Origin of the sequence: Phyllobacterium chamaecytisi (assembly GCF_020164455.1) — a bacterium.
GTDB classification, from domain to species: Bacteria; Pseudomonadota; Alphaproteobacteria; order Rhizobiales; family Rhizobiaceae; genus Phyllobacterium; species Phyllobacterium chamaecytisi.
This window is the reverse complement of sequence record NZ_JAIQWW010000017.1, coordinates 1-110,164: the sequence shown is the minus strand read 5'-3', so window position 1 is coordinate 110,164 and position 110,164 is coordinate 1. Positions and strand designations below refer to the sequence as shown.

Below are 110,164 nucleotides of genomic sequence, written 5' to 3'. Positions count from 1 at the left end.
GCGAGCTCTGCACCAGGGGTTATTCCGTCATGATCGGCTACTGGGATGATCCGGAAAAGACAGCTGAAGCAATCGACGAAGATGGCTGGATGCACACCGGTGACCTCGCGACCATCGATGACGAGGGCTATGGCAATATTGTCGGACGCCAAAAGGACATGGTGGTTCGCGGCGGCGAAAACATCTATCCGCGCGAAGTAGAGGAGTATCTGTTTCGCCACTCCAAGATCAAGGACGTTGCCATCGTCGGCGTTCCTGATCCGAAGTTCGGCGAAGAACTCTGTGCCTGGATCATTTTGAAGACCGGTGAAGATGCCGACGAAGAAGAGATCAAGGCGTTTTGCCATGGACAAATCGCCCATTACAAGGTGCCGAGATACGTCCGTTTCGTCGAAGCATTTCCTCTGACCGTAACAGGCAAGATCCAGAAATATCTTATCCGCAAACAGATGGCGGAGGAGCTTGGAATACAGGAACAGAAAACGGCCTGAAACCAGTCCGCTGCATTCTGCTAATGGCTAATTGACACTGTGAACCCGGTTAACCTAATCCGGGTGGTACTGCTTGGCTCAAAATTTCAAGACGGCTATATGGGGTCATTGCGGGAGGGCGCGAAACTGTGCTCCTTCGCAACTCAAGAATGGAGCACGCTATGATCAAATCCAAACGCGGCAACTTGTCTGGCTTATTCCTTGCAATTCCAATAAGCGTTTTATTGGCGTTCGGTGCCGATGCCAAATCGAAAGGCACACCGATGCCGACCGACACACCTCGTGCGTATCTTGCGGTGTCGAACGGCACGCCGGCGACCTTGGGCGAAACAATGAACCTCAGTCGGACAACTGCCCGCTTCACCAAACTCAAAGGCGAAATGAAATTGCGATATTCCGGAGTGTGGAATGTCGGAGAAAACACGCAATATGGCGGCCAAGTGTACCAGGTTCTCAATGCCGACGAATTCTTTTCAAAGAACAAAGGTAAAAATGGATTCTGTGATGAACCCGTCCGGTGGCTAACGGTACTTGATAAAAGCAAGCAACTCCTTGAAGGAACAATTCTTGTCGCGATGTTCAACATTCAGGACTGGCACAAATATACAGAGAACTCCACCGGCTTGTGCAGTACCGACTCATTTCAGTTGAAATAACGCCGAGAAGATGCGGTTTGCTGTCCCGATTTAACTGAGGTGGTCATTTCGCCCTCTCTTGCAAATGGGCCTTATATATGATCTCCCGACAAAAGTTGCACAAAGTGATGCCGCCGGTCGAGCGGCCGTTTTCGTCACACTCATAGCTGTCGCGCTCTTCGGATTGCAAACCCCTACTACTTAACCACGCCATAACAGGCCGCGACCTGCGGGATCAGTTATCGATGAAGTCACGCACGGCTTTGTTGTAACCTTCCGGGTCCTGCAGCATGGCGAAATGGCTGGCGTTGTCGAGGATGACCAACTTGGCCCCCGGGATCGTCTTTGCCATGTATTCCGTATGCTCGCGGGTGATGGCTTCGTCGTGATCGCCAAGAACGATTGCCACTGGCGTCTTGATCTTCTTCAGATCGTCATCGCTCCAGTTCGGCTGGCTCGCCCACATGCCACTGATCTGTTCGACAAAAGCATCATACTGGTCCGGCGTAGGCGAAATCTTCTTGTAGATTTCGCCTGACTTATCTATATAAGCCGCGAACGTCTTGTTTTTCATGACATCCGGATTGAGGCCATCGACCTTGGAGTTGGCCGCTTGCGCGAATAGCTTCGTCAGTCTCTCGGGGTGGTTCATGGCTATGTCGAGACCAATTATCCCGCCGTCACTCCATCCAACCAGTGCAGTCTTGTCGACCTTCAGGAAATCGAGAAGCGCGAGGTAATCCGACGACATCAAATCATAGCTGTAAGGATCAGCATTGCGCGTCGAACGCCCATGACCACGGCTGTCAGCAACAATGACCATATGGTCTTTCGCAAGGTCGGCCACCTGCGCACCCCAGATATCGGCATAGCCGAGACCGCCATGGATAAGGAGCACGGGCGGTCCCTTGCCATAGACGGCGTAGTACATTTCGATGCCGTTGACTGGAGCCATACCGCTTTTCTCAGCCGCGGGCATTGCTGCTGGCGGGGGAAGCTTTTCCCAGCGTTCGGCGGCATGAACGCCACCTGAAACCAGGGCGAACATGAGGACGAGCGAATAGGCTAAGGATTTTAGAAACATCGTCTTCCCTCCAACGAACATGAAATGCGATGTTTCCATGCTAGCGAAGATAGTCAAGTTTGGCGAATGCCGCACCGAATTTCTAGGAGCAGCAGACGTAACAAAAAAGGCGGCCCGCGAGCCGCCTTCGAAATATGCAGGAGGTGTCCTACTTGGCAACGTGCCAGACACCACCGACGCCATCGCCAGTCATATCGCCGGCTTTCTTGTCCTTGGCGAACGTATAAAGTGGTTTGCCTTCATAGGCCCACATTTCCTTGCCCGCCGTATCCTTGACCAGCGTCCATTCGCCTTCAGCCTTGGCCCCTTTGGCGGCATGGAATGCCGGCCAGTTTTTCAGGCATTTCTCATCGCAGTTCGATTTGCCGTCCTTGTCCTTGTCGAACGTATAGAGCGTCATGCCCTTCTCGGTGGTCCACATGTCGCCCATCTTTTTCGCAGGTTCTGCCGCGAAAGCAGACAGGCTGGTGGCGGCGAGAAAGCCCACTGCGATCAAAATTGTCTTCATTGTTTTCACTCCCTCTTTGGGATTGCCAGCGGGGGCGCTGACAGTGCCCGTTCTTAAGCGAACCAAGCCGTCCGCATCGAAGAATACTCTACCACATTTCGTTCCGAATTGAGGCGCTGCATGCGGATTTAACGCTTTGATTTGATACATTTGGTCTTGATTGCTAGAAATTCGATAACCCACGTTCAGGAGCGGATAATGGACCTCGACATCAGCGAAATTGACGGCGCCTGCCACTGTGGATCAGTGCGCTTCCATGTCAGACTATCAAATGGTCTGCACACGGCACGCCGTTGCACCTGCAGCATTTGCCGGATGCGTGGTGCTGTCGCCGTCTCGGCGAAAGTCGGTGATCTCGATATAATGGCGGGTGAAGACAAGCTCAGCGTCTATCAATTCAACACGATGACGGCCAAACACTATTTCTGTTCCGGATGCGGTATCTACACGCATCATCAGCGCCGGTCCAATCCGAGTGAGTACGGCGTGAATGTTGCTTGTCTCGAGGGGATCAGCCCTTTCGATTTTGACGAAGTGCCAGTGAGTGATGGGATTCACCATCCATCGGACGGCAAGAAAGCCAACAAGACTGGTCCTGTTGGCTTCCTTCGATTTATCAGAGCTGACTAACTACCACTTTACCGTCAGGCCGATATTGCCCTCGAATATCTTCTGTTCGGCGCCCTCGACATCGAACGTATAATCCGCCACGGCAAATGCGCTGACCTTCTCGGTAAAGTCGTGCACGATACCCGCGCCGAGTTCCAGCGAAGTCGACTCGCCTTCGGTGGTAATTGCATCCGGGCCGAAGAGCACTGAGTCCGTGGTGCTGAAACCGTGCCACAAATTGGCCTTGACGTAGGGCTGGAACAGCCCGGCCGAAGTTTGATATTTTCCCTGCATCCGGAAACCGAGCCGGCCTGTGAAGCCGTCATCGCTATCGAATCCGACATCGGAAAAGGCATCGGATTGATCGTCAAGCGAGATGTTCTGCCATATGATCTGTGCCTGCGGCTCGATGGTCCAGCTTTCCGACAGCGGGATCGGGTAACCGCCTTCCAGCGATGCGGTAAAGCCGGTGCCGTCGATATCGATGCCGACACCCCGTTCGGAGGTCGCATCCCCGCCGAACCACGATCCCATCAAAACGGCATCCAGGTACCACCCGCCAGGGCCGATATGCGTCCAGTAGCCGCCGAAGCTCGTCGTATCAAGATTGAGGCTGCCGACATTCACACCATTCCACCCGACCGCCTGGCCTTTGACATCCGCGTCGAGATTCGAATAGCCGAAGAACAGACCGGCTATATCGCGATGTCCGTTGTCGTGCTGCCAGCCGAGAATATCGAGACCTGCTTGTATGCCGTAGAGGTTCCCGTCAATGGATGGATCAACGGTTCCATCCCAGCTCTGCTCGGTCGATTGCCCGAAGGCGCGGCCCCAGGCCGCGGAGAAGTTCTCGCGCGAGTTGACAACACCCTGTTCGCCCCGTCTCTCGTGGAATGTCCCGAGTGTTGCCAGTGCGGTTTGGCGCGCAGCCGGCGGCAAAGCGGAATAGAGAGGAACCTCTTCACGATATAGCGGAATTGATTCACCCGGATCCGCATGCACAGGTGTTGCGCCAGCATTGGGTGGTTCCACACCCGGTCCGGGCGGTGCGATCTCGCCAGGTTCTGGGTCGGTTATTGCAGCAGCAATGCTGCCTGGCAACAGCGATGACCGAAGATACCAGTTCTCCGCCGATCCCGCAGACACACCACCCTTGAAGAGCGCGTATTCGAAGGCGCCTGCCGCAACGGAATTGCTCAGGCTGAACGCGGATGCACTGGTGGTTGCACCGTTGACAGCCTGAACAACAAGAATGCCATCTTGTGCAGTGCTGGCGCCGGCGCCGTCTAGATTGGTCACCGCAAGCCCGGTCGTTCCAGCGGCCGTGCCGCCGGAAATCACAAATTTGTCGGAAGCCGACGAATCATCGCCGAGCACCGTCTGCAAGCGAATCGCGCCGCCGCTGCCCGTATAATTGCCAAGGACGGTGAACGTATCGGTTGCGCCACTCGAACCATTGGTGAGATCAATAGTCCCTGCATTGGTCACGTTGGCGAGTTGCCCCGCCGCAAAAGGCGCGATTGCAGCATTGACCCCGTTGCCCGCGAGCAGCGTGCTTGTACCATCGATCGAAAAGCTGCCGGTTGCCGTTCCGCTATCACCAACCACGAAATTGCTGTCGAGCGTGAAGGCGGAACTGTTCGTGAGCGCGACGTTTTCCCAATTCACATAACGGCCGGACGTCGTCGCCGTCGTGTTGGAAAAGGTCAGCGTATCCGTACCTGCCCCACCATTGATCGATGGTGTCGACGCGATGGTTGCATCGGTGAGATTCTGCAGTGTTCCGGTGTCATTGCCCGCGCCGAGATTGATCGCCCCGCCGATCGTACCTGCCGTATCCCACGTAAACTGATCATTGCCGCCAGCCGTAGTGACCGTGCTGCCGATGGAGCCGCCGGAGATGAAGATGCGATTGTCCCCGCTGCCGAGATCAACGAATGTGCCGATTGAACCACCCGAAAGTATCAGCAAGTCGCGGCCCTGGGTTGCAATCACAAAGCGGTCGATGACACCGCCCGACATGCGCATTTCATTGTTGGCCTGCTCGAGATTGACTTCGCCGATCTGCCCGCCCGTCATCGTGAAGAAATCACCGGCAAAGAACTGACCGATAATCCGGCCGCCGCTGACGGTCGCCGTGTCGAGTTCGCTGCCCTGCTCCACTCTTTGAACCACACCGCCGGTCATGACGAAATTATCGACACCGCCATTCTGGAAAATTGTGCCGTTGACCGTACCGCCATTCAGCTGAAGACTATCGTTGCCGCCGCCCTCACTGAGATCGCCGTTGATCGTGCCGGAATTGATTACGACGGTATCGACCCCGGTACCGAATGTGACTGGTCCCGTAATCGAGCCCGTGCCTCCCGTAGGAAGTGTGAGCGAGTTGTTCCCGCCCGTATCCGTCAGGGGTCCGCCGGTCCCGCTGTCGCAAATATAAACGTCGTTTCCTGCTGTGGGGACGAGGTTACAAGCTGCAGATGCAGTTTGATTGGATATGGAGAGTGTTATGAGGGAAACAGAAGAAAGCCAGAAGATTCGTGTAAAAAGCTTAGACGACTTCATGTAATTCCCCCTATAGCGATCATATGATAAGGGATTGCCAACTACCCAAAGCAGTCCCCGCGACCAAACAACGATATCGGCAAGTGCAGGCTAGTTTCACATCGAAGGGTGTGCAACCCATGGTTTAATGTAAGCACACTGAACTTTACCAGTGTGGTAAATTGGTCTCACTTTTGTACGCCGGAAGACTTTAAACTTGGCGTTCGTTAACAAAATATTCTTTTGTATTACGAATTTTCGCTCCGATCAGATCAGCTCGAGTCCAAAGTGGGCGCTCTTATTTCCGGATTTGACTGCCTGTTGATATTCCGTTGTAATCGAAATAGAAGCGCATGGACTGACCGGAGAGCACACGATGGACCGCTACGAAACCTTCGCGACTTGGATCTTCATCGTCTTCGGTGCACTCATCATTGCCGGGCTGATGGCCTTCGCGATTACTACCGCTGACAAACCTGCTTTTCTTTTCGCGCTGGCTTCCGCATGCGCTGCATTTTTTCTTGGCTTCGCCGTGATTTTCGATCAGCCCCGGCTTTACGGATTGATTTTGTTTGTGTCGGTAGCGCTGATCGCGGCCTCAATCACTGCCATCGTGACCTGATTTTACCCCAGCGTGCTGATCTGGCGATAGGCGCCATGCCAATAGATCAACGGTTCGGCATTGTGGCGTAACGTCACTGCCCTGACCCTGCCTATCAGGATTCCATGCGAATGCCGCTCGATAGCATCGTCGAGTTCGCAATCGAGCACCGCTAGCGCATTGACCAGCGCCATCGTCCCTGTGCTGAGCTCCCGCCAATCTGCACCTTGATAGCGTTCCGCCCCCTTCTGACCGTTCCTCCCGGAAAAACTGTCGGCCACATGACGCTGATCGTGTGCCAGCATATTGACGCAGAAGCTGCCATGCCGCTGCAGGACCGGCCAGGATGAAGACGCGCGATTGATGCTGACGATCACCGAGGGCGGATCTATAGCCAATGACGAGACCGACGTCGCAGTGAACCCCGTGCGGTCGGCGCCACGTCCAACTGTAATGACGCTCACAGCCGCCGCTAGGTGCCGCATCGAATCCTTGAACAGGTCGGCGTCTACGGTTAGCTCGTGGTGGGCCAAACGCGCCACGCTTGGAAAAATGGACATTCATTTCCTCGTTCATTGGATTGTCGCGAACCGCCGGGATGCGAAGGAAGACTCTCATCCTGCATTGCAACACATCAGGCGTGCCTCGAACCAGACCGCTCTTTGCTCCGGTTGGCCGCATTTGGCGATTTTGTTTTGCGATTTTCGCAGATTTCCAGAAATCGATTTCAACGGATGCGAGTGCCGGATTTCATCCGCAACTAACGACAGAGCCATCCCGTTTCGTAATCGCACAGCTTGTGGAAAATAGTTCCACGAATTCCGGTGTGAGAGCAAAACTCTACCTGCTAGGCGCCGAGAATTATAATCTCTATAGTTTTAATCGTGTATGGAATATCGGAAGATGGTCGCTCGGCAACGAGGATAGTCCTGATGGCTTCAACAGATTACACCAGCACGCGCAATTCGCCCGAGGGTATTCGCCGTTCCATTAGGGGTCGCGCCCTTGGTGTGGTACTGTTTGTGACCGCCTTTGCGTTTCATGTGGCGGTCCTTTTCAACCTGCTGCCGTCATAGTTCCTGGCCTGGACTTCCGATAATTTTGTCCGAATAATTTTGCTGGCAACCGGAACCAACGTACACTTGAAACATTTCTGTATGACTGGTCCCAAACCAGTCTTGGCTTAACCCCACAAAGCCAACATGACCCAATCCTCATGCCCCTTGAGGATTGGGTTTTCTGCATGAGCTGAACAGCAATCGTGAGTGGAGAAAACAATGTCGATTGAAGATGCCAAACATGCGATCGAAGCAGCCATTCATAGCGGTGATTTCAAAAGTATGGGCGTGGCTGTCTTCAAGGCAATCAATGCCTTGGAGCAAAGAATCAAACGGCTTGAAGAAGACAACGAACGTAGCAAGGCAAATTTAAGATAGAGTTTTGCCATCTGAACCTTGAAATATTCGCGATATGTGCTAGCATTTTTGTAGGTTGAGTGTAGCGGTACCTTGAGCCTGCGCCGCACTGAAACGATGCGCGATATTATTATCCAGAGTCCAGTTTGTTAGAGCCAAATCAAGCCTCAACTTGCGAAACCCCTACCGGTCCCGGCAGGGGTTTTGCTTGTGTACTCTGAAGTGCCCATAACACCAGCTTAGCCGACTAATCGGCCACGTTTCACTTTGCTAAAGCCTCGGACGATGATATTGGCGCAGTTCTGTTTCCCGGATGGCGAGACAATCCAGGCTTCAGCTTCGTCCGATGGATAAACATCCGCCTCGCCAAACCCCTTGACCTTGTCCATAAATTCCTTCCGGCAGAACGCGTCAATATTGTCGCCCGAGGCTCTAGCTCTCTGTCAGGATTGACTGGATATCGGTGAGCGGGTGATTGGTCAGGGTTTTCGGAATTTCACTGACGATCCTGTCGGAGACTTCCTTGTGAAACTCCTGGCGCATTTCGCCGAGCACCAGCGGTGGAGCAATCACAACCAGTCGTTCGAAACCTCCCTTGTGGGCGTAGCTATAGAGTGCGTCGGCCACTTCCTTGGCAAATCGTTTCTTGGAAATCTCATGCCAGTCCGTGTCCTCGACAGCACTGCGGTGCGGGCTTGGTCCGTCATTGAAACGCCCTGGCCTGTCGCTTCCCTGTTGCCGCGTTGCGGGGTTCGAGTGATGCATTTCATGGATGGTGGTGAGTTGGACATGCTTCATATCGTTTTCATTGCGGAGAAACAGTGCCTTCTCCCCATCGGCGACGACGATCCAGGTCTTTTTGTTTAAAACGATGTTGGCCATCTCAAGCTCCCTTCGCCATACGTTTATCAAAGGCTTTCTTCATGGGGAGCTTCCTTTCAGTTTGTCGTTCAGCGACAATGAGTCCGCAATTGCTGCGGCCACGATAAAAAAACAACGCTGGCGAGTAAGAGAGGTTCCGACTTCATAGGGATCGTTGCCTCCTCGCATAATAAAGAAGCCCCGCGCCAATCGCGATAGTCAGCAGCCCTATGGTGATCCATCGAGTTTGACCCACCATGAAGCTACCGCCGAGAACACTGAGGCCCTGAAGCGCCCAGATTGCTCCCATGATGATAAGAAGCACGGCAACGATCGACAGGATGGTTCTCATTTGGTCCGCCTCTTTTCAGGTTGCGTTTTCATTCTCGCACCATCAAGGCGGGATGAAAACATTTTATGAAACACGCGCTATTTCCATTAGATTTATGAGGTCACGACCTAACGTCTGTCTGGATTTGTCGATTGGCGGCTGATAGACCTCATTGCAAAGCAGGGAGGCTGAAATTCTATGACTGCATTAACGATTATCGTTGAATTCGAAACGCACGAAGGCCGCGAAGAGGAATTCACTGCGCTCATCCGCGAGCATGCCCGCAAGACGCTCGAAGAAGAACCCGGTTGTCTGCGTTTCGAGGTCATCAAACCCATCGAGCGCAATGGAACACCCATCGCTAACAAGGTCATGGTCAACGAACTCTACGCGAATGAAGCGGCGGTGACGGCCCATGAGAATAATCCGCGCCTCCCCAGGGTGCGGGCGGCTAATGCGCCCTTGCTCAAGTCCAGCAGGTTGATCCTGGCACAATCATTGACCGGCAAGGCACCCGAGGAAGGTTTGACGCCGCAGCAGCTGAACGCCAGCAATGACGACTAGAGCCGGATAAATTTGAACGAAAGTTCAATGACATGATCATAAAAAATGTGCGATGACTGTGTTCCGCCATTCAACAGCAACCTGATCAAGCCGTACCGGAAGACTAAAACGATGAAGAGATTGGCTCTGGCTTTCCTGCTGCCTTGCACCCTTGCGATGTCTGGTTGTGGCGCAATGCGCTGGATGAGCGAAGCGCCGCAAAACGCGTCCAGCTGTGCCGGCTGGAACAAGATCAGGATCAAGCCGGAAACGGCAGTCTATCTTGTGAAGAACGATTTTTCCGCCAGCATAGATATCGATTCGCACAATCTCAACGGTCAGAGAAACGGTTGTTGGAAGTAGCCTTGAATCTCGCAAATCGGAACCAAACGCCGTAAACCACGTTCCTCCTTTCTCCACTCATGGAAAGGATTACTGAAATGGCAACGAATACAACCAAAGTTCAGGCTATGGCTGAAAAGGATCTGGAAAACCAGGTTGCGGCGTTGCGCAAGCAGCTGGCATCAATCAGCAAATCGCTTTCCGAGCACGGCTATGAACTTTATGAAAATGGCGGCAGCTCTGCCTACGAGGCGGTAAAGAAGAACAGCCGAAAAGCAGCACGCTTCGTTGGTGAGGAAGCGCACATGGTCAGTGAAAAAGCCAGGGAGAACCCGATGACCGCGGTCGCCATCGTGTCTGCCGTCGCCGGCTTAGGTCTCCTGGCAGGTCTAAGCGCTTATCGGCGTTAAAGACCAAGCCTTGAAATTCAGGGGCACGCTTCATATGTAGGGCTTAGAAATTCGTCTCCGCTTTTGACCACGGATGTACTGGCACTGGCGTTGAGGCGAATTCGGAAGGTCGGGAATTCCCGGCCTTTTTTGTTGCCTATAGCACACATGACCCTATCCGAGTGCGGTGCGGCAGTGTCTCAGGTTGCTTTCCGGGGCGCGAACAGTCTATGTAGGGCTCACTATCTGCCTGATCATTCATCAGGTTAAGGACATTCCGTTATACGTTCTGAGAGTGAGCTGCCCGAATGGACAATTTTGAGAAATACGCCCTGGCTCTAATGGTCGTATTCGGCGCCCTGATCATCGGCGGTCTCATGGCCGTCAACATTGCGTGGGCCCACAAGGCAGGCTTTCTCTATGCTCTCGGCGCGGCAGTGGTGGTTTGGTCTGCCGGTTTCGCGGTCCTTTTTGACAAGCCGCGGGTCTACGGTCTCCTGTTGCTGTGCGCGATTGCTCTCATTACGGCCTCTATCGTTGTTATCGTTCGATAAAATCGGATCGAAATTTAAGCGTGAGATCTGGATAATATGAAACTGGCTTTCATATTATCGTTTACTTTATCAAGAATAATTCTAAACTGCGGCCAGATTGAATGTGCAGACCTGGATTTCAGGTTGAAAGAGATATCCCATGCGACTGACCAGACAGACGAACTACGCCATCCGAATTCTTATGTACTGTGCCGCCAATGAAGGCAATCTCAGCAGAATCGGTGAAATCGCCCAAGCCTATACGGTTTCGGAACTTTTCCTGTTCAAGATTCTCCAACCATTGGTCGAGAACGGTTTCATCGAAACAGTGCGCGGCCGCAATGGTGGCGTGAAGCTCGGCAAACCAGCCAAGGACATTACCCTCTTCGACGTGGTGCGCGTGACCGAGGAAAACTTCGCCATGGCGGAGTGCTTCGAAAACGATGCTGCCGACTGCCCGCTGATCGACAGCTGCGGATTGAATGCGGCGTTGCGCAAAGCGCTCAATGCATTCTTCGAAGTGCTCGCTCAGTTCACGATCGAGGATATTGTCGACAAGCGCGATGTGCGTGCTCTGCTCGGGATCGACATACTCACCCCTCGCCTCGCGACGGCCAGCTGACGCAGATTTGCCGTACTGCACAGTACGGCAATTGCACTTGCTTCTGGCCCGGTGCGAAACCGGAACAGTTCCTTGAAACGAGCCGTCTTTTCCGGCGACGTTCTCTACGAAAATACGCGAATCTTGCACAAGAACCATCGATTCTGATGCAAGAAGTGTCGATTCCGGCATGCTTTTCTGCACCCTGCGTTGCAAATTGGTTGTACTCAGTTGCGAAAAACAGCGAACGTGCCGCCTCACCCATAGCCATCCCAAGCTTGTGAGACGTTTTGACACATGTTGAGCCGGCAATATTTTTTTGCTTTCAATCTGCCCGTAAAGCCAAACATGATTGAAATGGTTATGTTATTTGCCTAGTTTAGAATTATTCTAACTTATTGAAATCATGACATAATATCACCATATGCATTTGACAGGTTCTCAACAAAACGGCTTTATAGCCGGAGCGTTGGATGAACGCATGACCTTTAATGTTTGGGCCTTGAACCCTTGCGATTGGAGGAACCATTGTCTGGTTCGAAAGTATCACCCGTTTTCGGGTTAGTATTTTGTGAGTTTAGCGTACAAAACGCGGTCGAATCAGCAATTGATTCAAGCTTAGGCGCCTCCCCGGCATTAGATGTCGTGGATATGTATTCTTGTGAGTATGGCGTCCACACAAAATGCTAGTTTGTCATTGCAACATAATTACTCAAAAAGAGATCGAGAATTCCATTATTGAACTTCTCGATGCTGACCCGTGGCAGCTCGTTGTTCCCGCCAAGGTTTACCATGCCATGAAGAAACGCGGCCGCTGCTGCGGTTGCTTCCCAAATGTCGTTGAAACCATCATAAAGGTGACGGAAGAATATCATCTCCGGCATGGTTCAGACGATTCTGATGCAGTTTCGTTCATCGACCGTGTCCGGTCACTGCGTCACGAATACGGGAGTTCACGACATGAAGGGCGAACCAAGGGTCATCGAGCGGCTTAACGAGGCATTGTTTCTCGAATTAGGCGCCGTCAATCAATATTGGCTGCATTATCGCCTTCTGGATGATTGGGGCTTCACGAAGCTGGCCAAGAAGGAACGCGCGGAATCCATCGAAGAGATGCATCACGCCGACAAGATCATCCAGCGCATCATCTTCCTCGAAGGTCATCCAAATCTGCAGTCTGTCGGCGCGCTGCGCATTGGCCAGAACGTCAAGGAAGTGCTCGAGGCGGATCTTGCCGGCGAGTATGACGCTGTGAAATCCTACAAGCTTTCCCGCGAGATTTGCGATCAGCTTGGTGATTATGTCTCCAAGGAATTGTTCGACGAACTGCTCAAGGACGAGGAAGGTCATGTCGACTTCCTCGAGACCCAGATAGATCTGCTCAATTCCATCGGTGCAGAGCGCTATGGCTTGTTGAATGCAGGATCTGCCGACGAAGCGGAGTGATCCATTCAATCGTGACAAAAAAAGGGCGCCAGTGGCGCCCTTTCCTTTTCAACATGGGTTGCTTGTTGTTGTCATTTCGGCAGCTTGTCGTCCACACCGGCGACGTAGAAGTTCATGCTCAGAATGGTCTTGTCGTCAGCTGTCTCGCCAGCTTTCAGCCATTCAGAACCATCCTGCTTCTTGATCGGGCCAGTGAAAGGCTTGAGTTCGCCTGAAGTGATCTTGGCCTGCGTTTCTTCGGCCAGCTTCTTCACATCATCCGGCATGTTCGTGTAGGGCGCCATCACGACGAGCCCTTCCTTCATGCCTTCGAACACATTGTGCGATTTCCAGGTTCCATCCAGCACCGCCTTGGCGCGTTCGATATAGTACGGTCCCCAGTTGTCGACGATCGACGTCATCTGGGTTTCCGGGCCAAACTTGATCATGTCCGAAGCCTGGCCGAAAGCCTTGATCTTGCGTTCCGCCGCAACCTGCATCGCAGCGGTCGAATCCGTGTGCTGGGTGATGATATCAACGCCCTGATCGATCAGCGCCTTGGCGGCATCAGCTTCCTTGGCCGGGTCAAACCATGAGTTCGCCCAGATCACCTTGATCTTGAAGTTCGGATTGACGGTTTGAGCACCCAGGATGAACGAATTAATACCCTGGACAACCTCGGGTATGGGAAACGAACCGATGTAACCAGCGACGCCGGTCTTGGACATTTTTGCCGCAATCACACCCTGCACATAGCGGCCTTCGTAGAAGCGCGAATTATAGACCGAGACGTTTTCAGCGGTTTTGTAGCCCGTCGCGTGTTCGAATTTGACGTCCGGAAACTTCTGCGCGACCTTGACCGTCGCATCCATATAGCCGAACGATGTGGTGAAGATCAGCTTGTTGCCAGCACGAGCAAGCCGCTCGATGGAGCGCTCTGCATCGGCGCCTTCAGGCACGTTTTCAAGGAAGGTTGTTTCAACCTTGTCGCCCAGCTCTTTCTCAAGCTGCTTACGACCTTGATCATGCTGGTACGTCCAGCCGAAATCGCCAGGCGGTCCGATATAGATGAAGCCAATCTTCAATTTGTCGGCGGCCAAGGCCGGGCCTGCCACGGCAAAGCTGGCGGCCACCGTCAGCGCCATTATCAGTTTTTTCATCAGGTTCACCTCTTCTGTTAAAGCGTTCAAACTATCTTTGTTTCGTATTCTAGCGATCAGGCACGAAGGGTTTGCCGAGCGATGTCGGCGTGTTCATCAATGTCAGGCGTTTGTTGCGCGAAATCAGCACAAGCACGATGATCGTTGCAAGATAGGGAAGCGACGACATGAGTTGCGAAGGAACGCCAATGCCGAGCGCCTGAGCGTGCAGCTGGCCGATGGTTACAGCACCAAAAAGATAGGCCCCGGCAAGGATCCGCCACGGTCGCCAGGACGCGAAAACCACCAGCGCCAGCGCAATCCAGCCCCTGCCCGAAGTCATATTTTCCACCCATTGCGGCACGTAGACGAGTGAGAGCTGTGCGCCGGCCAAGCCTGCACAGGCACCACCGAAAATCACGGCAAGGTAGCGAATGCGAACGACAGGTACACCGAGAGCGTGCGCCGATGTGTGATTGTCGCCGACCGCGCGCAACGTCAAACCTGCGCGCGTCCTGAACAGAAACCATGCCACGCCAATCGTCAGCAGGATGGAAATGTAAAAAATGGGGTCCTGTCCAAACAGGACCCTGCCGACATAAGGGATATCCGTAAGCCCTCGTATATAAAGCGAATCCATCCTCACACCCGGAAGGCCGACAAAGCTTTCGCCAATCATTGCCGAAGCGCCAAGGCCAAGCAGCGTGAGTGCGAGGCCTGTCGCCACCTGGTTGGTGATCAGCGTCAGGGTCAGGAAACCAAACAGCAATGAAAACGCAGCTCCGGCGAGGATCGCCGCGAACATGCCCAGCCAGGCCGAACCGGTATATTGCGCGACCGCAAATCCGGTCACGGCACCCATGACCATCATGCCTTCTACACCGAGATTGAGCACACCTGAGCGCTCGACGACGAGTTCGCCCAACGCGGCAATGAGCAGCGGCGTCGCCGCCGTTGCCACTGTCAGAAGTATGGCCTCGAACATCGTCATTTCACGCGCCCTTCAACGCTGTATCGCTCAAGCGCGACACAATCCGGATGCGATAATAAATCAGACTGTCACTGGCGAGGACAAAAAACAGGATGATGCCCTGAAAGATACGCGCCGATTTTTCCGAAATACCCAATGAAATCTGTGCCGCCTCGCCCCCCAAATAAGATAGAGCGAGCACCAATCCCGCGGCAATTATCCCCAACGGATTGAGCCTTCCGAGGAACGCGACGATAATTGCAGTGAATCCATAGCCCGGTGAAATGCTCGTCCGCAGCTGACCCACGGCGCCCGAGACCTCGGCGATACCCGCCAGTCCGGCTAACGCTCCCGATACGAGAAAAGCAAAGAAAGTCAGCCGGCCGGCGCTGAAACCGGCAAACCGCCCTGCCCTGGAACTACGGCCAAGCACCTTGATCTCGAAGCCATTCAACGTGCGTGACAGCATGAACCACACAACCACCGCAGCGATTATGGCGAGGGCAAAACCCCAGTGCGCCCGGCCCGAATCTGGCCATATCGCGGGCAGGATGGCGCTATCGCTGAACTGCACGGTCTCGGGGAAATTGTAGCCTTGAGGATTACGCCACGGACCGCGCACCAGCCAGTCGAGAAAAAGCTGTGCGACGTAAACCAGCATCAGGCTGGTGAGAATCTCGTTCGTATTGAACCGGACTTTCAGAAATGCCGGAATCGTCGCGTAGGCCATGCCCCCCGCCATTCCGAGCAGGAGCATAATCGGCAACACGTACCAGCCCTGAAAATCCGGGAAAACGACCGGCAGGATTGATCCAGCGATACCGCCTGCGATGAACTGGCCCTCAGCGCCGATATTCCAGTTATTCGAAAGAAAACAAACGGAAAGCCCTACCGCAATGAGGATCAGCGGTGCCGCTTTGACCAGCAATTCGTGGATCGACCAGACCTCGGTCAGAGGCTCAACGAAATAGGAATAGAGCGCTGAAATCGGGTTCTTGCCGAGTATGGAAAACAGGATCGCGCCTGCAATCAAAGTCAGGAACAGCGCTATGAATGGCGACAAGGCGCTAAACAAAGCTGAGTGCTGCGGACGTTTGACGATTTCGATCCGCATCATGCGGCCCCCGCCGTAGCGTCGGCGCCGCCCATCATCAAACCGACGCGTTCCATCGTCATTGCCTCGATTGGCACAGATTCGGAAAGACGGCCATGCACCATCGCCGCGATGCGGTCGGAGATTTCGAAGAGTTCATCAAGGTCCTGGCTGATCACGATCACAGCGGAACCGCTGCGGGCAAGGTCGACCAATGCCTGACGAATAAGCGCAGCCGCGCCAGCGTCGACGCCCCATGTCGGCTGGTTGACGACGATCACGGATGGGTTGCGATCAAGTTCCCGCCCGATGAGAAACTTCTGCAGGTTGCCGCCCGAAAGGGCTGATGCATCGGGATTTTCGGCGCTTTTGCGCACATCCATTTGCACGACGATGCGCTTCGCCGCAGATGCAAGGCTGGATTCCGATACAAGTTTCAGCACACCGCCAGTCAGGAACATTTTACGATCCGTAGAATGGCGCGACAGGAGCAAATTGTTGGTTAGAGACATATCCGGCACCGCGCCGTGCCCAAGCCGCTCCTCGGGCACAAAAGCTGCGCCGAGCTTGCGCCGGGCCGATATGCCGATTCTGCCGGCATCTGTGCCGCGGATGCGCACGACTTGAGGACGTTCCTGCAGTACTTCGCCGGAAATCGCCTCAAAGAGTTCACCTTGGCCATTGCCGGCAACCCCGGCAATACCGAGAATTTCTCCGCCAGTGATCGACAGATAGATATCATGGAGCGCCACCGAAAACGGCCCCCGCGGCCTCTGCGACAGGCCGTTCACCTCAATAAGCGGTATCCGGTCCGTCCATTCTGCCGGAAGCCTTTCAATTACATGGATGTCATTGCCGACCATCATCCGCGCCAATGAAGCTGCAGTCTGCGTGCGTGGATCACATTGGCCGACAACCTTACCGTGCCTGAGTACCGTTGCGCGGTCGCAAAGCCTACGCACCTCCTCGAGCCGGTGACTGATGTAAAGGATGGATTTTCCTTCCGAGCGCAAACGCTCCAGTGTCACAAACAGAAGATCGGCTTCCTGCGGAGTGAGCACTGATGTCGGCTCGTCCAGGATGATCAGATCAGGATTTTGCAACAGGCAGCGAATGATCTCGATGCGTTGCCGTTCGCCAACCGAAAGATCACCGACAAGCGCGTCAGGATCTACCGGCAAGCCATAGGTCTGGCCGATCTCGCGGGCCCGTGTGGCGATCGTGTCGAGTGGCGACTTCTCGTCCAGCGACAGGGCGATATTCTCGGCAGCGGTCAGCGCATCGAACAAAGAAAAATGCTGGAAAACCATACCGATACCCAGCGATCTTCCCATGGCAGGACTGGTAACTGTAAAACGCTCACCCTTCCATGCGATGTCTCCGGAAGTTGGCTGCAATGCACCGAACAACATTTTGACGAGGGTGGATTTGCCCGCGCCATTCTCGCCCAGGAGCGCATGAATCTCGCCGGTTCCGATCTTCAGATCAATCCCGTCACAAGCCTTGAGTGTCCCGAAAATTTTGGTGAGCTTTTCGGCTTCCAGTAGCGGTATTTCAGAGCCGTCTTTTGTTATTGTGCCTGTCATAATTCCCCGCGGCCAAGACCGTTTTTCGATCCTATGTCAGGCCCACCAAATTTGGAAAGTACAAAACGTACGGTTGCGGCCATTTGCGCACAATATTCGGGCATTAGTAACAGTGGCTTAAGGAATGAGCACTGTCGTACCGGTGGTTCTCCGTCCTTCAAGGTCTCGATGAGCTGACGCAACGTCCTTCAGCGCATAGGTTTGCCCGATTTCAATGCGGATAATGCCCTTCGCCACGAGGTCGAAAAGCTCTTCGGCGCCAGCAACAAGCGCGTCGCGCGTTGCCGCGTAGACAAACAGCGTTGGGCGCGTCAGATAGAGTGATCCCTTCCGCGACAGGATACCGAGATCGAAAGGCGGAACCGGCCCGGACGACTGACCGAAACATACCAGCATCCCGCGCGGGCGCAGACAATCCAGGGAACCGTCAAACGTATCTTTGCCGACCGAATCGTAGACGACATCGACGCCTTTGCCGCCGGTAAGTTCTTTTACCCGTTCGACAAAATTCTCGGTCTTGTAGTTGATGACGTGATCGTAGCCATTGTCCAGCGCCAACTTGACCTTTTCGTCCGACCCGGCCGTGCCGATGACTGTCGCGCCGAGATATTTGGCCCATTGCCCGGCGATCTGGCCAACGCCGCCAGCGGCCGCATGGAAGAGAATCGTATCTCCCTTTTTGACCGGGAAGGTCTGGCGCAGCAGATATTGCGCAGTGAGCCCCTTCAGCATCATCGAAGCGGCCTGTTCCAGCGATATCGGCTCCGGCACCTTGACCAGGAATTTGGTCGCGATCAGCCGCTCTTCGGCATAGGCGCCGATGGAAGTGGTATAGGCGACGCGGTCGCCAACCTTGAAATCCTCGACCTCCGATCCTACCGCCAGCACCACGCCAGCACCTTCATGGCCCGGGATCAGCGGCAGTCCAGTTGGCGATGGATAGAGGCCAGTCCGGTAATAGACGTCGAGGAAATTGAGCCCGATGGCTTCATTGCGGATGCGCACTTCCCCGGGTCCGGGAGAGCCAAGGGAGATGTCTTCATAGGTCAACACTTCAGGCCCGCCAACCCGATGAATGCGAACAGCTTTGACCATCATATTTTCTCCGTACGTCCGAGATTGGGGAACGCCTGCATCACGGCTCCAATGAAAAAAAGATAAATGCCGGTCACCGAAATGCCGATCCGCACCCAGAGCGGCGAATCCAGTTCCTGAAACAATGAATACGCGCCAAAGGCGCACCACAGGAAGAATATTGCGAGATTGAGCGGCCGCAAGCGCTGCACCCGCACAGGATGGAGGAAATAGATCGGCAGGAAGGAGACGATCGCCGCCACGAGAACGATGGCGAAGGCCACCCATTCTCCGGGGCGCACGATGAACAAAGTGAAGACAATCATGTTCCAGACGACCGGGAAACCCTTGAAGAAGTTTTCCTTGGTCTTCATGCCAGTGTCCGCATAATAGATGGCACTGGAAACCACGATGATTGCCGCTGCTAGGAAGGACAGCCCCTCGCCCATGAAGCCGCGCTGATACAGCGCAAAGGCCGGAATGAGCACGTAGGTCATATAGTCGATGATGTTGTCCAGAAGTTCGCCGGACCAGTTCGGCAGGACATATTTGACGTCCAGCTTACGTGCAATCGGCCCGTCGATACCGTCGACAAAAAGCGCCAGTCCAAGCCACCAGAACATCGCAGTCCAGCTTTCCTCACTGGCAGCAACTACAGAAAGAAACGCCAGAAAGGAGCCGGATGCCGTGAGAAGATGGACGGAAAATGCTTTCGCTTGCGGTGCCGTTACCTTTTTGGGTGTTATGGCCTTGGGCAATATCGGTTTTTTCACGGTCCGTGCCAATCTGCTGCATGATAATAGTGCGCGCGCTGTTGTATCTTATCGATAGCGAACGATTTGTGAGCAGCTTTTCTTGAAAAATGCCCAAAGTGCAAGCAATTAGGGTAATATAAACTGTTGAAAGCGTGAAGCGGAGACAAACAATGACCTCTACCAAAACCGATCCGATTATTGTTGCGGGCGCAGGTCATGTGGGGCTGATCGCGGCTATTGCACTTGCGCAAAGTTTCGACAATGTCACCAGTCTTGGCGTTCTACCGGAGGGTTCCGACAAACGCACAACCGCGCTGATGGTGCCTGCGATCAAGTTTCTCGAGAAGATTGGCCTGTGGGATAGCATCGAGCCACACGCCGCGCCCATTGCCACAATGCGCATCCTCGATGGCACAAACCGGCTCATCAGGAGCCCGGCCGTAACCTTCGAGGCGAGCGAAATCGACGAGCTGGCCTTCGGCTACAATATTCCCAATATCACTTTGACATCAGTCCTGAGCGATGCGCTGAAAAATTCGAAAGTGAAGCACGTTGCTGCCTCGGCCACTCACTATCACCCGACCGAGAATGCGATTGCGGTCGAAGGCAGCGACGGTTCCGTGTACGCCGCCAATATCGTCGTCGCTGCCGATGGCCGTTCCTCGCTGGCGCGCGAAGCCGCCGGCATATCCGCGCGAACCTGGAGCTACAATCAGACCGCCATCGTCCTGAGCTTTAGCCATACGCGCGATCACCATGATATTTCAACGGAATTTCATACAGAACATGGTCCATTCACCCAGGTGCCCTTACCGGGTAATCGTTCAAGCCTTGTCTGGGTGACGACCCCGGCCCATGCAGCGGAACTGCTCGAACTTTCGCGTGACCAACTGGCAACGCGGGTTGAAGAGCGCATGCAATCCATGCTCGGTGCCATAACCATCGATGTCGATCCTCAGAGCTGGCCACTGTCCGGTCTTGTACCTAGTTCATTCGCCCGCAACCGCGTGTTCCTGGCTGGCGAGTCGGCCCATGTCTTCCCGCCGATCGGCGCACAGGGCCTTAATCTCGGTGTTCGTGATGTCGAGACCTTGCTGGAAACTCTGCCGCTCGATGGTATGGACCTCGGTGCAGCCAGCGTTGTAGCTGCCTATAATCGCAAGCGAAGCCCGGACATTCTTGCCCGGACGGGTGCTGTGGACGCGCTGAACCGTTCGCTTCTCTCGGATTTCCTGCCGGTTCAGATGGTTCGCAGCGGCGGCCTTGAGCTCTTGCGAGCCTTTTCACCGCTGCGTGGCTTTGTCATGCGCGAAGGCCTGCGGCCGGGTAGCGGTTGGCGCTTTTCGCACAAGGAGGCTGGCAGGCGCTAGAGCCCAAGGCTCTAATTCATGCCAGCACGAAGTCGCTCAGTAATTTCACGTTCAGCAGCGCGATGACCACGGCGATAAACATCGCGAATGCCGAGAGCCAGCGCGGTGAAACGAGGGCGCCCATCTTTGCCTTGCTTGCCGTGAACATGACCAGCGGGAATACGGCGAACGATAGCTGAAGGCTCAAGACCACCTGCGTCAGGACCAGCAGCTTGGCCGTGCCGCTTTCGCCATACCAGACCGTAACGATCGATGCCGGAATGATGGCGATGCCGCGTGTGATCAGCCGTCGCAGCCACGGCGCGAGCTTGATATGGAGGAACCCCTCCATGACGATTTGCCCTGCCAGCGTTGCCGTTACGGTCGAATTTATACCGCAGCAGAGCAAAGCAATGCCGAACAGCGTCGGTGCTATCGCCAAGCCCAGGAGTGGCGCGAGCAGCGAATGCGCCTCGCCGAGTTCTGCGACGTCCGTCTGACCCGTCTTGTGGAATGTTGCAGCAGCAAGAATGAGGATCGACGCGTTGATCAGGAGCGCGAACATCAGGGCCAAAGTGGAATCGATCGTTGCGTATTTCAGTGCAGAACGTTTTTCCGGCAGCGTACTTCCGTAATCGCGGGTCTGCACAATACCGGAATGCAGATACAGATTATGCGGCATCACCGTGGCGCCGAGAATACCCAGCGCAAGATACAGCATCTCCGGATTGGTCACGATTTCTGTGGTTGGTGCAAAACCCTTGATGACGGCGCCCCATTCCGGATCCGCCATGAAAATCTGGATCGCGAAACAAACGGCTATGACACCGAGTAGCGTAATAATGAGCGCCTCGACCCAGCGGAAGCCAAGCTTCTGCAGATAAAGGATAAGAAATACATCGAGCGCTGTGATGAGTACGCCAATTTCAAGCGGAATACCGAAAATCAGATTGAGACCGATGGCCGTGCCGATAACCTCGGCAATATCGGTAGCGATGATGGCAATCTCCGCCAGGAACCATAGCGTATAGGCAACTGGCTTTGGAAAGGCATCGCGGCATGCCTGCGCCAGATCCCTGCCCGAACCTATGGCGAGCCGCGCGCAAAGGGCCTGCAGGACAATCGCCATGATATTGGAAACGAGCGCAACAACGAGAAGCGTGTAACCGAATTTCGAACCACCGGCGAGCGATGTCGCCCAATTGCCAGGGTCCATGTAGCCCACGGCGACGAGATAACCCGGACCGACGAAGGCCGCTGCACGGCGCCAACCCGGCCCGCTCGTCCGCACGGCGATCGAGCGATGCACATCCGACAGTGACGCCTCGCCCCTTGCGTGTCGCCAGCCCTTAGGCGTGTCGACCGCCTGCCCTAGTTGATCCATGGAATACCCCTAATCGCAATTGCAAATCATTCGCAACTATATATACACAAAATCGACAGCCGCAAGGGCCCAGCTGCGTCGAAAGAGCCATGTGGAGCGATTATCTCGATAACAAAAACGTTGACGGCGTCATTTGATGTCAGGGAATGAGACCATGCGTCATGAAATAAAGCCACAAGGTCAGGGTGGCGATTGAAAACAAGGTGGTCGCCAGAATGCTGCTGGATGCCCGCTCGACCCACACGCCATACTGTTGGGCGATGACAAAGACATTGGTTGCGGTAGGCAATGCCGCCATGAGCATGGCCGTGTAAATCCACACCGGCGGAAAATTCCCGACAAGATTCAGCACCCCATAAATCAGTAACGGCTGAACCAGTAGCTTGATAGGGACGATGAGATAAAGCTCCTTCGGTACGCGCCGCAGTGGACGTAAAGCAAGCGTTGCTCCCATGGCGAAGAGCGCGCAAGGCGCTGCCGCCCTGGCAAGGAGATCGATCATGCGGTCGATTGCGACAGGCGGCTCTATACCGAGTATCGCCGCACCAACACCCATGATCGTTGCGATAATGAAAGGATGGCCGAATATCTTGCGAAGGACACCGATAGTCACGTCGCGCGGAGAGCGCTTGTCATTACCCGAAAGCGCCATCAACAACGGTGCCATGACGAAGTGCAGCGTGTTGTCGAAGCAAAATATCAGCGCGACGGGCACAGCCGCCGACGCACCGAAGGCAAGAATTGCCAGGGCCGGCCCCATGTAACCAATATTGCCGTAGGCTGCAGCAAGCCCTTGAATCGTGCTTTCATCGATCTTCCGCGTCCGTGCGAACGCGATCAGAAACATCGTCAGGAAAATGGCAAATGTTGACAAAGTGCATCCGACAATGAAGGTCCACTGGGTCAATTCCGCCACGGGCGTTTTCGAAAGTATCTGGAAAAATAGAGCCGGCAACGCCACATAGATGATGAACGTATTCATCCATCCCAGCGCTTCCAACGGCTGGTGATTGATACGCGCCACGAAAAAGCCAAGGAAAATCAGTCCAAAGAATGGAAGTACCAGATTGAAGACACTGAGCATGACGGACTTTTTGAATTTATGGCGGGATAGAGTGTTCGCAGGAACCATTTAGGCTCGCGAGCTTTGATAGAAACAGATACCTACTACGAATGACGATGATGACACAGATACGCCATGCAAAATTTCAGATCGGCCAGGTGGTGAGCCACAGGATCTTCGCGTTCCGGGGTGTGATCTTCGATGTGGATCCAGAATTCAACAATACGGAAGAATGGTATCGATCCATTCCCGAGGATATAAGACCGCGGCGCGACCAGCCCTTCTACCACCTTTTTGCAGAAAACTCCGAGAGCGAATATGTCGCCTATGTTTCGGAACAGAATCTGGTTCCCGATACGACCGGTGTGCCCTTGAGGCATCCGCAGATCAAGAACATGTTTGAAACGCCGGAAAACGGCGTCTATCGCGTGAAAAAACCGCATATGAATTAGCGCACCGACTCATGCGCAATAAAAAGGACGCTCGAAGCGTCCTTTTTTAGCTCTCAGTGCCGGTTGATTAATTGCCGGTTTTGGCTTTTTCCTGCTCGGCCTTCATCTTCTCCTCGAACTCCTTCTGACGCTTCTGGACTTCGTCCTGAAGTGTCTTCTGGCGCTGTTCGAGCTCGTTCTGCTGCAGGCCGGGACCCTCATAAGCCTGGGTGAAACCGGTGAGCGCAACGTTGATCGGATTGGGCTTGTTCTGGAAGTTGACCGAAGTCATCGTCAGCTGATTGCCTTTCTTGAAGGCGGCAAGCAGATCATCGGACAAGGCAACTTCGGAAATGCAACGATCCGGGAAACAAATGGCGTAATCAACCTTCTGAGTCTTGCCGCCGTTGACCTGGAGGCCAACACCCGGCGCGATCAGACGGCCGGTCGGGACGGAAACCTGGAAGATCTTGCGATTGATCTTACCCTTGATCTCGATGAGATTGACGGCAGTCAGGAGCTGGCCGCTATCGGCCGTCACGATATTCTGCGTATTGCAGATGTCGTTGTCTTCCTGTTTCGAGCAAACCTTGAACCAACCCTGAGGCGCTCTTTGCTGCTGCTGGGCTGAGGCTGGTACTGCCGCGGCGGCAAGTAATGCAACGGCACCGGCGAAGGATGCGGTTGCAGCGAAAGTCTTTCGGGTGGACATGGTCAACTGGTTCCTTTCAGCGCACTTATCCGAAGTGTGGCTTGATCACTTGTATTTGCTTGTCTGGCTTTGGTCACTAAATGCGGCAACAGAGTGACCCTAGAGCGAGATGCAATTATCGAACGCCGTGTTACACTGCATGCCGATGCAAATCCAGACTACTTTTGGCTGGTCTATGAATTCAGATGGCACATAACACGTCTTCCGCCGCAGAATCGTCTTCAAATGATAGTCTTTGACACGAATCAGGGTAAATCGCGCCTTTAAATGCGCAAGGTTGAGACGATGTTGAAGAGAAGTTTGCAGATTCTGGCGCTTTTGATCGCGGCATGTTCGGCAACGGACGCTTCTTTTGCCGAACCAACCTATGGAATCGCCATGCACGGCGAGCCTGCCCTGCCCGCGGACTACAAGACTTTTCCCTATGTCAATCCGGCCGCGCCAAAGGAAGGTTCCATTACCTATGGTGTGGTCGGCACATTCGACAGCCTCAATCCCTTCCTGATCAAGAGCATGCGGACGACCGCGCGCGGCATGTTCGGCGATTCCGAATTTGGCAATCTGGTTTACGAATCACTGATGCAGCGAAGCGCGGACGAGCCATTCACCATGTATGGTTTGCTCGCCGAAAAGGTTGAAACCAATGACGAGCGAACCTGGGTCGAATTCACGCTCAATCCGAAGGCGAAATGGTCCGACGGGCAGCCGGTAACGCCCGATGATGTGATCTTCACGTTCGATGTTCTGACCAAAAAGGGACGACCGCCTTTTAGCAGCCGCATGAAACTGATCTCAAAAATCGAAAAGGTTGGCGAATACGGCGTAAGGTTCACGTTCAACGAGCAGGCGAACAGGGAGTTTCCGCTCGTCTTGGCGCTCATGCCGGTTCTTCCGAAACATGCGATCGACATCGACAAATTCGATGCCTCGCCCTTGGCCATCCCGGTCGGCAGTGGGCCCTACATCGTTTCGAAGGTCCAACCGGGCCAGCGTATCGTTTTCAAGCGAAACCCCGACTACTGGGGCGCTGACCTGCCGAGCAGGGTCGGGTTCAACAATTTTGAAACCGTGACGGTCGAGTATTTCCGTAACGATCAGGCGCAGTTCGAAGCCTTCAAGAAAGGTGTATTCGACGTCTTCATGGAAGGCGATCCCAACAAATGGGCGACGTCCTATGATTTTCCTGCAGTCAAGGATGGCCGGGTCATCAGGGAGACGTTCCGTTCAAGATCGCCTGCCAACATGTTCGGCTTTGTCTTCAATACGCGGCGCCCGTTGTTTCAGGACAAGGCAGTGCGGGAAGCGCTCGCGCTCATGTTCGATTTTGAGTGGACAAACCGCAACCTTTACGCTGGCCGCTATCAGAGACTGGGCAGCTACTGGCAAGGCTCGGAGTTGTCTGCATTCGGCAAACCTGCAGACGCAACGGAACGCGCGCTGCTGGCGCCATATCCGGATGCGGTGCTGCCGGAAGTGATGGACGGCACCTATGAGCCTGCCAAAACGGATGGAACAGGGCGCGATCGCAAGGAAATGAAGCGCGCTTATGACATTCTGGTCAGCCGGGGCTACAAGATCGAGAACGAGCAGTTGCTCGACCCGCATGGAACACCTCTCGTCTTCGAAATTTTGACGCGCTCCGTTGGCGAAGAGCGTCTCGGCCTTGCCTACAAACGCACGCTTGAGCGTCTTGGCATCGGGGCTACCATCCGTACAGTCGACGATGCACAGTATCAAAAGCGCCTGCAGACGTTCGATTACGACGTTATCCTGGGCGCCTACTCAAGCTCGCTCTCGCCAGGATATGAGCAATTCAGCCGCTGGGGGAGCCAGTCGAAGGAAGTTGAAGGCAGCTTCAATTATGCGGGGGTAGCCGATCCCGTCATCGACGCATTACTGGACAAGATGCTGGCTGCCCGCGGCGACGAGGAGTTTACCAGCATTGTGCGTGCCCTCGACAGAGTCCTGATCTCCGGCCATTATATGGTTCCGATCTATTACCAGCCCGAACAATGGGTTGCCCGTTGGGCACATCTGCAACATCCGGACAAGACGTCCATGGTCGGCAACCAACTGTCCACGTGGTGGTCCGATAAACGATAGGAATAGCCATGACCGATAAAAAGTTCACGATCGACGTGGTGTCGGATGTCGTTTGCCCCTGGTGTTTTCTCGGACGGAAGCGTTTGGAAAGCGCGCTCGCGCTCAATCCTGACCTCGACGTAATTGTAAATTGGCGACCATTTCAACTCGATCCGACGATTCCACCGCAGGGAAAAGATCGCAATCGATACATGCAGGAAAAGCTCGGCAGTTCCGACAAGATCTTTGAAATTCATCAGCAATTGACCGAGCTTGGCAAGGAAGCTGGCATCGAGTTTGACTTCGAGGCCATCGAAGTAAGCCCTAATACGCTGGACGCACATCGCCTTATCCGCTGGGCATCGCAGGCTACGCCCAACGTTCAGGACAAGATGGTCGGCATTCTCTTCTCCTACTATTTCGAGCAGGGAAAGAACATCGGCGATCACCAGATATTGCTGGAGGCCGCGCAAGAGGCAGGCATGGACGTTGCCATCGTTGCCAGCCTGTTGCCAACCGACGCAGATACTCTCGGTGTGCGGCAGGAAATTGACACCGCCAATCAGATCGGCGTGGGCGGCGTTCCCTGCTTCATCCTCGACCAGAAATATGCCGTCATGGGTGCGCAATCTGCAGAGGCCTTGGCAGATGCCATCCGCCAGGCCGCGGATGGCTTTGAGCCGCGTCCGGTCTGACTATGCGGCCTCGGCGAGTTTCGCCAGCTGCGTCATGACGACCGCTGCACCGTTCAACCGTTTCTCGGCTGTCGGCCAATCGCGCACAAAGACAATACTCTGATCGGGCCTGATCTTCGCCATCGAACCCTGCTCGCCGATCATCTGGACCAGTGCAGCGGGATTATTGAACGTCTTGTTGCGGAACTGGATGACAATGCCCTTTGGACCTGCGTCGAGCTTGTCCACATTGGCACGGCGGCACAACGCCTTGATGTAGACGATCTTCAACAGGTGCTGAACTTCTTCCGGCAGCGGTCCAAAGCGATCGATCATTTCGGCGCCAAAGCCGTCGATGTCCTGCAGCTCCTCCAGATCGGCCAGACGGCGATAGAGGCCGAGACGCAATTGCAGATCCGGAACATAGGTTTCGGGGATCATCACTGCGGTGCCGATCGCAATCTGCGGCGACCAATGGCCGTCCTCGACTTCGCCGGTACCCTTGATCTCCGCAACCGCTTCTTCCAGCATCTGTTGATAAAGTTCGAAACCGACCTCGCGAATATGCCCTGACTGTTCCTCCCCGAGCAGATTGCCTGCACCGCGGATATCCATGTCATGGCTTGCCAGCTGGAAACCGGCACCAAGCGTGTCGAGCGATTGCAAGACCTTGAGCCTGCGTTCTGCGGTCTGCGTCAGCAGTTTGTTGGCTGGCAGCGTGAATAGCGCATAGGCACGCTGCTTCGATCGCCCCACGCGTCCGCGCAATTGATACAATTGCGACAGGCCAAACATATCAGCGCGATGGATGATCAGCGTGTTGGCGGTCGGGATATCGAGCCCGGATTCAACGATTGTCGTCGACAGCAGCACGTCGTACTGCCCGTCATAGAAAGCATTCATGATGTCGTCGAGCTCACCAGGCGCCATCTGGCCATGGGCAGTCGCAACTTTCAGTTCCGGCACCTGAGCATCAAGGAACTCCTTGATGTCGCTCAAATCGGAAATGCGCGGGCAAACATAGAAACTCTGCCCGCCGCGATAGCGCTCGCGCAACAGCGTTTCGCGGATGACAAGTGCATCAAACGGCGAGACGAAGGTTCGCACAGCCATACGATCCACAGGTGGTGTGGTAATCAAGGAAAGCTCGCGAACACCCGTCAAGGCAAGTTGCAGCGTGCGCGGTATCGGTGTTGCGGACAGGGTCAGCACATGCACATCCGATTTCAGTTCTTTCAGCCGTTCCTTGTGTTTGACGCCGAAATGCTGCTCTTCGTCGATGATCAGAAGACCCAGATTCTTGAACTTGATGCCGTTTCCGAGCAGCGCATGCGTGCCGACGGCGATATCCACCTGTCCCTCGGCAATGCCCTTCTTGTTTTCAGCCAGCTCCTTTGAGCCCACGAGCCGCGATGCTTGCGCCACATTGACAGGCAGGCCCTGAAAACGCTGGGTGAAGGTCTTGAAGTGCTGGCGCGACAACAGCGTCGTCGGCACCACAACGGCAACCTGAACGCCATTCAGCGCCGCAACGAATGCGGCGCGCAGCGCTACTTCAGTCTTGCCGAAGCCGACATCGCCGCAAATCAGGCGGTCCATCGGCTTGCCGAGCGATAGGTCGTCAATAACCGCGTCAATGGCACGATCCTGATCTTCCGTCTCGTCATAGGGGAATCGCGCTGCGAACTCGCCATAGAGGCCGTCTGGCGGCAACAGGATCGGCGCGCCGCGCATCTGCCGCTCGGCTGCAATGCGAATGAGATGGCCGGCAATGTCGAGCAGGCGTTTCTTCAGCTTTGCCTTGCGGGCTTGCCAGGCCCCGCCACCGAGCTTGTCCAACACGGCAGTCGAAGTTTCCGAGCCAAATCTCGACAAAAGCTCGATATTTTCTACCGGGAGGAACAGCCGGTCATCGCCGGCATAGTGCAGTTCCAGACAGTCATGTGGTGCGCCGGCGGCAGTGATCGTCCTCAGGCCAATAAAGCGGCCAATACCATGATCCACATGCACGACGATGTCGCCGGCATTAAGCGCTGCAACCTCGCTGATGAAGTCCCGGTCGCGCTTGCGGCGCTTGGAATGGCGGATCAGCCGGTCGCCAAGGATGTCCTGCTCTGCAACAACGACGAGTTCGCCAGCATCGAAGCCTGTTTCCAGTGAAAGGATGCCCGCAGTAATTTTGTCGCGAGCAAGCGCCTTGACCGTTCTCAGATCATCGACAAACTCGATCTTTTCGAGACCATGTTCATTCAGAACCTGCACCAGCCGGTCGCGTGTGCCTTCGCTCCATGCAGCAAGCAGCACCTTCTTGCCTGCAGCGCGCTCATCGGCAATGTGTTTTACAACACTGTCGAAGACATTGGTGTCCTTGGCGGTCCTCTCTTCAACGAATGTGCGCCCCCGATGTGCACCGGCATGGATAACCGCTCGCCCTGTGACGAACGGCGCATCGAAAGGCGTGAAATCGATGCGCATGCCTGAGTTGATTGCCGACGCCTCGACCTGTTCAGGTGTCAGATACAGTGAACCCGGCTCGACCGGCTTGTAAGGGATAGTATCGCCCGGCTCTTTGCCATCGGATTGCCTCCTGCGCGCCTCGTAGTGGTCCAGCACCATCTTGTGGCGTTCAGCCATGGATTCGTGCGCGAGGTGATCGAAGACCACCGGCATTTGCCCCGCATGGTCGAAAACGGTCTCGAGTTTGTCATAGAACAGTGGCAACCAATGTTCCATGCCGGCAAAGCGGCGCCCCTCCGAGATGGATTGATAAAGCGCGTCATCGCGCGATGGCGCCCCGAACTTCTGCACATATTGCGAGCGGAAATGGCTGATGAGCTCGGGCGATAACGTGATTTCGCTCATCGGCTGCATCGAGAATTCTTTCTTTTGGCTCGACGTTCGCTGCGACGCTGGATCGAAGGTCCGGATCGTTTCCAGAGTATCTCCGAAGAAATCCAGACGCAGCGGCTCCTCGGCACCCGGAGCGAAAAGATCGAGAATACCGCCACGTACGGCATATTCGCCGACATCACGCACAGTTGGAACACGCTCAAATCCATTACTTTCAAGGCGTTGCACCAGTGCATTCATGTCAATTCTATTGCCGGGCTTCGCCATGAAAAGCTGCTCTGCAAGGACTTTGCGCGGTGGCAGTTTTTGCAGAACGGCATTGGCCGTCGCCAAAATGACGCCCGGATGCTTGTGTTCGCGCAAGGCTGCAAGACCGGCGAGCGCCGCCAGGCGGCGCGCGGAAGTATCCGCTCCTGGCGACACGCGATCATAAGGAAGACAGTCCCAAGCCGGCAATTGCAGCACCGGCAAATCCGGCTGGACAAAATTCAGCACCTGTTCGATGTCGGCAACGCGATTACCATCACGCGCGATGAACAGCACGGGACCACCTGCCCCGGCTTCAGCTACCACTTTCGCCAAAGCAAAAGCTTCGTAGCCATCGACAACACCGTCGATGACCACATGTCCATTGACGTCAGATTTCAGTCCGAGTTTGGTAAAGGCAGTCATTTCGATTTCAGAATTTCATTTGCTGGCGGGATGCGACGACCTTGTGGAAGATCGGCGTATCGAATTCGGCGGGAACGGCAGCCTCTCCGGTGACCCATTTCAACAGGTCCCGGTCGAGGGCTTCCATCAGTGCTTCATATTGGTCAAGTTCATCATCAGACAAGGTGTCGATATGGGCGTCGGCAAACTGTCCGAGGATCAGATCCATTTCACGCATACCGCGATGCCAGGAGCGAAACAGGATTTTTCGCTGTCTCGGCTGCAGATCGGCAGTGGTGCGACTGCTTCCAGTCATGAACTAGCTCCGTTTATGGCAATGAAAAGTATTGGGCGTGATTGGTGCGGCTGGGTATAGCGTGCCTTGTTGCATCTGTCAGCCTTGCAACGCACATCGAACGCGTTAAACCTTATGCATGCGTCCGTCATTGCTTGATCCCCTCTTCGCCTCCGTTCGTTCGCTTTCCGGCATAGGTCCGAAAGTGTCTGGCCTGCTCGGTACGTTGCTCGGCACTCAACCGCCCGGCGCTGACCCACGCGTCGGCAATCTGGTCTACTTGCCTCCGCACAGTGTGATCGACCGGCGCAATCGGCCGGGTATCGCCTACGCCCCGGAAGGCGCGATCGTCACGCTGGAAGTGCGCATCGACCGCCATCAGCCATCGCCCAGTGGACGAAGCAATGTCCCATATCGCGTCTTCGCGCATGACGATACCGGGGAAATCGGTCTCACTTTTTTTCACGCAAAACAGGCCTGGCTTGAAAAAGTCATGCCGGTTGGCGAAACGGTTATCGTGTCCGGCACCATGGAGTGGTTCAATGGGCGTCCGACGATGGTTCATCCAGATCATATTGCCAGTACCGAAGATGCTTCGTCCCTGCCACTGGTCGAACCTGTTTATCCGCTGACAGCAGGCCTGTCTCCGAAAGTACTGGCACGCGGTATTCAGGAAGCGCTGGCCAGAGCACCGGATATGCCGGAATGGATCGATCCGCCAGTACTCGAGAAGTATGACCTGCCATCGCATCGGCGGGCACTTCAGATTCTGCACAATCCTCAAGATCCGAGCGACATTGCACTTGATCATCCTGCCAGACAGCGGCTTGCCTATGATGAATTTCTCGCCGGTCAACTGGCGTTGGCGCTGGTGCGCTTGAAAACACGTCGCCTCTCCGGCCGCAAGCTGGAGGGTGACGGCCATCTCATGGCGAAAATCATCGCGGCCCTACCCTATTCGCTGACGAATAGTCAGAGCCAGGCGATCAAGGAAATCATCGCCGATTTGCGAGAACCAGATCGAATGTTGCGCCTGCTGCAAGGCGATGTCGGCTCAGGCAAGACCGTCGTCGGTCTCCTCGCTATGGCGCATGCCGCCGAGGCTGGCGGTCAATCGGCGCTGATGGTTCCGACAGAAGTGCTGTCGCGCCAGCACTTCGCCACAATCGCGCCTCTGGCCGAGAAGGCAGGGTTGCGTACAGCACTGCTCACTGGACGCGAAAAAGGCCGCGAGCGTGAAGATATCCTGGAGGGTCTGCGGACGGGCGCCATCCACATCATTGTCGGCACACACGCACTCTTTCAGGAAAAGGTCAGCTATCACGATCTGGTGCTGGTTATTGTCGATGAGCAACACCGTTTCGGCGTACATCAACGCCTGCTGCTGACCTCTAAAGGCACGGCGCCCGACATGCTGGTCATGACCGCCACACCCATCCCGCGCACGCTGGTATTAACCGCGTTCGGTGATATGGACGTTTCGAAACTGACGGAAAAACCTGCTGGCCGACGCCCGATCACCACTGCGATCCTGCCAATGGAGCGGTTGAGCGAGCTCGTTGATCGCATGCGGACCGCAATAGCCGATGGGCAGAAAATCTATTGGATTTGCCCGCTGGTCGAGGAATCCGAACTGGTCGACCTCGTTTCGGCCGAAGAACGCTTCGAATCGCTGAAACCTCTGCTCGGCGACAGGATCGGGCTGGTTCATGGCCGTATGAATGGCCCGGAGAAAGATGCCGCCATGCTGGCATTCAAGAACGGCGAGACACGCTTGCTGGTGGCAACCACAGTGATTGAAGTTGGTGTCGACGTTCCGGATGCGACGATCATTGTCATCGAACATGCCGAACGCTTTGGTCTTGCGCAATTGCACCAGTTGCGCGGGCGCGTCGGGCGCGGGGACAAACCCTCGACCTGCCTCCTCATCTACAAGGGGCCACTTGGCGAAGTCGCGCAGGCGCGGCTCAAGATCATGCGAGAAACCGAGGATGGTTTCAGGATCGCCGAAGAGGACCTGAAGTTGCGGGGAGAAGGCGAGTTGCTTGGCACCCGGCAATCCGGAACGCCTGGTTTCCGGCTCGCCAGCATCGAAGCGCATCAAGAGTTTCTGGAGATCGCCCGCAAGGATGCCCGGTATATTCTGACGCGGGATCCCGAATTGCAGAGCACGCGCGGCGAAGCGTTGCGCATCCTGCTTTATCTGTTCGAACGTGACGAAGCGGTGCGGCTGCTCCGTGCCGGCTAGGTACCGGGATAGGGCCTGCCATCCTTGTGCACGAACCGCCCGTCGGCATTGGAACTCATCATGTCGATGTCGGAGCAAATGGTAATGTCAGAGGGTGAGCGCGTCCCTACCTCGAGATAAACCGCCATCGCACCCGACTTGTTGATCATATGGTGGCCATTGCCCGAATTCTTTGGGAAGGCCGCACAATCGCCGGCTCGAAGCAATGTCTCGCCGTCATCTTCGACCAGCACTAACTCACCTTCGAGCACGTAGACGAATTCATCTTCGGCCGAATGCCAGTGGCGCTGGCTCGACCAATCGCCCGGAGGCAAATGCATAAGATTGACACCAAAATCGGTTAGCCCACCGAAATTACCGAGGCGCTGCCGAACGCGATCGGCGCATGGTACGTCAAATGGTGGCGGATAGCCCGAACCTCTGTGTTTCGATACAGCGGCAGTGTCAATCTTGGGCATGGCAATTCTCGAGGTGACTGTTGTCGCTGCCCTTATAACCCGACGAGGCCAGTTATTCCACAGTCACAGACTTTGCCAGATTGCGAGGCTGATCGACGTCCGTGCCCATGAAAACTGCTGTGTGATAGGCCAGCATCTGAATCGGCAGCGTGTAGACGATCGGTGTAATAACCTCCGGCATCTCCGGCAGAAGAATCGTATGCCACGTTTTCAACGTGCTGGCTGCTGCGCCTTTCTCATCGGTGATGAGGATGATCTTGCCACCACGCGCCGCCGCTTCCTGCATATTCGATATGGTTTTTTCGAACCAGCGGTCATGCGGAGCAATGACGATGACCGGCATGGATTCGTCGATCAATGCAATTGGTCCGTGCTTCAACTCGCCGGCTGCATAACCCTCTGCATGGATATAGGAAATTTCCTTGAGTTTCAGCGCGCCCTCGAGCGCCAGCGGATAACTCGTGCCACGCCCCAGGTAGAGTGCGTGCTTGACCTGGCTGAGTTCGCGGCTGATAGCTTCGATCTGACCTTCGAGCTTCAGCGCTTGCGTTGCATAGCGCGGAATTTCGGATAGTTCGCGCACAAGCTGGCGCTCTTCTTCGTCGCTGATCGTACCGCGCATTTTGCCGGCCGCTACAGCCAGCGATGCCAGAACAGACAATTGGCAGGTGAAAGCCTTGGTCGAGGCAACGCCAACTTCTGGACCTGCGAGGGTTGGAAATACGGTGTTGGATTCGCGCGCCATCGTCGATTCCTTGACGTTGACGATAGTTCCGATGCTTAGGCCCTGCTGCTTGCAATAGCGCAACGAAGCCAGCGTATCCGCGGTCTCACCTGACTGCGAGACAAAGAGCGCGAGGCTATTTTTGGAAAGCGGCATTTCCCGATAGCGAAATTCGGACGCCACATCGATATCGACCGGAAGCCGGGCAATGTGTTCGAACCAGTACTTTCCAACCAGCCCGGCATAATAGGCTGTGCCGCAGGCGGAAGCTGCGATGCGGTCTACCTTGGCGAAATCGACCGGCGCTGCACCAGGCCGTATCGTACCCTTCGAGAAATCGAGGTAGTTTGCCAGCGTGTGCGAGATGACTTCCGGCTGTTCATGGATTTCCTTCTCCATGAAATGCCGGTGGTTGCCCTTGCTCACCAGAAACGCGGTGCCCGCCGATTTCTGCACGGGGCGGTCTACAACTTCGCCGCTTTCGTCATAGATGACGACGCCACTACGGGTGAGCACCGCCCAATCGCCATCTTCGAGATAGGACAAATTATCGGTGAACGGAGCGAGAGCGATCGCATCGGAGCCCAGATACATCTCTCCTTCGCCATAGCCAACTGCGAGAGGCGGACCATTGCGGGCGGCGATCAGCAGATTGTCTTCGCCCTTGAACATAATCGCGATGGCAAAAGCGCCACGCAATTGCGGCAACGTCTGGCGAACTGCCTCGACCGGCGCAAGGCCACGATCGAGCGCGCGCGTTACCAGATGCGCGACCGTCTCCGTATCGGTCTCCGTCTCGAAGACATATCCATCCTTTTCGAGCATTGCGCGCAGTTCGGCAAAATTCTCGATGATGCCATTGTGGATCACCGCAAGCCGAGGCGTCGTATGCGGGTGTGCATTGCGGACCGTCGGCGCACCGTGCGTCGCCCAACGTGTGTGGCCGAGACCGATGGTGCCGCCGAGTGGATTTTCCTTCAGGAGTTTGTCGAGATTGCCAAGCTTGCCTTCGGCCCGGCGGCGATCGAGCACGCCAAAATCGAGGGTCGCAACGCCGGCCGAGTCATAGCCGCGGTATTCCAGCCGCTTCAGTGCATCGACAAGCAGCGGCGCTACCTGCTCACGCCCGATAATTCCAACGATCCCGCACATAAACGACTCCAATACCCCGAATAGTTTCCAGCTCTTGGCTAGCTCAGATTCATCGCTACAGAAAAACACTTTCTGTGTCAGAATCCCACACGAACAAAAGGCGTGCCTAGTCAGCCTTCTTGGCTAATTTCTGCGCCGCATAGCGTGCCCGCAATTGCACCGCTCGCCCTTCTTTTACCTCCTGTCGCGCCCTGCCAAATGCAAGCGCGTCCGCCGGCACATTGGCTGTGATCACGCTACCAGAGGCGACATAAGCATTGTCACCAATGGAAACCGGCGCCACCAGCGAACTATTCGAGCCGATGAATACGTTGGCACCGATCTCGGTCAAATGCTTGTTGTAGCCGTCATAGTTGCAGGTGATGGCACCGGCGCCGATATTTGCCGCCGGACCCACGATCGCATCACCGATATAGGTCAGGTGGTTCACCTTCGCGCCGACCCCGACCTTCGCGTTTTTCACCTCGACGAAGTTTCCGACCTTGGATTTTGCTGCCAGATCCGCACCGGGACGAAGCCGGGCAAAGGGTCCGACATTGGCGTTTGCGCCAATCTTTGCGCCTTCAAAGTAGGAGAAAGCATGAATGACGGCTCCGCTCGCGATCGAGACGCCGGGACCGAAAATGATATTCGGTTCGAGGATCGCATCTGCTTCCACCAATGTATCATGCGCGAAGAAAACAGTTTCCGGCGCCTGCATGGTGACGCCCGCCAGCATCATGTCGCGGCGCTTGCGCGTCTGCCAGATCGCCTCGGCCTCCGCGAGTTCAACGCGCGTATTGATGCCGATCACATTGTCGGGCGAAATCTCGATGGCAACGACGGATTTTCCGTCCGCATTGGCTATCTCCACGACATCGGTGAGATAGAATTCATTGTTGGCATTGTCGTTGGTGATCTTGTCCAGCAGTGCAAGCGCAGTCTGTCCGCGCAGCGCCATCAGCCCGCCATTGCAGAAGCCGATTTTCTTCTCGGCTTCGCTGGCGTCCTTCTCCTCGCGGATCGCGATCAAACGGCCGTCTTGCTCGATCAAGCGGCCGTAACCATTCGGCACCGCTGGCCGGAACCCCATGACCACGACATCCACACCGTCGGCGAGCTTGGAGCGGGCCTGGTCGAGAGCCGCGGTTTCGATCAGTGGCGTATCACCAAACACAACGAGAATATCGTCATACTCGCGTGCAATGCTCTCGCGCGCTGCAAGCACGGCGTGGGCGGTTCCAAGCCGTTCCGTCTGTTCATGCACGGTCACGCTGGAAACGACCGATCGGACTGCTGCCTCGACCTGGTTGCCACCCTTGCCCACAACAAGCGCGATATCGCGGACACCCGCGCCATGCACGGCCTTGGCGACGTGGGCGACGATCGGGAGACCCGCAATGTTGTGGAGTACTTTCGGCAACGAGGATTTCATGCGCGTGCCCTCACCGGCAGCGAGAATAACCGTGAGGCAGGAACGTGGTGTCATGTCGGACTTCCAGGTCAGTTGGGCTAAAGGCAATATCGTGGCTAATCATGACACGCTATTGGTTTCCAACATGGAAACTTCCGTCTGTTTAGCCGAGTTGACCGAGGATGGGAAATGTTTCGAGAAGCCAGAACGAGAATGTCTGCAAGCCGCCTGTGAGAAACAGGATGCCGGTCAGCACCAGCAGGCCGCCCATCAGCTTTTCGACCTTTCCCAGGTGCATGCGGAATCGCGCTAGAAACCGCATGAACATCCCGGAAAACAACGCGGCGATGATGAAGGGAATCCCGAGGCCGAGCGAATAGACGGCGAGGAGCAGTGCACCATCGGCAACGGTGTCGCGAGCCCCGGCCAGCGCCAGTATCGGTCCGAGCACCGGTCCGATGCACGGCGTCCAACCGAATGCAAAGGCCAGCCCCATGACATAAGCCGCGAACGGATTGGCAGGCGCGCCTTGCGTCTGGAATCTGGCTTCCCGCGAGAGGAATGCAAGGCGGAATACGCCGAGAAAGTTCAGCCCCATGAGAATAATGACGATGCCTGCGGCGATGGCGATTTCCTGTTGCCACATGCGCAGGAAGCCGCCGATGGTCGATGCGCCGGCACCGAGCAGCACGAAAACGGTCGAAAAGCCGAGAACAAAACAGAAGGATGACAGAAGTAGCGCCTGCCGCACCGGCGAGATTCGGGCTGCGGCGTTATCCGAACGGAAATCCTCAACCGTCACACCGGCCATATAACAGAGATAGGGCGGGACGAGCGGCAGGACGCAGGGAGAAAGGAACGACAGAGCGCCGGCGCCGGCAGCAGTCAGGTATGAAACATCAAGCGCCATCCGCGCTCCTTCACTGGCATTGTTACTTGTGGCGGTGGATTAAGCCGAATCTCCTTGAAATTCCAATCACCTTTTCGCCAGTTTGGCAGCAAAGCCTGTCCTGTTTATATTCTTTTCTGCCTGGCCGAGGCTGCTTTCGTCCGAAAATTACAAGAACGGCCGAAAACAAGGCTTTTTGTTGCGAAAACCCTGCACATTAGTTGTTGACCGATTGGCAAGTCGCACCTATGTTCCGCCGCACTTCCCGAGGCCACCGAGCTGGCTTCGTTTGGGAGCGCGTAGCTCAGCCGGTAGAGCAACTGACTTTTAATCAGTAGGTCCGGGGTTCGAACCCCCGCGCGCTCACCAAAGACCAAAAACCAAGTATTTTCTTAGATACCACCAAAACCCCGCAAAATGGGGCGTTTTTTGCAGCGTAATTTCCGGATTTGAGTGCAAATTTGAGTGCAGAACCACTAACGCCTTCTCAACCCTTCGCCGATCTGCAGGAGTGGCACCGGATGAGCGGTCACTGGAATTGCGATATCTCAAGAAAGCGATCCGAGAGCCTATGCCGAGATGGTCGCGCCATAACAGGCTCGACCGCATCCAGCGCAAGGTCTGATAGCCGCGCTGAAAAGACAATTATAACTCATGGAATTAACTTACCGACGTCAAATACTTAAAAATCCAAGGGTTTGCCGACGATATCCGTGTTTGTAACTGTTACGTACTGTTCTGTCAGTCGATCTAAGAATAGTTTGAAATAGCAGGCATACTCGAAAAATTACTTTTAGACGGCATTTAAACGGGGCGACACCTCACGGCTGCGAATTTGCGTACAGCGTACTAATCGAATACTCAATCAGCAATTGCTCACATCGATGTTTCGTACAGCTGGGTAGGACGTTTCAGGCCGCCGAATGCGGCCCGTCATCTCGTAAAAGCAAGCATGTAATGTCAACGGAGAAGCTGAAAATGACTGGTAGAATCCTGAAGTACAGCTTTGGCGCGCTAATAGCCGGGGCGGTGTGCTGCGGAGCGTTCGCACCTGCCGAAGCGCAGGACGCACAAACCAAACCCAATATCCTTTTCATCATGGGCGATGATATCGGCTGGATGCAGCCCGGTATCTATCACCGCGGCTTGATGGTCGGGGAGACGCCCAACATTGATCGCATCGGCGCGGAAGGTGCGATGTTTACAACCTACTATGCCGAGCAAAGCTGCACGGCAGGGCGGAACGCATTCTTTACCGGGATGCATCCGCTGCGGACCGGCATGATACCGCCACAACTGCCGGGTAGCCCCTCGTATCTGAAGCCGGGCACTCCGTCGCTTGCATGGTTCCTGCGCGACCTCGGCTATAACACCGGCGAGTTCGGCAAGAACCACCTTGGCGATCACACGGATGCACTACCGACCGCTCACGGTTTTCACGAGTTCTGGGGATATCTTTATCATCTTGATGCCATGCAGGGCGTAAGTTTCCCCGACATCAACAAGACGCCGACGGAGCAGACGGTCGCACCGCCCTGCAAGAACACGCCGATCCCCGGGCTTCAAGAAGATCCAGCGGCGGTTGATCCCAAGACAACGATTTGCCTGACGCCGCCGCGTCCGATGCTGGCCTGCAAGTCCTCCGACGGGACTGCTGCCAACCAAACCTGCAAGGACGAAGGCCCGCTGACCTTGGAACGCTCGAAGACGGTGGACGAGGAAATCTCGAGCCACGTCATCGATTTTCTTGACCGCAATGATCCGAAGAAGACCAACAAGCCGTTCTTCGTCTGGTACAATCCTGCGCGCATGCATGTGACCACCGTCCTGAACGACAAATACATGGGCATGGTGGGCGAGCCCGGCGGCAAGGACTGGGGCGTCAATGAAGCCGGCATGAAGCAGATGGACGATAATATTGGCTACGTGCTGAAAAAACTCGATGAGATGGGGCAGCTCGACAATACCATCATCGCGTTCACGACTGATAACGGCGCTGAAACCATCACTTTCCCCGACGGCGGTACCACGCCATTCAAGGGCGGCAAGCTGACCACTTGGGAAGGTGGTATGCGCGCGCCTCTGGTCGTGCGCTGGCCTGGCCACATTGAACCCGGAACCGTGAAGAATGACATCTTTGCTTCGCTTGACTGGCTGCCTACCCTGGTCGACATCGCCGGTGGTCCAAAGGCCAACGAGCTGAAGGCACAGGTCGAAAAAGGAACATATCCCGGTATTGTCAAAACCACGCTCGATGGCGTCAATCAACGCGAATATCTTGAAGGTAAATCGGATAAATCCGCCCGCGATACGTTCTTCTATTATTCGGGCAAGGACCCGTCTGCCGTCCGCTACAAGAACTGGAAGATGTATTTCGCGATGGTGTCCGATTCACCGGAAGGCTTCCTCAACGGTGTGGTTCCCTACCACTGGACCCAGGTTGTCAATATCAAGCGCGATCCGTTCGAAACCTCGGTCGGACAGCAGATAAAGACCCTCATGGGCCAAGGCGGAACGCTTGCAGGGCCTGTCACCGCCTACATCTACGACTGGAACCTCCTGCCGATCGGGCAAGTGCTATGGCTGAAGGAACTCCAGAGCTATGTCGATTACCCGCCCATGCAAGACCCTGCTAGTTACAATCTTGAACAGGTCGTTCAACAGGTTAAGCAAATGAGTTCGGAGCGACGAGCCGGCGAATAACGGGCCTTAACAGCGGACGTCCAACCGGGCGTCCGCTTCAGTTCATGGCCGCTTTCTCAGAGCGTCGATTTCCGCGCGCAAACTTTGAACTTCGCGGCACAGGATCACCACCTCTCGCGTGGCGGAGGGCCGGTCGCTGGCGATGTCGGACAGCTCGCTTTTGAGCGCCGCGATTTCCTCGTAGAGGTCGATGGAGCGTTTTTTGTGTTGCTCGCCGAAAAACCCAATGCTTTCAAGTGCTTGGAAAATGGGGGGAATGCCTCCACGAGCGCAATGCTCCCAACTTCGTCATCCCCTGCTAGTGCGTGGCCCGGCTCGATCTCGTCGAGCGCCTTGCGCAGGCCGTCGCGGATCGAAGTGAATGATACCATCCATCGGCTTATGCGGTTGGTTGAGACGATCGCTCAAAGATGGCTTTGATAGCCATCATCGATCCGTCCTTCTTTCGAACGAGCATTTTCATAAACAAGCGTGAATCCACTATCTCGAAGAATGCCCTGAACGGTGAACCCGCCAGATAGCCAGCGTCCCTGCTCCAATGGCCGTTCGCAGATGCCGACCTGGATGAGTCCGAAACATTTTGGACAGTGGCGTTCCATCCATTGTTCGCATTAACACTGAGCAATGCGCCCGCGAATTTGAATTCAACTGCGCATGTTCGGCATTCGCCAGCGGTAGAAGCAATCTGCTGCCACTTACCTTCGAATGATGTGTCGTCGGCGTGGGCGGCGCTTATTTGCAAAGTGATGTATGTGAAAGACATCAATAGATAGCGAACCATTCTTCAAACTCCGTTGGGCGTAGCCAGCTTAAAGCGGTTTGATTCCAAAAGGCGTTGCGAAAATGCCAAGCATTTTACCGATATGTAAAAATGCAGGAGACGGCGACGCGTTCACATCCAGCCCAATGCCATTAGACAGCATTTCGCACTCCGGCCTCTTTCCTCTCCCAATTGGGCGGTCTGATGATTGCCGCCTCGTAGGGCGGCGGGCAAGCGTTGCCGTCGTTTTGGGAGCCGTGTTTGCTCAAGGCCCTTGCCAGTTCGGGGAGCAGACCATCGCCGCGCGATGCAGCAATTGCGTGCATACCAGTCAACAGATGTTCCATAGGTTCAACTCCAGCGAGCATAAGCCCACTGTTTCACTCACCGAAACGGTGTGCCACCCGATTCCTGCGCAAACTGGTCGGTAACAAGCTGAGAGATTAGCTGATATGCAACTTATATAGTGCAATGATCGAGGTTGCCGAGAATACAACGTTTGCGATTCATCTAAATGTGCTGCCGTGTTGAAGCGATCCCAAAAGACGAGAGATATCTCAGAGGAAATTTTCAGGGGGAACTTAAGGAATGATTTTCGACAGAGTTACCCGCATTGCATTCGCAGTCGCCAGCACGTTTCTCATGTTGCTGGCTTTCGGTTTGATCGCTTACGCAGCCTATGAAGTTGCGAGCGATTTGCTGACATATAGTGCCGACATCGGCACGACCCTGCTTGAAGCAGTGGGATACACCGTCATTGCCATCGCGGTGTTCGATGTCGGCAAATACCTGTTGGAAGAAGAGGCAATTCGCGCCCGTGAGATGCGTCGAGCCGACGAGGCACGCAGGAGTTTGACAAAATTCATCTCGACGATCGCCATCGCAGTGTTTCTCGAAGGATTGGTCGCGGTATTCGAGGCTGGGAAAAAAGACGTCCCCATGATGATTTACCCCACCCTCCTGCTGCTCACCGGCGTGTTGTTGGTCGTCGGATTGGGCATTTATCAAAGATTGAGTGCGTCTGTGGAAAATGAAGTATCTGACAGGGATACACCACAGACGACGCGTAACAGACGCTCCACTTCACAAGCAAAGAAGTGAAATGGGAAGCGGACCACCAATTTTTGCGATTGCTGATCCGCTTCCGCCCGGGTTTCATCGCCCGGGGATGTCTATAAGAGCTCAGCTAGAAGACGACTGTTCAAGAAAACTCCAGTCAAACTTGCGCGCCCAGTCGGCGAAACTGTGCCAGCTGACTTCCGGGAAATCCCGCTGCAAGGCGGTGATATCGACGTCATAGCCGACGCGGTCGAACCATTCGAACATGAGTGCCACATCCTCGCTTTGCTGGCGGGCTGCGGCGATCGGGATTTCCTGATAGTTGATCGGGCGGCCGATGGCTTGCGAGAGGATTTTCACCTGCTCCTCGCCGGATAACTCATCCCCGGCGAAGTCGAAACGCTTGCCGAACACCTGCTCGCGCCGCTCAACCAGGGCGGCAACGAAAGCTCCGATGTCCGCCAAGGCCACCAGTTGAAGGATGCGTTTGGGAGGCATCGCGAAAGCATGCGTGCCTTGGCGCAGCGCGCCAATCGACCACGGCGCGACGATGTTCTCCATGAAGGCGACCGGCGCGCTGATTGTGTAGGGAATGCCAAGGCCGGCGACATGTTTCTCGACAAGGTATTTGCTGTCGAAATGCGGGATACCGGTCTTCTTGTCGGCATCGGCGACGGACGAATAGATCAAATGCCCGACGCCGGCAGCCTTCGCAGCGTCGGCGGCAAGGATCCCCTGGCGGGTTTCCGCCTCCACCCCGGCCTCGTAGCTGTTGCCCATCAAAAACATCGTATCGACGTCATTTGCAGCCTTCAAAACGGATGTCGCGTCACCGAGATCGCCGGCCACGATCTCGGCGCCTGCCGACGCCAGTCGCCGCGCGGTATCGCTGTCCGGCTTACGCGTAAGTGCTTTGACGCGATGTCCTCTCGATAGCAGTGCGTGCGCAACCGCGCCGCCTTGCTGACCCGTAGCGCCGGTAACCAGAACGTTTCGTTTGGTGGTCATATCTCTGCTCCTTTTGTTTCCAATGAAGCAAAGTTAAGGCCTGTCACATTAAACCATAATAGTCTATAATTGGAAAACATCGTCCCGAATTTGGATACAATGCTGGATCTCAACGATATTGTAGTGTTCGCTCGCGTCATCGAGGCCGGTAGCTTCACGGCCGCCGCGCGGCTGCTGGGCATGCCCAAGACGACGGTCAGCCGCCGCGTTGCAGCGCTTGAGCGCGAGGTCGGCGTCCGCCTGCTTCAGCGCACAACACGCAGCCTCAATGTGACGGATGCAGGACGTCTCTACTACGAACAGAGCAGCCAAGCGCTGCGGACAATTGAAGATGCTAATCTACTGCTCGCCGAAGCGAGGGCAGAGCCGTCGGGCATAATCCGGATATCGGCTCCGGTCGGCTTTGGTGGTCACTTTCTGTCCAGCGCGATTTTCGATTTTCTGGCGACGTATCCGAAAACCAAAGTCGAGTTGTGCCTGACCGACGACACGCTCAATCTGGTCGAGAATGGTATAGACCTCGCATTTCGCACCGGGGTCCTTCCAGACTCCACACTGATCGCCCGCAAACTCGGCTCTACGCATAGAATTCTATGCGCCAGTCCAGACTATCTCACCCGTCATGGCGTGCCATTAGTGCCGGCGGACCTCGCGCGCCACCACTGCGTCATCGCTGGCCCGTCGATAGCGAATCTGCACTGGGTGTTGGAAGGCTTGCATGGCCCGGAAACGGTTGCAGTGTCTGGGCGCTTCGCCGCCAACGAAATGCAGGCGGTAACTGCTGCTGCAATTGCTGGCTACGGCATCGCCCAAATACCCTACCAGGCGGCTGCGACTCCTATCAAGGACGGGCGGTTGCGCCGCGTTCTCGACGATTACACGACATCGGTCGGCGGCCTCCATGTCGTATACCCGAGCAGCCGACACCTTTCGCCCTTGGTCAAGGCTTTCATCGAGCTTGCAGCGGACCGATGGCACGCCGCCAGCGAGAATTATGGCGCCGTCGCCGAATCGAACCAAAGCAGCCTGTAAGCCAGACCGCTCCTACGCTTGCGGAAATTTCGAATCCGGCACCACAACCAGTTTCCCGACAAATCCCTTTGCCATGAAATCGGTCTGCGCTTTGTGAAACTCGGACAAGCGATAGACACCACCAACGAGCGGCTTGATCTTGCCTTCCTTTATGTAGCGCAAGATACGACGGAAATCGCCGCGCGTACCCTGCGATGATCCATGCAGAGCGAGCTGCTTGAGGTACATGGTACGCAGGTCCAGCTGCACGACCGGTCCACCGATCGCTCCCGCTGTGGTATAGCGGCCCTCGGCGCGCAGTATGCGCAGCAGATCGTTGAACATCGCACCACCGACGAGATCGGCAACGACATCGATTGGCTTCCCGCCCGTTGCATCATTGACGGCAGCAACGAGATCTTGCGTACCGCGCGTGATGACTGCTTCGGCGCCGAGATCGAGCAGTGCCTGTTCCTTGCCAGGTCCAACGAGTGCATAGGGAATTGCGCCGCGCGCCCGGGCAAGCTGGACAATGCCCGAACCGACACCGCCGGACGCGCCAGTGACAAGTATGCGTTCGCCATGTTTCAGCCCTGCCCGTTCCAGCATCTGTTCGCCGGTCAGGTAAGCACAGCAGAACGTCGCCAGTTCGATATCGCTCATGTCCGTATTTACGACATGAGCGTTCTCGGCGGGCACCGTGACGTATTCCGCATAGCCGCCATCGCGGCCGTGGCCAATATAATCGATATCTGCAAGGCTATCGTCGTCGCGATTATAGATGGAGAAGTCCACCATCACACGCTGACCAACGCGGTCCTGCGGGACGCCCTCGCCGACAGCCGCTATATTTCCGACAATGTCAGTTCCCTGAATACGCGGAAAGGTCAGCGTCGGCTCTTGCCTGCGCCATGTGGAAACGGCGCCGGCATCTTCCTCGGTGCCATAGGCGCCTTCGCGCACCCAAACATCCGTATTGTTCATGCCGCATGCCGTGACCGAAATCAGCACTTCGCCTGCAGCTGGCGCTGGAACCGGTACCTGGGTGTTGTAGATCAGCTTGTCGAGACCGCCATGACCGATGAGTTGAACCGCGGCCATGGTTTTCGGAAACTTCTCGTGCTTCATCTTCGCTACCTCAGAGTGTCTTGGCTACCGATTTGACAGCGTCGGCTGCGGCTTTGACCACGATATCCGCTTCGTCCCGTGTCAGACACAGGGGTGGCGCGAAGCCGAGAATATCGCCTTGCGGCATGGCGCGGCCAATGACGCCCCGTTCTGCCAGTGCCGTTGCAATACGCGGTCCGACTTTCAATGCTGGATCGAAGAACTTGCGGTCGTCCTTGTCCGCGACAAACTCGACAGCCGCCAGCATACCGTCGCCACGAACCTCGCCGACGATCGGATGATCAGCCAGCGCTTGCGTCAATTGGCTCCAGAAATAAGCACCTGTCTCACCTGCATTGGTCACGAGATCGAGCTTGTCGATCAATTCGAGGTTGGCAACCCCGGCGGCCGTGCAAATCGGGTGTGCCGAATAGGTCCAGCCGTGACCGAGCGCACCCAGCATATCCGAGCCTTGCACCAGCACTTGCCAGACCTTGTCGGAAACGATGACGCCCGACAGCGGCGCATAGGCGGAGGTCAAACCCTTGGCGATAGTGATCAGGTCCGGCTTGATACCGTAGTGATCGGAACCGAACATGGTGCCCAGACGGCCAAAGCCGGTCACGACCTCATCGGCAATCAACAAGATGTCGTATTTATTCAGAACAGCCTGGATTTTTTGCCAATAATGGGCCGGCGGCGGCACAATACCGCCTGTGCCGAGGATCGGTTCGCCAATGAACGCGGCCACCGTTTCCGGACCTTGGGCGAGGATCATCTCCTCAAGCTTGTCGGCGCAATGCCGGGAGAACTGCTCCTCGCTCATCGAGCGGTCTTCGCGGCGGAAATAGTAAGGCGCTTCGGTGTGCAAGATCGGCGCACGGGGCAGATCGAAAGCATTGTGGAATAGCTCAAGGCCGGTCAGACTGCCAGTCATGACTCCAGAGCCATGATAGCCGCGCCAGCGCGAGATGATCTTCTTCTTCTCCGGACGTCCGAGCACATTGTTGTAGTACCAGACCAATTTGATGTTGGTCTCGTTCGCGTCCGAACCGGACAGACCGAAATAGACGCGGCTCATGCCTTCCGGCGCGCGGTCGATAATCATCTTGGCCAATGTGATCGACGCATCCGTGCCATGCCCGACATAGGCGTGGTAATAAGCGAGCTCCTTGGCCTGCTTGGCAATCGCGTCGGCGATTTCCGTCCGCCCATAGCCCACATTGACGCAATAAAGCCCGGCAAACGCATCGATGCTCGTCCGACCTGCGCTGTCAGTGATGTGAACGCCCTCGCCGCCGCTGATCACCCGGGTCGGCGTTTCGCCGCGCGCATGGGTACCCATATGCGTCGAGGGGTGAAAGAAATGATCCCGGTCCCAGGCGTTCAGTTCGTTAGAGCGGTCAAGCATGATGATTTCCTTTAAAATTCAGTGCGTATCGATGCAGAGATATTTGAGTTCGGTGAAAGTCTCGATTCCATGACGCGAGCCCTCGCGGCCAAGACCTGACTGTTTGACGCCACCGAATGGAATCGGCGCGCCGGTGATTTTCACACGATTGATCGCGACCATGCCGTATTCGAGTTTGCGTCCAAGACGCAGCATGCGCGCTCCATCCTTCGTGACGGCATAGGCGACAAGACCGTATTGCGTGGCGTTGGCCCGTGCGATGACTTCGTCTTCGGTATCGAACGAGGTGATCGCCGCGACAGGACCAAACGTTTCCTCGTGCATGATCAGCGCATTGTCGGAGACATTGGTCAGAAGCGTCGGCTCGTAGAAGAGCGATCCGGCCTGATGGCGTTTACCACCGGCGACGCAATTCGCCCCGCGCGCCAAGGCATCTGCGACTTGTTCTTCAACCTTCTGCACCGCTCGTTCGTGCATCAACGGCCCGATATCGGTACCTTCGGTTAGTCCCGATGCGACCCTGAGCTCCACAATTCGCTTGGTAAGTGCAGCGGCAAAAGGGTCTTGAATTGAGCGCTCGACATATATGCGATTGGCCGCGAGGCAATCCTGACCGGACGTTGCGAATTTTGCATCGATGGCGATATCCACCGCACGATCGATATCGGCGTCGGCGAAAATGATCAACGGCGCATGGCCGCCGAGCTCCATGATCAGGTTTTTCATTGTCGGAGCGCATTGGGCGGCGATCAAACGTCCAATTTCCGTCGAACCGGTGAAACTCAAAGCTCGAACGCGCGAATCTTCACAGAGACGGCCGACAATGGTAGCTGCGTCGCCTGTGACGATGTTGAAAACGCCACCCGGAATACCTGCGCGGTCGGCAAGTTCGGCCAATGCCAGTGCCGACAATGGCGTTTCGGACGATGGATGCGCAACGATCGTGCACCCGGCCGCCAGCGCCGCTGCAGCTTTTCTCGTCAGCATCGCCGATGGAAAGTTCCACGGTGTTACTACACCGACAACGCCCAAGGCCTCGCGCCGAACAATCATTTCGGCATGCGGCAGATGACTGGTAACGCCCTCGGCGTTGAGCCGTTTGGCTTCTTCCGCATACCATTCGATGAAAGATGCAGCATAGTCGATTTCGCCGCGAGATTCGGCCAGCGGCTTGCCTTGCTCCAGGGTCATGATCAAAGCCAGATCATCCTTGGCTTCGAGAATGAGTTCATACCAGCGACGCAGCTTGGCTGTGCGCTCTTGCGGCAGGAGATCCCGCCACAGTGGAAATGCCTTCGCGGCAGCATCGATTGCAATTGTCGTCTGATCGGCATTGAGTTTCGAAACCCAACCGATGTTGGCGCCGGACGCCGGATCGCTGACCTCGAACGTCTGACCTGCGTCGCCGGCCGTCCAATGGCCGTCGACATAAGCCAATTCGCGCAACATGCGGCGGTCGCGCAGGCCATCGAGGGCCGGATGGCGGTCTGGTCGTGCGAAATGGGCGGACATGCAGTTCTCCCGAAATGTTCGGTACAAGACTCGCATGAAGATGAAGAGAGAGAGGCTGTTTCCCGTTGCTATCCAGGAGAGATTCTCTGCATCAGGACAGAAATGAAGAGAGATTGACTAGCTAGGGTCAGGACCTAGGGGTCAGTTGCCGTCACGAGCTCGGCGACCGGCAGAATGGCATCATCTTTAACCGTCTTGGTGACGATATAGGTGAAATACCGGTCTATTCCGATTTCGCGCTGCAAGAGCCCGTCCACCAGACGCTGATAGGCATCGATATCCCGCGCCATGACCTTCAACACATAGTCCACGCCGCCGCCGACTGACCAGCACGCGACAACCTCCGGTATGGTCTTGATGGCCCGCTCGAACCGGTCGAAATCCGCCTGACGATGCGCTCCAAGGGTCACTTCCATCAGTACAGTTGTTACCGGCGTCACCAGCCGCAGAGCAATACGAGCATGATAACCGGTGATAATTCCGGCTTTCTCCAGCCGGCGCAGGCGCGTCCAGCATGGCGTCGGCGAGATGCCGACGCGTTCGGCCAGGGCAAGTTTGGTGATCCGGCCCTCGCGCTGAATCTCGTCAAGGATGCGAATATCGATCGGATCGAGCTTGAGTGGTGTCATGTCCCGCCTGTTTAAAATTAATCCAATAACCATGACGTTGTGATTTTTCGATTGTCAATTGCACTGACTTGGATCACTTATAAATCATGACATTTTGGCGCCCCGATCCGACAACCCTCCGCCGTCCGGCCTACCTCTCGCTGGCCGAACAGATTGCACGTGCAATCGCCGATGGCAAACTCGAGAGCGGCGCACGCCTGCAGACCCACCGGCAAATGGCTGACGATCTGCATCTCTCGGTGCAAACCGTGAGCCGCGCTTATGAAGAATTGATCCGGCGCAATCTTGTTTCCGGTGAAACCGGACGCGGTACGTTCGTGCGCTCGCTGCGCCGCGAGCCGGATCCGCCCTATCTGCCGGAACGGCTTGGCGAGGTCATTGATCTCTCGATTCTAAAACCGATCTGCGAGCCCATGCACCTGGATCGCATGAAAAAGGCGCTTGGCTGGCTTGCCGAGAACCTGCCAGCGAGCTCGGCACTGTCCTTCCGCCCCAATGTGGTGTTTCCACGCCATCGCGCTGTTGCGGTGGAATGGCTGCGAACCTGCGGACTTGATGTTCCGGCTTCGAATATCAGCCTGACCAACGGCGCGACTGCCGCCATGAGCGTGGCGCTCATGAGCGCTGCACCGCCTGGCTCGAAGGTCGCGACCGAAGGCATTGGCCATCACACACTGACGCCTCTCGCTTCCTATCTTGGTCTAACGCTCGAGGGTCTGGCAATCGACGACCAAGGGATTATTCCGGAGGCACTGGACGCTTGCTGCCGTGAGAGCGGTATTCGCGCGGTTTTCGTGCAACCATCCGTGATCAATCCAACTGCAACACTGATGGGCATCGAGCGGCGCGCCGCCATTGTCGAGGTTGCACGCCGACATGACATTGCGATCATCGAAAGCGATATCCTCGGTCCACTTGTCGAGAATCGCCCGCCGCCGATCGCAACGCTGGCGCCGGAGCGGACGCTTTATTTCACCAGCTTCACAAAGATTGTCGTGCCGGGACTACGCATCGGCTATCTGGTCGCGCCGGACCGTTACGTAGCTGCCGTCGCCAATCGTCATCTTGTATCGAACTGGATGGCAACGCCGATCGTTGCCGAGATCGCAACGCGCTGGGTTTCGGACGGTACAGCGCTTGAACTGGTGAATTGGCAACGCGAAGCGCTTCGCACAAGGCACGCCACAGCATCGGAAGTCCTGTCCGGCATTCCGTTTCTGTCGCATCCGCAAAGCCTTCACATCTGGTTGCCGCTGACTGGGGAACGAACCGAGGAGGCCTTCGTCGCCCATGCAAGACTACAAGGTGTGGCGATCGCGCCAGGCGCTTCGTTTCGCATATCAAACCATCCATGGCATCCCGCGGTGCGCATTTCGCTCGGCTCGACAACAGAAGCGGAATTGCGTTCCGGCCTCGGGGTCGTGGCCAATTTGCTGCGTGGTGATCTCGAACATCTGTTGCTCGCGATTTAATCGCCTCGCCTCAAAATTCAGCACGATCGTCTATATTGTCATGATTTAATTTTTATAATTGACATGATTTCATAAGTCTCCCATCGTTAGGGCATGAGGCTGTCTCAACCAGAAGGAGACATGCATGCCCCCAACGAATACCGCGCCGATCATCGAGATCAACGGCATTAACAAGAGCTTCGGCGCGTTCAAAGTCCTGAACGACCTGTCGTTTAGCGTTGCGCCGCGCGAAAAGCTTGCTTTGATCGGCCCATCCGGGTCTGGCAAGACGACTATCCTGCGGATTCTGATGACGCTGGAAGGCATCGACAGCGGTGAGATCCTTGTCGATGGAGATAGCCTCTATCAGATGCAACGCAACGGCAAGTTGCAGCCAGCCGACGATGCTCATCTGCATAAAATGCGCGAAAAGATTGGCATGGTCTTTCAGTTGTTCAATCTCTTCCCGCACAAATGCGTTCTCGACAACGTCACGCTCGCGCCGATGTTGACGAAAGGTGTGTCGCGCAAGGATGCCGAGCACCACGCCATGGAATTGCTCGATATGGTCGGGCTCGCCGACAAGGCGAAGTCCATGCCGTCGCAATTGTCCGGCGGCCAGAAGCAGCGTGTCGCCATTGCGCGCGCGCTCGCGCTCAAGCCAAAAATTATGCTCTTCGACGAGGTCACCTCCGCACTCGATCCTGAATTGGTCGAGGAGGTGCTGAATGTTCTCTGGAAGCTTTGCCGGGAAACCGACATGACGATGCTTCTGGTGACCCATGAAATGGGCTTTGCCCACGACTTTGCCGATCGCGTTCTGTTCTTTGATCGCGGGCGAATTGTCGAGGATGGCAAACCCGACGAAATCTTCCGCCATCCCAAACAGGAAAGGACGCAGGCCTTCCTGAAGAAGATCATCGCCGCCGGTCACCGCGTCTGAAGACGGGAACCCCCGACGATTAGCAACACAAGAAAAACCAAAGGAGCTGGGAACATGACCAAACTACTAACTATCAACGCCTTGCTTGGAGCGGTGGCACTTTCGGCCCTCGTCTCGTCCTTGCCTGCCAAGGCGGACGAAGCACTCGACAAGTTGAAGGCGCAGGGTTTTGCCCGCATCGCCATTGCCAATGAACCACCATTCACGGCCGTCAAGGCTGACGGCACCGTGTCTGGCGCCGCCCCGGATGTTGCACGCGCAGTGTTCAAGAAGCTCGGCGTCAACGACGTCGTGGCGTCTATCTCTGAATATGGCGCAATGATCCCCGGCCTACAGGCTGGACGTCATGATGTCGTCACTGCCGGTCTTTTCATGAAGCCGGAGCGCTGCAATGCCGTGGCCTATTCCGAGCCGATCCTTTGTGATGCGGAAGCATTCCTGGTCAAGAAGGGCAATCCAAAAGGCTTCAAGAGCTATGCCGATATCGCCAAGGATGAAAAGGCGACCATCGGCGCACCTGGCGGCGGCACCGAAGAACGTCTTGCCCTCGAGGCCGGTGTGCCACGTGAGCGCGTCATCGTCGTTCCGGATGGCCAGAGCGGCCTGAAAATGCTGCAGGACGGCCGTATCGACACCTATTCGCTGCCGGTCCTGTCGATCAATGATCTGGTCAAGAAAGCCAATGACCCGAATATCGAAGTCATTGCTCCTGTACAGGGCGCCCCGGTTTATTGCGATGGCGCGGCATTCCGCAAAGGCGACACAGCTCTTCGCGATGAATTCGACAAGGTTCTCGCTGAGATGAAGACGTCGGGCGAGTTCGCCAAGATCATCGAGCCCTATGGTTTCTCGGCAAAGGCGGCGATGTCCACCACCCGCGAAAAGCTCTGCGCGGCCAAGTAGTTCCGCGCGAGGCTTCGACCGCTTCGTGTAACAGCGAAGCGGTCCCATGTTCTGCAATTCCAGCAAAGGTGGCGTAGCGATGGGCCAATGGGCCGGCTATCTGCAACTCATTCTCGACGGTGCTGTCGTGACCATCAAGCTGACGCTGATGGGCTCGGCGCTGGCGCTCGTGATGGCATTCTTGGCGGGTCTCGGGCGTTTGTCGCGCTTTGCGCCGGTGCGCTGGCTAGCGACCGCCTATATTGAATTTTTTCGGGGCACGTCGATCTTCGTTCAGCTGTTCTGGGCTTATTTCGTACTCCCGCTCTTCGGTTTCACACTGACGCCCTTGCAAGCGGGTGTCCTGGCACTTGGCCTTAATGTAGGGGCCTACGCTGCCGAGGTGGTGCGCGGCGCTATCAAATCCATTGGCAAAGAACAATATGAGGCCTGCACGGCGCTCAATTTCAATCGTTGGCAAGGCCTTCGCCACGTAATCTTGCCGCAGGCCTTCGTGTTGATGCTGCCCACCTTCGGCAACAATGCCATCGAACTCTTGAAAGCATCGGCCGTGGTCTCGCTCATCTCGCTGTCAGACATGACATTTCAGGCGCAAGTGGTACGGGCACAGACTGGCAGCACGCTGTTTCCGTTCCTGACAATTCTCATTCTCTATTTTGCCATTGCCTGCGTCATCTCCTTCGCCATTCGCGGCCTTGAGCGTCATCTGACGCGCGGCCTTGACGGCATCAGGTCGTAGGAGGCAGCTATGGAATGGGATTGGGCTTTTGTCATTCAAATTCTTCCGACCCTTATCGAGGGCGCGAAGATCACAATCCTCGCGACGGTACTGGGATACATATTGGCTGCAGTCGTTGGGCTTGCCATCGCTATCGTTCGCCGATCAAAGAACAAACTGGTTTCGAGGCCGATGGGCTTCGTTGCGGAGTTCATTCGCGGAACACCTCTGCTGGTACAGCTTTATTTCATCTTTTACGTGCTGCCGGATCTTGGACTGACACTCTCGCCGCTGGTGGCCGGCGTAATCGGTCTCGGTCTGCACTACGGAACCTATACCGCGGAAGTCTATCGCGCCGGAATCGATAATGTTGCACGCGGACAATGGGAGGCAGCCAAGGCATGTAATCTCAACGCCTGGCAGACCTGGACGCAGGTCGTCCTGCCCCAAGCGCTGCCGCCCATGATCCCTGCCCTCGCCAACTACTTCATTGCCATGTTCAAGGAAACGCCGCTTCTGTCTGCAATTACGGTACTTGAACTGATGAACCAGGCGCGCAGCATCGCCAACTATAACTACCGCTATATAGAGCCAATCACGCTCGTCGGAGCGTTCTTCCTCATCATTAGCCTGATTTCCGTCGTCGGGCTGCGTTGGCTGGAACGCCGCTACGGCAGGATCGACTGAGGAGTATGATCATGGACGCCTTCCCTACGATCCACCAAACCGCCATGGCACTGGATTTTGATGACCGCCCGCTCAGCAAACGCGTCGGGCTTGTCATCCTCGCTACGGATCACACGACCGAGCCGGATTTTCAGCGCATGGTGGCGAGTGATCGCATCGGTCTTTACACAGCGCGCATTCCCTATGCGAACCCGACCACGCCAGACAATCTGCGGCGCATGCAGCCTTCCCTTACCGAAGGCACAAGCCTCATCCTGCCGGATGAAGATCTCGATGTGATTTGCTATTCCTGTACCGCGGCTTCTGTGGTGATCGGCGACGACGAGATCGAAGCTGGAATCAACCTTGCCAAGCCTGCCGTGCCGGTTGTGACGCCGCCGCTTGCAGCCGTGCGTGGATTGCAGGCGCTCGGTGCAAAACGCATCAGCATTCTCACGCCCTATACGATCGAAACCAGCACGCCCATGGCGCGCTACTTCGCGGCGAAGGGTTTCGACATTGCGAGTTTCACCTGTTTTGGCCTCGACGATGATCGCGAGATGGCGCGGATCAGTCCGCGATCGCTGATTTCCGCTGCTCAGGAAGCGATGGCGAGCGACGCTGACGCGCTGTTCATTTCGTGTACGGCAGTGCGGGCGGCGGGCGTTGCGCTCGCAATCGAACAGGCAATCGGAAAGCCCGTTGTCAGCAGCAATCTAGCAACTGCCTGGGCGACACTGCGCATATGTGACGATCTTACGCCTCGTCCGGAATGGGGCAGCCTGATGACTCAATCCATGGCCGGTTGGTGAGCCATGACCAACAAATTGGTGACCATCGCTGAGATTGAGAAGGCACGCGACGCGCTTGCGGGCAAGGTGGTGCGCACCCCTACCGTCAACTCGGTATCCTTATCGGAAATGACAGGCCTGCCGGTCTTTCTCAAGCTCGAACACCGCCAAACTACCGGCAGTTTCAAACTGCGTGGTGCTACCAATGCCTTGAGCCAGCTTTCAACAAGCGAAAAGCAACGCGGCGTGGTCGCAGCATCCACGGGAAACCATGGCCGCGCCCTCGCCTATGCCGCACATCTGGAAGGTATACGCGCCATCATCTGCATGTCCCGGCTTGTCCCGCAGAACAAGGTGGATGAAATCCGCCGTCTTGGCGCCGAGATCCGCATCATCGGCAAATCGCAGGATGATGCGCAGGAAGAAGTAGACCGGCTTGTACGGGAGAGCGGCCTCACCATGGTGCCGCCCTTTGACAATGCCTCGATCATTGCCGGGCAAGGCACACTCGGCCTCGAGATCATCGACGCGGTTCCGGACGTCGATACCGTACTCGTTCCGGTATCAGGCGGCGGTCTGGCCTCAGGTGTTGCGGCGGCGGTCAAGGCCAAACGTTCTGCCGCGAAGATCGTCGGTATTTCGATGGACCGCGGCGCCGCTATGCGCGCCAGCCTTGATGCTGGCAAGCCTGTCCTTGTCGAAGAGAGCGAAAGTCTGGCGGATTCGCTTGGCGGCGGGATCGGTATTGATAACCGGTTCACTTTCGCGATGGTGCGCAACCTGCTCGATGATTTGATCCTGCTCTCTGAAGATGAAATCGCGGCCGGCATGGCTCACGCCTATATGCAGGAGCGCGAAATCATCGAAGGTGCGGCGGCAGTCGGCATAGGTGCGCTGCTCGCAGGGAAAATCAAGGCAAAGGGGCCCATAGTCGCCATTCTTTCCGGCCGCAATGTCGACATGGAACAGCATCGGCGCATCGTCTGTGCGGACATCAAGGAAAGGGCCGAACCATGCCCCTCATGACGATTCTCACCGAAGCGGATTTGCGCAAGATCGTGTCCCTTGATCTCGACGCGATTGCCTGCGTGGAATCTGCATTCGAAGCCTTGGCGACCAAGGCTGTCGCCATGCCGCCTATCCTGCGGCTCGACATTCCCGAACATCGCGGTGAAGTCGATGTGAAGACCGCGTATGTTCCGGGTATCGATGGTTTTGCCATCAAGATCAGCCCCGGTTTCTTTGATAATCCCAAACTTGGCCTGCCCAGCGTCAACGGCATGATGGTTCTGCTCAGCAGCCGCACCGGTCTGGTCGAAGCCCTGTTGCTCGACAATGGCTATCTCACCGATATACGCACGGCAGCTGCGGGCGCAGTTGCGGCAAAGCATCTGTCGCGGCCCGAATCCAGTGTCGCCGCTATATTCGGAGCCGGTGTTCAGGCGCGCCTGCAACTCGAGGCCTTGACCTTGGTTCGTCCAATCAAGCAGGCGATGATCTGGGCCCGCGACATCGATAAAGCCCGATTGGCTGCAAACGAGCTCACTGAAAAGCTTGGTATCCCCGTCAGCGCTGTACATGATCCGGAAAAGGCTGTTCGCGACGCGGATATCGTTGTGACGACAACACCCTCCTCCCAGCCAATCCTGCAATCGACCTGGCTGCAGCCAGGCCAGCACATCACCGCCATGGGTTCCGACGCCGAGCACAAGAACGAGCTCGATCCAGCCATCATAGCCAAAGCCGATCTCTACGTTGCCGATAGCCTCAAACAGACACGCCGCCTCGGTGAACTTCATCACGCCATCGAATCCGGACTGGTGGAGGCCGGCGAGATCTTCTCCGAGCTCGGTTCCATCATCGCCGGTTCGGCAAAAGGCAGGCCGTCACCGGCAGCAATCACTATCGCCGATCTGACCGGCACCGGCGTGCAGGATACCGCCATCGCAACACTTGCCCGTGATCGCGCCAGACAGTCGAGCGCGGGAACCAATTTCGAAAGTTGATATGGGCTTCGGTCCAAGCATGAGGAAACGGATATGACAGAGCCAAATCTCAAATTCACGCGGCAGGAATTCGCCGAAAGATTGCAGAAGACCCGCGCGGCAATGCAAAAGCGCGGCATTGATCTTCTGATCTGCAGCGATCCCTCCAATATGGCGTGGCTGACGGGATATGATGGCTGGTCTTTCTATGTGCACCAGGCCGTGTTGGTACCGCCGGAAGGCGAACCGATCTGGTATGGCCGCGGCCAGGATGCCAACGGCGCGAAGCGCACGGCTTATCTCTCCAACGACAACATCGTTGGTTATCCGGATAACTATGTCCAGTCCACCGAACGCCATCCTATGGATTATCTGTCCAAAATCATTACCGAGCGTGGTTGGGACAAGCTGACCATCGCGGTCGAGATGGACAACTACTGGTTTTCCGCCGCTGCATTCGCATCCTTGCAGAAACATCTGCCGAATGCCCGCTTCGTTGATGGCACTGCGCTCGTCAACTGGCAGCGCGCCGTGAAAAGCCCGACTGAGATTGAATATATGCGCAAGGCAGCGCGCATCGTTGAGCTTATGCATCAGCGCATCGTCGACAAAATCGAGCCGGACATGCGCAAATGCGATCTGGTTGCGGAGATCTATGACGCAGGAATTCGCGGAACCGATGATTTCGGCGGTGATTATCCCGCTATCGTGCCGCTGCTTCCTTCGGGCGCAGACGCCTCGGCGCCCCACCTTACATGGGACGACAAGCCGATGAGAGTTGGCGAAGGTACGTTTTTCGAGATCGCCGGGTGCTACAACCGCTACCACGTTCCCCTGTCGCGCACCGTATTTCTGGGCAAACCCACGCAGGAATTTCTTGACGCTGAGAAAGCCACGCTCGAAGGCATGGAAGCCGGTCTCGCTGCGGCAAAGCCCGGCAATGCCTGCGAGGATATCGCCAATGCGTTCTTTGGCGTCTTGAAGAAATACGGCATCGTCAAGGACAATCGCACCGGCTATCCGATCGGCATTTCCTATCCGCCGGATTGGGGCGAGCGCACAATGAGCCTGCGTCCGGGCGACAGGACCGAACTCAAGCCAGGCATGACGTTCCATTTCATGACCGGGCTGTGGCTCGAAACGATGGGACTTGAGATCACCGAAAGCATCCTGATCACCGACACCGGTGTCGAATGCCTTGCCAATGTGCCGCGCAAGCTTTTCGTCAAGAACTGAGGCCCGTCATGCAGTCAAAAACCCAGCGGCCGTCGCCCATCACACCTACCGTCGATCTGGACAAGCAAGGCGTGCAGCACGGCTTTCTGCGCCTGCCTTATAGCCGCGATGATTCCGCCTGGGGGTCTGTCATGATACCCATCGCAGTCATCCGTAATGGCAACGGGCCGACGGCGCTACTGACTGGCGGTAATCACGGCGATGAATATGAAGGACCGATCGCTCTCTTTGACCTTGCCCGCACGCTCGACGTCGGCAAGGTCAGCGGTACGGTCATCATCGTTCCGGCGATGAATTATCCGGCGTTTCGCGCCGGCACGCGCACGTCGCCGATCGACAAGGGCAACATGAATCGCAGCTACCCGGGAAAACCGGATGGCACGGTAACCCAGAAGATCGCCGATTATTTCACCCGCGAATTGTTGCCACGTGCTGATGTCGTGCTCGATTTCCATTCCGGTGGCAGGACACTCGATTTCGTACCCTTCGCGGCCGCCCATATCCTGCCTGACAAAGTGCAGGAGGCCAAAGGCTTCGATGCCGTCAAGGCATTCTCGGCACCATGGTCGATGCGCATGCTCGAAATCGACGCGGTCGGCATGTATGACACGACGGTGGAGGAAATGGGCAAGGTCTTCGTCACCACCGAACTTGGCGGCGGCGGTACGGCCCGCGCCGAAACAGTTGCCATCGCCAAACGGGGGGCGATGAATGTCTTGCGCCATGCGGGCATCGTCAGCGGTAATATTGACCACCGCGACACGCTCTGGCTCGATATGCCATCAGGCGACTGCTTCTCCTTTGCGGAGGATCAAGGGCTGATCGAAACGATGGTCGATCTCGGCGACTTTGTTAAGGAAGGGCAAGTGATCGCTCGCATCCATCCAATTGGCCGCACCGGCGCGGCTCCAACCGAAATCCGGACGAAGCTCACCGGGCTCCTTGCCGCACGGCATTTTCCGGGCTTGGTCAAACCGGGTGACTGTGTGGCAGTTGTAGGCACTGTCGACTGAATTTCCAACCGCGTTTCGGCGCACTGCATCAAACCGCGCGCGGAATCCGCAATTCGGCTCTTAGGCCGCCGTCTGCGTCATTTGCGAGCGTGATATCACCGCCGCTGCGTCGCGCGATATTGCGCGCGATGGTCAGGCCCAGACCAAATCCACCAGTCTCCCGGTTACGGGAGCCTTCGACCCGCCGGAACGGCTGGAACACCTCGTCGAGCTTGGCCTGTGGGATGCCTGGCCCTTCGTCTCGGATCGTAAGCAAAATGTCGGCCCCACTCTGCGTGAGGCTGATATGGGCCTTTTCGCCGTAGGTCACCGCGTTGTTAACGAGGTTTGTTACACAGCGCCGCAGCGCGATCGGACGGCCCATGCAGATCAGCCCGCGCGACGCATGGCTGGTTTTGTCGAATGAGGCCTGCTGAAAACCATCGGCAACCGAGTCAACCAACGACCAGAAGTCGATCTTCTCCTGTTCTTCATCGACGATTTCATAGGTAGCAAAATCGATAACGGATCGGGATATGGCTTCGATATCGTTCAGATCGTGTGTGAGAGATTGGCGCAACGGCGATTTCCGCAACAGTTCGAGGCGCAGGCGAATGCGGGTCAACGGCGTGCGCAGATCGTGCGCCAGTGCGGCAGCAAGCTGCTCACGGTCGGCCACATATTCCCTCAATTGCGCCTGCATGGTGTTTACCGCTCGCGCTGCCGATTTATACTCGCTGCTGCCAAATTCGGGGAGTGGCGGCGATTTTACATCGTCGCCGATGCGTTTGACCGCTCTCTCAAGTGCTCGATATGGCGCCGTCAACCGGCGCATCGCCCAGATCGACATTGCAATGACCACCGCGGCAACAGAGCCAAACAGAGGCAGCGTCTGCGCAGTAAAGATCGGAGGCTCCGGCGCAATCGGCGTGACGAAGTTCAGCCATTGGCCATCCTTGAACTTGATCGAGGCCGCGAGCCCGTCACTCTGGCTGAAATCCTCTGCAATGTCAGAAAGCTGGCGCTCTACAATGCCGACATCGGGATCAGGTGCACTGGGGCTTGTCGCAGGACTGCTAGGTGGCCGGTTCGACACGCGGCGAATCCGGGCGTCGGTCACTCCGAATGCGGACAATCGTGCAACCAGCACATCTTCGAGCTCAGCAAGACTATCGTCCGAAGCAATGGCCGATGTCACAGCCGGCTCGTCGGACATGGAGAGAGGGTTGGCAGTGTTCGACAAAGCGCTCGCGAGAATTGATCGCTCGGATGGCTGTGCGGAATAGAGCACCTTGACGAGCGTATAAGCGCGTTCGCTCAAGCGAAACAGTTCGAGCACATTGTTGTTTTCGGCACGATCACGAGAGACGATCGATAATGTTGCAACCTGTGTCGTGAGCAGGCTGGCAATCAGGATGAGCAGGATCCAGCTTGGCAGCGACTGGGGCAGAAACCGTTTCATTCCGCGCTGACTTCGGGAACGAATTGATAGCCACCGCCGCGGATCGTCAGGATCAATTTCGGCGAACGGGAATCATCTTCCATCTTGCGGCGCAGACGGCTGATCAAAATATCGATGCTTCGGTCATAACCATAGGCTGCGTTGTTGCCGACCAATTCCAGCAGCTGGTCGCGGCTCAACATGCGCTGGGCGCTTTTGACCAATGTTTCCAGAAGATTGAATTCTGCCGTCGTCAGTTCCACGCGCACTGCATCTGGAGACACAAGCCGCCGCCGCGAGCAGTCCATAGTCCAGCCGGCGAATTTGTAGACCGTAGGTTCGAGGCGCCGGTCAGGACCGGACGTATCGAGACGGCGCAGCACTGCCCTGACCCGCGCCAGTAATTCCCTCGGATCGAACGGCTTGGAGACGTAATCGTCCGCGCCCATTTCAAGCCCGACCACCCGGTCAGTGGTTTCTGTGACAGCAGTCAGCATGATGATCGGGATACGGGAGTGCATCCGGATATCCCTGCAAATTTCCATACCGCTTTTGCCAGGCAGCATCACATCCAGAATGAGAAGATCTATAGGTGTGCGGGAAAGCACTTCCTGCATTTCCTCGCTGTCCCGTGCAACCGAAACATGCATTCCCCGCTTCTTCAAAAATTCATGCAGGAGATCGCGAATGGCTTCGTCGTCATCGACAATCAGAATATGCGCTTCAGATTTCATGCTTAATTCCTGATGGCGATCGTTTTGCGCCCAGCCATGAGGCGCGGTTCAACCCGTTGTTTTTACGCACGATCCATTGTGGAAGCCATGTAATTCTTTGGACCGGAGAGCAAACCTGCAACATGAAATGACTGGCGAACCGGGCAAAATTCTGTCGTTTCGCGTCTTGTTACAATCCAGAAACAAAACACCACAAATCAGAAAAACTCAGGCAACACTCAAGTCCGATAAAAGCCCGTCAACTCGTGGTTGACTGGTCGAAACAGGATTTCTTCGTAACTCAAATGGCTCTTATGCGGAACATATTGACCATTTCGACAATCGTCCTGACCGGTGCGATCGTATCCATCGCACCAATCGAGCAGTCAATGGCAGCAGAGACACTCACCCGCACAGAGTTGTGCGGCAAACTCCAGCAACAAGTTCAACACGCAATTACGGAACACGCCGAGGCAAAACGGGCAGCCAAGGCGAAAGCACTTCAGAAAACGGGAACGAGGTTCTGCGCAAGCAACAAGCAGGCGCAGGGGATCAGATCGTATGCCCAGGCTTTGAAGCTGCTTGGTGTGCAGCCGGTTGACGACTGACCGACTGTATCACACAGGCCCGCATCGAAAGGAAACTGACCAATGAAAAAGTCCCTCTATACAGCTCTCGGTCTCGCCGTTGCCCTCGCTGTTTCGGCTCCGGTTATCGCTTCCAGTGCCAACGCCGCCCCTGCTGCAACAACGGCAACTACCCCGGATACGACGACAACCGTGAAAAAGGCTCACAAGCCTGTTAAGAAGGTGCACAAGATGTCCGCCAAGAAGAAGGCCGTAAAGCCTGCTGAGTCAACTGCTCCTGCTCCTGCACAATAATTTCTGCAAGCAAGAGATCAGATTGAAGCAGACACTGTGCCGGTTCGTGGGAAGCCATAGCCGGCATAGTTCTTTGGTAATGCCAAAGTCTAAATTTCGTTTGTAAACTTTCGTTATTCAAATCCCGCATCCCATCGTAAAATCAACCTGGTGATTCTCTTGGCCATGCATGGATCAAGAATCCGGGGCCGGTGGACCATCTTACTGTGCCGTGCGTTCAAATCGGACGCACTAAAGTTGAATGGAGCACAGTCCTCTCGGGATTGTACTCCGGCAAACCGGTTTATGGAGAATTGGCTATGGGCGGAGAAAGTCTTCTTATTTTTCTTTTGGTGGGGTTGATAGCGGGATGGCTCGCCAGCCAGCTCGTGCGCGGTGGTGGTTTTGGCCTCGTGGGTGACCTGTTGGTCGGCGTTGTCGGTGCTTTTATCGCAGGATATCTTTTTCCGAGGCTCGGCATCTCGCTCGGCAGCGGCATCATAGGCGCAATTATCGCCGCAACGATCGGAGCGGTCATTCTTCTCTTTATCCTTCGCGCCGTTAAACGGGCCTGATTTCAGTCGATACAAAAAAGCCTCCGAACTGACAGTTCGGAGGCTTTTTGTTTGGCTTAAAGATCCCCTTCGCTAGGTATGGCTAACCTGCGGAGCAGCACCTCTCCCAACGGGAATCGCCGTTGCTTCAGCTTTTACATCCTTCTTGGAAATGAAGGTGTAGAACATCGGTACCACGAAGAGGGTGAAGACTGTCCCGACAAGAATGCCGGAGAAAATCACCAGACCGATCGAATAGCGCGCTGCGGCACCCGCACCAGTGGCTGTGATGAGCGGTATAACACCGAGAGCCATGGCCGCAGTCGTCATCAGAATCGGACGAAGCCGGGTCTTTGCCGCAAGGATGATCGCGTCATGCCGCGATATACCGTGCAGTTCACGCTGCTGATTGGCAAATTCCACCATCAGAATACCGTGTTTGGTAATCAGCCCCACGAGTGTGATCAGACCAACCTGCGTGTAGATGTTGAGTGTACCCAGCCCCAGGTTGAGCGGTACGATCGCACCGAAGATCGAAAGCGGGACCGACATCATGATGATAAACGGATCGCGGAAGCTTTCGAACTGCGCCGCCAGCACCAGATAGATCACGACCACGGCCAGCAGGAAGGCAATAAGGATCGTGCTTCCCTGCTCGATTTCCAGGCGCGATTGCCCCGAATAATCCATGAAGAACCCATCCGGCATCAAAGGTTTGGCCGTATTGATAACCGTCTGCAATCCCTGACCGGTCGTAACACCCGGCAGCGGCAGAGCTGAAATCGTCGCCGAGTTTAGCTGGTTGAACTGCTCGATGGCGGCTGGCGAAGCGTTCTCGGTGACCTTGATGACCGCCGACAACGGCACCATCTCGCCAGATGCACTCTTGACGAAATACTGGCCCAGATTTTCTAGATTGGACCTGTAGTCCTGCGGCACCTGAGGAATGATGTCGTAGCTGTTGGAATCCCGATCGAATTTCGAGATCTTGCCGCCACCGACCAACAACCCAAGTGTCTGGCCAATATCGCTTACGGGCACGCCCAACGCCGAGGCCCGATCGCGATCGATCGTGACCGTGACTTGCGGCGCGTTGAACGAAAGCGAGTTTTGCACGATGATGAACTGCCCCGAGGCTTGAGCCTTGTTCTTGATCTCTTCGGCAACTTCAAACACCTTGTCGGCCGGGCCGGTCGACTGGATAATGATGGAAATCGGCAACCCGCCACCGGTACCCGGCAAGTCCGGCGGCGCAAAGATAAAGGCTTCCACGCCGGCAAGCGGACTGATCATGCCCTGCAATTCTGCCTTGAGCTGTGCTTGCGACTTGGTGCGCTCGGACCAATCCTTGAACACCCAGATGGCGAAGGCGGAATTCGTCGTGCCGAAGCCCAGGATATTGAAGCGCGTTTTCAACTCCGGCAAATCCTTGGTCAAGGCATCGATCTGATCCGCGTAGAGCTTGGTGTATTGCGATGTCGCATATTGCGGACCGTTGACGATGGCGAACAGCGCGCCCGAATCCTCTTCAGGAGCAAGTTCGGAATTGGTCTTGGTAAGAAGGAAGCCGGTCAACGCAACAAGTGCGACAACAATGAACAAGGTGACGAACCGAAAGTTGAGCGAGCCCGCAACGCGCCGTTCATAAGCGCCTTCAAGCCAGCCAAAACTCCGGTCAACAATCCGCTGGAACCGGCTGTGTCCGCCTGCCCGTAGCAAGAGCGCGCACATCATCGGTGATACGGTCAAGGCGGCTACACCGGAGATGATCACGGCTCCGGCAAGCGTGAACGCGAATTCACGAAACAACGAGCCAGTGAGCCCGCCGGTAAATCCGAGCGGCGCGAACACAGCAGCAAGCGTGATAGTCATCGCCACGATGGGTCCCGTGATTTCCTTCATGCCTTTCAATGCGGCATCAAGCGGTCTCAGCCCCTCCTCGATATGCCGGTGGATATTCTCCAGGACCACAATCGCGTCGTCGACGACGAGACCGATAGCCAGAACCATCGCCAGAAGCGAGAGCAGGTTGATCGAATAACCGAGCATAAACAGGAAGAAGCACACGCCAATCAGCGATATAGGGATGGTTACGACCGGAATGATGACCGAACGGAAAGATCCAAGGAAGAGCAGAATCACGGCAACAACGATCAACACTGCCTCGCCGATGGTCTTGAACACTTCTTCGATCGATGAGCTGATCTGCTCCGTCGAGTCATAAACCATGTAAAGCTGCATGCCTTCGGGCAGGGTCGCTTGAATCGATGGTAATTCCTTGCGAACAGCAGCTGTCATATCGATGGGGTTGGCGGCAGGTGTCGGGAATATCCCAAGGAACGTACCACTGGCTCCATTGAAGCTAACGATCGTGTCCTTATTGACGGCGCCGAGCTCGACCCGTGCCACATCACGCAGACGGATGATGTTGTCGCCGTCAGATTTGATCGGCATCGCGCCAAAAGCCTCAGGCGTCTGCAACGTCGTCTTCAACGTGATAGGAGAAGCCGTATAGAGATTTTCAATCTTGCCCGGCGCAGACAGGAAATTCGACTGGTTGATCGCCGTCAATACTTCCGATGCAGTCGTCTTGCGGGCAGCCAGCTTGATCGGATCGATCCACACGCGCATCGAGAACACCTGACCACCCAGGATCTGAGCGTCGGCGACACCTTGAATGGTCGACATGCGCGGCTGGATAACGCGTTCCAGATATTCGGTGATCTGCTCACTCGTCATATTCGGGTTTTGCACGGCCAGATACATCGTAGCGAAGTCCTGACCGGTACCCTTGGTGATGACAGGATCGTCGGCTTCTTCCGGCAGATCCCCGCGCACTTGGTTGACCTTGGAGATGACCTCGGTCAACGCCGCATCAGGGTTTGCGCCAAGCTTCATCTGGACCGTCACCGTGCTCGATGACGGAGCGGATGACGACGTCACATAGTCGATGTTTTCCGTGGTGGTCACAGCCTTAGCGATCGGAGCAGAAATGAATCCCTGCATCAGGTCGGCACTGGCGCCGGCATAGGCGGTTTTGATGGTGATAACCGTCTCCTCGACCTTAGGGTACTGGCGGACCGAAAGGTTCACCAGTCCCTGCGCGCCGAGCAGGATGATCATCAGAGCGACAACCGTCGACAGGACAGGACGGCGAATGAATATTTCCGAGAAATTCATTTTGTTGGCAGTCCTGACTCTGTTTTGCTGGCGGGGTTCACATCATTAGCGATCTTGACCACTGCACCGGGGCTCAAGCGATTTTGGCCCGCCGTTACGATAACGTCGCCCTCTTTGAGACCTTTGGTTATTTCGACAACAAGACCGGACCGGCGCCCCGGCCTGACGAAAACCTGCGTGACGATGAGCTTCTCATCTTTCTTTTCAGCTGCAGCTGGCTGTGTTGACGCGGTCACGTCAGCTGGCTTTGCCGGATCCGCAGGTTTGGCTGGATCCGTTGGCTTGTTTTCGTCCGGAGCAGGACGAACAACGAAGACATAGTCGCCATAGAGGCTCGAAACGAGCGCCGTCTGCGGCAGCGTGAAGACATTTTCTTCCTTCGGCAGTGTCACCCGGACCTGGGAAAACTGACCGGGGCGCAATTCTCCCTCGGAATTGTCGACCTGCGCGCGAACCGAAACGAGTCTTGTAGCCGGATCGATTCTGGGTTCGATGGCCGTGATCTTGCCGTCGTAGTTGATGTCATTATCCGTCAGGCCAAGTTTGATCGGCTGGCCGATCTTGATCTGGTTCAGGACCTGCTCATTGACTGTAAAGTCGACGCGCATCGTCGTGAGATCCTGCAAGGAAACGACCACCGTGCCTATTGGCAGATATTGCCCGAGCTCAATGCGCGGAATGCCGACCGTGCCCTTGAAAGGCGCCTTCAACAGCTTCTGATCCATAACGGCCTGCAATTTGGCAATCTCGGCCTTCTTGGCCAGCGATGCAGATTGCGCCTCGTCGACGGCAGAAACGGCACCAACACCTCGGGTATTGAGCGTGCGGGCACGCGCCAGAGTCTGATCCATCAGGACATCTTGCGCCCGAGCGGCAACAATGTCGGCTTTCTCGATCGCGTCGTCAAGCTGCAGGAGCGGCGCGTCCTTCTCGACCGTCTGGTTGGCTTTGAACGGGATATCCTTGACGATACCGGCAACTTCGACGGAGAGCTCGACACCCTGGATCGCGCTTACCGTACCGATCGCTTCGATCTCAGGCATCCATTCACCCGGCTTGACCGTATAGGTCGAGACCGGCGCAGCTGGCTGCTGCATGGTCGCGAAGAACTGCTTGATCATCGAGTCCCTGAAGAAATTGAACCAGACCAGGCCACCAGCGACTGCTACGACAAGAATTAGAATGATCGCAGGCATCATGTAGCGCTTGATCTTGGGGAACAACGCCCAGATCAATCCAACGAAGACTAGGATTCCGACTGCCGTGGGTAGTATGTAACCCTTGAACTCCGGAGCCTTTGTCCACACCAATCCACTGATCACCGCGACCAGGATTAGAACGATTAGGGGTGCAATGTAGCGCTTAATCATGGAAAGGCGGCTCCAACAAAACAATGGCCAGCAAAAAGTCTGCCAGCCTGTCATATGAATGTGAATCGTGTGGACTTGATGACCACGCGCAATGTACTGTACCGTCCGGACGGTAATGTCAATACGGGCGATAAATGCCCTACATCGAAAGCGTTGGAATGGCGAGTGATACCCTCTCTACAAAAGACAAGATCCTGCAAGCAGCAGCGGAAATCGCCAAGGAAGTCGGGCCTGTGCACCTTTCACTCGATGCCGTGGCCCGGCGGGCAGGTCTTTCAAAGGGAGGATTGCTCTATACGTTTCCGACCAAGGCCAAATTGCTCGAAGCACTCGTTGAACAGCACGTTTCAGAGTTTGACGAATCACTGCGCAAGGAAGAGGCGGCCCGAAATCACGGTCCTAACAGCGTCGTTCTAGCGTGCATCGCCGTCTATCGGGCAGAGTTTCTTTGCAACGAACCCGAGCCTTCCGGGATTCTTGCCGCCATCGCCAATGATCCGGGATTTCTTGAGCCAATCCGGCGGTACAACAAACAGCTTCTGCAGCGTATGCGCGAGAACGCAGAAGATCCTACGCTAGCAATGATGGTGTTTTTGACGATCGAGGGGCTACGCAGCCTAAAATTGTTCGAGATGGGTCTGCTCAGTAAAGACGAACAGATCGCCGCAATCGACCGGTTGAAGAACCTGTTCGAACCGGCCGATGCTCAAACGGCAGACGTGCCCGTTACCGCCTGATCACGCAAATAGGGGTATATCGCCCCGCGCCCACGCGACTTGAGTTTCTTCCGTGAAGCGATTGAAATTGCTCGATTCTATAGCGTCGCGAATACCCTGCATCAGTTGCTGGTAATAGTAAAGATTGTTCCATGTCAGCAGCATGGCGCCAAGGGCTTCCCCTGACTTGACCAGATGATGCAAATAGGCGCGGCTGTAGTCCCGCGCCGCCGGACAGGGCGATTCCTCATCCAAAGGACGCGGATCATCCGCATGTCGCGCATTGCGCAGGTTGACCTTGCCGCGCCGGGTAAAGGCGAGGCCGTGGCGCCCTGCCCGCGTCGGCATCACACAATCGAACATATCGATGCCGCGTGCCACCGATTTCAGGATATCGTCGGGCGTGCCCACGCCCATGAGATAGCGCGGCTTGTCATCCGGAAGTTCTGGACACGTAATGTCGAGCATTTCCAGCATAACGTCTTGCGGCTCGCCAACCGCCAATCCGCCCACGGCATAGCCTTTCAGATCCATGCTCTTCAGCGCCTGCGCAGAGCGAATACGCAGATCGGCGACATCACCGCCCTGAACGATGCCGAACATGGCTTTGCCGGGCTGGTTGCCAAAGGCAGTCTTGCAGCGTTCTGCCCAGCGCAGCGATAATTCCATAGCCCGCTGGATGTCTTTCGGTGTCGATGGCAAGGCCACGCATTCGTCGAGCTGCATCTGGATATCCGAATCCAGCAACCCTTGGATCTCGATCGAGCGCTCTGGCGTCATCTCATACGCGCGGCCGTCGATATGCGAGCGAAACGTCACGCCGCTTTCAGTCAGCTTGCGCAATTGTGCCAGCGACATGACCTGAAACCCGCCAGAATCCGTCAGGATTGGCGGCTGCCAGCGCGCAAACTCATGCAATCCGCCAAGTTTCGCCACGCGCTCGGCGCCCGGTCTCAACATCAGATGGTAGGTATTACCAAGGATGATATCGGCGCCAAGATCACGCACCTGGTCCATATACATGGCCTTGACTGTTCCACCGGTGCCAACCGGCATGAAAGCCGGAGTGCGCACAGTCCCGCGCGGCATTGTAATTTCGCCGCGGCGCGCCTGGCCATCCGTGGCAATCAGTTTGAATTCGAAATTTTCGTTCATGATGCGGATCGCCATAACAGGCTTGCATCGCCATAGGAATAGAAGCGGTAGTTATTCTTGATGGCATGTTCATAGGCCGCATGCATCCGTTCGAAACCGCTGAAGGCCGAAACCAGCATGAACAGTGTCGAGCGCGGGAGATGAAAATTCGTCATCAGCATGTCGACTGCACGAAACTTATAACCTGGGGTAATGAAAATATCCGTCGGGCCCGACCATGGCTTGATAACGCCGTCTTCGCTCGTTGCACTTTCAAGCAGACGCAGCGATGTCGTTCCGACTGAAACGATTCTTCCGCCTCGTGCCTTGACGGCGTTAAGCGCATCCGCCGTGCGTTGATCGACGGTGCCGATTTCTGCATGCATCTTGTGATCGGCGGTATCGTCGGCCTTGACGGGGAGAAAGGTGCCCGCCCCCACATGCAGCGTAACGAAATGTTCTTCGATCCCGCGTTTCTTCAGATCGTCCAGCAGTTCAGGTGTGAAATGCAGCCCAGCAGTCGGCGCGGCAACGGCACCCTCTTCCCGGGCGTAAACGGTCTGATAATCCTCGCGGTCACGAATATCATCTGCACGTTTCGAAGCAATGTAAGGCGGCAGCGGAATATGCCCAACGGCGGCAATTGCCTGATCGAGATCGGCACCGCTGAAATCGAAAACCAGCAGCGCTTCGCCGGCATCGCCTTTCTCAGTGACAGTTGCCTGCAACGATCCAAGCAGGCAGGCATTGTTACCATGGCCGAAGTCGATCCGCTCCCCCTCCTTGATGCGTTTTGCCGGGCGCAGGAAGGCCTTCCAGCGGTCAGGTCCGGTCCGCATGTGCAACGTCGCACCGATTTGCGCTTTCACACCCTCGCGCTCACGAAAACCTTCAAGCTGTGCCGGTATCACTTTGGTATCATTGAATACCAGCGCGTCGCCGCGCTTAAGAAAATCACCGAGATTGCGAACACTACTGTTCTCGAACTCGGAACCGTCTGCCCGCACAAGCAAAAGCCGCGCTGAATCGCGCGGCTCTGCAGGTCTCAATGCGATGCTCTCCTCGGGCAGATCGAAATCGAAAAGATCAACGCGCATAATGCATCAATATTATTCGGCGTCTGCGGCAACGCGCATGGAAACGATGGAGTCCGGATCCTGCACAGGCTCGCCGCGCTTGATCTTGTCGACATTGTCCATACCTTCGATGACCTGGCCCCACACCGTGTACTGACGGTTGAGGAATGCTGCATCGTCAAAGCAGATGAAGAACTGCGAATTGGCAGAATTCGGGCTCTGCGAGCGAGCCATCGAGCAAGCGCCGCGGCCATGGTTGGCATTGGAGAATTCAGCTTTGAGGTCCGGCTTGTCCGAGCCACCCATGCCGGCACGGCCCGGGTTGAAGGAACTTCCGCCCTGCTTGCCGAATTTGACATCGCCAGTTTGCGCCATAAAGCCATCGATTACGCGATGAAAGACGACGCCATCATAGGCGCCTTCCCGCGCAAGTTCCTTGATACGCTCGACATGTCCGGGCGCGAGGTCCGGATAAAGTTCGATAACGACATCGCCCTTCGTGGTTTCGAGAAGGATCGTGTTTTCTGGATCTTTGTAAGCCATATCCGGCAATCTCCTGATTTTATTGAATTGCGTGATTACTTGCCCGCACCAACGGTGACCTTGAGCATCTTGTCCGGGTTGTCGACGGCGCCATTGTCTGCCTCCGAGCCCTTCTTGATCTTGTCGACGATATCCATGCCGCTCGTGACCTTGCCAACGACTGTGTATTGGCCATCCAGCGAGGGGTACTCTTTGAACATGATGAAAAATTGCGAATTTGCAGAATTTGGACTTTGGGCACGGGCCATACCAACTGTTCCGCGCACGAAAGGTTCCTTCGAGAACTCAGCGGGCAGATCGGGCCGCGTCGAACCGCCGGTGCCTGCAGCCTGCGGATTGAAGCCTTTTTCCGTATTGCCGTACTGGACGTCGCCTGTCTGTGCCATGAAGCCTGGAATGACGCGGTGGAACACGACATTATTATAGGCGCCTTCCTTGGCGAGCGCCTTGATCTGCTCGACATGTTTCGGCGCCAGATCGGGGAGCAACTCTACCTTGACGTCGCCGTCCTTGAGCTTGATCGTCATCGTGTTCGCATCATCGGCAAGCGCCGGGTTTAGCGTTGCAAATGACAGGGACGAGACGGCAGCAACGAGCAATGCTGTGCGAAATACGGACATGGAAAACTCCGGGGTCAGGATTTGAATTTTGTCTTGAGTGCGTCGGCTACAAGAGCGGGAACAAAATGCCGAACGTCGCCGCCCATGGCTGCAATCTGGCGAACCAATGTGGCAGTAATGGTGCGAACCGCCGGATCGGCCGGCAGGAACACCGTTTGTAGCTCGGGCGCCATCTTGCCATTCATTCCGGCCATCTGCATCTCATAGTCGAGATCGGTACCATCACGCAAACCGCGAACCATCAGGGACGCACCATATTTGCGCGCAGCGTCGATCAGCAAACCATCGAATGCGATAACGTCGATCCGCTCGCCATCCTTGCCGAAAACATCGATTGCAACACGCTTGATCAGAACGACGCGTTCTTCGAACGAAAACAGCGGCGCTTTGCCCGGGTGAACACCGATCGCCACGAAAACCTTGTCCGCAAGCCGGAGCGAGCCCTGCAGGACATCCATATGGCCGTTGGTAATGGGATCGAATGATCCCGCATAGATCGCGATTGTCATGCCGCTTCCTAGCCTTTTTGTCTGGCGCTTTCAATGGTCGGCAATCGATCAGATGAACGGGAGATGAACGCACTCATCAGCAAGCATTCAGACAGCCTCAACTATGTGTGAGACAATCGATGAAACCATTTCGAAGTTAGCACGTTGCTAACCATGAAAGACAGCAAGATCGAAGGGACAAATTCATGTTTATTCTTCTAAGCATTGCTATGATGGTTGCCATGATGGTTTCAGCATTGATCATGATTATCGAAGAGAACAAAAAACGGGAAGCCCCGATTAAGACTTCCCGTTTTGGTGTCTATCATCCCCGTCGCGATCACTGATCGCAAACTAAAACGGCTCTAGATTTCTTCAGAGCCGTCTGTTGTGTCCGGTGATACGACTTCACCTTCAAGTACGGTTTCAGCCTCGATTTCATCGGTTTCGGTTTCTGAAATCCGCTCTACCGAAACAACCTTCTCGCCATCGGCTGTATTGAATATCGTGACGCCCTTCGTGGAGCGCCCGGCAATACGGATGCCGTTGACCGGTACGCGGATCAGCTGCCCTCCATCGGAGACAAGCAGGATCTGGTCCGAAGCCTCTACCGGGAACAAGGATACGAGCTTGCCAATCTCATCGGTCTTCGAAGTATCGGTCGCGCGAATACCCTTGCCACCCCGTCCAGAAACGCGGAACTCATAGGACGATGAGCGTTTGCCATATCCGTATTCGCTGACGGTAAGCACAGTCTGCTCGCGATCACGCAGTTCGGAATAGCGTTCCGGCGACAGGTCCGCTACGTCCGTTGCTTCCTCACCAACGAGTGCCACCTCTTCCGCGTCGTCCGCACCCTGTGCGCGTCGATCGGCGGCAGCCTGCTTCAGATAGGCCGAGCGTTCGGCAGGACTTGCCTCGACGTGCCCCAGTATGGCCATCGAAATGATTTTATCGCCTGGAGCCAGCGAAATACCGCGAACGCCGATTGAGTTGCGACCGACGAAGACACGCACATCGGTTACCGGGAAGCGGATGCACTGGCCCCCGGCGGCAGTCAGCAACACATCATCGAATTCATCACATGTATCGACGCTGAGGATTTCGTCGCCCTCGTCCTCCAGCTTCATCGCGATCTTGCCATTGCGATTGACCTGAACGAAATCGGACAGCTTGTTGCGGCGCACCGTTCCGCGTGTCGTGGCAAACATCACGTCGAGATTTGCCCAGCTTGCCTCGTCCTCCGGCAGCGGCATGATCGTTGTAATGCGTTCACCCTGTTCGAGCGGCAGCATGTTGATCAAGGCCTTGCCGCGCGATTGCGGCGTGCCAATCGGCAGGCGCCAGACCTTTTCCTTGTAGACGATACCGCGCGAAGAGAAGAACAGCATCGGCGTATGCGTATTGGCGACGAAGAGCCGTGTGACGAAATCCTCGTCCTTCATCGAAACGCCCGAGCGGCCCTTGCCGCCGCGGCGCTGTGCGCGATAGGTCGCCAGCGGAACACGCTTGATATAACCGGCGTGGCTGACGGTCACGACCATGTCTTCGCGGGCGATGAGGTCTTCATCGTCCATGTCGGCGCCGCCATCGGTCAACACCGAGCGGCGCGGTGTGCCGAATTCATCGCGAATGGCAATGAGTTCGTCCTTGACGATGCCCATGATCCGCAGACGCGATGCCAGGATCTCAAGGTAGTCGGCAATTTCGACACCGATCTTATTGAGCTCATCGGCGATTTCATCGCGTCCGAGTGCTGTAAGGCGCTGCAGGCGCAGATCGAGAATGGCGCGCGCCTGCTCTTCCGACAAATTGTAGGTGTTGTCGTCGTTGAGCTTGTGGCGCGGATCGGCGATCAACTGGATCAACGGCGCGACGTCACTCGCAGGCCACCGGCGTTCCATCAACTGGTCACGCGCCGTCTGCGGATCCGGCGCCCGGCGTATCAGCGCGATGATCTCATCGATATTGGCGACGGCAATCGCAAGACCAACCAATACATGCGCCCGGTCCCGCGCCTTGCGCAGCAGGAATTTGGTGCGGCGGCTGACAACTTCCTCGCGGAAGCTGACGAAAGCCCGCAGAATGTCGAGAAGGTTGAGAAGTCCCGGCTTGCCGCCGTTGAGCGCCACCATGTTCGCGCCAAAAGACGACTGCAGTGGCGTGAAACGATAAAGCTGGTTGATAATCACGTCAGTGACGGCATCGCGCTTCAGTTCGACCACAACGCGATAGCCGTCACGATCGGATTCATCGCGAATGTCAGAAATGCCTTCAATGCGCTTTTCGCGCACCAGATCGGCCATCTTCTCGATCATCGTCGCCTTGTTTACCTGATAAGGCACCTCGGTGATGATGATGGCCTCACGGTCACCGCGCATGCTTTCGACAGCAACCTTGCCGCGCATCAGGATCGAGCCGCGACCCGTACTATAAGCCGAATAAATACCGGAACGGCCAAGGATCAGACCCCCGGTCGGAAAATCCGGACCTGGAATGTGTTCCATCATTTCCGGCAGTTCGATCGCCGGATTGTCGATCAGCGCTATACAACCATTGATGACCTCCGCCAGATTGTGCGGAGGTACGTTCGTCGCCATGCCGACGGCAATGCCACCAGAACCATTGACGAGAAGATTGGGGAAGCGCGCCGGTAGAACAGTCGGCTCTTGCTCGCGGCCGTCATAATTGTCCTGAAAGTCGACCGTTTCCTTGTCGATATCGGAGAGGAGCGATTCCGTCACCTTTTCCAGGCGGCACTCCGTGTACCGCATCGCTGCGGGGGAATCGCCATCGATCGAGCCGAAATTGCCCTGCCCATCAACCAATGGGTCACGCAATGACCAGTCCTGCGCCATACGGACGAGCGCATCGTAGATAGAGGCGTCACCATGCGGATGGTATTTACCCATCACTTCACCGACGACACCGGCCGACTTGCGATAGGACCGGTTCCACGACAGACCCATCTCGTTCATCGCATGCAGTATGCGTCGATGCACGGGCTTCAGGCCGTCGCGCACGTCAGGCAGCGCACGGCTAACGATCACGCTCATCGCGTAGTCGAGATAGGAGCGCTGCATTTCCTCGATTATGGAAATCGGCTCGATCCCGAAGGACGGTCCGGATTTATCGTCTTCGGAGCCAGGAGGTGGAGTTAAATCAGACACGAGGCACTCATCTTTCGGATAGAATCAATCTTTGATCTTATAGAGGCTTTTCAAGCCAAAAGCCAATAAACGGCACGTTAATACACAGCTGAAAACCCTTTGAAATCAATGGGATAAAATGGCATTTCTCATGCGGTGAAAAACTTCTGGTCTGAATCGCATGTTTCTCGACGTTGGATAGCGAATCCGGTAGGTTGAATCCGGGATAACAGTTGGGTTGGTGCAGCTTTAACCAGAAAAGAAAAGCAAAATCGTGGCGTACTCAGACACCATCCTCAATGCCTTTGTGACGCTCATGGTAACGATCGATCCGCCCGGTCTCGCACCATTGTTTCTGGCCCTGACGACGGGCATGAACCGGGCAGAGCGCAGTCAGGTTGCCCTCCGGTCCAGCCTCACGGCATTTATCGTTCTCACCGTTTTTGCAATTGCCGGTGCACAGATACTTGCCCTCTTCGGCATTACGCTCGGCGCTTTCCGCATTGCGGGTGGTCTGCTTCTCTTCTGGATAGCCTTCGAGATGATCTTTGAGCGGCGTAACGAGCGCAAGGAGAGAAGTGCGGAGGTTGCGATTACAAAAGATCACATCCGTAACATCGCCGCCTTTCCTTTGGCGATACCGTTGATTGCCGGTCCAGGCGCGATTTCTGCAACCATTCTTCTTGCCGGAACGCTTTCGAGTGCTACATCGCGACTGGCGTTGATCGGCATCATCCTGATCTGCATAGCCTCGTGCTACATTGTGTTTTTTCTTGCCGAGCGTATCGACCGTTTTCTTGGCGAAACGGGCCGTTCGATATTGACCAGACTGCTCGGCGTAATTCTCGCCGCCCTCGCCGTCCAATTCGTGGCCGACGGCATCCGGACCCTCGTCAACAGCTGACAGTCAATAACCAGGGCTTATGCGGACATCGACGCCGTCGCTAAACACGACCGTCAAGGGCGTGCCTGCGATGACGTCCCCCAGTTCGGGTGCAATCGCCAAAGGGACGGCTTTGTTGACGGTTTCCAGCGCCGAAGAGACGAACGCCTCCTGGATGACGCGGTCGCCGCCTGGCGTTCTGAAAGTGACGCGCGGCATTGCGATGACCGTACCATCCCGCCGCAATGCAAAGCGCAATGTCACGCCCATATCTTCGGAGCCAGTTGGCCGGACCCAGCAGGCAAGAAGCGCCGAACCGATTTCTCTCGTGGAATATATCGGTTCGCTTTTGCCGCAAGTTTGTTCGGATGCCAATGCCGGCGTCAGACCGGGCAATGCGAGAGCCATTGCCGCCGAAAGGAACCACCGCAGGGACCGCACGACAACCAATTCAGCGCGCCTCTGCTTCGGTTCCATCCGCGGCATCCCTTTGCGTGATCAATCGTGCGCTGCGAACACCGCTGACGGAAATCCACAGCCAGCTCAAGGCCACGGCCAATCGATTTCGCACGCCGATGAGAAAATAGATATGTGCCAGACCCCAGAGCCACCAGGCCAGATAGCCCTTCAGTTTGATCCAGCCGAAATCGGTAACCGCCGCACGCTTGCCGATCGTCGCAAGATCGCCCGCATGGCGATAAACAAACGGCCGCGACGTCTGATCGCCGGCTAGCCTTGCCTTGATGGTTTCAGCGATGTGCTTACCCTGCTGTTTCGCCGCGGGCGCAATCCCCGGCACGGTGCCCTTACCGCCGTTCGGAACCGTTGCAGTATCGCCGATCACAAATATTTCCGGATGGTCCGGCGCGGTCAAGTCGGCATTGACGACAACGCGCCCTGCTCGATCGGAAGGCGCGTTCAACCATTTGGCCGCAGGAGAAGCCTGCACGCCGGCCGCCCAGATAATGGTCCTGGCGCGCAGCGACTGGCCGCCGAATTCAACGCCGTCAGCATGACATTCTGTGACCGGATGGCCGAGATGAACAGTCACGCCCAGCTTCTCTAGTGCTCGCCTCGCATAAGCCGACATATCTTCGCTGAACGCAGGCAGCACGCGGGGGCCACCCTCGATCAGCACCACTTGCGCCTCTGCAGGATCTATCACTCTGAAATCACCCTTCAACGTATCACGCGCGAGATCGGCTATTGTTCCGGCGATCTCGACCCCTGTGGGCCCACCGCCAATGATCACCAGGGTCAGATATTCCATGCGCTTGGCAGGATCCGGTTCGCGCTCGGCCTTTTCAAACGCTGTAAGAATGCGCCGGCGGATCATCGTGGCGTCTTCGAGTGTCTTCAGACCGGGTGCATACGGCTCCCAATCATCATGACCGAAATAGGCGTGGCGCGCGCCGGTCGCCAGCACGAGCGTGTCATAGGGAATTGTCTCGCCGTCCGCGGTGGAAACAGTCCGGGCAGCTATATCGACACTTTCAACAGTGCCGAGCAAGGTCTTGACGTTCTTGTACTTCCGCACAAGATGCCTGATCGGCCAGGCAATTTCGGAGGTGGCCAATGTCGATGTTGCGACCTGATACAGCAGCGGCTGGAACAGATGGTGGTTACGCTGATCGATGATTGTGATGTCGATATCGACATTCCGGAGATTATAGACAGCCTCCAGGCCGCCGAAACCTCCGCCGACGACGACAAGGCGGTGTTTGGTGTGGGGTGGCGTCTGGATTTCAGTCATGATGAGGCTCCGATGCGCAGACCGAGACCTGTCTAACAGACCGATTGCCATGCGACAATTGCATGAAATACCGATCAGGGATGAGTTATCGAGAGGTCTCTTGGAGGTTCGACGCCAATCAGTGCGGCCCAACGTCCGGGTGTCATGCCGAAGGCTTTCTTGAATTGCCGGTTGAGATGGCTTTGGTCGTTGAATCCCGTTTCCACCGCAATCCCGGCAAGCGGTTCACCTGTCTTGATCATCTCTCGGGCCCGTTGCAGGCGCCGCATCAACAAAAAGCGATGGGGGCTCGTGGCGTATAGCGTACGGAAGTGCCGGGATAAAGCGTAGCGATCAAGGCCGCTTACCGCTTCAAGCTCGCCCGATCGTACAAGACGCAAGGCGTGCTCTTCGAGATAATCGCGTGCCAATTCTGTTTGCCGGATCGCTGGCGCGCTCAGCGGTCTTCCATGCTGTCTTGCATGCCGCGCCAAGCCGAGGGTCAGCTGTGAAACGACATCGTCGACCAGTAGTTCATCCAGTTCCTCATCGAGATTGCCGAGAGCTGCCGCCAAGGCACCCTGTAGCGCCGGGTCAGCAATGACAGGATCGTTGACGAATGGCAGCGCACCTTGGCGGTCGCCCAGCGATTGCAGTGCCAGCGCCGGTTCCAGATAGAGCATGCGATAGCGCAGGCCGTCATCAGTGCCGGCCGCGCCATCATGCATCTCGTCGGGATGGATCACGATGATATTGCCAGGCATGCTGTGGCGCCGCTCCCCGCGATACCAGAACGTCTGCACGCCGTGCAGCGTCACGCCGATCGCGTAGGTGTCGTGCCGGTGCAAATCATAGGCATCCCCGGCAAACCGCGCTTCGATGCGTTCAAGGCCCGGATTGGACGGCGCAGATGTAATAGCGTCCTGCACGGGAAGTTTGCACAAACGTCCAAGACCACGCGCGGCCTCTTCGCCTAAAACGTCTTGCATAAGTTCAACTCTTCCATGACTGACGGAGAATTATATCGATGTTCGATACCAAAATTGCAATCGTATTGCGAAACGACATGGCCCCATGGCAGGCATTGAATGTGACGGCGTTTCTGACAAGCGGCATTGTTGCGCAATCGCCCGACGTGATCGGCGAGCCCTATCGTGACAGGGTCGGAAACACTTACAACCCGCTTTCCATCCAGCCTGTGATTGTGCTGGCTGCGGATCAGGCAACGATTTCAAATATTCACCGCCGTTCGCTCGAACGCGACATCAAAACGTGTCTTTATATCGAAGAGATGTTTGCGACTGGCCACGACGCGGCCAACCGTGCTGTCTTTGCACAATTCGCGCCGGACGATGCGAAAGTCGTCGGCATCGCCATGCGAGCCGACAAGAAACTGGTCGACAAGATTACCAAAGGCGCCAGGATGCATCCATGAAAGCAGTTCAAAAGCCCGTTATGACTGCAAAAACCGCGAGGTAGCGGGTAATCTTGGCAATCGCCACGAGTACCACGAAACTGAGCAAGGGTTCCCGCAGAGCGCCCGCAACCACTGTCAGCGGATCGCCAATGATCGGGGCCCAGCTCAAGAGCAGCGTCCACCTGCCATAGCGATGATACCAGGAGGCGGCGCGATCGAGTTGCGCGCGGCTGGCGGGAAACCATTTCCGGTCGCGAAACCTGTCTATGCCGCGGCCAAGCAGCCAATTGACCACCGAACCAAGGACGTTCCCGATACTGGCCACCGCGATTAGCGCTGCCGGCGAATATGAATTGCTGAGGAGAAGTCCGGCAAGCGCCGCCTCCGACTGCATCGGAAGGACGGTCGCCGCAACGAAGGCTATTGCGAATAGCCCAGCATAAACGCCCAGATCACTGATCATGACTGGGCGCTGTATCGTTCATTTGGGTCTTATTGGATCTTGATCTCAGAACGGGATTTCGTCGTCGAGATCGCGAGAGAAATTGCCGCCTGCACTCGACGAACTGCTCGACGATGCACTGGAACGGCCGAAATCCGAACCCTCATTGTCCGAAACCTGGCCGCGTCCCGAATTGTTATCGAATGAACGTCCACCGCCGGCATTTTCACCGCGTGAATCGAGCATCTGCAATTCACCGCGGAACTTCTGCAGCACGACTTCTGTCGAATAGCGGTCGTTACCGGTCTGGTCTTGCCACTTGCGAGTCTGCAGAGCACCCTCAAGATAAACCTTCATGCCCTTTTTCAGGTACTGCTCGGCAACCTTGGCAAGATTGTCATTGAAGATAACCACGCTGTGCCATTCGGTCTTTTCCTTGCGCTCGCCGCTGTTCTTGTCGCGCCAGCTTTCCGACGTCGCAATACGAAGATTGACGACCGGATCGCCAGAACCGAGCCGCCGGATTTCCGGGTCAGCGCCAAGATTTCCTACCAAAATGACCTTGTTGACACTGCCTGCCATGATCTGAACTCCATAAATTCCGCTTTTAAAATTTGCGCCATCATACAGAAGCCGCCTTCAAGACGGGGCAACTGATTACCGCTATCCACAATATACAGTCCCCGGTCACGTCCGCATCGACAGCCACCAAAACCCTCCTGCCAGATTTGTCAGGAGACTTGTCACGCTTCCAATGCAGCCACGAACCGCAACGCACCTGGTTTTTTACAGCCAACGCTCGAACAAGACTGCTTTCACACCCTGTCAGCACTATGTCAGGAGAGCATCCACAGTTTGTTCTTTTTTTGTTCTATCACTTGCTCTAACAATGTCAACATGGCTATGGTGATTCCAATAGGGTCAGGACCTCGTAAAGCGGAGAAGACTTTCTAAATATAGGAAAGCCGCTCGCTGAGGGCCATAACTCCTTCCAAATAGCGCGCCCTCTCAAAGGCAAACACATATGAGCGATCAGAAGTACATTTCCATTCGCGGTGCCCGCGAACATAATTTGAAGAACATCGATCTTGATCTGCCGCGCGACAAGCTGATTGTCATGACCGGCCTTTCAGGGTCGGGCAAGTCGTCGCTCGCGTTCGATACGATCTATGCCGAAGGGCAGCGGCGTTATGTCGAGAGCCTGTCCGCCTATGCGCGGCAATTTCTCGAGATGATGCAGAAGCCTGACGTCGACCAGATCGACGGCCTGTCGCCGGCGATTTCCATCGAGCAGAAGACAACCAGCCGCAACCCACGATCGACGGTAGGCACTGTCACAGAGATTTATGACTACCTGCGCCTGCTCTATGCGCGTGTTGGCATTCCTTATTCTCCCGCCACCGGTCTGCCGATCGAAAGCCAGACGGTCAGCCAGATGGTCGATCGTGTGCTGGCACTCGAAGAAGGCACGCGTCTTTTCATTCTCGCGCCGATTGTCCGTGGCCGGAAGGGCGAATACCGCAAGGAACTCGCCGACCTGCAGAAGCGTGGTTTCCAGCGCGTCAAGGTTGACGGCATCTTTTACGAGATCGCCGATGTCCCGGCGCTGGACAAGAAATACAAGCACGATATCGATGTCGTGGTGGACCGTATCGTCGTGCGGCCCGATATGTCGGCTCGTCTTGCCGACAGTCTCGAGACCAGTCTGAAGCTCGCCGACGGCATCGCCGTTGCGGAATTTGCCGACAAGCCGCTTCCGGCCGACGAAACGGCCAGCGAATCCGCTAACAAATCCAAGAACGACACGCATGAGCGGCTGATGTTCTCGGAAAAGTTTGCTTGTCCGGTTTCGGGTTTCACCATTTCGGAGATCGAGCCGCGGCTGTTTTCGTTCAACAATCCTTTCGGCGCATGCCCGACCTGCGATGGTCTGGGGACACAAAAGGCCATCGATCCCACGATGATCGTACCGGACGAAAGCCTGACATTGAAGAACGGCGCCATCGCTCCGTGGTCGAAGTCGAGCTCGCCTTACTACAACCAGACGCTGGATGCGCTCGGTACCGCCTATGGCTTCAAGCTTGCTGATCGTTGGCGCGACCTGAGCGAGGAAGCCCAAAAAGCCATTCTTTACGGTACGGGGAGCCGCGAGGTTCAATTCGCCTATGATGACGGCCTGCGTTCCTACCGCACCACCAAACCCTTCGAAGGCGTCATTCCCAATCTGGAGCGCCGCTGGAAGGAGACGGACTCCGCCTGGTCGCGCGAGGAGATAGAGCGTTTCATGTCGGGTACACCCTGCCCGGCTTGCAAAGGCTATCGGCTCAAGCCCGAGGCTCTTGCGGTCAAGATCGGCGGCTTGCATATCGGTCAGGTCACCGAGAAATCCATTCGCCATGCGGATGCGTGGTTCAGTGACATCGACAAGACATTCAATGAAAAGCAGACGGAGATCGCCGCGCGCATTCTCAAGGAGATCCGCGAGCGCCTGCGCTTCCTTAATGATGTCGGGCTCGACTATCTGGCATTGTCGCGCAATTCCGGCACGCTGTCCGGTGGTGAAAGCCAGCGTATCCGCCTCGCCTCGCAGATTGGGTCGGGCCTGACCGGCGTGCTCTATGTGCTCGACGAGCCATCCATCGGCCTGCATCAGCGAGACAACGAGCAGTTGTTGAAGACCCTGCGCCACCTGCGCGATCTCGGCAACACCGTCATCGTCGTCGAGCATGACGAGGATGCAATCCTCACCGCCGATTATGTCGTCGATATCGGCCCGGCTGCCGGCATTCATGGCGGCGAGATCATTGCGCAAGGCTCGCCTGCCGATATCATGGCCAGCCCGAAATCCCTGACCGGCAAGTATCTGTCCGGCGAGATCGAAGTGGCGGTGCCTTCCGAGCGGCGCAAGATCAACAAGAAGCGCATCAAGATCGTCGGAGCGCGCGGCAACAACCTGAAGAACGTCTCGGCGGAAATTCCGCTCGGCACATTCACGGCCGTTACCGGCGTGTCCGGCGGGGGCAAATCGACGTTTCTGATCGAGACGCTGTTCAAGGCCGCCTCGCGCCGCATCATGGGTTCGCGCGAGCATCCGGCCGACCATGACCGCATCGACGGGCTGGAATTTCTCGACAAGGTCATCGATATCGATCAGTCGCCGATCGGCCGCACGCCGCGCTCCAATCCCGCAACTTATACGGGTGCGTTTACGCCGATCCGCGACTGGTTTGCGGGGCTTCCGGAAGCAAAAGCGCGTGGCTACCAGCCGGGCCGGTTCTCGTTCAACGTCAAGGGCGGACGCTGCGAGGCGTGCCAGGGCGACGGCGTGATCAAGATCGAGATGCACTTCCTGCCGGATGTCTATGTCACCTGCGATGTGTGTCACGGCAAGCGCTACAATCGCGAGACGCTGGAGGTCCTGTTCAAGGGCAAGTCGATCGCCGACGTCCTCGACATGACCGTCGAGGAAGGTGCGGAGTTCTTCGCCGCCGTCCCTGCGGTGCGCGACAAGCTGCAGACGCTGGCCAAGGTCGGCCTCGGCTATATCCACGTCGGCCAGCAAGCAAACACATTGTCGGGCGGCGAAGCGCAGCGCATCAAGCTCGCGAAGGAACTGTCACGCAAGGCGACCGGCCGTACGCTCTATATTCTCGATGAACCCACCACCGGCTTGCATTTCCATGACGTGGCGAAGCTGCTCGAAGTGCTGCATGAACTTGTCGACCAAGGCAACACAGTCGTCGTGATCGAGCACAATCTCGAAGTCATCAAGACAGCGGACTGGGTCATCGACCTTGGACCACACGGCGGCGACGGCGGCGGTGAGATCGTGGCCGTCGGGCGGCCGGAGGATATCGTCGAGGCCGAACGCTCCTATACCGGCCAGTTCCTCAGGGAGCTTTTGCGCCGCCGCCCGGGGCACAAGGCGCAAGCCGCGGCAGAATAATCAATCTATCTTCAAGGGAGGAGACGGAGATGACCAGCGGAACCATAAGGGCGGGCATCGGTGGCTGGATTTTCGAGCCTTGGCGCGGCACCTTTTATCCAAAAGGTCTCTCCAAGACCAAGGAACTCGAATATGCAGGCCGGCATCTGCAGACCATCGAGATCAACAGCACCTATTACGGTACGCAGAAGCCTGAGACTTTCGCCAAATGGGCGAGCCAGGTGCCGAATGGTTTCGTCTTCTCGGTGAAGGGCAATCGCTTTGTCACCAACCGCCGTGTTCTTGCCGAAGCCGGCGAGTCGATGCAGCGCTTCATCAGATCCGGTATAGCCGAGCTTGGCGACCGGCTGGGGCCGCTGATCTGGCAATTTGCGCCAACAAAGAAGTTCGATGCGGATGATTTTGGCGCCTTTCTCGATCTCTTGCCAAAAAACGAATCCGGCCTCCCCCTGCGCCACGCGGTTGAGGTCCGCAATCCTTCCTTCATCGATCCCGACTTCATTGCTCTTGCTCGCCAGAAGGGTGTGGCAGTGGTTTATGCGGAACATTTCGAATATCCGGAAATTGCCGATGTGACCGCTGATTTCGTCTATGCCCGCCTGCAGAAGGGTGATGATGCCATCGAAACCGCCTACCCTGCCAAGGCGCTCGACAAATGGGCAGACCGCGTCAAACATTGGGCAAAGGGCGATGTACCGGATGACCTGCCACTGGCCTCTCCCAAACAGCACCCGGGAAAGCAGCCTCGCGATGTTTTTGTCTACTTCATCCACGAAGGCAAAGTGCACGCCCCGCAGGCAGCACAGGCGCTAACCCAGCGTTTGAACGCATAACTCAAGCCGCTGACGCACGGTCCCTGTCTATAAAGTATGCAATCTGCACATTTTTTCATCACCTTGCTGCATTCCCGCTTGTGCTTTACGGTGACGAGTTAGGCAGAGGGGCAAAACTTCCGCCGCCTTCACTCGATAAACTCAGGTTCGTGGAAATATTTAAACTATTCAACCGAGTTGGCATGCTTCCTGCTTTTCGAAGTGAAAGCGGGCAAGAGGTCCGTTTCTATGCATAGGGAGATTGTTCTCTGATGAAGAAAATCGAAGCCATCATCAAACCATTCAAACTGGATGAGGTGAAAGAGGCACTGCAGGAAGTGGGGCTTCAGGGCATCACAGTGACCGAAGCGAAGGGCTTTGGCCGTCAAAAGGGTCATACAGAATTGTATCGCGGCGCTGAATATGTCGTCGACTTTCTGCCGAAGGTGAAAGTCGAGATCGTTCTGGGCGACGAATCCGTCGAGGCCGCCATCGAGGCGATCCGCAGAGCTGCACAGACCGGCCGTATCGGCGACGGAAAAATCTTTGTATCCAACATTGAAGAAGTTGTGCGCATCCGGACCGGAGAGTCCGGCATCGACGCCATCTGATCCAAACACCCTCCGCTGGCACGTTCGGGCCGGCAACCAGTATCATCGTCGCTGAATAAGGAAAACTGATATGACGACCGCTAAAGATATTCTGAAACAGATCAAGGACAACGACGTAAAATTCCTTGATCTCCGCTTCACTGATCCAAAGGGGAAGCTGCAGCACGTGACGATGGACATTGCTGAAGTTGACGAAGACATGTTCGCCGATGGCGTTATGTTCGACGGCTCTTCCATTGCCGGCTGGAAGGCCATCAACGAGTCCGACATGGTTCTCATGCCAGACACCGATACGGTTCACATGGATCCGTTTTTCGCGCAGTCGACCATGGTTATCCTTTGCGACATTCTCGATCCGATCTCCGGCGAATCCTATAATCGCGATCCGCGCGGCACGGCCAAGAAAGCCGAAGCCTACATGAAGGCAGAAGGTATCGGCGACACCATCTTCGTTGGCCCGGAAGCTGAGTTCTTCGTCTTCGACGACGTCAAGTACAAGGCAGATCCCTACAACACCGGCTTCAAGGTCGACTCTACCGAACTGCCGTCGAACGACGATACCGACTACGAAACCGGCAACCTTGGCCATCGTCCGCGCATCAAGGGTGGTTACTTTCCAGTGCCGCCAATCGATAGCGCGCAGGATATGCGTTCGGAAATGCTCACTGTCCTCACGGAAATGGGCGTGCGCGTTGAAAAGCACCACCACGAAGTGGCTGCAGCACAGCACGAGCTTGGCATCAAGTTCGACGCCCTCACCCGCAACGCCGACAAGATGCTGATTTACAAGTATGTCGTGCATCAGGTCGCCAATGCCTATGGCAAGACCGCAACCTTCATGCCGAAGCCTGTCTTTGGCGACAACGGTTCGGGCATGCACGTGCACATGTCGATCTGGAAAGACGGCAAGCCGACTTTCGCCGGTAACGAATATGCTGGTCTGTCGGAAAGCTGCCTCTTCTTCATTGGCGGCATTATCAAGCATGCCAAGGCCATCAACGCTTTCACCAACCCCTCGACCAACTCCTACAAGCGCCTGGTTCCAGGCTATGAAGCTCCGGTTCTGCTAGCCTACTCCGCACGCAACCGTTCGGCCTCCTGCCGTATTCCGTTCGGCTCCTCGCCGAAGTCCAAGCGTGTTGAAATTCGCTTCCCGGATCCGACAGCCAATCCTTATCTCGGCTTTGCCGCGATGCTGATGGCCGGTCTCGACGGCATCAAGAACAAGATCCATCCCGGCCAGCCTATGGACAAGGACCTTTACGATCTTCCTGCCAAGGAACTGAAGAAGATCCCGACCGTATGCGGCTCGCTACGTGAAGCACTCCAGAGCCTCGACAAGGATCGCGGCTTCCTGAAGGCCGGCGGCGTATTCGATGACGACCAGATTGACTCGTTCATCGAACTGAAGATGGCCGAAGTGATGCGTTTCGAAATGACACCGCATCCAGTCGAATACGACATGTACTATTCGGTGTGATCTGGCCGAGATTTCAAAAAAGAACCCCGGTGCAAGCCGGGGTTTTTGATTCTCGCCAGAAGGTCGAAAGACGCTGGTAATGTGGTCTAAGCCGACCTCACCGCATCCAACATCTTCACCGCTGCGGTCATCTCGCGCTCGCGGATCGCGCGGCGGGCAGCGGCTTCGGCGTCTTCGCCCCAATGCTCTATCGTCCAGTCTTCATCAACGTGCGCCAGCCTCCATGCTTCAGCGCCGGAAATCTCGCCTTTGGCGACGGCGAGCGCCATGATTGCCGAGCCGGTCAATGTCGTGATCGTATGCAGCGCGGCAATGGCGAACGGGTCGTTGAACTGGCCGAGATGGACACTGAAAGCGCCGAGCGCCTCACGCGGCTGCTCGACATGCATCACGCCTTCCGCCAATGCGAAGCGCGCACCGAGGTCCGATGCCGCCCAATCGATGAGCGGATCCCAAAGTTCGGTCTGGCGATTGACCAGCCGTTCGGGCGAGCCGGCACGATAGCACAACATGTCCGATGACGCGAAGCGCAGCACATCTTCCAGCACTGCCTGCGGGTCATTGACAATGCCGTCGATCGCCGTGTTGGCAAGCCGTGTCGCTGGCATCCGCGCCGGATCGATTTCCTTTTCCTGCACGGAAAATTCGTCGGCAATCAACTGCGCCGCCGCACGCGTCGGCAGTGCAAGGGTCTGCCGGGCCGGTGTTTTGACCGCGCGGCCATCCAGCTTGACAGCAAACATGCCCTCATGCTCGGCAACGGCGGCTTCTTTGTAAAAGCGCTTTGGCAAAGGCATTTTCGACTGGATCTGCGCGCGGCGAACAGGATCCGGATCGGAAAGGTCCTGTTTCTTGTCCATGTTGAAAAGGTCGTTACGCATCGTGACAGTCCGCTAATTAATTGTCTTCGTCGCCGTCGCTCTCATCGAGTCCCAGCAGGTTCCAGGTCTGTACCATATGGGGTGGCAATGGCGCGGTTACATCGATGATGCCGCCCGACGGGTTGGGAACACGGATCCGGCGCGCGTGCAGATGCAAGCGGTTCTGGATACCGCCCGGGAAAGACCAGTTCGTATCCGCTTCGAAATATTTCGGATCCCCGATGATCGGGCAGCCGATGTGGGCAGCGTGCACGCGCAATTGGTGCGTGCGGCCCGTATAGGGTTCCATCTCCAGCCATGTCAGAACCTGTCCGGCGGACTCGATCACACGATAATAGGAGACGGCGTGATCCGAATCTGGTTCGCCGTGCTGGGCAACGCGCATTCGATCGCCATCGGGCGTCGTTTCCTTGACCAGCCAGGTGGTGATCTTGTCCTCGCGCTTGCGCGGTATGCCTTTCACCAGGGCCCAATAGGTTTTCTTCGTCTCACGCTCGCGGAAAGCTGCGGTCAGCGCCTGCGCTGCGCCGCGTGTGCGGGCAACGACGAGAACGCCCGACGTGTCGCGGTCGAGCCGGTGAACAAGCCGGGGCTTTTCGCCCTTCTTGTTGCGCCAGGCTTCCAGCATGTCGTCGACATGGCGGTTGACGCCGGAACCACCCTGCACCGCCAGACCCGCCGGCTTGTTGAAAACGAAAACCTTCGGATCTTCATAGAGCAGCATCTGCTTCAGGACATCGCCATCATCCCGGCCGCGGATGCTCTTGCCAGTCAGATGGCCTTCGGCCTTGGAATCTACCGGCAGCGGAGGGATGCGGACTGTCTGCCCGGCCTGCAGCCTTGTGTCGGATTTGGCGCGAGATCCATCGATCCTTATCTGGCCGGACCGCAGCAATTTCTGCAGATGCCCGAAGCCCAAACCAGGAAAATGTACCTTGAACCAACGGTCGAGGCGCATTTCCGCCTCACCCGTATCGACTGTCTTCTGTTCTACCGCTGCCATCAACTCTGCCTTCTTAGATCAGAGGTGCGAATAGCACTAAGTGCTCATTCTTGCGAGCCATAATCCAAAAAACAGCGCGCCAATGCTTAAGATCACATTCGCGAGCATATAAAAAAGAGCGATTGCGAGTTCACCGCGCTCCCAAAGCACCGCGACATCCAGCGAAAATGACGAAAATGTCGTGAAGCCGCCTAGAATCCCGATGGCTATGAAGAGCCGCAGTTCAGGCGAGCCTTCGAAGCGGCGCGCGAGAAGCTCGATAAAAAGCCCCATGAGAAAGCCGCCGATGACATTCACCGCCAGTGTTCCGTATGGAAAAGCCACGCCGAAGGCTCGCGCCATCCCGACCCCGACAAGATATCGCGCGACAGATCCGATCGCTCCACCTGAAGCCACAAGTAATATTGCGTTCATTTTGCATTCAGCCTGGACAGTTTATGTTGCGAACTCAATTGGTTGAATCATCACGGGACGTTACGCGACGTAGAAAAATGTTCCACACAGGAACGAGGAACTGGCATAACTTTAGAGCATTGAATATTGCGGTGCACAAGAGTCTGATGCAGTGTCATTTCTACAGCGTGAGTAGCGGCCCCAGTAGCGGAGTGGCAAAGTGTCATTGTTAAACATCTATTGGAAATCGCTCCAATATCTCGGCGCTGAGAAGCGCGCGACTGTGTTTATCTGCGCCGTAAACGTCGCCTTGGCATTGACGATGCTGTTTGAGCCGTTGCTTATGGGCCTCGTCATCCAGGCAATTGCCGACAAGGCGGACGTATGGCTCCCCCTTACTCAATTGGCCGCAGTTGGATTGTTCCATATCGGCGCGAATGTCCTGGTTGCGCGCGAGGCCGACCGCCTTGCGCACCGGCGCAAACTTGCCGTACTCACTGAGTCTTACAATCGCGTGATCAGCATGCCGCTTTCGTGGCACCACCAGCGTGGCACGTCCAATGCGATGCATACGCTTTTGCGCGCAATTGAGACTTTGTTTGGCCTGTGGCTCGAATTTATGCGCACGCATCTTGCAACCGCGGTGGCTCTGATGGGGCTCATTCCTTTGGCTTTGGCGCAAGACTGGCGTCTGGCTTCGGTATTGGCGGTTCTGGGTGCCGTTTACGTCCTCGTGAGCCGCTTTGTTACAGCCAAGACCAAGGACGGTCAGGCGCAGGTCGAGCGCCATCACATTACGGCCTTCAGCCACGTTACAGACTCGATGGGCAATATCTCTGTATTGCAGAGCTACAATCGTATCGACGAAGAAACGCGCGCCCTGCAGTCCTACGCGAAGCAGCTGCTTGCGGCGCAATACCCTGTGTTGAACTGGTGGGCCTTGGCCGCCGGTATCAATCGCATGGCATCTACAATATCCATCCTCGTGGTTCTGGCCCTCGGCGCCCATTTCGTCATTCAAGGTGAAATGCTGGTCGGTCAGGTCGTGTCGTTCATCGGCTTCGCCACACTGCTGATCGGTCGTCTCGACCAGCTCAGTGCGTTCGTCAACCAGATTTTCGCGGCCCGCGCCAAGCTGGAAGACTTCTTCGAAATGGAAGCATCGGCTGCCTATGCCGTCGAGCCGAAGACGGCGCACGACATCGATAATGTCAGCGGCAATGTCGAGTTCGAGAATGTTTCCTTCGAGTTTGCCAATTCGACACAGGGTCTGAAGAACGTTTCGTTCAAGGCCAAGGCTGGGCAGACCGTCGCCATTGTCGGCCCGACAGGTGCAGGCAAGACGACGCTGATCAATCTCTTGCAGCGCGTGTACGATCCGAAGGAAGGCCGTATTCTGGTCGATGATATCGATACGCGTACGGTTAGCCGCCGGTCGCTGCGCAACGCTATTGCGACTGTGTTCCAGGATGCGGGCATGTTCAACCGCTCGATCGAAGACAATATCCGCGTCGGTCGCCCGAAGGCCAGCGACGAGGATGTGCTTGCTGCGGCCGAAGCCGCCGATGCCAGCGACTTCATTCTCGCCAAGTCTGCCGGCTATGGCACCGTTGTCGGCGAGCGCGGTTCGCAGCTCTCCGGCGGTGAACGTCAGCGCGTCGCTATCGCCCGCGCCATCCTCAAGGATGCGCCGATCCTCGTGCTCGACGAGGCGACCAGCGCGCTCGACGTTGAAACCGAAGCGCGCGTCAAGGTTGCGGTGGACAAACTGTGCCAGAACCGCACGACCTTCATCATCGCTCACCGTCTCTCGACTGTTCGCGATGCCGACATCGTGCTCTTCATGGATCAGGGTGAAATCGTCGAGTCCGGCAGCTTCGATGCACTGGCGCGCCAGAACGGCCGCTTCAGTTCGCTGCTCAAGGCGGGTGGCCTGAAGCTCGATGACGATACGGCCAATGTAACGCCCTTCCCGCGCAAGCCGGAAGCCGCCTAACGGACAAACATCACACAAAAAGAAAGGCCGCTTTTCAGCGGCCTTTCTTTATTCCTCGCCGCGTTCCCGCCGCAGCTTGTTCCAGTAGTCGATGCGCTTGCGGATCTCGCGCTCAAAGCCGCGCTCCGGCGGATCGTAGAACGTCTGCCGGCCAAGCGCTTCCGGAAAATAATTCTGACCTGAAAACGCCTCGGGCTCGTCGTGGTCATAGGCGTAGCCTTTGCCATAGCCCTCGCCCTTCATCAGCTTCGTCGGCGCATTGAGGATGTGCTTCGGCGGCACGAGCGAGCCGTTTTCCTTGGCCGCACGCGTTGCGGCCTTGTAAGCCAGATAGACCGCGTTGGATTTCGGCGCGGTAGCTAGATAGACGCAAGCCTGCGCCAGCGCCAATTCACCCTCCGGCGAGCCCAGATAATCATAGGCGTCCTTGGCGGCATTGCAGATCACAAGTGCCTGCGGATCGGCCATGCCGATATCCTCGCTTGCCATGCGAACGAGCCGCCGCCCGAGGTAGAGCGGGTCTTCACCCGCATCGAACATCCGGCAAAGGTAATAGAGCGCTGCATCAGGGTCCGAGCCACGCACGGATTTATGCAGCGCCGAGATCAGATTATAATGACCGTCCTGGCTCTTGTCGTAGACCGGAGCACGTCGCTGTACGATCTGCTGTACCCGTTCCGCGTCGAAAACCTCGCCATCACGCGCCGCACGCCAGACTTCCTCGGCCAGCGTCAGGATTGCCCGCCCGTCACCGTCGGCCATCCGCACGAGGCTTGCGCGCGCCTCATCATTCAGCGGCAGGGCTTTGCCTTCATGGCTCTCCGCGCGTTCGAGCAGGGCGGTCAGGCTGGCCTCGTCATGCGGATGAAACACCAGCACGCGTGCACGCGACAACAAGGCCGCATTCAATTCAAAGGATGGGTTCTCCGTCGTCGCACCGACAAGGACGATTGTGCCATCCTCCATCACCGGCAAGAACGAATCCTGCTGCGCCCGGTTAAAGCGATGTATTTCGTCGACGAACAGCAATGTCTGGCGGCCGGACATTTTTCGCGAACGCGCCATGTCGAAGACCTTCTTCAGGTCTGCCACACCGGAGAAGATCGCGGATATCTGTTCGAATGCGAGGTTGGTCTCGTTGGCGAGTAGCCGCGCCACGGTCGTCTTACCTGTTCCGGGTGGCCCCCAGAAGATCATCGAGCCAAGCGAGCCGGACGCGATCATCCGCGTCAATGCGCCTTCCGGTCCGGTCAGGTGTTCTTGCCCGGTGACCTCACCCAGCGTTTTTGGCCGCAATCGGTCCGCAAGCGGCCGGCTCCTGTCCGATGCCGGATCGTCATTGACCGAAAACAGGTCCGCCATATTCTCTATTTGCCTCGCTCAGCGAATGATTTGCCGGATTATGGCACCGCCGCGCTCGAATTCGAAGCGCCAAAGCGAAGGATCGCTGGACATCGCCTTGCTCAATTCGGCGATTGTCTGGATCTCAACTCCATTCACACCGCGAATGATATCTCCCGGACGCAAACCTATGCGCGCGGCCGGCGAATTGCGGGTCACCTTGTCCACTGCCACACCGTCCGTATCCGCTGGCAATTGCAGGCGGGCGGCGCTGCTTGGCGTCAGCTTGAGGACGAGCGCGCCCGACAGCGGGTTCTTGCCCCCGATCATCAACTGATTGTCCGGAGAGTCCGCGCGGGGCTTTTCGAGCGAAACCGTCACGGTCTTTTCCGCTGCTCGGCTGAGCACACCGAGCTTCACGGCTTTGCCAATTCCGGCTGTCGTCAGGCGGTAGCCAAGCCCATCGGGATTCTCGATCCGTACATCATCGACAGTCAGAACCACATCGCCGACAAGAAGCCCGCTCTTTTCCGCGGGGCTGCCCTTTGTGATATTGGTCACCAATGCACCATAGGGTTGCTTCATGCCCAGACCTTCAGCCACATCCGGTGTTACATTCTGGAAAGTAGCGCCAATATAGGGCCGCTCGAACGTATCCGCGCCTCCCTTCGCCGTCTCAACAACGGCGCGTACCATATTGGCCGGAATAGCAAAACCGATGCCGACCGATCCGCCGGAGCGCGAGAATATCGCCGTGTTGATACCGATAAGCTTGCCATCCATGCCAATCAGCGCGCCGCCCGAATTGCCGGGATTGATCGCCGCATCGGTCTGGATAAAGAAGTCGAAATCTGAAATGCCCACCCGCGTGCGCGCCTGCGCCGAAACGATGCCGCTCGTCACTGTCTGGCCGACACCGAAGGGATTGCCGATGGCGAGCACCAGATCACCGACTTCGACCTTGTCAGAATCCCCCAATCCTAAAGACGGCAATGGCTCGCCCGCGTCGATCTTCAAAATTGCAAGATCGGTCGATTCATCCTTGAGCAGAACCTTCGAGTCGAACTCACGCCCATCGGATAGTGCCACCTTCACCGTGTCGGCATCGCGGATCACGTGGTTGTTGGTGACGATAATCCCGGAAGGATCGGTAATCACGCCTGAACCAAGCGACGATTGCACGCGCGGCGGTGCGTTGAATTGTCCGCCACCGAAGAATTGCTCGAAGAAGGGATCACCGGCAAAGGGCGAACGTGTCTGTACCTCGTGTGCTGCATAGACATTCACCACCGCACCAGCCGTCTGCTTCACCAGCGGCGCAAAGGAGAGCTGCAGCTCGTTGCGTGTCGTGGGCAACTGCTTGGTCGTATCCGTTGCTGTTTGCGCATGGAGCGGCATCACCATTCCGGAGAACATGGCGGTACAAAGGAAAAGTGCCCGCGCTGATGCAGCGGCTTTGGAACTCATATCAATCTCCCGGTACATGATGAATCAACTCAAAACTATCTCGACCAATGTGGTGATTTCGAAGCGAGATACCAGCGAAGAAACAAAGCAAATTTGAGACATAAGGTACCAGTTGGGATGTACACGACACCGTCTTCATGCATCGCCATATTTGGGATAAGAATAAAACGACGGTATCTCGAGACAATGAGGACATGCAAAAAGGCCAGTTCAGGATATTTCCATGCGAAGTTGCCGGTATCGAGGTGGTCGAAGCTGCCACGAACCATGCCTTTCCACGCCATTCGCATGAGCAATATGGAATCGGCGTTATTCATCAAGGCGCGCAGAAATCCTATAGCGGCCGTGGCCAAGTGGAGGCAGGTCCCGGCGACATCATCACCGTCAACCCAGGCGAGGTGCATGACGGCATGCCGATCGGCGATGCCGGACGTTCATGGCGCATGCTCTATTTCGATCCGGCGGTCATCAGCGAAGCCATTGACGACATGAATGAAGGCGCCATCAAGACCCGCGAGTTCATCCGGCCCGTGATGAGCGACGCAAATGTCGCGAATGTTTTCCAGCGCCTCTTCTCAATCATGACAACCGCCAATTCGCCTGAACTCCAGCGCGAAGAGCTCTTGCTGCAACTGCTCCCCACGATTATCCGCGAACGCAATGAACAAGACGGTTCAATCCGGGCATTTGCAGCCATTCACCGCGCAAGGAATCTCATCGATGACGAGCCGACTATTCCTGTAACGCTTGCCGATCTTGCGCGAACAAGCGGATTGAGCCGGTTTCAGGTTCTGCGCGGTTTTGTCAACGCAACTGGCTTCACACCGCATGCCTATCTCATGCAACGCCGGATCGACTTAGCCCGCCGTCTCATTGCGAATGGATCGCCTTTGGCCGATGCAGCTGCCACGAGCGGTTTCGCTGATCAGAGCCACATGACCCGCTTGTTCGTGCGCAAATATGGACTCTCTCCCGGCGCCTACGCTGCCGCTTTTGCCTGATTTTCCGCTTCAGCTGCAATCCTGTTCAAGACGAGCACCTCCCGATCGGCTTCAGTTCATTCTCTGAGCATGCAGAAGGAGAATAGTTGTGGGCTTCGAATTCCTCATCACTTCGTTGATCATCGTCATCTCGCCCGGTACGGGTGTCGTCTACACCCTGGCGACAGGCCTTTCGCGCGGTGCCCGGGCCAGTGTAGCGGCGGCTTTTGGCTGTACCATCGGCATCATTCCGCACATGGCGGCAGCTATCGGAGGGCTGGCTGCGATCCTCCACACCAGTGCCCTCGCCTTCCACACTTTCAAATATGCCGGGGTTGTCTATCTGCTCTATATGGCCTGGAACGCTTTGCGCGAAAAGGGCTCACTGAATGTCGACAGCGAAGCTGGAGAAAAGTCGCTGATGCAGGTGACGATCACCGCGATCCTGATCAATATCCTCAACCCGAAACTGTCGATTTTCTTCCTGGCATTCCTGCCGCAATTCGTCAGCGCCACGGAGCCGCATCCGCTCCGGCGCATGCTTGTCTTAAGCGCCGCATTCATGCTGATGACCTTCGTCGTGTTCGTCGGATATGGCCTTTTCGCCGCCTCGGTCCGCGATCAGGTCATCTCGCGCCCACGCATCCTGACATGGATGCGCCGCAGTTTCGCCGGAGCGTTTGTTGCGCTGGGTGTAAAACTGGCACTAGCGGATCGGTAATGGCCAGTTCGTAAATCCTGAACAGGCTATTAGTCTAAGGACCAATATTTCCATCTCGAGTTCTGGACTACCTTAAGCAAACCGCAGCGGGGTTCAGGCATGGCAATATTGACCTTGGTTCCATATATGATACCATATATGGGATGATCAAGGTCAGTAAAACCCTTGAACGGATGCGCAATAATCCACGAGATTGGTCTATCAATGATCTTAAGACGTTGGCCAAAAGCAGAGGCATCGATTGGCGGCAGCCCGGAACCAGCCACGTGACGTTCAGCTATCCTGGTCTGATGCCGTTGACATTGCCCTCACATAAACCGGTCAAATCAATCTACGTTTTGCGCTTCTTGGATTTGCTGGATCGTGTTGAGGAAGAAAATGGCAACTAAGCACGAAACATTACCGCGTTTTGAAATAAGGCCCCTGACTGAAGAGGAAGGTAGTGGTTATCTTGTAGAATTTCCCGACTACCCCGGATGCATTGCCGACGGCGAAACGCCAGAAGCGGCTCTCAAAGAAGGTCGGGATGCTCTCAAATCTTATGTTGAGACATTGAAAGAACTGGGCCGAGCAGTGCCCGAGGTCGGCGAAGTGTACGGCGGCCAGTGGCGGCAGCGCGTACCGAAATCGCTGCACGCGGCCCTCGCTCGCCGCGCTGACCGCGAAGGCGTTTCACTCAATATGCTGGCGACGGCACTGCTCGCCGAAGGGCTCGGCCGAAAAGCAACGTCCGACTAGCGCCGCTTGCGACACACCAAGACAAACAGAAAAAGGGAGCGTGAGCCCCCTTCTCAATTCTCAATTCTAAACCGAAGCGTTGCTTACGCTGCTTCGGCTTCGTTTTCGCGCTCGGCTTCAACGCGGGCCAAATCCTTGGAACCCTTGGCGTTGACATCGCGATCAACGAATTCGACAACTGCGAGCGGTGCATTGTCACCGGCGCGGAAGCCTGCCTTCATGATGCGGATGTAGCCGCCATTGCGCTGGCCATAGCGCGGAGCAAGCGTATCGAACAGCTTGGCTACGAGCTTGGCATCGCGGATGGCCGAAATGGCCTGACGACGAGCGTGCAGATCACCGCGCTTGCCGAGTGTGACAAGCTTTTCAACGATGGGACGAATTTCCTTGGCCTTGGGCAGCGTTGTCACGATCTGCTCATGCTCGATCAGTGATGCAGCCATATTGGCAAACATCGCCTTGCGATGGCTGGCAGTCCGGTTAAGCTTGCGGCCTGAATTACCGTGGCGCATGAGCCTTCTCCTTAGTTTCTCTTTTTCGGGCTCATGGCCCGGGCTTTAAATTCGGGCAGAGCCCGGGTTCTAGTATTGGTCTTCGTAACGCTTCGCGAGATCTTCGATGTTCTCTGGCGGCCATGAAGGAACTTCCATACCGAGATGGAGACCCATGGAAGCGAGAACTTCCTTGATTTCGTTCAGCGACTTGCGGCCGAAGTTCGGTGTGCGCAGCATTTCTGCTTCTGTCTTCTGAATGAGATCGCCAATGTAGACGATGTTATCATTCTTCAGGCAGTTTGCCGAGCGAACCGAAAGTTCGAGTTCATCGACCTTCTTGAGCAGTGCAGGATTGAACGCGAGTTCGGTAACCTGTTCCTGCTGAACTTCCTTCTGCGGCTCGTCGAAGTTGACGAAGATCGCCAGCTGGTCCTGGAGGATACGCGCTGCATAGGCAACGGCATCTTCACCGGAGATCGAACCATCGGTCTCGATCGAGAGGATCAGCTTGTCATAATCGAGAACCTGGCCCTCGCGGGTGTTCTCGATCTTGTAGGATACCTTGCGGACCGGCGAATAAAGGCTATCAACCGGGATCAAGCCGATCGGAGCGTCTTCTGCGCGGTTGCGGTCAGCCGGAACGTAGCCCTTGCCGGTGTTGACGGTGAATTCCATGCGGATTTCAGCGCCTTCATCGAGCGTGCAGATAACGTGATCCGGATTGAGGATCTCGATATCGCCAACAGTCTGGATATCGCCGGCCGTAACGACGCCCGGGCCTTCCTTGCGGACGACCATGCGCTTGGGCCCATCGCTTTCCATGTGGATAGCGATTTCCTTGATGTTGAGGACGATGTCCGTCACATCTTCACGCACGCCGGGGATCGACGAGAATTCATGCAGAACGCCGTCGATCTGTACCGCTGTCACGGCAGCGCCGCGCAGCGAGGACAGGAGCACACGGCGCAAGGCATTGCCGAGCGTCAAGCCATAGCCGCGTTCCAGCGGCTCAGCGACGACCGTTGCCTTGGTCTTCGAGCCGGAGGTCTGGAACTCGACCTTGTTCGGCTTGATCAATTCTTGCCAGTTCTTCTGGATCATCTATTTTTCCTTCATCCTTGCCTTTACCACCATCCAATCGTGGCATTGAGGCGTGGAAACCGCAGAGGAGCTGAAAGCCAGCTCTTGCGGCCTATGCTTGTCGCAATAAAATTATACGCGGCGACGCTTGCGCGGGCGGCAGCCATTGTGCGGGATCGGCGTCACATCGCGGATCGATGTAATCGTGAAACCGGCAGCCTGCAGTGCGCGCAGAGCCGATTCACGGCCGGAGCCCGGTCCGCAAACCTCGACTTCGAGCGAGCGCATGCCATGTTCCTGCGCCTTCTTGGCGCAATCTTCAGCAGCCATCTGGGCAGCGAAAGGCGTGGACTTGCGTGAGCCCTTGAAGCCCTGTGCACCGGCGGAAGACCAGGCAATCGCATTGCCCTGTGCATCCGTGATGGTGATCATCGTATTGTTGAATGTCGAATTGACGTGGGCAACGCCCGACGAAATATTCTTGCGCTCGCGACGGCGAACGCGCGTGGCTTCTTTGGCCATGGTAGTCCTTTCAGTTGATCTCGACGCCTCCGTATTTCCAGAGGCTACACCGTGGTTTCAGTTAAAGTGCGAAACCAGCACTTGTTCGCCCGAAAAGGCGAAACCGGCGCAGCGAACCGCGCCGGAAAATCTTACTTCTTCTTGCCGGCAATTGCCTTGGCAGGACCCTTACGGGTACGCGCATTGGTATGCGTACGCTGACCGCGAACTGGCAGCGAGCGGCGATGACGCAGACCGCGATAGCAGCCCAGATCCATCAGACGCTTGATGTTCATCGAAACTTCGCGGCGCAAATCACCTTCAACATGGTAATCGCGATCGATTGTTTCACGAATCTGCAAGACTTCCGCATCGGTCAACTGATTGACGCGACGCTCTGCAGGAATGCCGACTTTCTCGACGATTTCCTGCGCAAACTTTTGACCAATCCCGTGAATGTACTGAAGCGCGATAACCACGCGCTTGTTCGTCGGGATGTTGACGCCAGCAATACGAGCCACGCCTGTTCTCCTTGTTAACCGGCAGAGCTGGATGGCCAATGCGGCAGCCAGATGACGGGATGAAAATTATATTCGGGGACAAACACAAACGATCAGCCCCGAACCTCTTTTACCGGATCGGCGCCGACCGCTTTATATTCCCAAGCGAATTTGCGCCGTACTTGAAGGAATCGCTGTGAAAAGTCAACTCCTTCGATGAAATTATGTCAGACTTATAAATCCGACAGAATTTTTTCGATCGATGCCGTGACATCGTCCATGTCAGCCATGCCATCGACCTTCCTCAGCTTGCCCTTGGCATAGTAGTAGCCAATCAGCGGAGAGGTCTGCTTGTAGTACGCCTCGAGGCGCGTGCGCACCGTTTCGGCATTGTCGTCCGGACGGCGCTTGAATTCCGTCGAACCGCATTTGTCGCAAACACCTGCCACATGCGGCTTCTTGTTGGTGTCATGATATCCGGTGCCGCACTTCGCGCAGGAATAGCGGCCGGATATACGCTCGACGAGGACGTTGTCATCGACTTCGAGCTCGATGACGCAATCGAGTTCGAGACCCTTGTCGGCAAGCATTTGCTCGACGGCGTCTGCCTGGATCAACGTTCTCGGATAACCGTCGAGGATAAACCCGTTGATCGCATCCGGCTGATCGATGCGTTCTGAAACGATTGCATTGACGATCTCGTCGGAGACCAGCTTGCCGGCATCCATGACAGCCTTGGCACGCAAACCGACGTCGGTTCCGGCCTTCACTGCGTCACGCAGCATGTCCCCCGTGGAGAGCTGCGGTACACCAAATTTTTCTACCAAGCGCTGAGACTGAGTTCCCTTACCTGCCCCCGGTGGTCCGAGAAGTATTAATCTCATCTGTTGCGTTTCCCTCCCCGGAGCTTCGACTTCTTGATCAGCCCTTCATACTGGTGCGCAATCAGATGGCCCTGGATCTGTGCAACCGTATCGAGCGTGACGCTCACGACAATCAACAGCGATGTACCGCCGAGATAGAAAGGAACACCGGCCCACGAGATCAGGAACTCAGGCAGCATGCAGATGACGACGAGGTAGATTGCACCGAGAACTGTGACACGCGTTAGAACGTAGTCGATATACTCAGCCGTCCGTTCGCCAGGGCGAATGCCGGGGATGAAACCCGAATGCTTCTTCAACTGGTCGGCCGTGTCCTTCGGATTGAAGACAAGCGCCGTATAGAAGAAGGCGAAGAAAACGATCATCGCTGCATAGAGCGCCATATAGGCAGGCTGGCCATGGCCGAGCGACGACAGGATGGTCGTTGCCCAAGCTGGCATCTGATGGCTCTGCGCGAAGCCGGCAATGGTAGCTGGCAACAGCAACAGCGAGGAGGCGAAGATCGGCGGAATAACGCCGGCCGTGTTCAGCTTCAGCGGCAGATGCGAGGTATCGCCCTGGAACATGCGATTGCCGACCTGACGCTTCGGATACTGGATCAGCAGGCGTCGCTGCGCACGCTCGACAAAGACGATGATGCCGATGACGGCGACCGTCAGAACGATGATCGCCAGGATGATGCCGGTGGAGAGCGCACCTGTCCGTCCGAGTTCCAGAGTACCGGAAATGGCTTGCGGCAGGTTGGCGACGATGCCGGAGAAGATGATCAGCGAGATACCGTTACCAATGCCGCGTGCGGTAATCTGCTCGCCCAGCCACATCAGGAACATGGTGCCGCCGACAAGCGTGATCACCGTCGAGAACATAAAGAACGGTCCGGGATTGGTAACGATACCCTGACTGCCCTGCAGGCCCGCGGCAATCGCGTAAGCCTGAACCGTTGCCAGAAGCACGGTGCCATAGCGCGTATACTGATTGATGACCTTGCGGCCCTGCTCGCCATCCTTCTTCAGCTGTTCAAGCGCCGGAACGACCGACGTCATCAGCTGGACAATGATCGAAGCCGAAATGTAGGGCATGATGCCGAGTGCAAAGATCGCCATGCGCGCAACAGCGCCGCCGGCGAACATGTTGAACATGCCGAGAATGCCCTGCGACTGATGGTTGAAGGCCTGGGCGTAGGCGGCAAGGTTGATACCCGGTAGCGGGATATAGGTTCCGAGCCGGTAGACCAGCAATGCGCCAAGCGTAAACCAGATGCGCTTCTTGAGCTCATCGGCCTTCGAGAAAGCAGAGAAATTGAGATTTGACGCGAGCTGTTCAGCGGCTGAAGCCATTATAGTCTCCGGTCTGTGCCCGTTAGGGCGCCGTCCTGGCCCCGATATCGGGAATCAACGGTCCTACCCAGATATGTGCCCTTAAGAAAAGGTACAAGCGGCGATCACGAAGAACGCCGCTTGTATAGTCATTTTTTACTCGGCAGCTGCAGGAGCAGCTGGAAGCTTGACGGTACCGCCGGCCTTTTCGATCTTTTCGATCGCAGCCTTCGATGCACCGGCAACCTCGAAGGTCACAGCAGTCTTGATCTCGCCGTCGGACAAGAGACGCACGCCATCCTTGGCGCGGCGGATGATGCCGGCAGCCTTGAGGGTATCGAGCGTAACCGTTGCCTTCGCATCGAGCTTCTTGGCATCGATAGCAGCCTGGATACGGCCGACCGACACAACGTTGAAGTTCTTCGAGAAGATGTTCGTGAAACCGCGCTTCGGCAAGCGGCGGTAGAGTGGCATCTGTCCGCCTTCGAAACCGTTGATGGCAACGCCCGAACGCGACTTCTGTCCCTTCACACCGCGGCCGGCAGTCTTGCCGGAACCGGAACCGATACCACGACCAACACGCTTGCGTGCCTTGGTGGCGCCTGGATTTTCACTCAGATCATTGAGTTTCATTTGTCTAATCTCCGGTATCAAGCCTCGTCCACAACGCGGACGAGATGTTGAACCTTTGCAATCATGCCGCGAATTGAAGGCGTATCTTCAAGCGTACGGCGGCGATGCATCTTATTGAGGCCCAGGCCGATCAGCGTTGCGCGCTGCTCTGCCGGACGGCGGATAGGGCTGCCGATCTGTTCGACCGTAACCGTCTTACCCTTCTTCTTCTCAACCATGACTTTGTCCTTTAGTCTCTACAGTGAGCAGGAGCCAGTGGCCCTGCCCTGCTGCGCCAATTATGGCCTATTCTTCCGAACCGACCACATCGCGGCGGCGAGCCTGCAGTGTCGAATACTTGATACCGCGCTGGGCAGCGATGTCCTTCGGGTGCATCTGGTGCTTCAAGGCATCGAATGTCGCGCGAACCATGTTGTATGGGTTCGACGAACCGAGCGACTTGGCAACAACGTCCTGTACGCCGAGCGTCTCGAAGACGGCGCGCATTGGACCACCGGCGATGATACCTGTACCAGCTGTGGCTGCACGAAGCAGAACCTTGCCGGCGCCATGACGGCCTTCAACATCGTGATGAAGGGTACGGCCCGAACGCAGCGGCACGAAAATCATTTCGCGCTTGGCGGACTCAGTTGCCTTACGGATAGCTTCCGGCACTTCACGTGCCTTGCCATGTCCAAAACCAACGCGGCCCTTCTGATCGCCGACAACGACGAGAGCAGCAAAGCCAAAACGCCGGCCGCCCTTGACGACCTTGGCGACGCGGTTGATGTGTACGAGCTTGTCAACGAATTCGCTATCGCGCTCTTCGTTGCGGCCGCGATCTTCGCGGCTTCTCTTTTCCTGTGCCATGCTCCTAATTCCTTTTTCTTTTCCGGTAGCACGAATGATTTTACCGTGCCGTGCACCCACTTGGATCCACATAGGCCGCAGTAACGGTCCTTGTTGCGCAGAATTCCCGCAAACCGTCCGGTTCAGGGGGCTTATGCGCTATCGAAGTCCGGCTTGCAAGAGGCGAGCCCCTGCAGTTCCGGACTTCGAAACTTTTGCCTTAAAAGCTCGTCTTAGAAGCTAAGACCTGCTTCACGGGCAGCTTCAGCAAGTGCCTTGACACGGCCGTGGTAAATGTAGGCGCCACGATCGAAGACAACTTCCTTGATGCCGGCTTTAACAGCGCGCTCTGCAACGAGCTTGCCGATCAATGCCGCTGCGTCCGAATCTGCACCGGTCTTCAGCTGGCCCTTGAGGTCAGCTTCGAGAGTGGATGCGGATGCAATTGTATGACCACGCGCATCGTCGATGACCTGCGCATAGATATTCTTCGAAGAACGGTGGACGCTGAGCCGCGGACGGTCACCGGCAACCGCCTTGAGCTGGCGGCGAACACGCGAAGCGCGACGCTGAATGATTTCTTTCGGCGATGCCATGACACGAATTCCTTACTTCTTCTTACCTTCTTTACGAACGATCTTCTCGCCCGCATATTTCACGCCCTTGCCCTTGTAAGGCTCCGGGCTCCGATATTCGCGAATCTCGGCTGCGACCTGGCCAACCTGCTGCTTGTCGATACCGGTCACGACGATTTCCGTCGGCTTCGGTACGGCAACAGTGATGCCTTCCGGCACCTTGTAGACAACTTCATGGCTGAAGCCGAGCGACAGCTGCAGGTTCTTGCCCTGCATTGCCGCACGATAGCCGACGCCGCTGATTTCAAGACGCTTTTCGAAGCCGTCCTTAACACCTGTGAAGATGTTGACGACCATGGTGCGGCTCATGCCCCACTTCGAACGAGCAACCTTGGTGTTGTCACGCGGATTAACGCTGACAGCACCGTCTTCGAACTTGACTACAACATCGTCATTGGCGACGAAGCTGAGTTCACCCTTCGGGCCTTTGGCCTTGATGGTCTGGCCGTCTACGCTGGCTGTTACGCCTTGCGGGACTGCCACTGGTTTTTTACCGATACGAGACATTTTTCAAACCTTTTCAAGCCGGTGCTTAGAATATACGGCAGAGCAGTTCGCCGCCGACATTCTGTTCACGTGCCTCGTGGTCTGCCATGACGCCCTTCGGCGTCGACAGGATCGAAATACCAAGTCCGTTCGCAACCTGCGGGATCGACTTGACCGAAACGTAAACGCGACGGCCAGGCTTCGAAATACGGGTGATCTCGCGGATCACCGGCACGTTCTCAAAATACTTCAGTTCGATTTCGATCTCGGACTTGCCGTTGTCGAAATCAACCTGGCTGTATCCGCGGATATAACCTTCAGCCTGAAGAACATCCAGAACGCGGGCGCGCAGCTTGGAGGCTGGGGTCGAAACCTTGCCCTTCTTGCGCATGGTTGCGTTACGGATACGGGTCAGCATATCGCCGAGAGGATCTGTCATAGACATCTGTTTCTCCCTTACCAGCTCGACTTCACGATGCCAGGCACCTGGCCGAGCGAACCCAGCTGGCGCAATGCGATACGCGACATTTTGATCTTGCGGTAATAACCGCGCGGACGGCCCGAAACTTCGCAACGATTGCGAATACGAACCTTGGCGGAATTGCGTGGCAGCTCTGCCAGCTGGATGGTGGCGCGGAAGCGCTCATCCAGAGGAAGCGACTGATTCATCACGACAGCCTTCAGGCGCGAACGCTTTGCAGCGAAACGCTTTACCAGAAGACCGCGGCGCTTGTTCTTTTCGACTGCGCTCGTCTTTGCCATTTCAAATACCTCGCTACGCTTGCCGTTACTGGCGGAAAGGGAAGTTGAAGGCGCGCAGGAGAGCGCGTGCTTCATCATCCGTTTTTGCAGTCGTACAAACGATGATGTCCATGCCCCAGATCTGATCAACCTTGTCGTAGTTGATTTCCGGGAACACAATGTGCTCCTTGATGCCCATGGCAAAGTTGCCACGACCGTCAAAGCTCTTCGGGTTCAGACCGCGGAAATCTCGAACGCGCGGAAGCGCGATGTTGATCAGGCGATCAATGAATTCATACATGCGCTCTTTGCGAAGAGTGACCTTCGTTCCGATCGGCATATTCTCACGAACCTTGAAGGTTGCGATCGAATTGCGCGCACGGGTAATAACCGCCTTCTGGCCGGCAATCAATGCCAGATCTTCAGCTGCGACAGTTGGCTTCTTGGAGTCGGCAGTTGCCTCGCCCACACCCATGTTGAGAACAACTTTGGTGATGCGCGGGATCTGCATCTCGTTGTCGTATTTGAACTCCTCGAGAAGCGCCTTACGTACCACTTCCAGGTACTGCTTCTTCAGACGGGGTTCGATCTTTGCATCAGCCATCGATCAGATCTCCTGAACGCTTTGCTACACGTACCTTCTTGCCGTCCTCGAGGATCTTGAAGCCAACGCGGGTCGGCTTTCCATCCTTGTCGGCGATAGCAATGTTCGACAGATGGAGCGGCGCTTCTTTCGAAATGATGCCGGCTTCCTGGGTCTGTGTCTGCTTCTGGTGACGCTTTACAAGATTAACGCCGCGAACGAGCGCCTGCTCGTCCTTCGGCAAAACTTTGATTACTTCGCCGGTACGGCCCTTGTCCTTACCAGCTAGAACGACAACGCGGTCGCCTTTACGGATCTTCTGCATCGTCTGCTCCTTACAATACTTCTGGAGCCAGCGAGATGATCTTCATGTGGCTCTTTGCGCGAAGTTCGCGCGGAACCGGTCCGAAGATACGGGTGCCGATAGGCTCTTTCTTGTTGTCGATCAGGACAGCAGCGTTCTTGTCGAAACGAATAACGCTACCATCTGCGCGACGGATGTCCTTGGCGGTACGAACAACCACCGCCTTCATCACGTCACCCTTTTTCACGCGGCCGCGCGGAATTGCTTCCTTGATCGAAACGACAATAATGTCGCCGACCGAAGCATATTTCCGCTTCGAACCGCCCAGCACCTTGATGCACATGACACGACGTGCGCCGGAATTATCCGCGACGTCGAGGTTTGTTTGCATCTGAATCATGACTAGCCGCCTTCTTCTTGTTCAACCGGACTGGGCTTTCCTTGCCCCTCGCGATTGCTGCGTCTTACATACAGATAGTTATTTAACTCGCCGGGGCGTCTGTTACGACAACCCAACGCTTGTCTTTCGAAATTGGCTTGGATTCCTCGATGGAAACCGCGTCGCCAACCTTGAACTGGTTGCTCTCATCGTGCGCCTTGTACTTCTTGGACTGGCGCACAGTCTTCTGGAGGAGCGGGTGCGAATAGCGCCGCTCGACCTTGACCACAACGGTCTTGTCGTTTTTGTCGCTCACGACAACGCCCTGCAGAATGCGTTTAGGCATGGTTTTCTTCCTTAAGCCTTGCTCTCGACCGCTTTTTGGCGGGCGACAGTCTTGATGCGCGCAATATCACGGCGGATCTGCCGGACGCGAGCGGTTTTTTCCAACTGGCCGGTTGCCTTCTGGAAGCGCAGGTTGAACTGCTCTTTCTTCAGGGAACCCAACTCTTCATTCAACTGATCGAGGCTCAAGGCCCGAACTTCTGCGGATTTCATGACATCCACCCCTTATTCTGCGATGCGCTGAATAAAGCGCGTCTTGACCGAAAGCTTGGCCGCTCCGAGACGGAGGGCTTCACGAGCAGTTTCTTCCGAAACGCCGTCGAGCTCGAACATGACACGGCCTGGTGCGACACGGGATGCCCAATAGTCAACCGAACCCTTACCTTTACCCATGCGGACTTCAGTAGGCTTCGAGGTGACCGGCACATCCGGGAAAATCCGGATCCACACACGACCGGCACGTTTCATGTGACGGGTAATTGCACGGCGAGCGGCTTCGATCTCACGCGCGGTTACGCGGTTCGGCTCGAGGGCCTTCAGGCCGAAAGCACCAAAATTAAGGTCCGTGCCGCCTTTCGATACGCCGTGGATACGGCCTTTGAACTGCTTGCGGAACTTTGTGCGCTTAGGCTGCAGCATTGTTCTCTACTCCAAAATTCTCGTTTCCGAAAGACGCTATTTAAGCGTTTTCGCGGCGACGGCCCGAACCCTGATGGCTGGCATCACCTTCAACAGCGCGGCGTTCGGAAGCCATTGGATCATGCTCAAGGATTTCGCCCTTGAAGACCCAGACCTTGACGCCGCAAATGCCGTAGGCAGTGTGTGCTTCAGCAGTTCCGTAATCGATATCGGCACGAAGGGTATGCAAAGGCACGCGGCCTTCACGGTACCATTCCATACGCGCAATTTCCGCGCCGCCGAGACGGCCCGAGCAATTGATACGAATGCCTTCTGCACCAAGACGCATTGCCGACTGAACGGCACGCTTCATGGCACGGCGGAAAGCAACACGACGTTCCAGCTGCTGCGCGATCGACTGCGCAACGAGAACTGCGTCTGTTTCCGGCTTGCGGACTTCAACGATATTGAGCGTTGTGTCGCCATTTGTCATTTCTGACAGCTTGCGGCGCAACTTCTCGATATCGGCGCCCTTCTTGCCGATGATCAGACCCGGACGTGCAGCATGGATCGTGACGCGGCACTTCTTGTGCGGACGCTCGATCACCACCTTGGAGATGGCTGCCTGCTTCAGTTCGTCCATCAGATACTTGCGGATCTTCAGGTCTTCATGCAGCAGCTTGCCGTATTCACCGGTATTCGCGTACCAACGCGAGTCCCAGGTGCGGTTGATGCCGAGGCGGAAGCCAATCGGATTAATCTTCTGGCCCATTATGCGGCCTCCCCTTTTTCCTCAGCTTCGCGAACGACGATCGTCAGATGCGAGAATGGCTTCTCGATCCGGCTTGCACGACCGCGACCACGAACATGGAAGCGCTTCATCACGACTGACTTGCCTACATAGGCTTCAGCAACAACCAGCGTATCAACATCCAGGTCGTGGTTGTTTTCTGCGTTGGCGATAGCCGATTCGAGAGTCTTTTTCACCGTGCCTGCAATGCGCTTGCGCGAAAATTCCAGGTCGGCAAGAGCGGCGTTTACCTTCTTGCCACGAATAAGAGCAGCCACCAGATTAAGCTTCTGAGGGCTGATGCGGAGCGTGCGGGCAACGGCTTTCGCCTCGTTGTCCTTAAGCTGGCGCGGAGCCTTAGCCTTGCCCATCGTTATTTCCTCTTCGCTTTCTTGTCCGCGCCGTGCCCGTAATAGGTACGCGTCGGAGCGAATTCACCAAACTTGTGTCCGATCATCTCTTCGTTGACCGAAACCGGAACATGCTTGTTACCGTTGTACACGCCGAAGGTCAGACCGACGAACTGCGGCAGGATCGTGGAGCGACGGCTCCAGATCTTGATAACTTCACTGCGACCGCCCTCACGTACCTTCTCAGCCTTCTTGAGAAGATAGCCATCGATGAACGGGCCTTTCCAAACTGAACGAGCCATTTCAGACTACCTCTCTTACTTCTTGCGCTGATGACGCGAACGAGCGATGAACTTGTCCGTCGACTTATTGGAGCGCGTCTTCTTGCCCTTCGTGGGTTTGCCCCACGGAGTAACCGGATGACGTCCGCCTGACGTACGGCCTTCACCACCACCGTGGGGGTGATCGACCGGGTTCATGGTAACACCACGATTGTGCGGCATCCGGCCAAGCCAACGGCTGCGACCTGCCTTACCAAGGTTGATGTTGCCATGGTCAGGGTTCGAAACTGCACCGACCGTGGCAAAGCACGAACCGTGGACGAGGCGCTGTTCACCTGAGTTCAGGCGAAGGATTGCCATGCCCTGGTCGCGGCCGACGAGCTGCGCATAGGTACCGGCGGAGCGAGCGATCTGACCGCCCTTGCCCGGCTTCATCTCCACATTGTGGATGATGGTGCCGACCGGCATTGCCTGCAGAGGCATCGCATTGCCCGGCTTCACGTCGGTCTGCGCGCCAGCGATAACGCTGTCGCCAACTGCCAGACGCTGCGGCGCCAGGATGTAGCTCAACTCACCGTCTTCGTAGCGGATAAGCGCGATGAATGCGGTCCGGTTCGGATCGTATTCAAGCCGCTCGACCTTGGCAGCCACGTCATGCTTGCGGCGCTTGAAATCAACGAAGCGGTATGTGCGCTTGTGCCCGCCACCCTGGAAACGCACGGTAATGCGACCGGTGTTGTTACGACCACCCTTCGACGACAGACCTTCGGTCAAGGCCTTGACAGGCTTGCCCTTGTAAAGCTCCGAACGGTCCACGATGACCAGCTGACGCTGGCTTGGTGTGGTTGGATTATAATGTTTGAGTGCCATTGTCTTTACTCCACGGCCCCTCAGAGACCAGTCGAAACATCGATCGACTGCCCTTCGGCAAGCGTCACGACTGCTTTCTTGACATCACTCTGGCGCCCGACGATGCCGCGGAACCGCTTCACCTTGCCTTTGCGCACAGCTGTATTGACTGCAGTAACCTTCACGCGAAACAGCGCTTCGACTGCGGCCTTGATTTCCGGCTTCGTTGCCTTCTTGGCTACGTTGAAGACGACCTGGTTATGTTCGGAAACCAGGGTCGACTTCTCGGTGATGACCGGGCTGACGATCACGTCGTAGTGGCGAAGATCAGTCATTTGAAACGCTCCTCGAGTGCTTCAACTGCTGCCTTGGAAAGCACGAGCTTGCCGCGACGCAGGATGTCGTAAACATTGATGCCCTGAATTGGCAGAACATCGATGTTCGGGATGTTCGAAGCGGCACGGCGGAAATTCGCATCGATCTCGGCACCGCCGATGAGAAGCGCATTTTCGAGGCCAAGCTTGGCGAACTGCGAAACAAGTACCTTGGTCTTGGCTTCAGCCGACAGAAGATCATCGATGATGATCAGGTCGGAAGCCTTTACCTTGGCGGACAGGGCATGACGAAGTGCAAGTGCGCGCACCTTCTTCGGCAGGTCATGATCGTGGCTGTGAACAACCGGACCGTGAGCCTTGCCACCGCCGCGGAACTGCGGAGCACGTGCCGAATGGTGACGGGCGCGGCCCGTACCCTTCTGCTTGTACATCTTGGCGCCGGTCCGTGCGATTTCCGAACGGCCCTTTGCCTTGTGCGTGCCCTGCTGCTTGCGAGCAAGCTGGTAACGGACCATGCGCTGAAGGATATCGTCGCGCGGCTCAAGACCGAAAATCTCCTCGGAGAGTTTCACCTTGCCGGCTTCTTTGCCTTCAAGTGTTGTGATCGAAAGGTCCATTATTCGGCTCCCTCGGTTGCCTGTGCGACTTCTGCATCAGACACGGCTGCTTCAATGTTTGCGGCCTCGTCGACTGCAAGCGCCCGGAGACCAGCTGGCTTGGGAGCATTGTCCGGCAGCGCTTCCTTGACGGCATCGCGTACCAGTATCCATGCACCCTTCGAACCAGGAACAGCACCACGAACCAGAATAAGGCCACGATCGAGGTCCGTCGAAACGACTTCGATGTTCTGTGTGGTGATACGGGTCGAACCCATATGACCGGCCATCTTCTTGCCCTTGAACACCTTGCCCGGATCCTGACGCTGACCGGTAGAACCGTGAGCGCGGTGGGTGACCGAGTTACCGTGCGTCGCGCGGTGACCGCCGAAGTTATGGCGCTTCATGGAACCGGCAAAACCCTTACCGATAGAAGTACCAGTCACATCGACCTTCTGGCCGGCAACGTAATGTTCGGCTGTGATCTCAACGCCGACATCAAGAAGATTGTCGACAGAGACGCGGAATTCCGCGACTTTAGCCTTTGGCTCGACTGAAGCCGTCGCGAAGTGACCGCGCAAGCTCTTTGTCGTATTCTTTACCTTGGCCAGACCTACACCGAGCTGAACGGCAGTGTAGCCATTCTTCTCGACTGTACGCTGAGCCACAACCTGACAATTCTCCATCCGGAGTACTGTCACCGGCACATGCTCACCTGCGTCGTTGTAGACGCGAGTCATGCCCAGCTTCTGTGCAATTACACCTGAACGCATCGGTTCGTCCTTCCGTCCTCAAGCCTTACAGCTTGATCTCGACATCAACACCAGCGGAAAGATCGAGCTTCATCAGCGCGTCAACAGTCTGCGGGGTTGGGTCTACGATATCGAGAAGACGCTTATGAGTGCGCATCTCGAACTGTTCGCGGCTTTTCTTGTCGATATGCGGCGAGCGGTTAACCGTGAACTTCTCGATCCGCGTAGGAAGCGGGATCGGTCCGCGCACATTGGCACCGGTACGCTTGGCAGTCGACACGATCTCCCGCGTCGAATCGTCAAGGATCCGATGATCAAACGCCTTGAGGCGAATGCGGATGTTTTGACCGTTCATTTCATCTTTTCCTTGTTTAGCGGCGACGCCTTGTAACAGGCGCCGTCCGCATAAAACCTTAAATTACTCAATG

At 56.2% G+C, this 110,164-nt stretch carries 123 protein-coding genes and 1 tRNA gene (1 of these 124 cut by a window edge); 48 read left to right on the top strand and 76 right to left on the bottom strand.

Features of this window, described 5'->3' with window-relative positions; translation table 11 throughout:
- Both LB462_RS22970 and LB462_RS22965 read left to right on the top strand, forming a co-directional pair.
- Positions 1–491, top strand: the 3' end of a protein-coding gene (locus LB462_RS22970) for an AMP-binding protein (protein ID WP_224512807.1). The gene continues 1,228 nt to the left of window position 1, outside the view; only the last 491 of its 1,719 coding nucleotides appear in the window; its start codon lies beyond the left edge, outside the window; the stop codon is at positions 489–491.
- A 161-nt stretch (positions 492–652) separates the two neighbouring features.
- Entirely contained in the window at positions 653–1,147 is a 495-nt protein-coding gene (locus LB462_RS22965; protein ID WP_224512804.1) for a hypothetical protein, read from the top strand.
- Positions 1,148–1,361: 214 nt separating this feature from the next.
- Here the strand turns inward: LB462_RS22965 and LB462_RS22960 are convergent, their stop codons facing one another.
- Positions 1,362–2,174, bottom strand: coding sequence for an alpha/beta fold hydrolase (locus LB462_RS22960; protein WP_370637273.1), 813 nt, complete (start codon positions 2,172–2,174; stop codon positions 1,362–1,364).
- A 184-nt stretch (positions 2,175–2,358) separates the two neighbouring features.
- Positions 2,359–2,718 carry a COG4315 family predicted lipoprotein gene (locus LB462_RS22955; protein ID WP_224512799.1) on the bottom strand — a complete coding sequence of 120 codons (360 nt, stop codon included), beginning with the start codon at positions 2,716–2,718 and terminating at the stop codon, positions 2,359–2,361.
- A 198-nt stretch (positions 2,719–2,916) separates the two neighbouring features.
- Here LB462_RS22955 and LB462_RS22950 point away from each other — a divergent pair, with 198 nt between their 5' ends.
- Positions 2,917–3,348, top strand: a complete 432-nt coding sequence (locus tag LB462_RS22950) for a GFA family protein (protein WP_224512797.1) — start codon at positions 2,917–2,919, stop codon at positions 3,346–3,348.
- Here LB462_RS22950 and LB462_RS22945 read toward each other — a convergent pair whose 3' ends face one another.
- Positions 3,349–5,892, bottom strand: a complete 2,544-nt coding sequence (locus LB462_RS22945) for an autotransporter family protein (RefSeq protein ID WP_224512795.1) — start codon at positions 5,890–5,892, stop codon at positions 3,349–3,351. It lies immediately after the preceding gene.
- A gap of 355 nt (positions 5,893–6,247) precedes the next feature.
- On the opposite strand from LB462_RS22945, the gene LB462_RS22940 reads away from it, so the two are divergent.
- Positions 6,248–6,493: a hypothetical protein gene (locus LB462_RS22940; RefSeq protein WP_112527121.1), complete on the top strand. Its 246-nt coding sequence runs from the start codon at positions 6,248–6,250 to the stop codon at positions 6,491–6,493.
- Positions 6,494–6,495: 2 nt separating this feature from the next.
- Here the strand turns inward: LB462_RS22940 and LB462_RS22935 are convergent, their stop codons facing one another.
- Positions 6,496–7,032, bottom strand: coding sequence for a flavin reductase family protein (locus LB462_RS22935; protein ID WP_224512793.1), 537 nt, complete (start codon positions 7,030–7,032; stop codon positions 6,496–6,498).
- Positions 7,033–7,404: 372 nt separating this feature from the next.
- Here LB462_RS22935 and LB462_RS22930 point away from each other — a divergent pair, with 372 nt between their 5' ends.
- Together LB462_RS22930 and LB462_RS22925 are read left to right on the top strand one after the other, a co-directional pair.
- Entirely contained in the window at positions 7,405–7,548 is a 144-nt protein-coding gene (locus LB462_RS22930) for a hypothetical protein (protein ID WP_224512791.1), read from the top strand.
- Positions 7,549–7,749: 201 nt separating this feature from the next.
- The gene (locus tag LB462_RS22925; protein WP_224512790.1) at positions 7,750–7,908 is read left to right on the top strand and encodes a hypothetical protein; all 159 of its coding nucleotides are present in this window, start codon (positions 7,750–7,752) and stop codon (positions 7,906–7,908) included.
- 218 nt (positions 7,909–8,126) lie between these two features.
- On the opposite strand, the gene LB462_RS22920 is transcribed toward LB462_RS22925, so the two are convergent.
- The 3 genes from LB462_RS22920 to LB462_RS22910 all read right to left on the bottom strand — a co-directional run bounded on the left by LB462_RS22920 (position 8,127) and on the right by LB462_RS22910 (position 9,100).
- Positions 8,127–8,276, bottom strand: coding sequence for a hypothetical protein (locus LB462_RS22920; protein ID WP_224512788.1), 150 nt, complete (start codon positions 8,274–8,276; stop codon positions 8,127–8,129).
- A 43-nt stretch (positions 8,277–8,319) separates the two neighbouring features.
- Positions 8,320–8,769, bottom strand: coding sequence for a baeRF12 domain-containing protein (locus tag LB462_RS22915; RefSeq protein WP_224512786.1), 450 nt, complete (start codon positions 8,767–8,769; stop codon positions 8,320–8,322).
- A 142-nt stretch (positions 8,770–8,911) separates the two neighbouring features.
- Positions 8,912–9,100: a hypothetical protein gene (locus LB462_RS22910; RefSeq protein ID WP_224512784.1), complete on the bottom strand. Its 189-nt coding sequence runs from the start codon at positions 9,098–9,100 to the stop codon at positions 8,912–8,914.
- A 177-nt stretch (positions 9,101–9,277) separates the two neighbouring features.
- Here LB462_RS22910 and LB462_RS22905 point away from each other — a divergent pair, with 177 nt between their 5' ends.
- From LB462_RS22905 to bfr, 7 genes are all read left to right on the top strand, one after another.
- Positions 9,278–9,643: a putative quinol monooxygenase gene (locus LB462_RS22905; protein ID WP_224512781.1), complete on the top strand. Its 366-nt coding sequence runs from the start codon at positions 9,278–9,280 to the stop codon at positions 9,641–9,643.
- Between the two features lie 111 nt (positions 9,644–9,754).
- Complete coding sequence (locus LB462_RS22900) at positions 9,755–9,985, top strand: hypothetical protein (RefSeq protein ID WP_224512779.1); 231 nt, start codon at positions 9,755–9,757, stop codon at positions 9,983–9,985.
- A 77-nt stretch (positions 9,986–10,062) separates the two neighbouring features.
- Complete coding sequence (locus tag LB462_RS22895; protein ID WP_224512777.1) at positions 10,063–10,374, top strand: hypothetical protein; 312 nt, start codon at positions 10,063–10,065, stop codon at positions 10,372–10,374.
- Positions 10,375–10,661: 287 nt separating this feature from the next.
- Positions 10,662–10,907, top strand: a complete 246-nt coding sequence (locus LB462_RS22890; RefSeq protein WP_112527107.1) for a hypothetical protein — start codon at positions 10,662–10,664, stop codon at positions 10,905–10,907.
- A gap of 139 nt (positions 10,908–11,046) precedes the next feature.
- Positions 11,047–11,508 carry an iron-responsive transcriptional regulator RirA gene (gene rirA / locus LB462_RS22885; protein ID WP_112527105.1) on the top strand — a complete coding sequence of 154 codons (462 nt, stop codon included), beginning with the start codon at positions 11,047–11,049 and terminating at the stop codon, positions 11,506–11,508.
- 662 nt (positions 11,509–12,170) lie between these two features.
- Positions 12,171–12,482 (top strand): (2Fe-2S)-binding protein, encoded by a 312-nt coding sequence (locus LB462_RS22880; RefSeq protein WP_112527103.1) that lies wholly within the window; start codon positions 12,171–12,173, stop codon positions 12,480–12,482.
- Positions 12,448–12,933 carry a bacterioferritin gene (gene bfr / locus LB462_RS22875; RefSeq protein ID WP_224512775.1) on the top strand — a complete coding sequence of 162 codons (486 nt, stop codon included), beginning with the start codon at positions 12,448–12,450 and terminating at the stop codon, positions 12,931–12,933. The genes LB462_RS22880 and bfr overlap by 35 nt, the downstream gene beginning before the upstream one ends.
- 71 nt (positions 12,934–13,004) lie before the next feature.
- On the opposite strand, the gene LB462_RS22870 is transcribed toward bfr, so the two are convergent.
- The 6 genes from LB462_RS22870 to pcsA all read right to left on the bottom strand — a co-directional run bounded on the left by LB462_RS22870 (position 13,005) and on the right by pcsA (position 19,547).
- Entirely contained in the window at positions 13,005–14,072 is a 1,068-nt protein-coding gene (locus LB462_RS22870) for a BMP family ABC transporter substrate-binding protein (protein ID WP_224512773.1), read from the bottom strand.
- A gap of 49 nt (positions 14,073–14,121) precedes the next feature.
- Positions 14,122–15,042, bottom strand: coding sequence for an ABC transporter permease (locus LB462_RS22865; protein WP_224512771.1), 921 nt, complete (start codon positions 15,040–15,042; stop codon positions 14,122–14,124).
- A gap of 1 nt (position 15,043) precedes the next feature.
- Positions 15,044–16,135 carry an ABC transporter permease gene (locus tag LB462_RS22860; protein WP_112527240.1) on the bottom strand — a complete coding sequence of 364 codons (1,092 nt, stop codon included), beginning with the start codon at positions 16,133–16,135 and terminating at the stop codon, positions 15,044–15,046.
- On the bottom strand, positions 16,135–17,688 hold the full coding sequence (locus tag LB462_RS22855) for an ABC transporter ATP-binding protein (RefSeq protein WP_224512916.1): 1,554 nt from the start codon (positions 17,686–17,688) through the stop codon (positions 16,135–16,137). The genes LB462_RS22860 and LB462_RS22855 overlap by 1 nt, the downstream gene beginning before the upstream one ends.
- 129 nt (positions 17,689–17,817) lie before the next feature.
- Positions 17,818–18,795: a quinone oxidoreductase family protein gene (locus LB462_RS22850; RefSeq protein ID WP_224512914.1), complete on the bottom strand. Its 978-nt coding sequence runs from the start codon at positions 18,793–18,795 to the stop codon at positions 17,818–17,820.
- Positions 18,795–19,547, bottom strand: coding sequence for a phosphatidylcholine synthase (pcsA, locus tag LB462_RS22845; protein WP_224512769.1), 753 nt, complete (start codon positions 19,545–19,547; stop codon positions 18,795–18,797). The genes LB462_RS22850 and pcsA overlap by 1 nt, the downstream gene beginning before the upstream one ends.
- Positions 19,548–19,699: 152 nt before the next feature.
- On the opposite strand from pcsA, the gene LB462_RS22840 reads away from it, so the two are divergent.
- Entirely contained in the window at positions 19,700–20,899 is a 1,200-nt protein-coding gene (locus LB462_RS22840; RefSeq protein ID WP_224512767.1) for a UbiH/UbiF family hydroxylase, read from the top strand.
- Positions 20,900–20,915: 16 nt separating this feature from the next.
- Here LB462_RS22840 and LB462_RS22835 read toward each other — a convergent pair whose 3' ends face one another.
- Both LB462_RS22835 and LB462_RS22830 read right to left on the bottom strand, forming a co-directional pair.
- The gene (locus LB462_RS22835) at positions 20,916–22,262 is read right to left on the bottom strand and encodes an Nramp family divalent metal transporter (RefSeq protein WP_224512765.1); all 1,347 of its coding nucleotides are present in this window, start codon (positions 22,260–22,262) and stop codon (positions 20,916–20,918) included.
- 139 nt (positions 22,263–22,401) lie between these two features.
- On the bottom strand, positions 22,402–23,346 hold the full coding sequence (locus LB462_RS22830) for an AEC family transporter (protein WP_224512763.1): 945 nt from the start codon (positions 23,344–23,346) through the stop codon (positions 22,402–22,404).
- 98 nt (positions 23,347–23,444) lie between these two features.
- On the opposite strand from LB462_RS22830, the gene hspQ reads away from it, so the two are divergent.
- Positions 23,445–23,777 (top strand): heat shock protein HspQ, encoded by a 333-nt coding sequence (gene hspQ / locus LB462_RS22825; RefSeq protein WP_112527236.1) that lies wholly within the window; start codon positions 23,445–23,447, stop codon positions 23,775–23,777.
- A gap of 67 nt (positions 23,778–23,844) precedes the next feature.
- On the opposite strand, the gene LB462_RS22820 is transcribed toward hspQ, so the two are convergent.
- The gene (locus tag LB462_RS22820) at positions 23,845–24,468 is read right to left on the bottom strand and encodes an invasion associated locus B family protein (RefSeq protein WP_224512761.1); all 624 of its coding nucleotides are present in this window, start codon (positions 24,466–24,468) and stop codon (positions 23,845–23,847) included.
- Positions 24,469–24,753: 285 nt separating this feature from the next.
- On the opposite strand from LB462_RS22820, the gene LB462_RS22815 reads away from it, so the two are divergent.
- Together LB462_RS22815 and LB462_RS22810 are read left to right on the top strand one after the other, a co-directional pair.
- The gene (locus tag LB462_RS22815; protein ID WP_370637270.1) at positions 24,754–26,571 is read left to right on the top strand and encodes an extracellular solute-binding protein; all 1,818 of its coding nucleotides are present in this window, start codon (positions 24,754–24,756) and stop codon (positions 26,569–26,571) included.
- Positions 26,572–26,579: 8 nt separating this feature from the next.
- Complete coding sequence (locus LB462_RS22810) at positions 26,580–27,245, top strand: DsbA family oxidoreductase (protein ID WP_224512760.1); 666 nt, start codon at positions 26,580–26,582, stop codon at positions 27,243–27,245.
- Here LB462_RS22810 and mfd read toward each other — a convergent pair whose 3' ends face one another.
- Together mfd and LB462_RS22800 are read right to left on the bottom strand one after the other, a co-directional pair.
- Positions 27,246–30,746, bottom strand: coding sequence for a transcription-repair coupling factor (mfd, locus tag LB462_RS22805; protein WP_224512758.1), 3,501 nt, complete (start codon positions 30,744–30,746; stop codon positions 27,246–27,248).
- Positions 30,747–30,753: 7 nt separating this feature from the next.
- A complete protein-coding gene (locus LB462_RS22800) occupies positions 30,754–31,041 on the bottom strand; it encodes an FAD assembly factor SdhE (RefSeq protein WP_224512756.1) in 288 nt (95 codons plus the stop codon).
- A 118-nt stretch (positions 31,042–31,159) separates the two neighbouring features.
- On the opposite strand from LB462_RS22800, the gene recG reads away from it, so the two are divergent.
- Positions 31,160–33,268 carry an ATP-dependent DNA helicase RecG gene (recG, locus tag LB462_RS22795; RefSeq protein ID WP_224512754.1) on the top strand — a complete coding sequence of 703 codons (2,109 nt, stop codon included), beginning with the start codon at positions 31,160–31,162 and terminating at the stop codon, positions 33,266–33,268.
- On the opposite strand, the gene LB462_RS22790 is transcribed toward recG, so the two are convergent.
- The 4 genes from LB462_RS22790 to LB462_RS22775 all read right to left on the bottom strand — a co-directional run bounded on the left by LB462_RS22790 (position 33,265) and on the right by LB462_RS22775 (position 37,905).
- Positions 33,265–33,726 (bottom strand): cupin domain-containing protein, encoded by a 462-nt coding sequence (locus LB462_RS22790; protein ID WP_224512752.1) that lies wholly within the window; start codon positions 33,724–33,726, stop codon positions 33,265–33,267. The two genes, recG and LB462_RS22790, sit on opposite strands and share 4 nt — an antisense overlap.
- Positions 33,727–33,778: 52 nt before the next feature.
- A complete protein-coding gene (gene glmS, locus LB462_RS22785; protein ID WP_224512750.1) occupies positions 33,779–35,602 on the bottom strand; it encodes a glutamine--fructose-6-phosphate transaminase (isomerizing) in 1,824 nt (607 codons plus the stop codon).
- 106 nt (positions 35,603–35,708) lie between these two features.
- Positions 35,709–37,070: a bifunctional UDP-N-acetylglucosamine diphosphorylase/glucosamine-1-phosphate N-acetyltransferase GlmU gene (gene glmU, locus LB462_RS22780; protein WP_224512748.1), complete on the bottom strand. Its 1,362-nt coding sequence runs from the start codon at positions 37,068–37,070 to the stop codon at positions 35,709–35,711.
- An 88-nt stretch (positions 37,071–37,158) separates the two neighbouring features.
- Entirely contained in the window at positions 37,159–37,905 is a 747-nt protein-coding gene (locus LB462_RS22775) for a cytochrome c biogenesis CcdA family protein (RefSeq protein ID WP_224512746.1), read from the bottom strand.
- Positions 37,906–38,177: 272 nt separating this feature from the next.
- Between LB462_RS22775 and LB462_RS22770 the strand changes: the two genes are divergently transcribed.
- Both LB462_RS22770 and LB462_RS22765 read left to right on the top strand, forming a co-directional pair.
- Positions 38,178–38,253: transfer RNA gene (locus LB462_RS22770), tRNA-Lys, on the top strand.
- Positions 38,254–38,862: 609 nt separating this feature from the next.
- Complete coding sequence (locus LB462_RS22765; RefSeq protein ID WP_224512744.1) at positions 38,863–40,587, top strand: arylsulfatase; 1,725 nt, start codon at positions 38,863–38,865, stop codon at positions 40,585–40,587.
- A 379-nt stretch (positions 40,588–40,966) separates the two neighbouring features.
- On the opposite strand, the gene LB462_RS22760 is transcribed toward LB462_RS22765, so the two are convergent.
- Positions 40,967–41,368: a hypothetical protein gene (locus tag LB462_RS22760; RefSeq protein ID WP_224512741.1), complete on the bottom strand. Its 402-nt coding sequence runs from the start codon at positions 41,366–41,368 to the stop codon at positions 40,967–40,969.
- Between the two features lie 131 nt (positions 41,369–41,499).
- Positions 41,500–41,694, bottom strand: a complete 195-nt coding sequence (locus tag LB462_RS22755) for a hypothetical protein (RefSeq protein ID WP_224512740.1) — start codon at positions 41,692–41,694, stop codon at positions 41,500–41,502.
- 295 nt (positions 41,695–41,989) lie between these two features.
- On the opposite strand from LB462_RS22755, the gene LB462_RS22750 reads away from it, so the two are divergent.
- On the top strand, positions 41,990–42,448 hold the full coding sequence (locus tag LB462_RS22750) for a GNAT family acetyltransferase (RefSeq protein ID WP_224512738.1): 459 nt from the start codon (positions 41,990–41,992) through the stop codon (positions 42,446–42,448).
- Positions 42,449–42,529: 81 nt separating this feature from the next.
- Here the strand turns inward: LB462_RS22750 and LB462_RS22745 are convergent, their stop codons facing one another.
- The gene (locus LB462_RS22745; RefSeq protein WP_224512736.1) at positions 42,530–43,414 is read right to left on the bottom strand and encodes an NmrA/HSCARG family protein; all 885 of its coding nucleotides are present in this window, start codon (positions 43,412–43,414) and stop codon (positions 42,530–42,532) included.
- 99 nt (positions 43,415–43,513) lie between these two features.
- Between LB462_RS22745 and LB462_RS22740 the strand changes: the two genes are divergently transcribed.
- Positions 43,514–44,446 (top strand): LysR family transcriptional regulator, encoded by a 933-nt coding sequence (locus LB462_RS22740; RefSeq protein ID WP_224512734.1) that lies wholly within the window; start codon positions 43,514–43,516, stop codon positions 44,444–44,446.
- Between the two features lie 12 nt (positions 44,447–44,458).
- On the opposite strand, the gene LB462_RS22735 is transcribed toward LB462_RS22740, so the two are convergent.
- From LB462_RS22735 to LB462_RS22720, 4 genes are all read right to left on the bottom strand, one after another.
- Positions 44,459–45,553, bottom strand: a complete 1,095-nt coding sequence (locus LB462_RS22735; protein ID WP_224512732.1) for an alcohol dehydrogenase family protein — start codon at positions 45,551–45,553, stop codon at positions 44,459–44,461.
- Positions 45,554–45,563: 10 nt separating this feature from the next.
- On the bottom strand, positions 45,564–46,943 hold the full coding sequence (locus LB462_RS22730) for an aspartate aminotransferase family protein (RefSeq protein WP_224512730.1): 1,380 nt from the start codon (positions 46,941–46,943) through the stop codon (positions 45,564–45,566).
- 18 nt (positions 46,944–46,961) lie between these two features.
- The gene (locus LB462_RS22725) at positions 46,962–48,455 is read right to left on the bottom strand and encodes an NAD-dependent succinate-semialdehyde dehydrogenase (protein ID WP_224512728.1); all 1,494 of its coding nucleotides are present in this window, start codon (positions 48,453–48,455) and stop codon (positions 46,962–46,964) included.
- Positions 48,456–48,589: 134 nt separating this feature from the next.
- Positions 48,590–49,084, bottom strand: a complete 495-nt coding sequence (locus tag LB462_RS22720; protein WP_224512726.1) for an Lrp/AsnC family transcriptional regulator — start codon at positions 49,082–49,084, stop codon at positions 48,590–48,592.
- 86 nt (positions 49,085–49,170) lie between these two features.
- Here LB462_RS22720 and ehuR point away from each other — a divergent pair, with 86 nt between their 5' ends.
- From ehuR to doeB, 10 genes are all read left to right on the top strand, one after another.
- On the top strand, positions 49,171–50,556 hold the full coding sequence (gene ehuR / locus LB462_RS22715; RefSeq protein WP_224512723.1) for a MocR-like ectoine utilization transcription factor EhuR: 1,386 nt from the start codon (positions 49,171–49,173) through the stop codon (positions 50,554–50,556).
- Positions 50,557–50,680: 124 nt separating this feature from the next.
- Positions 50,681–51,478: an ectoine/hydroxyectoine ABC transporter ATP-binding protein EhuA gene (gene ehuA / locus LB462_RS22710; protein WP_255627300.1), complete on the top strand. Its 798-nt coding sequence runs from the start codon at positions 50,681–50,683 to the stop codon at positions 51,476–51,478.
- Between the two features lie 54 nt (positions 51,479–51,532).
- Positions 51,533–52,381 carry an ectoine/hydroxyectoine ABC transporter substrate-binding protein EhuB gene (gene ehuB, locus LB462_RS22705; protein ID WP_224512721.1) on the top strand — a complete coding sequence of 283 codons (849 nt, stop codon included), beginning with the start codon at positions 51,533–51,535 and terminating at the stop codon, positions 52,379–52,381.
- 79 nt (positions 52,382–52,460) lie between these two features.
- Entirely contained in the window at positions 52,461–53,120 is a 660-nt protein-coding gene (ehuC, locus tag LB462_RS22700) for an ectoine/hydroxyectoine ABC transporter permease subunit EhuC (protein ID WP_210004170.1), read from the top strand.
- A 9-nt stretch (positions 53,121–53,129) separates the two neighbouring features.
- Positions 53,130–53,786: an ectoine/hydroxyectoine ABC transporter permease subunit EhuD gene (gene ehuD / locus LB462_RS22695; RefSeq protein ID WP_224512719.1), complete on the top strand. Its 657-nt coding sequence runs from the start codon at positions 53,130–53,132 to the stop codon at positions 53,784–53,786.
- 11 nt (positions 53,787–53,797) lie between these two features.
- Complete coding sequence (gene eutA, locus LB462_RS22690) at positions 53,798–54,577, top strand: ectoine utilization protein EutA (RefSeq protein WP_224512717.1); 780 nt, start codon at positions 53,798–53,800, stop codon at positions 54,575–54,577.
- Between the two features lie 3 nt (positions 54,578–54,580).
- Entirely contained in the window at positions 54,581–55,582 is a 1,002-nt protein-coding gene (gene eutB / locus LB462_RS22685) for a hydroxyectoine utilization dehydratase EutB (RefSeq protein WP_224512715.1), read from the top strand.
- Positions 55,570–56,562: an ectoine utilization protein EutC gene (eutC, locus tag LB462_RS22680; protein WP_224512713.1), complete on the top strand. Its 993-nt coding sequence runs from the start codon at positions 55,570–55,572 to the stop codon at positions 56,560–56,562. Before eutB ends, eutC begins: the two co-directional genes overlap by 13 nt.
- A gap of 33 nt (positions 56,563–56,595) precedes the next feature.
- Entirely contained in the window at positions 56,596–57,777 is a 1,182-nt protein-coding gene (doeA, locus tag LB462_RS22675; protein WP_224512711.1) for an ectoine hydrolase DoeA, read from the top strand.
- 8 nt (positions 57,778–57,785) lie between these two features.
- Positions 57,786–58,790, top strand: a complete 1,005-nt coding sequence (gene doeB, locus LB462_RS22670) for a N(2)-acetyl-L-2,4-diaminobutanoate deacetylase DoeB (RefSeq protein ID WP_224512709.1) — start codon at positions 57,786–57,788, stop codon at positions 58,788–58,790.
- Between the two features lie 28 nt (positions 58,791–58,818).
- Here doeB and LB462_RS22665 read toward each other — a convergent pair whose 3' ends face one another.
- Positions 58,819–60,231, bottom strand: coding sequence for an ATP-binding protein (locus LB462_RS22665; protein WP_224512707.1), 1,413 nt, complete (start codon positions 60,229–60,231; stop codon positions 58,819–58,821).
- A complete protein-coding gene (locus LB462_RS22660; RefSeq protein WP_112526971.1) occupies positions 60,228–60,944 on the bottom strand; it encodes a response regulator in 717 nt (238 codons plus the stop codon). Before LB462_RS22660 ends, LB462_RS22665 begins: the two co-directional genes overlap by 4 nt.
- Positions 60,945–61,249: 305 nt before the next feature.
- Between LB462_RS22660 and LB462_RS22655 the strand changes: the two genes are divergently transcribed.
- The 3 genes from LB462_RS22655 to LB462_RS22645 all read left to right on the top strand — a co-directional run bounded on the left by LB462_RS22655 (position 61,250) and on the right by LB462_RS22645 (position 62,358).
- On the top strand, positions 61,250–61,531 hold the full coding sequence (locus LB462_RS22655; RefSeq protein WP_224512705.1) for an FKBP-type peptidyl-prolyl cis-trans isomerase N-terminal domain-containing protein: 282 nt from the start codon (positions 61,250–61,252) through the stop codon (positions 61,529–61,531).
- Positions 61,532–61,573: 42 nt separating this feature from the next.
- A complete protein-coding gene (locus LB462_RS22650) occupies positions 61,574–61,804 on the top strand; it encodes a hypothetical protein (protein ID WP_112526967.1) in 231 nt (76 codons plus the stop codon).
- 299 nt (positions 61,805–62,103) lie between these two features.
- A complete protein-coding gene (locus LB462_RS22645) occupies positions 62,104–62,358 on the top strand; it encodes a GlsB/YeaQ/YmgE family stress response membrane protein (protein WP_224512704.1) in 255 nt (84 codons plus the stop codon).
- Positions 62,359–62,430: 72 nt separating this feature from the next.
- Here the strand turns inward: LB462_RS22645 and LB462_RS22640 are convergent, their stop codons facing one another.
- Positions 62,431–65,517, bottom strand: a complete 3,087-nt coding sequence (locus tag LB462_RS22640; RefSeq protein ID WP_224512702.1) for an efflux RND transporter permease subunit — start codon at positions 65,515–65,517, stop codon at positions 62,431–62,433.
- On the bottom strand, positions 65,514–66,887 hold the full coding sequence (locus tag LB462_RS22635) for an efflux RND transporter periplasmic adaptor subunit (protein ID WP_370637269.1): 1,374 nt from the start codon (positions 66,885–66,887) through the stop codon (positions 65,514–65,516). The genes LB462_RS22640 and LB462_RS22635 overlap by 4 nt, the downstream gene beginning before the upstream one ends.
- 158 nt (positions 66,888–67,045) lie before the next feature.
- Here LB462_RS22635 and LB462_RS22630 point away from each other — a divergent pair, with 158 nt between their 5' ends.
- Positions 67,046–67,624 (top strand): TetR/AcrR family transcriptional regulator, encoded by a 579-nt coding sequence (locus LB462_RS22630; protein WP_224512700.1) that lies wholly within the window; start codon positions 67,046–67,048, stop codon positions 67,622–67,624.
- On the opposite strand, the gene tgt is transcribed toward LB462_RS22630, so the two are convergent.
- From tgt to coaD, 5 genes are read right to left on the bottom strand one after another with little or no spacing between them, the layout of a single operon-like run.
- Positions 67,625–68,758: a tRNA guanosine(34) transglycosylase Tgt gene (gene tgt, locus LB462_RS22625; RefSeq protein WP_224512698.1), complete on the bottom strand. Its 1,134-nt coding sequence runs from the start codon at positions 68,756–68,758 to the stop codon at positions 67,625–67,627.
- On the bottom strand, positions 68,755–69,834 hold the full coding sequence (gene queA, locus LB462_RS22620; protein WP_224512697.1) for a tRNA preQ1(34) S-adenosylmethionine ribosyltransferase-isomerase QueA: 1,080 nt from the start codon (positions 69,832–69,834) through the stop codon (positions 68,755–68,757). Before queA ends, tgt begins: the two co-directional genes overlap by 4 nt.
- A gap of 12 nt (positions 69,835–69,846) precedes the next feature.
- On the bottom strand, positions 69,847–70,356 hold the full coding sequence (locus LB462_RS22615; RefSeq protein WP_114429408.1) for a peptidylprolyl isomerase: 510 nt from the start codon (positions 70,354–70,356) through the stop codon (positions 69,847–69,849).
- Between the two features lie 35 nt (positions 70,357–70,391).
- Entirely contained in the window at positions 70,392–70,976 is a 585-nt protein-coding gene (locus LB462_RS22610) for a peptidylprolyl isomerase (RefSeq protein WP_224512694.1), read from the bottom strand.
- A gap of 14 nt (positions 70,977–70,990) precedes the next feature.
- Positions 70,991–71,485, bottom strand: a complete 495-nt coding sequence (gene coaD, locus LB462_RS22605) for a pantetheine-phosphate adenylyltransferase (RefSeq protein WP_224512692.1) — start codon at positions 71,483–71,485, stop codon at positions 70,991–70,993.
- A gap of 185 nt (positions 71,486–71,670) precedes the next feature.
- Here coaD and LB462_RS22600 point away from each other — a divergent pair, with 185 nt between their 5' ends.
- Positions 71,671–71,811 carry a hypothetical protein gene (locus LB462_RS22600; protein ID WP_162701844.1) on the top strand — a complete coding sequence of 47 codons (141 nt, stop codon included), beginning with the start codon at positions 71,671–71,673 and terminating at the stop codon, positions 71,809–71,811.
- Between the two features lie 18 nt (positions 71,812–71,829).
- On the opposite strand, the gene gyrA is transcribed toward LB462_RS22600, so the two are convergent.
- Complete coding sequence (gene gyrA / locus LB462_RS22595; protein ID WP_370637272.1) at positions 71,830–74,547, bottom strand: DNA gyrase subunit A; 2,718 nt, start codon at positions 74,545–74,547, stop codon at positions 71,830–71,832.
- Between the two features lie 340 nt (positions 74,548–74,887).
- Here gyrA and LB462_RS22590 point away from each other — a divergent pair, with 340 nt between their 5' ends.
- Positions 74,888–75,517 carry a MarC family protein gene (locus tag LB462_RS22590; protein WP_183660757.1) on the top strand — a complete coding sequence of 210 codons (630 nt, stop codon included), beginning with the start codon at positions 74,888–74,890 and terminating at the stop codon, positions 75,515–75,517.
- A 3-nt stretch (positions 75,518–75,520) separates the two neighbouring features.
- Here the strand turns inward: LB462_RS22590 and LB462_RS22585 are convergent, their stop codons facing one another.
- The 3 genes from LB462_RS22585 to LB462_RS22575 form a co-directional block, all read right to left on the bottom strand.
- Positions 75,521–75,973, bottom strand: a complete 453-nt coding sequence (locus tag LB462_RS22585) for a UCP034077 family protein (protein ID WP_224512689.1) — start codon at positions 75,971–75,973, stop codon at positions 75,521–75,523.
- Positions 75,948–77,249 carry an NAD(P)/FAD-dependent oxidoreductase gene (locus tag LB462_RS22580; RefSeq protein ID WP_224512687.1) on the bottom strand — a complete coding sequence of 434 codons (1,302 nt, stop codon included), beginning with the start codon at positions 77,247–77,249 and terminating at the stop codon, positions 75,948–75,950. Before LB462_RS22580 ends, LB462_RS22585 begins: the two co-directional genes overlap by 26 nt.
- Positions 77,250–77,323: 74 nt before the next feature.
- The gene (locus LB462_RS22575; RefSeq protein ID WP_224512685.1) at positions 77,324–78,217 is read right to left on the bottom strand and encodes an AraC family transcriptional regulator; all 894 of its coding nucleotides are present in this window, start codon (positions 78,215–78,217) and stop codon (positions 77,324–77,326) included.
- Between the two features lie 38 nt (positions 78,218–78,255).
- Here LB462_RS22575 and LB462_RS22570 point away from each other — a divergent pair, with 38 nt between their 5' ends.
- Positions 78,256–78,663 carry a DUF2000 family protein gene (locus tag LB462_RS22570; protein ID WP_224512676.1) on the top strand — a complete coding sequence of 136 codons (408 nt, stop codon included), beginning with the start codon at positions 78,256–78,258 and terminating at the stop codon, positions 78,661–78,663.
- A gap of 7 nt (positions 78,664–78,670) precedes the next feature.
- Here LB462_RS22570 and LB462_RS22565 read toward each other — a convergent pair whose 3' ends face one another.
- Both LB462_RS22565 and LB462_RS22560 read right to left on the bottom strand, forming a co-directional pair.
- Positions 78,671–79,105, bottom strand: coding sequence for a YqaA family protein (locus LB462_RS22565; RefSeq protein ID WP_224512906.1), 435 nt, complete (start codon positions 79,103–79,105; stop codon positions 78,671–78,673).
- Between the two features lie 48 nt (positions 79,106–79,153).
- Positions 79,154–79,669 (bottom strand): single-stranded DNA-binding protein, encoded by a 516-nt coding sequence (locus LB462_RS22560; RefSeq protein ID WP_224512674.1) that lies wholly within the window; start codon positions 79,667–79,669, stop codon positions 79,154–79,156.
- Positions 79,670–80,111: 442 nt separating this feature from the next.
- Between LB462_RS22560 and uvrA the strand changes: the two genes are divergently transcribed.
- The 4 genes from uvrA to glnA all read left to right on the top strand — a co-directional run bounded on the left by uvrA (position 80,112) and on the right by glnA (position 85,936).
- On the top strand, positions 80,112–83,033 hold the full coding sequence (uvrA, locus tag LB462_RS22555) for an excinuclease ABC subunit UvrA (RefSeq protein WP_224512672.1): 2,922 nt from the start codon (positions 80,112–80,114) through the stop codon (positions 83,031–83,033).
- Between the two features lie 29 nt (positions 83,034–83,062).
- On the top strand, positions 83,063–83,866 hold the full coding sequence (locus tag LB462_RS22550) for a DUF72 domain-containing protein (RefSeq protein ID WP_224512670.1): 804 nt from the start codon (positions 83,063–83,065) through the stop codon (positions 83,864–83,866).
- Positions 83,867–84,117: 251 nt separating this feature from the next.
- Complete coding sequence (locus LB462_RS22545) at positions 84,118–84,456, top strand: P-II family nitrogen regulator (protein ID WP_224512668.1); 339 nt, start codon at positions 84,118–84,120, stop codon at positions 84,454–84,456.
- Between the two features lie 70 nt (positions 84,457–84,526).
- The gene (gene glnA / locus LB462_RS22540) at positions 84,527–85,936 is read left to right on the top strand and encodes a type I glutamate--ammonia ligase (protein ID WP_210004245.1); all 1,410 of its coding nucleotides are present in this window, start codon (positions 84,527–84,529) and stop codon (positions 85,934–85,936) included.
- An 86-nt stretch (positions 85,937–86,022) separates the two neighbouring features.
- Here glnA and LB462_RS22535 read toward each other — a convergent pair whose 3' ends face one another.
- From LB462_RS22535 to crcB, 3 genes are read right to left on the bottom strand one after another with little or no spacing between them, the layout of a single operon-like run.
- Positions 86,023–86,817 carry an ATP12 family chaperone protein gene (locus tag LB462_RS22535; RefSeq protein ID WP_224512665.1) on the bottom strand — a complete coding sequence of 265 codons (795 nt, stop codon included), beginning with the start codon at positions 86,815–86,817 and terminating at the stop codon, positions 86,023–86,025.
- A 16-nt stretch (positions 86,818–86,833) separates the two neighbouring features.
- Positions 86,834–87,820: an RluA family pseudouridine synthase gene (locus LB462_RS22530; protein ID WP_112526933.1), complete on the bottom strand. Its 987-nt coding sequence runs from the start codon at positions 87,818–87,820 to the stop codon at positions 86,834–86,836.
- 36 nt (positions 87,821–87,856) lie between these two features.
- Positions 87,857–88,234 (bottom strand): fluoride efflux transporter CrcB, encoded by a 378-nt coding sequence (gene crcB, locus LB462_RS22525; RefSeq protein WP_224512664.1) that lies wholly within the window; start codon positions 88,232–88,234, stop codon positions 87,857–87,859.
- A gap of 199 nt (positions 88,235–88,433) precedes the next feature.
- On the opposite strand from crcB, the gene LB462_RS22520 reads away from it, so the two are divergent.
- Entirely contained in the window at positions 88,434–90,209 is a 1,776-nt protein-coding gene (locus tag LB462_RS22520) for a glucan ABC transporter ATP-binding protein/ permease (protein ID WP_224512662.1), read from the top strand.
- 48 nt (positions 90,210–90,257) lie between these two features.
- On the opposite strand, the gene LB462_RS22515 is transcribed toward LB462_RS22520, so the two are convergent.
- Positions 90,258–91,571: a replication-associated recombination protein A gene (locus LB462_RS22515; protein WP_224512660.1), complete on the bottom strand. Its 1,314-nt coding sequence runs from the start codon at positions 91,569–91,571 to the stop codon at positions 90,258–90,260.
- Between the two features lie 18 nt (positions 91,572–91,589).
- Positions 91,590–93,017, bottom strand: coding sequence for a DegQ family serine endoprotease (locus LB462_RS22510; protein ID WP_370637268.1), 1,428 nt, complete (start codon positions 93,015–93,017; stop codon positions 91,590–91,592).
- A 194-nt stretch (positions 93,018–93,211) separates the two neighbouring features.
- Between LB462_RS22510 and LB462_RS22505 the strand changes: the two genes are divergently transcribed.
- From LB462_RS22505 to LB462_RS22490, 4 genes are all read left to right on the top strand, one after another.
- Positions 93,212–94,018 carry an AraC family transcriptional regulator gene (locus tag LB462_RS22505; RefSeq protein WP_224512658.1) on the top strand — a complete coding sequence of 269 codons (807 nt, stop codon included), beginning with the start codon at positions 93,212–93,214 and terminating at the stop codon, positions 94,016–94,018.
- Between the two features lie 88 nt (positions 94,019–94,106).
- Positions 94,107–94,718: a LysE family translocator gene (locus tag LB462_RS22500; RefSeq protein WP_224512656.1), complete on the top strand. Its 612-nt coding sequence runs from the start codon at positions 94,107–94,109 to the stop codon at positions 94,716–94,718.
- 143 nt (positions 94,719–94,861) lie between these two features.
- Complete coding sequence (locus tag LB462_RS22495; protein WP_224512654.1) at positions 94,862–95,107, top strand: hypothetical protein; 246 nt, start codon at positions 94,862–94,864, stop codon at positions 95,105–95,107.
- Positions 95,097–95,456 (top strand): type II toxin-antitoxin system HicB family antitoxin, encoded by a 360-nt coding sequence (locus LB462_RS22490; RefSeq protein WP_224512652.1) that lies wholly within the window; start codon positions 95,097–95,099, stop codon positions 95,454–95,456. The genes LB462_RS22495 and LB462_RS22490 overlap by 11 nt, the downstream gene beginning before the upstream one ends.
- 83 nt (positions 95,457–95,539) lie before the next feature.
- Here the strand turns inward: LB462_RS22490 and rplQ are convergent, their stop codons facing one another.
- From rplQ to rpsJ, 27 genes are all read right to left on the bottom strand, one after another.
- Positions 95,540–95,968, bottom strand: a complete 429-nt coding sequence (gene rplQ, locus LB462_RS22485) for a 50S ribosomal protein L17 (protein WP_114429386.1) — start codon at positions 95,966–95,968, stop codon at positions 95,540–95,542.
- Between the two features lie 69 nt (positions 95,969–96,037).
- Complete coding sequence (locus LB462_RS22480) at positions 96,038–97,051, bottom strand: DNA-directed RNA polymerase subunit alpha (RefSeq protein ID WP_106716793.1); 1,014 nt, start codon at positions 97,049–97,051, stop codon at positions 96,038–96,040.
- Between the two features lie 111 nt (positions 97,052–97,162).
- Positions 97,163–97,552, bottom strand: coding sequence for a 30S ribosomal protein S11 (rpsK, locus tag LB462_RS22475; protein WP_008124952.1), 390 nt, complete (start codon positions 97,550–97,552; stop codon positions 97,163–97,165).
- Between the two features lie 131 nt (positions 97,553–97,683).
- Entirely contained in the window at positions 97,684–98,052 is a 369-nt protein-coding gene (gene rpsM / locus LB462_RS22470) for a 30S ribosomal protein S13 (protein ID WP_008124949.1), read from the bottom strand.
- Between the two features lie 212 nt (positions 98,053–98,264).
- On the bottom strand, positions 98,265–98,915 hold the full coding sequence (locus LB462_RS22465; protein ID WP_224512650.1) for an adenylate kinase: 651 nt from the start codon (positions 98,913–98,915) through the stop codon (positions 98,265–98,267).
- Positions 98,912–100,252, bottom strand: a complete 1,341-nt coding sequence (gene secY / locus LB462_RS22460; protein ID WP_112551421.1) for a preprotein translocase subunit SecY — start codon at positions 100,250–100,252, stop codon at positions 98,912–98,914. The genes LB462_RS22465 and secY overlap by 4 nt, the downstream gene beginning before the upstream one ends.
- A gap of 135 nt (positions 100,253–100,387) precedes the next feature.
- On the bottom strand, positions 100,388–100,864 hold the full coding sequence (gene rplO / locus LB462_RS22455; protein WP_224512648.1) for a 50S ribosomal protein L15: 477 nt from the start codon (positions 100,862–100,864) through the stop codon (positions 100,388–100,390).
- A gap of 17 nt (positions 100,865–100,881) precedes the next feature.
- Positions 100,882–101,082 carry a 50S ribosomal protein L30 gene (gene rpmD, locus LB462_RS22450; protein WP_106663217.1) on the bottom strand — a complete coding sequence of 67 codons (201 nt, stop codon included), beginning with the start codon at positions 101,080–101,082 and terminating at the stop codon, positions 100,882–100,884.
- A 67-nt stretch (positions 101,083–101,149) separates the two neighbouring features.
- Positions 101,150–101,713, bottom strand: a complete 564-nt coding sequence (gene rpsE, locus LB462_RS22445; protein WP_091922984.1) for a 30S ribosomal protein S5 — start codon at positions 101,711–101,713, stop codon at positions 101,150–101,152.
- Between the two features lie 212 nt (positions 101,714–101,925).
- Positions 101,926–102,288: a 50S ribosomal protein L18 gene (gene rplR, locus LB462_RS22440; RefSeq protein WP_106716799.1), complete on the bottom strand. Its 363-nt coding sequence runs from the start codon at positions 102,286–102,288 to the stop codon at positions 101,926–101,928.
- 12 nt (positions 102,289–102,300) lie between these two features.
- Positions 102,301–102,834 carry a 50S ribosomal protein L6 gene (gene rplF, locus LB462_RS22435; protein ID WP_112526911.1) on the bottom strand — a complete coding sequence of 178 codons (534 nt, stop codon included), beginning with the start codon at positions 102,832–102,834 and terminating at the stop codon, positions 102,301–102,303.
- Between the two features lie 25 nt (positions 102,835–102,859).
- Positions 102,860–103,258 (bottom strand): 30S ribosomal protein S8, encoded by a 399-nt coding sequence (rpsH, locus tag LB462_RS22430; RefSeq protein WP_106716801.1) that lies wholly within the window; start codon positions 103,256–103,258, stop codon positions 102,860–102,862.
- 11 nt (positions 103,259–103,269) lie between these two features.
- Positions 103,270–103,575, bottom strand: coding sequence for a 30S ribosomal protein S14 (gene rpsN / locus LB462_RS22425; protein WP_106716802.1), 306 nt, complete (start codon positions 103,573–103,575; stop codon positions 103,270–103,272).
- Positions 103,576–103,600: 25 nt separating this feature from the next.
- The gene (rplE, locus tag LB462_RS22420) at positions 103,601–104,158 is read right to left on the bottom strand and encodes a 50S ribosomal protein L5 (RefSeq protein WP_112526909.1); all 558 of its coding nucleotides are present in this window, start codon (positions 104,156–104,158) and stop codon (positions 103,601–103,603) included.
- Positions 104,151–104,462, bottom strand: a complete 312-nt coding sequence (rplX, locus tag LB462_RS22415; protein ID WP_106716804.1) for a 50S ribosomal protein L24 — start codon at positions 104,460–104,462, stop codon at positions 104,151–104,153. Before rplX ends, rplE begins: the two co-directional genes overlap by 8 nt.
- Positions 104,463–104,472: 10 nt before the next feature.
- A complete protein-coding gene (rplN, locus tag LB462_RS22410; RefSeq protein WP_008124924.1) occupies positions 104,473–104,841 on the bottom strand; it encodes a 50S ribosomal protein L14 in 369 nt (122 codons plus the stop codon).
- 82 nt (positions 104,842–104,923) lie between these two features.
- A complete protein-coding gene (gene rpsQ, locus LB462_RS22405; protein ID WP_224512646.1) occupies positions 104,924–105,166 on the bottom strand; it encodes a 30S ribosomal protein S17 in 243 nt (80 codons plus the stop codon).
- An 11-nt stretch (positions 105,167–105,177) separates the two neighbouring features.
- Positions 105,178–105,378 (bottom strand): 50S ribosomal protein L29, encoded by a 201-nt coding sequence (rpmC, locus tag LB462_RS22400; RefSeq protein WP_008124920.1) that lies wholly within the window; start codon positions 105,376–105,378, stop codon positions 105,178–105,180.
- A gap of 12 nt (positions 105,379–105,390) precedes the next feature.
- Positions 105,391–105,804 (bottom strand): 50S ribosomal protein L16, encoded by a 414-nt coding sequence (gene rplP / locus LB462_RS22395; RefSeq protein WP_224512644.1) that lies wholly within the window; start codon positions 105,802–105,804, stop codon positions 105,391–105,393.
- A gap of 40 nt (positions 105,805–105,844) precedes the next feature.
- Positions 105,845–106,555 carry a 30S ribosomal protein S3 gene (gene rpsC / locus LB462_RS22390; protein ID WP_112526905.1) on the bottom strand — a complete coding sequence of 237 codons (711 nt, stop codon included), beginning with the start codon at positions 106,553–106,555 and terminating at the stop codon, positions 105,845–105,847.
- Entirely contained in the window at positions 106,555–106,944 is a 390-nt protein-coding gene (gene rplV / locus LB462_RS22385; protein WP_112526903.1) for a 50S ribosomal protein L22, read from the bottom strand. Before rplV ends, rpsC begins: the two co-directional genes overlap by 1 nt.
- Before the next feature lie 2 nt (positions 106,945–106,946).
- Positions 106,947–107,225 (bottom strand): 30S ribosomal protein S19, encoded by a 279-nt coding sequence (rpsS, locus tag LB462_RS22380; protein ID WP_008124912.1) that lies wholly within the window; start codon positions 107,223–107,225, stop codon positions 106,947–106,949.
- A 15-nt stretch (positions 107,226–107,240) separates the two neighbouring features.
- Positions 107,241–108,074 carry a 50S ribosomal protein L2 gene (gene rplB, locus LB462_RS22375; RefSeq protein ID WP_112526901.1) on the bottom strand — a complete coding sequence of 278 codons (834 nt, stop codon included), beginning with the start codon at positions 108,072–108,074 and terminating at the stop codon, positions 107,241–107,243.
- A 20-nt stretch (positions 108,075–108,094) separates the two neighbouring features.
- Positions 108,095–108,388, bottom strand: a complete 294-nt coding sequence (locus LB462_RS22370; RefSeq protein ID WP_106716810.1) for a 50S ribosomal protein L23 — start codon at positions 108,386–108,388, stop codon at positions 108,095–108,097.
- Positions 108,385–109,005, bottom strand: coding sequence for a 50S ribosomal protein L4 (gene rplD / locus LB462_RS22365; protein WP_106716811.1), 621 nt, complete (start codon positions 109,003–109,005; stop codon positions 108,385–108,387). Before rplD ends, LB462_RS22370 begins: the two co-directional genes overlap by 4 nt.
- Entirely contained in the window at positions 109,005–109,757 is a 753-nt protein-coding gene (gene rplC, locus LB462_RS22360; RefSeq protein WP_114429382.1) for a 50S ribosomal protein L3, read from the bottom strand. Before rplC ends, rplD begins: the two co-directional genes overlap by 1 nt.
- 25 nt (positions 109,758–109,782) lie before the next feature.
- Complete coding sequence (rpsJ, locus tag LB462_RS22355; RefSeq protein ID WP_008124902.1) at positions 109,783–110,091, bottom strand: 30S ribosomal protein S10; 309 nt, start codon at positions 110,089–110,091, stop codon at positions 109,783–109,785.
- Positions 110,092–110,164 lie beyond the last annotated feature (73 nt).

What these genes read in the sequence shown, in the direction of transcription:
- LB462_RS22965 (WP_224512804.1), top strand. Translation starts at nt 653, where the DNA reads ATGATCAAATCCAAACGCGGCAACTTGTCTGGCTTATTCCTTGCAATT.
- LB462_RS22960 (WP_370637273.1), bottom strand. Translation starts at nt 2,174, where the DNA reads ATGTTCGCCCTGGTTTCAGGTGGCGTTCATGCCGCCGAACGCTGGGAA.
- LB462_RS22955 (WP_224512799.1), bottom strand. Translation starts at nt 2,718, where the DNA reads ATGAAGACAATTTTGATCGCAGTGGGCTTTCTCGCCGCCACCAGCCTG.
- LB462_RS22950 (WP_224512797.1), top strand. Translation starts at nt 2,917, where the DNA reads ATGGACCTCGACATCAGCGAAATTGACGGCGCCTGCCACTGTGGATCA.
- LB462_RS22945 (WP_224512795.1), bottom strand. Translation starts at nt 5,892, where the DNA reads ATGAAGTCGTCTAAGCTTTTTACACGAATCTTCTGGCTTTCTTCTGTT.
- LB462_RS22940 (WP_112527121.1), top strand. Translation starts at nt 6,248, where the DNA reads ATGGACCGCTACGAAACCTTCGCGACTTGGATCTTCATCGTCTTCGGT.
- LB462_RS22935 (WP_224512793.1), bottom strand. Translation starts at nt 7,032, where the DNA reads ATGTCCATTTTTCCAAGCGTGGCGCGTTTGGCCCACCACGAGCTAACC.
- LB462_RS22930 (WP_224512791.1), top strand. Translation starts at nt 7,405, where the DNA reads ATGGCTTCAACAGATTACACCAGCACGCGCAATTCGCCCGAGGGTATT.
- LB462_RS22925 (WP_224512790.1), top strand. Translation starts at nt 7,750, where the DNA reads ATGTCGATTGAAGATGCCAAACATGCGATCGAAGCAGCCATTCATAGC.
- LB462_RS22920 (WP_224512788.1), bottom strand. Translation starts at nt 8,276, where the DNA reads ATGGACAAGGTCAAGGGGTTTGGCGAGGCGGATGTTTATCCATCGGAC.
- LB462_RS22915 (WP_224512786.1), bottom strand. Translation starts at nt 8,769, where the DNA reads ATGGCCAACATCGTTTTAAACAAAAAGACCTGGATCGTCGTCGCCGAT.
- LB462_RS22910 (WP_224512784.1), bottom strand. Translation starts at nt 9,100, where the DNA reads ATGAGAACCATCCTGTCGATCGTTGCCGTGCTTCTTATCATCATGGGA.
- LB462_RS22905 (WP_224512781.1), top strand. Translation starts at nt 9,278, where the DNA reads ATGACTGCATTAACGATTATCGTTGAATTCGAAACGCACGAAGGCCGC.
- LB462_RS22900 (WP_224512779.1), top strand. Translation starts at nt 9,755, where the DNA reads ATGAAGAGATTGGCTCTGGCTTTCCTGCTGCCTTGCACCCTTGCGATG.
- LB462_RS22895 (WP_224512777.1), top strand. Translation starts at nt 10,063, where the DNA reads ATGGCAACGAATACAACCAAAGTTCAGGCTATGGCTGAAAAGGATCTG.
- LB462_RS22890 (WP_112527107.1), top strand. Translation starts at nt 10,662, where the DNA reads ATGGACAATTTTGAGAAATACGCCCTGGCTCTAATGGTCGTATTCGGC.
- rirA (WP_112527105.1), top strand. Translation starts at nt 11,047, where the DNA reads ATGCGACTGACCAGACAGACGAACTACGCCATCCGAATTCTTATGTAC.
- LB462_RS22880 (WP_112527103.1), top strand. Translation starts at nt 12,171, where the DNA reads ATGCTAGTTTGTCATTGCAACATAATTACTCAAAAAGAGATCGAGAAT.
- bfr (WP_224512775.1), top strand. Translation starts at nt 12,448, where the DNA reads ATGAAGGGCGAACCAAGGGTCATCGAGCGGCTTAACGAGGCATTGTTT.
- LB462_RS22870 (WP_224512773.1), bottom strand. Translation starts at nt 14,072, where the DNA reads ATGAAAAAACTGATAATGGCGCTGACGGTGGCCGCCAGCTTTGCCGTG.
- LB462_RS22865 (WP_224512771.1), bottom strand. Translation starts at nt 15,042, where the DNA reads ATGACGATGTTCGAGGCCATACTTCTGACAGTGGCAACGGCGGCGACG.
- LB462_RS22860 (WP_112527240.1), bottom strand. Translation starts at nt 16,135, where the DNA reads ATGCGGATCGAAATCGTCAAACGTCCGCAGCACTCAGCTTTGTTTAGC.
- LB462_RS22850 (WP_224512914.1), bottom strand. Translation starts at nt 18,795, where the DNA reads ATGGTCAAAGCTGTTCGCATTCATCGGGTTGGCGGGCCTGAAGTGTTG.
- LB462_RS22840 (WP_224512767.1), top strand. Translation starts at nt 19,700, where the DNA reads ATGACCTCTACCAAAACCGATCCGATTATTGTTGCGGGCGCAGGTCAT.
- LB462_RS22835 (WP_224512765.1), bottom strand. Translation starts at nt 22,262, where the DNA reads ATGGATCAACTAGGGCAGGCGGTCGACACGCCTAAGGGCTGGCGACAC.
- LB462_RS22830 (WP_224512763.1), bottom strand. Translation starts at nt 23,346, where the DNA reads ATGCTCAGTGTCTTCAATCTGGTACTTCCATTCTTTGGACTGATTTTC.
- hspQ (WP_112527236.1), top strand. Translation starts at nt 23,445, where the DNA reads ATGACACAGATACGCCATGCAAAATTTCAGATCGGCCAGGTGGTGAGC.
- LB462_RS22820 (WP_224512761.1), bottom strand. Translation starts at nt 24,468, where the DNA reads ATGTCCACCCGAAAGACTTTCGCTGCAACCGCATCCTTCGCCGGTGCC.
- LB462_RS22815 (WP_370637270.1), top strand. Translation starts at nt 24,754, where the DNA reads ATGTTGAAGAGAAGTTTGCAGATTCTGGCGCTTTTGATCGCGGCATGT.
- LB462_RS22810 (WP_224512760.1), top strand. Translation starts at nt 26,580, where the DNA reads ATGACCGATAAAAAGTTCACGATCGACGTGGTGTCGGATGTCGTTTGC.
- mfd (WP_224512758.1), bottom strand. Translation starts at nt 30,746, where the DNA reads ATGACTGCCTTTACCAAACTCGGACTGAAATCTGACGTCAATGGACAT.
- LB462_RS22800 (WP_224512756.1), bottom strand. Translation starts at nt 31,041, where the DNA reads ATGACTGGAAGCAGTCGCACCACTGCCGATCTGCAGCCGAGACAGCGA.
- recG (WP_224512754.1), top strand. Translation starts at nt 31,160, where the DNA reads ATGCGTCCGTCATTGCTTGATCCCCTCTTCGCCTCCGTTCGTTCGCTT.
- LB462_RS22790 (WP_224512752.1), bottom strand. Translation starts at nt 33,726, where the DNA reads ATGCCCAAGATTGACACTGCCGCTGTATCGAAACACAGAGGTTCGGGC.
- glmS (WP_224512750.1), bottom strand. Translation starts at nt 35,602, where the DNA reads ATGTGCGGGATCGTTGGAATTATCGGGCGTGAGCAGGTAGCGCCGCTG.
- glmU (WP_224512748.1), bottom strand. Translation starts at nt 37,070, where the DNA reads ATGACACCACGTTCCTGCCTCACGGTTATTCTCGCTGCCGGTGAGGGC.
- LB462_RS22775 (WP_224512746.1), bottom strand. Translation starts at nt 37,905, where the DNA reads ATGGCGCTTGATGTTTCATACCTGACTGCTGCCGGCGCCGGCGCTCTG.
- LB462_RS22765 (WP_224512744.1), top strand. Translation starts at nt 38,863, where the DNA reads ATGACTGGTAGAATCCTGAAGTACAGCTTTGGCGCGCTAATAGCCGGG.
- LB462_RS22760 (WP_224512741.1), bottom strand. Translation starts at nt 41,368, where the DNA reads ATGGTTCGCTATCTATTGATGTCTTTCACATACATCACTTTGCAAATA.
- LB462_RS22755 (WP_224512740.1), bottom strand. Translation starts at nt 41,694, where the DNA reads ATGGAACATCTGTTGACTGGTATGCACGCAATTGCTGCATCGCGCGGC.
- LB462_RS22750 (WP_224512738.1), top strand. Translation starts at nt 41,990, where the DNA reads ATGTTGCTGGCTTTCGGTTTGATCGCTTACGCAGCCTATGAAGTTGCG.
- LB462_RS22745 (WP_224512736.1), bottom strand. Translation starts at nt 43,414, where the DNA reads ATGACCACCAAACGAAACGTTCTGGTTACCGGCGCTACGGGTCAGCAA.
- LB462_RS22740 (WP_224512734.1), top strand. Translation starts at nt 43,514, where the DNA reads ATGCTGGATCTCAACGATATTGTAGTGTTCGCTCGCGTCATCGAGGCC.
- LB462_RS22735 (WP_224512732.1), bottom strand. Translation starts at nt 45,553, where the DNA reads ATGAAGCACGAGAAGTTTCCGAAAACCATGGCCGCGGTTCAACTCATC.
- LB462_RS22730 (WP_224512730.1), bottom strand. Translation starts at nt 46,943, where the DNA reads ATGCTTGACCGCTCTAACGAACTGAACGCCTGGGACCGGGATCATTTC.
- LB462_RS22725 (WP_224512728.1), bottom strand. Translation starts at nt 48,455, where the DNA reads ATGTCCGCCCATTTCGCACGACCAGACCGCCATCCGGCCCTCGATGGC.
- LB462_RS22720 (WP_224512726.1), bottom strand. Translation starts at nt 49,084, where the DNA reads ATGACACCACTCAAGCTCGATCCGATCGATATTCGCATCCTTGACGAG.
- ehuR (WP_224512723.1), top strand. Translation starts at nt 49,171, where the DNA reads ATGACATTTTGGCGCCCCGATCCGACAACCCTCCGCCGTCCGGCCTAC.
- ehuA (WP_255627300.1), top strand. Translation starts at nt 50,681, where the DNA reads ATGCCCCCAACGAATACCGCGCCGATCATCGAGATCAACGGCATTAAC.
- ehuB (WP_224512721.1), top strand. Translation starts at nt 51,533, where the DNA reads ATGACCAAACTACTAACTATCAACGCCTTGCTTGGAGCGGTGGCACTT.
- ehuC (WP_210004170.1), top strand. Translation starts at nt 52,461, where the DNA reads ATGGGCCAATGGGCCGGCTATCTGCAACTCATTCTCGACGGTGCTGTC.
- ehuD (WP_224512719.1), top strand. Translation starts at nt 53,130, where the DNA reads ATGGAATGGGATTGGGCTTTTGTCATTCAAATTCTTCCGACCCTTATC.
- eutA (WP_224512717.1), top strand. Translation starts at nt 53,798, where the DNA reads ATGGACGCCTTCCCTACGATCCACCAAACCGCCATGGCACTGGATTTT.
- eutB (WP_224512715.1), top strand. Translation starts at nt 54,581, where the DNA reads ATGACCAACAAATTGGTGACCATCGCTGAGATTGAGAAGGCACGCGAC.
- eutC (WP_224512713.1), top strand. Translation starts at nt 55,570, where the DNA reads ATGCCCCTCATGACGATTCTCACCGAAGCGGATTTGCGCAAGATCGTG.
- doeA (WP_224512711.1), top strand. Translation starts at nt 56,596, where the DNA reads ATGACAGAGCCAAATCTCAAATTCACGCGGCAGGAATTCGCCGAAAGA.
- doeB (WP_224512709.1), top strand. Translation starts at nt 57,786, where the DNA reads ATGCAGTCAAAAACCCAGCGGCCGTCGCCCATCACACCTACCGTCGAT.
- LB462_RS22665 (WP_224512707.1), bottom strand. Translation starts at nt 60,231, where the DNA reads ATGAAACGGTTTCTGCCCCAGTCGCTGCCAAGCTGGATCCTGCTCATC.
- LB462_RS22660 (WP_112526971.1), bottom strand. Translation starts at nt 60,944, where the DNA reads ATGAAATCTGAAGCGCATATTCTGATTGTCGATGACGACGAAGCCATT.
- LB462_RS22650 (WP_112526967.1), top strand. Translation starts at nt 61,574, where the DNA reads ATGAAAAAGTCCCTCTATACAGCTCTCGGTCTCGCCGTTGCCCTCGCT.
- LB462_RS22645 (WP_224512704.1), top strand. Translation starts at nt 62,104, where the DNA reads ATGGGCGGAGAAAGTCTTCTTATTTTTCTTTTGGTGGGGTTGATAGCG.
- LB462_RS22640 (WP_224512702.1), bottom strand. Translation starts at nt 65,517, where the DNA reads ATGAATTTCTCGGAAATATTCATTCGCCGTCCTGTCCTGTCGACGGTT.
- LB462_RS22635 (WP_370637269.1), bottom strand. Translation starts at nt 66,887, where the DNA reads ATGATTAAGCGCTACATTGCACCCCTAATCGTTCTAATCCTGGTCGCG.
- LB462_RS22630 (WP_224512700.1), top strand. Translation starts at nt 67,046, where the DNA reads ATGGCGAGTGATACCCTCTCTACAAAAGACAAGATCCTGCAAGCAGCA.
- tgt (WP_224512698.1), bottom strand. Translation starts at nt 68,758, where the DNA reads ATGAACGAAAATTTCGAATTCAAACTGATTGCCACGGATGGCCAGGCG.
- queA (WP_224512697.1), bottom strand. Translation starts at nt 69,834, where the DNA reads ATGCGCGTTGATCTTTTCGATTTCGATCTGCCCGAGGAGAGCATCGCA.
- LB462_RS22615 (WP_114429408.1), bottom strand. Translation starts at nt 70,356, where the DNA reads ATGGCTTACAAAGATCCAGAAAACACGATCCTTCTCGAAACCACGAAG.
- LB462_RS22610 (WP_224512694.1), bottom strand. Translation starts at nt 70,976, where the DNA reads ATGTCCGTATTTCGCACAGCATTGCTCGTTGCTGCCGTCTCGTCCCTG.
- coaD (WP_224512692.1), bottom strand. Translation starts at nt 71,485, where the DNA reads ATGACAATCGCGATCTATGCGGGATCATTCGATCCCATTACCAACGGC.
- LB462_RS22600 (WP_162701844.1), top strand. Translation starts at nt 71,671, where the DNA reads ATGTTTATTCTTCTAAGCATTGCTATGATGGTTGCCATGATGGTTTCA.
- gyrA (WP_370637272.1), bottom strand. Translation starts at nt 74,547, where the DNA reads ATGCAGCGCTCCTATCTCGACTACGCGATGAGCGTGATCGTTAGCCGT.
- LB462_RS22585 (WP_224512689.1), bottom strand. Translation starts at nt 75,973, where the DNA reads ATGGAACCGAAGCAGAGGCGCGCTGAATTGGTTGTCGTGCGGTCCCTG.
- LB462_RS22580 (WP_224512687.1), bottom strand. Translation starts at nt 77,249, where the DNA reads ATGACTGAAATCCAGACGCCACCCCACACCAAACACCGCCTTGTCGTC.
- LB462_RS22575 (WP_224512685.1), bottom strand. Translation starts at nt 78,217, where the DNA reads ATGCAAGACGTTTTAGGCGAAGAGGCCGCGCGTGGTCTTGGACGTTTG.
- LB462_RS22570 (WP_224512676.1), top strand. Translation starts at nt 78,256, where the DNA reads ATGTTCGATACCAAAATTGCAATCGTATTGCGAAACGACATGGCCCCA.
- LB462_RS22560 (WP_224512674.1), bottom strand. Translation starts at nt 79,669, where the DNA reads ATGGCAGGCAGTGTCAACAAGGTCATTTTGGTAGGAAATCTTGGCGCT.
- uvrA (WP_224512672.1), top strand. Translation starts at nt 80,112, where the DNA reads ATGAGCGATCAGAAGTACATTTCCATTCGCGGTGCCCGCGAACATAAT.
- LB462_RS22550 (WP_224512670.1), top strand. Translation starts at nt 83,063, where the DNA reads ATGACCAGCGGAACCATAAGGGCGGGCATCGGTGGCTGGATTTTCGAG.
- LB462_RS22545 (WP_224512668.1), top strand. Translation starts at nt 84,118, where the DNA reads ATGAAGAAAATCGAAGCCATCATCAAACCATTCAAACTGGATGAGGTG.
- glnA (WP_210004245.1), top strand. Translation starts at nt 84,527, where the DNA reads ATGACGACCGCTAAAGATATTCTGAAACAGATCAAGGACAACGACGTA.
- LB462_RS22535 (WP_224512665.1), bottom strand. Translation starts at nt 86,817, where the DNA reads ATGCGTAACGACCTTTTCAACATGGACAAGAAACAGGACCTTTCCGAT.
- LB462_RS22530 (WP_112526933.1), bottom strand. Translation starts at nt 87,820, where the DNA reads ATGGCAGCGGTAGAACAGAAGACAGTCGATACGGGTGAGGCGGAAATG.
- crcB (WP_224512664.1), bottom strand. Translation starts at nt 88,234, where the DNA reads ATGAACGCAATATTACTTGTGGCTTCAGGTGGAGCGATCGGATCTGTC.
- LB462_RS22515 (WP_224512660.1), bottom strand. Translation starts at nt 91,571, where the DNA reads ATGGCGGACCTGTTTTCGGTCAATGACGATCCGGCATCGGACAGGAGC.
- LB462_RS22510 (WP_370637268.1), bottom strand. Translation starts at nt 93,017, where the DNA reads ATGAGTTCCAAAGCCGCTGCATCAGCGCGGGCACTTTTCCTTTGTACC.
- LB462_RS22505 (WP_224512658.1), top strand. Translation starts at nt 93,212, where the DNA reads ATGCAAAAAGGCCAGTTCAGGATATTTCCATGCGAAGTTGCCGGTATC.
- LB462_RS22495 (WP_224512654.1), top strand. Translation starts at nt 94,862, where the DNA reads ATGATCAAGGTCAGTAAAACCCTTGAACGGATGCGCAATAATCCACGA.
- LB462_RS22490 (WP_224512652.1), top strand. Translation starts at nt 95,097, where the DNA reads ATGGCAACTAAGCACGAAACATTACCGCGTTTTGAAATAAGGCCCCTG.
- rplQ (WP_114429386.1), bottom strand. Translation starts at nt 95,968, where the DNA reads ATGCGCCACGGTAATTCAGGCCGCAAGCTTAACCGGACTGCCAGCCAT.
- LB462_RS22480 (WP_106716793.1), bottom strand. Translation starts at nt 97,051, where the DNA reads ATGATCCAGAAGAACTGGCAAGAATTGATCAAGCCGAACAAGGTCGAG.
- rpsK (WP_008124952.1), bottom strand. Translation starts at nt 97,552, where the DNA reads ATGGCCAAAGAAGCCACGCGCGTTCGCCGTCGCGAGCGCAAGAATATT.
- LB462_RS22465 (WP_224512650.1), bottom strand. Translation starts at nt 98,915, where the DNA reads ATGAGATTAATACTTCTCGGACCACCGGGGGCAGGTAAGGGAACTCAG.
- secY (WP_112551421.1), bottom strand. Translation starts at nt 100,252, where the DNA reads ATGGCTTCAGCCGCTGAACAGCTCGCGTCAAATCTCAATTTCTCTGCT.
- rplO (WP_224512648.1), bottom strand. Translation starts at nt 100,864, where the DNA reads ATGAAACTCAATGATCTGAGTGAAAATCCAGGCGCCACCAAGGCACGC.
- rpmD (WP_106663217.1), bottom strand. Translation starts at nt 101,082, where the DNA reads ATGGTTGAGAAGAAGAAGGGTAAGACGGTTACGGTCGAACAGATCGGC.
- rpsE (WP_091922984.1), bottom strand. Translation starts at nt 101,713, where the DNA reads ATGGCACAGGAAAAGAGAAGCCGCGAAGATCGCGGCCGCAACGAAGAG.
- rplR (WP_106716799.1), bottom strand. Translation starts at nt 102,288, where the DNA reads ATGGCATCGCCGAAAGAAATCATTCAGCGTCGCGCTTCGCGTGTTCGC.
- rplF (WP_112526911.1), bottom strand. Translation starts at nt 102,834, where the DNA reads ATGTCTCGTATCGGTAAAAAACCAGTGGCAGTCCCGCAAGGCGTAACA.
- rpsH (WP_106716801.1), bottom strand. Translation starts at nt 103,258, where the DNA reads ATGTCTATGACAGATCCTCTCGGCGATATGCTGACCCGTATCCGTAAC.
- rpsN (WP_106716802.1), bottom strand. Translation starts at nt 103,575, where the DNA reads ATGGCAAAGACGAGCGCAGTCGAAAAGAACAAGCGCCGCGGTCTTCTG.
- rplE (WP_112526909.1), bottom strand. Translation starts at nt 104,158, where the DNA reads ATGGCTGATGCAAAGATCGAACCCCGTCTGAAGAAGCAGTACCTGGAA.
- rplX (WP_106716804.1), bottom strand. Translation starts at nt 104,462, where the DNA reads ATGCAGAAGATCCGTAAAGGCGACCGCGTTGTCGTTCTAGCTGGTAAG.
- rplN (WP_008124924.1), bottom strand. Translation starts at nt 104,841, where the DNA reads ATGATTCAGATGCAAACAAACCTCGACGTCGCGGATAATTCCGGCGCA.
- rpsQ (WP_224512646.1), bottom strand. Translation starts at nt 105,166, where the DNA reads ATGCCTAAACGCATTCTGCAGGGCGTTGTCGTGAGCGACAAAAACGAC.
- rpmC (WP_008124920.1), bottom strand. Translation starts at nt 105,378, where the DNA reads ATGAAATCCGCAGAAGTTCGGGCCTTGAGCCTCGATCAGTTGAATGAA.
- rplP (WP_224512644.1), bottom strand. Translation starts at nt 105,804, where the DNA reads ATGCTGCAGCCTAAGCGCACAAAGTTCCGCAAGCAGTTCAAAGGCCGT.
- rpsC (WP_112526905.1), bottom strand. Translation starts at nt 106,555, where the DNA reads ATGGGCCAGAAGATTAATCCGATTGGCTTCCGCCTCGGCATCAACCGC.
- rplV (WP_112526903.1), bottom strand. Translation starts at nt 106,944, where the DNA reads ATGGGCAAGGCTAAGGCTCCGCGCCAGCTTAAGGACAACGAGGCGAAA.
- rpsS (WP_008124912.1), bottom strand. Translation starts at nt 107,225, where the DNA reads ATGGCTCGTTCAGTTTGGAAAGGCCCGTTCATCGATGGCTATCTTCTC.
- rplB (WP_112526901.1), bottom strand. Translation starts at nt 108,074, where the DNA reads ATGGCACTCAAACATTATAATCCAACCACACCAAGCCAGCGTCAGCTG.
- LB462_RS22370 (WP_106716810.1), bottom strand. Translation starts at nt 108,388, where the DNA reads ATGACTGATCTTCGCCACTACGACGTGATCGTCAGCCCGGTCATCACC.
- rplD (WP_106716811.1), bottom strand. Translation starts at nt 109,005, where the DNA reads ATGGACCTTTCGATCACAACACTTGAAGGCAAAGAAGCCGGCAAGGTG.
- rplC (WP_114429382.1), bottom strand. Translation starts at nt 109,757, where the DNA reads ATGCGTTCAGGTGTAATTGCACAGAAGCTGGGCATGACTCGCGTCTAC.
- rpsJ (WP_008124902.1), bottom strand. Translation starts at nt 110,091, where the DNA reads ATGAACGGTCAAAACATCCGCATTCGCCTCAAGGCGTTTGATCATCGG.